The organism is Solihabitans fulvus (assembly GCF_008386585.1).
In the GTDB taxonomy this organism is placed as follows: domain Bacteria; phylum Actinomycetota; class Actinomycetes; order Mycobacteriales; family Pseudonocardiaceae; genus Solihabitans; species Solihabitans fulvus.
In genome coordinates this window covers 285182-397181 of the sequence record NZ_VUOB01000010.1, presented here as the reverse complement: position 1 = coordinate 397181, position 112000 = coordinate 285182, and the positions used below count along the sequence as shown (strand labels likewise).

General features: G+C 71.9%; 120 protein-coding genes, 3 tRNA genes and 1 pseudogene (2 of these 124 cut by a window edge). 85 read left to right on the top strand and 39 right to left on the bottom strand.

The genetic code is table 11. The annotated features are described in order from the left end of the window. Together F0L68_RS07530 and F0L68_RS07525 are read right to left on the bottom strand one after the other, a co-directional pair. Window positions 1–3, bottom strand: partial view of a heavy metal translocating P-type ATPase gene (locus tag F0L68_RS07530; protein ID WP_149848701.1) — the start only. The gene continues 2247 nt to the left of window position 1, outside the view; only the first 3 of its 2250 coding nucleotides appear in the window; it begins with the start codon at window positions 1–3; its stop codon lies off the left edge, out of view. 42 nt (window positions 4–45) lie between these two features. Next, entirely contained in the window at window positions 46–255 is a 210-nt protein-coding gene (locus F0L68_RS07525) for a heavy-metal-associated domain-containing protein (protein WP_149848700.1), read from the bottom strand. Window positions 256–650: 395 nt separating this feature from the next. On the opposite strand from F0L68_RS07525, the gene F0L68_RS07520 reads away from it, so the two are divergent. The 7 genes from F0L68_RS07520 to F0L68_RS07490 all read left to right on the top strand — a co-directional run bounded on the left by F0L68_RS07520 (window position 651) and on the right by F0L68_RS07490 (window position 3304). After that, window positions 651–893, top strand: coding sequence for a hypothetical protein (locus tag F0L68_RS07520; protein ID WP_149848699.1), 243 nt, complete (start codon window positions 651–653; stop codon window positions 891–893). 398 nt (window positions 894–1291) lie between these two features. Then, window positions 1292–1906, top strand: a complete 615-nt coding sequence (locus tag F0L68_RS07515) for a ScbR family autoregulator-binding transcription factor (protein ID WP_149848698.1) — start codon at window positions 1292–1294, stop codon at window positions 1904–1906. A gap of 136 nt (window positions 1907–2042) precedes the next feature. Continuing rightward, a tRNA-Glu gene (locus tag F0L68_RS07510) sits at window positions 2043–2115 on the top strand. Window positions 2116–2139: 24 nt separating this feature from the next. Next, window positions 2140–2216: transfer RNA gene (locus F0L68_RS07505), tRNA-Asp, on the top strand. 34 nt (window positions 2217–2250) lie between these two features. Next, window positions 2251–2327 (top strand) — tRNA-Phe (locus F0L68_RS07500). A gap of 103 nt (window positions 2328–2430) precedes the next feature. Continuing rightward, window positions 2431–2835, top strand: coding sequence for a helix-turn-helix transcriptional regulator (locus F0L68_RS07495; protein ID WP_149848697.1), 405 nt, complete (start codon window positions 2431–2433; stop codon window positions 2833–2835). 64 nt (window positions 2836–2899) lie between these two features. Then, a complete protein-coding gene (locus F0L68_RS07490) occupies window positions 2900–3304 on the top strand; it encodes a VOC family protein (protein WP_149848696.1) in 405 nt (134 codons plus the stop codon). 15 nt (window positions 3305–3319) lie between these two features. On the opposite strand, the gene F0L68_RS07485 is transcribed toward F0L68_RS07490, so the two are convergent. Both F0L68_RS07485 and F0L68_RS07480 read right to left on the bottom strand, forming a co-directional pair. Next, window positions 3320–4246, bottom strand: coding sequence for an NAD-dependent epimerase/dehydratase family protein (locus F0L68_RS07485; RefSeq protein WP_149848695.1), 927 nt, complete (start codon window positions 4244–4246; stop codon window positions 3320–3322). A gap of 34 nt (window positions 4247–4280) precedes the next feature. Next, window positions 4281–5120, bottom strand: coding sequence for a protein phosphatase 2C domain-containing protein (locus F0L68_RS07480; protein WP_149848694.1), 840 nt, complete (start codon window positions 5118–5120; stop codon window positions 4281–4283). Window positions 5121–5203: 83 nt separating this feature from the next. Here F0L68_RS07480 and F0L68_RS07475 point away from each other — a divergent pair, with 83 nt between their 5' ends. Then, a complete protein-coding gene (locus F0L68_RS07475) occupies window positions 5204–6403 on the top strand; it encodes an FAD-dependent monooxygenase (RefSeq protein ID WP_149848693.1) in 1200 nt (399 codons plus the stop codon). A 12-nt stretch (window positions 6404–6415) separates the two neighbouring features. Here the strand turns inward: F0L68_RS07475 and yczE are convergent, their stop codons facing one another. Further along, window positions 6416–7060, bottom strand: coding sequence for a membrane protein YczE (yczE, locus tag F0L68_RS42220; protein WP_188316438.1), 645 nt, complete (start codon window positions 7058–7060; stop codon window positions 6416–6418). Between the two features lie 61 nt (window positions 7061–7121). On the opposite strand from yczE, the gene yczR reads away from it, so the two are divergent. Beyond that, window positions 7122–8582: a MocR-like transcription factor YczR gene (yczR, locus tag F0L68_RS07465; protein ID WP_149848692.1), complete on the top strand. Its 1461-nt coding sequence runs from the start codon at window positions 7122–7124 to the stop codon at window positions 8580–8582. A gap of 362 nt (window positions 8583–8944) precedes the next feature. On the opposite strand, the gene F0L68_RS07460 is transcribed toward yczR, so the two are convergent. The 4 genes from F0L68_RS07460 to F0L68_RS07450 form a co-directional block, all read right to left on the bottom strand. Then, window positions 8945–9931 (bottom strand): hypothetical protein, encoded by a 987-nt coding sequence (locus F0L68_RS07460; RefSeq protein ID WP_149848691.1) that lies wholly within the window; start codon window positions 9929–9931, stop codon window positions 8945–8947. A 314-nt stretch (window positions 9932–10245) separates the two neighbouring features. After that, window positions 10246–10401, bottom strand: a complete 156-nt coding sequence (locus F0L68_RS42215) for a hypothetical protein (protein WP_188316437.1) — start codon at window positions 10399–10401, stop codon at window positions 10246–10248. Then, the gene (locus F0L68_RS07455) at window positions 10398–10961 is read right to left on the bottom strand and encodes an RNA polymerase sigma factor (protein WP_223198564.1); all 564 of its coding nucleotides are present in this window, start codon (window positions 10959–10961) and stop codon (window positions 10398–10400) included. Before F0L68_RS07455 ends, F0L68_RS42215 begins: the two co-directional genes overlap by 4 nt. Window positions 10962–11043: 82 nt before the next feature. Continuing rightward, on the bottom strand, window positions 11044–12216 hold the full coding sequence (locus F0L68_RS07450; protein WP_149848690.1) for a pyridoxal phosphate-dependent aminotransferase: 1173 nt from the start codon (window positions 12214–12216) through the stop codon (window positions 11044–11046). Between the two features lie 80 nt (window positions 12217–12296). Between F0L68_RS07450 and F0L68_RS07445 the strand changes: the two genes are divergently transcribed. Then, a complete protein-coding gene (locus F0L68_RS07445) occupies window positions 12297–13502 on the top strand; it encodes a DUF445 domain-containing protein (protein WP_149848761.1) in 1206 nt (401 codons plus the stop codon). A 12-nt stretch (window positions 13503–13514) separates the two neighbouring features. Here F0L68_RS07445 and F0L68_RS07440 read toward each other — a convergent pair whose 3' ends face one another. Next, entirely contained in the window at window positions 13515–14033 is a 519-nt protein-coding gene (locus F0L68_RS07440; RefSeq protein ID WP_188316436.1) for a CGNR zinc finger domain-containing protein, read from the bottom strand. 181 nt (window positions 14034–14214) lie between these two features. Between F0L68_RS07440 and F0L68_RS07435 the strand changes: the two genes are divergently transcribed. Then, window positions 14215–16524 (top strand): ABC transporter permease, encoded by a 2310-nt coding sequence (locus F0L68_RS07435; protein ID WP_188316435.1) that lies wholly within the window; start codon window positions 14215–14217, stop codon window positions 16522–16524. Window positions 16525–16544: 20 nt separating this feature from the next. On the opposite strand, the gene F0L68_RS07430 is transcribed toward F0L68_RS07435, so the two are convergent. Then, entirely contained in the window at window positions 16545–18536 is a 1992-nt protein-coding gene (locus tag F0L68_RS07430) for an NACHT domain-containing protein (protein ID WP_223198563.1), read from the bottom strand. A 103-nt stretch (window positions 18537–18639) separates the two neighbouring features. On the opposite strand from F0L68_RS07430, the pseudogene F0L68_RS44865 reads away from it, so the two are divergent. Continuing rightward, a pseudogene (locus F0L68_RS44865) lies at window positions 18640–18801 on the top strand (DUF1272 domain-containing protein); the annotation flags it as partial. 218 nt (window positions 18802–19019) lie between these two features. Here F0L68_RS44865 and tgmC read toward each other — a convergent pair. Next, on the bottom strand, window positions 19020–20189 hold the full coding sequence (gene tgmC / locus F0L68_RS07420; RefSeq protein ID WP_149848689.1) for an ATP-grasp peptide maturase system methyltransferase: 1170 nt from the start codon (window positions 20187–20189) through the stop codon (window positions 19020–19022). Window positions 20190–20313: 124 nt separating this feature from the next. On the opposite strand from tgmC, the gene F0L68_RS07415 reads away from it, so the two are divergent. From F0L68_RS07415 to F0L68_RS07400, 4 genes are all read left to right on the top strand, one after another. Beyond that, complete coding sequence (locus F0L68_RS07415) at window positions 20314–20694, top strand: helix-turn-helix domain-containing protein (protein WP_223198562.1); 381 nt, start codon at window positions 20314–20316, stop codon at window positions 20692–20694. 56 nt (window positions 20695–20750) lie between these two features. After that, window positions 20751–21413, top strand: a complete 663-nt coding sequence (locus F0L68_RS07410) for a hypothetical protein (RefSeq protein ID WP_149848687.1) — start codon at window positions 20751–20753, stop codon at window positions 21411–21413. A 98-nt stretch (window positions 21414–21511) separates the two neighbouring features. Continuing rightward, window positions 21512–21808 carry a DUF2516 family protein gene (locus F0L68_RS07405; protein ID WP_276313839.1) on the top strand — a complete coding sequence of 99 codons (297 nt, stop codon included), beginning with the start codon at window positions 21512–21514 and terminating at the stop codon, window positions 21806–21808. Next, window positions 21805–22575 carry an alpha/beta fold hydrolase gene (locus tag F0L68_RS07400; RefSeq protein WP_223198561.1) on the top strand — a complete coding sequence of 257 codons (771 nt, stop codon included), beginning with the start codon at window positions 21805–21807 and terminating at the stop codon, window positions 22573–22575. Before F0L68_RS07405 ends, F0L68_RS07400 begins: the two co-directional genes overlap by 4 nt. A 103-nt stretch (window positions 22576–22678) precedes the next feature. Here the strand turns inward: F0L68_RS07400 and F0L68_RS07395 are convergent, their stop codons facing one another. Next, window positions 22679–23437 (bottom strand): MerR family transcriptional regulator, encoded by a 759-nt coding sequence (locus tag F0L68_RS07395; RefSeq protein WP_149848686.1) that lies wholly within the window; start codon window positions 23435–23437, stop codon window positions 22679–22681. 102 nt (window positions 23438–23539) lie between these two features. Here F0L68_RS07395 and F0L68_RS07390 point away from each other — a divergent pair, with 102 nt between their 5' ends. Continuing rightward, entirely contained in the window at window positions 23540–24076 is a 537-nt protein-coding gene (locus F0L68_RS07390) for a YbaK/EbsC family protein (protein WP_438672252.1), read from the top strand. A gap of 10 nt (window positions 24077–24086) precedes the next feature. Here F0L68_RS07390 and F0L68_RS07385 read toward each other — a convergent pair whose 3' ends face one another. Next, on the bottom strand, window positions 24087–24353 hold the full coding sequence (locus F0L68_RS07385; RefSeq protein WP_149848684.1) for a pentapeptide repeat-containing protein: 267 nt from the start codon (window positions 24351–24353) through the stop codon (window positions 24087–24089). 290 nt (window positions 24354–24643) lie between these two features. Here F0L68_RS07385 and F0L68_RS07380 point away from each other — a divergent pair, with 290 nt between their 5' ends. Next, window positions 24644–24979, top strand: coding sequence for a hypothetical protein (locus tag F0L68_RS07380; RefSeq protein WP_149848683.1), 336 nt, complete (start codon window positions 24644–24646; stop codon window positions 24977–24979). A 6-nt stretch (window positions 24980–24985) separates the two neighbouring features. On the opposite strand, the gene F0L68_RS07375 is transcribed toward F0L68_RS07380, so the two are convergent. From F0L68_RS07375 to F0L68_RS07355, 5 genes are read right to left on the bottom strand one after another with little or no spacing between them, the layout of a single operon-like run. Continuing rightward, on the bottom strand, window positions 24986–26152 hold the full coding sequence (locus F0L68_RS07375) for an LOG family protein (RefSeq protein WP_149848682.1): 1167 nt from the start codon (window positions 26150–26152) through the stop codon (window positions 24986–24988). Between the two features lie 14 nt (window positions 26153–26166). Continuing rightward, complete coding sequence (gene purU / locus F0L68_RS07370) at window positions 26167–27042, bottom strand: formyltetrahydrofolate deformylase (RefSeq protein ID WP_149848681.1); 876 nt, start codon at window positions 27040–27042, stop codon at window positions 26167–26169. 48 nt (window positions 27043–27090) lie between these two features. Then, complete coding sequence (locus tag F0L68_RS07365) at window positions 27091–27849, bottom strand: maleylpyruvate isomerase N-terminal domain-containing protein (RefSeq protein ID WP_149848680.1); 759 nt, start codon at window positions 27847–27849, stop codon at window positions 27091–27093. A 10-nt stretch (window positions 27850–27859) separates the two neighbouring features. Next, window positions 27860–28693 (bottom strand): class I SAM-dependent methyltransferase, encoded by an 834-nt coding sequence (locus tag F0L68_RS07360; RefSeq protein ID WP_149848679.1) that lies wholly within the window; start codon window positions 28691–28693, stop codon window positions 27860–27862. Beyond that, window positions 28693–29199, bottom strand: coding sequence for a DUF2505 domain-containing protein (locus F0L68_RS07355; RefSeq protein ID WP_149848678.1), 507 nt, complete (start codon window positions 29197–29199; stop codon window positions 28693–28695). Before F0L68_RS07355 ends, F0L68_RS07360 begins: the two co-directional genes overlap by 1 nt. On the opposite strand from F0L68_RS07355, the gene F0L68_RS07350 reads away from it, so the two are divergent. From F0L68_RS07350 to F0L68_RS07305, 10 genes are all read left to right on the top strand, one after another. Continuing rightward, window positions 29186–30316: a UDP-N-acetylmuramate dehydrogenase gene (locus tag F0L68_RS07350; protein WP_149848677.1), complete on the top strand. Its 1131-nt coding sequence runs from the start codon at window positions 29186–29188 to the stop codon at window positions 30314–30316. The two genes, F0L68_RS07355 and F0L68_RS07350, sit on opposite strands and share 14 nt — an antisense overlap. Window positions 30317–30430: 114 nt before the next feature. Continuing rightward, window positions 30431–31462 carry a chymotrypsin family serine protease gene (locus tag F0L68_RS07345; protein WP_223198560.1) on the top strand — a complete coding sequence of 344 codons (1032 nt, stop codon included), beginning with the start codon at window positions 30431–30433 and terminating at the stop codon, window positions 31460–31462. A gap of 169 nt (window positions 31463–31631) precedes the next feature. Next, window positions 31632–33527 carry an LPXTG cell wall anchor domain-containing protein gene (locus F0L68_RS07340; RefSeq protein ID WP_149848676.1) on the top strand — a complete coding sequence of 632 codons (1896 nt, stop codon included), beginning with the start codon at window positions 31632–31634 and terminating at the stop codon, window positions 33525–33527. A 295-nt stretch (window positions 33528–33822) separates the two neighbouring features. After that, complete coding sequence (locus F0L68_RS07335) at window positions 33823–34998, top strand: L,D-transpeptidase (protein WP_438672254.1); 1176 nt, start codon at window positions 33823–33825, stop codon at window positions 34996–34998. Window positions 34999–35150: 152 nt separating this feature from the next. Continuing rightward, window positions 35151–35990, top strand: coding sequence for an alpha/beta fold hydrolase (locus F0L68_RS07330; RefSeq protein ID WP_149848674.1), 840 nt, complete (start codon window positions 35151–35153; stop codon window positions 35988–35990). Further along, the gene (gene mshA / locus F0L68_RS07325) at window positions 35987–37270 is read left to right on the top strand and encodes a D-inositol-3-phosphate glycosyltransferase (RefSeq protein ID WP_149848673.1); all 1284 of its coding nucleotides are present in this window, start codon (window positions 35987–35989) and stop codon (window positions 37268–37270) included. The genes F0L68_RS07330 and mshA overlap by 4 nt, the downstream gene beginning before the upstream one ends. Further along, entirely contained in the window at window positions 37267–37863 is a 597-nt protein-coding gene (locus tag F0L68_RS07320; RefSeq protein ID WP_149848672.1) for a type III secretion system chaperone family protein, read from the top strand. The genes mshA and F0L68_RS07320 overlap by 4 nt, the downstream gene beginning before the upstream one ends. Window positions 37864–37908: 45 nt before the next feature. After that, on the top strand, window positions 37909–38862 hold the full coding sequence (locus F0L68_RS07315) for a DUF4349 domain-containing protein (RefSeq protein ID WP_149848671.1): 954 nt from the start codon (window positions 37909–37911) through the stop codon (window positions 38860–38862). A gap of 393 nt (window positions 38863–39255) precedes the next feature. After that, complete coding sequence (locus F0L68_RS07310) at window positions 39256–40836, top strand: AMP-binding protein (RefSeq protein ID WP_306463145.1); 1581 nt, start codon at window positions 39256–39258, stop codon at window positions 40834–40836. Window positions 40837–40860: 24 nt separating this feature from the next. Beyond that, window positions 40861–41610, top strand: a complete 750-nt coding sequence (locus tag F0L68_RS07305) for a phosphoglyceromutase (RefSeq protein WP_149848670.1) — start codon at window positions 40861–40863, stop codon at window positions 41608–41610. A 49-nt stretch (window positions 41611–41659) separates the two neighbouring features. Here F0L68_RS07305 and F0L68_RS07300 read toward each other — a convergent pair whose 3' ends face one another. Continuing rightward, window positions 41660–42307 carry a response regulator transcription factor gene (locus F0L68_RS07300; RefSeq protein WP_149848669.1) on the bottom strand — a complete coding sequence of 216 codons (648 nt, stop codon included), beginning with the start codon at window positions 42305–42307 and terminating at the stop codon, window positions 41660–41662. A gap of 98 nt (window positions 42308–42405) precedes the next feature. On the opposite strand from F0L68_RS07300, the gene F0L68_RS07295 reads away from it, so the two are divergent. The 8 genes from F0L68_RS07295 to F0L68_RS07260 all read left to right on the top strand — a co-directional run bounded on the left by F0L68_RS07295 (window position 42406) and on the right by F0L68_RS07260 (window position 50715). Continuing rightward, a complete protein-coding gene (locus tag F0L68_RS07295) occupies window positions 42406–43287 on the top strand; it encodes an oxidoreductase (RefSeq protein WP_149848668.1) in 882 nt (293 codons plus the stop codon). 191 nt (window positions 43288–43478) lie between these two features. Continuing rightward, the gene (locus F0L68_RS07290) at window positions 43479–44762 is read left to right on the top strand and encodes a sensor histidine kinase (protein ID WP_149848667.1); all 1284 of its coding nucleotides are present in this window, start codon (window positions 43479–43481) and stop codon (window positions 44760–44762) included. Continuing rightward, entirely contained in the window at window positions 44759–45439 is a 681-nt protein-coding gene (locus tag F0L68_RS07285) for a winged helix-turn-helix domain-containing protein (RefSeq protein ID WP_149848666.1), read from the top strand. Before F0L68_RS07290 ends, F0L68_RS07285 begins: the two co-directional genes overlap by 4 nt. 111 nt (window positions 45440–45550) lie before the next feature. Then, window positions 45551–46507, top strand: coding sequence for a Ppx/GppA phosphatase family protein (locus F0L68_RS07280; RefSeq protein WP_149848665.1), 957 nt, complete (start codon window positions 45551–45553; stop codon window positions 46505–46507). Between the two features lie 73 nt (window positions 46508–46580). After that, entirely contained in the window at window positions 46581–47879 is a 1299-nt protein-coding gene (locus F0L68_RS42210) for an Rv0497 family membrane protein (protein ID WP_188316433.1), read from the top strand. Then, window positions 47876–48688, top strand: a complete 813-nt coding sequence (locus F0L68_RS07270; RefSeq protein ID WP_149848664.1) for a sugar phosphate isomerase/epimerase family protein — start codon at window positions 47876–47878, stop codon at window positions 48686–48688. The genes F0L68_RS42210 and F0L68_RS07270 overlap by 4 nt, the downstream gene beginning before the upstream one ends. Window positions 48689–48719: 31 nt before the next feature. Next, a complete protein-coding gene (locus F0L68_RS07265) occupies window positions 48720–49646 on the top strand; it encodes a proline dehydrogenase family protein (RefSeq protein WP_149848663.1) in 927 nt (308 codons plus the stop codon). 250 nt (window positions 49647–49896) lie between these two features. After that, window positions 49897–50715 (top strand): thioesterase family protein, encoded by an 819-nt coding sequence (locus tag F0L68_RS07260; RefSeq protein ID WP_223198559.1) that lies wholly within the window; start codon window positions 49897–49899, stop codon window positions 50713–50715. Between the two features lie 62 nt (window positions 50716–50777). Here F0L68_RS07260 and F0L68_RS07255 read toward each other — a convergent pair whose 3' ends face one another. Next, window positions 50778–50999 carry a DUF397 domain-containing protein gene (locus F0L68_RS07255; protein WP_149848662.1) on the bottom strand — a complete coding sequence of 74 codons (222 nt, stop codon included), beginning with the start codon at window positions 50997–50999 and terminating at the stop codon, window positions 50778–50780. Continuing rightward, window positions 50996–51871 carry a helix-turn-helix domain-containing protein gene (locus tag F0L68_RS07250; protein WP_188316432.1) on the bottom strand — a complete coding sequence of 292 codons (876 nt, stop codon included), beginning with the start codon at window positions 51869–51871 and terminating at the stop codon, window positions 50996–50998. Before F0L68_RS07250 ends, F0L68_RS07255 begins: the two co-directional genes overlap by 4 nt. 265 nt (window positions 51872–52136) lie before the next feature. Between F0L68_RS07250 and F0L68_RS07245 the strand changes: the two genes are divergently transcribed. Next, window positions 52137–52433, top strand: a complete 297-nt coding sequence (locus tag F0L68_RS07245; RefSeq protein ID WP_149848660.1) for a hypothetical protein — start codon at window positions 52137–52139, stop codon at window positions 52431–52433. Between the two features lie 8 nt (window positions 52434–52441). Here F0L68_RS07245 and F0L68_RS07240 read toward each other — a convergent pair whose 3' ends face one another. Beyond that, entirely contained in the window at window positions 52442–54466 is a 2025-nt protein-coding gene (locus tag F0L68_RS07240) for a hypothetical protein (RefSeq protein ID WP_149848659.1), read from the bottom strand. A 130-nt stretch (window positions 54467–54596) separates the two neighbouring features. Between F0L68_RS07240 and proC the strand changes: the two genes are divergently transcribed. The 7 genes from proC to F0L68_RS07205 all read left to right on the top strand — a co-directional run bounded on the left by proC (window position 54597) and on the right by F0L68_RS07205 (window position 59731). After that, window positions 54597–55409: a pyrroline-5-carboxylate reductase gene (gene proC / locus F0L68_RS07235; RefSeq protein ID WP_149848658.1), complete on the top strand. Its 813-nt coding sequence runs from the start codon at window positions 54597–54599 to the stop codon at window positions 55407–55409. A gap of 213 nt (window positions 55410–55622) precedes the next feature. After that, on the top strand, window positions 55623–55841 hold the full coding sequence (locus tag F0L68_RS07230; protein WP_149848657.1) for a helix-turn-helix domain-containing protein: 219 nt from the start codon (window positions 55623–55625) through the stop codon (window positions 55839–55841). Between the two features lie 178 nt (window positions 55842–56019). Next, window positions 56020–56121, top strand: a complete 102-nt coding sequence (locus F0L68_RS07225; RefSeq protein ID WP_015105422.1) for a 30S ribosomal protein bS22 — start codon at window positions 56020–56022, stop codon at window positions 56119–56121. Window positions 56122–56309: 188 nt separating this feature from the next. After that, window positions 56310–57350: an NAD-dependent epimerase/dehydratase family protein gene (locus F0L68_RS07220; protein WP_149848656.1), complete on the top strand. Its 1041-nt coding sequence runs from the start codon at window positions 56310–56312 to the stop codon at window positions 57348–57350. A 14-nt stretch (window positions 57351–57364) separates the two neighbouring features. Beyond that, entirely contained in the window at window positions 57365–58417 is a 1053-nt protein-coding gene (locus F0L68_RS07215) for a lysophospholipid acyltransferase family protein (protein WP_223198558.1), read from the top strand. Window positions 58418–58695: 278 nt separating this feature from the next. Further along, window positions 58696–59178 (top strand): hypothetical protein, encoded by a 483-nt coding sequence (locus F0L68_RS07210; protein ID WP_149848655.1) that lies wholly within the window; start codon window positions 58696–58698, stop codon window positions 59176–59178. Between the two features lie 91 nt (window positions 59179–59269). Further along, window positions 59270–59731, top strand: coding sequence for a YbjQ family protein (locus tag F0L68_RS07205; protein WP_149848654.1), 462 nt, complete (start codon window positions 59270–59272; stop codon window positions 59729–59731). Window positions 59732–59802: 71 nt separating this feature from the next. Here F0L68_RS07205 and F0L68_RS07200 read toward each other — a convergent pair whose 3' ends face one another. The 3 genes from F0L68_RS07200 to F0L68_RS07190 form a co-directional block, all read right to left on the bottom strand. Then, a complete protein-coding gene (locus F0L68_RS07200) occupies window positions 59803–60714 on the bottom strand; it encodes an HAD family hydrolase (protein WP_149848653.1) in 912 nt (303 codons plus the stop codon). Between the two features lie 111 nt (window positions 60715–60825). Next, window positions 60826–62049: a DUF5667 domain-containing protein gene (locus F0L68_RS07195; protein ID WP_149848652.1), complete on the bottom strand. Its 1224-nt coding sequence runs from the start codon at window positions 62047–62049 to the stop codon at window positions 60826–60828. Window positions 62050–62161: 112 nt separating this feature from the next. Beyond that, window positions 62162–62836, bottom strand: coding sequence for a sigma-70 family RNA polymerase sigma factor (locus F0L68_RS07190; RefSeq protein ID WP_149848651.1), 675 nt, complete (start codon window positions 62834–62836; stop codon window positions 62162–62164). Between the two features lie 172 nt (window positions 62837–63008). Between F0L68_RS07190 and F0L68_RS07185 the strand changes: the two genes are divergently transcribed. The 20 genes from F0L68_RS07185 to F0L68_RS07090 all read left to right on the top strand — a co-directional run bounded on the left by F0L68_RS07185 (window position 63009) and on the right by F0L68_RS07090 (window position 81155). Then, a complete protein-coding gene (locus tag F0L68_RS07185; RefSeq protein ID WP_149848650.1) occupies window positions 63009–64523 on the top strand; it encodes an AMP-binding protein in 1515 nt (504 codons plus the stop codon). A 74-nt stretch (window positions 64524–64597) separates the two neighbouring features. Next, on the top strand, window positions 64598–64837 hold the full coding sequence (locus F0L68_RS07180) for a glutaredoxin family protein (RefSeq protein ID WP_149848649.1): 240 nt from the start codon (window positions 64598–64600) through the stop codon (window positions 64835–64837). Between the two features lie 106 nt (window positions 64838–64943). After that, complete coding sequence (locus F0L68_RS07175) at window positions 64944–66563, top strand: molybdopterin-dependent oxidoreductase (protein ID WP_149848648.1); 1620 nt, start codon at window positions 64944–64946, stop codon at window positions 66561–66563. Between the two features lie 104 nt (window positions 66564–66667). After that, window positions 66668–67333 (top strand): fasciclin domain-containing protein, encoded by a 666-nt coding sequence (locus F0L68_RS07170; protein ID WP_438672251.1) that lies wholly within the window; start codon window positions 66668–66670, stop codon window positions 67331–67333. Window positions 67334–67612: 279 nt separating this feature from the next. After that, the gene (locus F0L68_RS07165; RefSeq protein WP_149848646.1) at window positions 67613–68458 is read left to right on the top strand and encodes a redox-sensing transcriptional repressor Rex; all 846 of its coding nucleotides are present in this window, start codon (window positions 67613–67615) and stop codon (window positions 68456–68458) included. Window positions 68459–68486: 28 nt separating this feature from the next. After that, on the top strand, window positions 68487–69839 hold the full coding sequence (locus F0L68_RS07160) for a glutamyl-tRNA reductase (RefSeq protein WP_149848645.1): 1353 nt from the start codon (window positions 68487–68489) through the stop codon (window positions 69837–69839). Further along, window positions 69836–70771 carry a hydroxymethylbilane synthase gene (gene hemC / locus F0L68_RS07155; protein ID WP_149848644.1) on the top strand — a complete coding sequence of 312 codons (936 nt, stop codon included), beginning with the start codon at window positions 69836–69838 and terminating at the stop codon, window positions 70769–70771. Before F0L68_RS07160 ends, hemC begins: the two co-directional genes overlap by 4 nt. Window positions 70772–70789: 18 nt before the next feature. Then, window positions 70790–72322: a bifunctional uroporphyrinogen-III C-methyltransferase/uroporphyrinogen-III synthase gene (locus F0L68_RS07150; protein ID WP_149848643.1), complete on the top strand. Its 1533-nt coding sequence runs from the start codon at window positions 70790–70792 to the stop codon at window positions 72320–72322. A 179-nt stretch (window positions 72323–72501) separates the two neighbouring features. Continuing rightward, complete coding sequence (hemB, locus tag F0L68_RS07145; protein WP_149848642.1) at window positions 72502–73479, top strand: porphobilinogen synthase; 978 nt, start codon at window positions 72502–72504, stop codon at window positions 73477–73479. Further along, window positions 73476–73991 (top strand): hypothetical protein, encoded by a 516-nt coding sequence (locus F0L68_RS42205; protein ID WP_188316430.1) that lies wholly within the window; start codon window positions 73476–73478, stop codon window positions 73989–73991. The genes hemB and F0L68_RS42205 overlap by 4 nt, the downstream gene beginning before the upstream one ends. Before the next feature lie 105 nt (window positions 73992–74096). Continuing rightward, entirely contained in the window at window positions 74097–74654 is a 558-nt protein-coding gene (locus F0L68_RS07135) for a hypothetical protein (protein WP_149848641.1), read from the top strand. A 4-nt stretch (window positions 74655–74658) separates the two neighbouring features. Next, on the top strand, window positions 74659–75087 hold the full coding sequence (locus F0L68_RS07130; protein WP_149848640.1) for a hypothetical protein: 429 nt from the start codon (window positions 74659–74661) through the stop codon (window positions 75085–75087). A gap of 44 nt (window positions 75088–75131) precedes the next feature. Then, window positions 75132–75797 (top strand): hypothetical protein, encoded by a 666-nt coding sequence (locus F0L68_RS07125; RefSeq protein ID WP_149848639.1) that lies wholly within the window; start codon window positions 75132–75134, stop codon window positions 75795–75797. Window positions 75798–75812: 15 nt separating this feature from the next. Beyond that, the gene (locus F0L68_RS07120) at window positions 75813–76487 is read left to right on the top strand and encodes a hypothetical protein (RefSeq protein WP_149848638.1); all 675 of its coding nucleotides are present in this window, start codon (window positions 75813–75815) and stop codon (window positions 76485–76487) included. Next, window positions 76484–76933: a transport-regulating membrane protein Mce1N gene (mce1N, locus tag F0L68_RS07115; RefSeq protein WP_149848637.1), complete on the top strand. Its 450-nt coding sequence runs from the start codon at window positions 76484–76486 to the stop codon at window positions 76931–76933. The genes F0L68_RS07120 and mce1N overlap by 4 nt, the downstream gene beginning before the upstream one ends. Before the next feature lie 57 nt (window positions 76934–76990). Then, the gene (locus tag F0L68_RS07110; RefSeq protein WP_149848636.1) at window positions 76991–77365 is read left to right on the top strand and encodes a hypothetical protein; all 375 of its coding nucleotides are present in this window, start codon (window positions 76991–76993) and stop codon (window positions 77363–77365) included. A 103-nt stretch (window positions 77366–77468) separates the two neighbouring features. Continuing rightward, on the top strand, window positions 77469–78680 hold the full coding sequence (locus F0L68_RS07105; protein WP_149848635.1) for an efflux RND transporter periplasmic adaptor subunit: 1212 nt from the start codon (window positions 77469–77471) through the stop codon (window positions 78678–78680). After that, window positions 78677–79366, top strand: a complete 690-nt coding sequence (locus F0L68_RS07100) for an ABC transporter ATP-binding protein (protein WP_149848634.1) — start codon at window positions 78677–78679, stop codon at window positions 79364–79366. Before F0L68_RS07105 ends, F0L68_RS07100 begins: the two co-directional genes overlap by 4 nt. Next, window positions 79363–80577 (top strand): ABC transporter permease, encoded by a 1215-nt coding sequence (locus F0L68_RS07095; RefSeq protein WP_149848633.1) that lies wholly within the window; start codon window positions 79363–79365, stop codon window positions 80575–80577. Before F0L68_RS07100 ends, F0L68_RS07095 begins: the two co-directional genes overlap by 4 nt. 17 nt (window positions 80578–80594) lie before the next feature. After that, window positions 80595–81155 (top strand): DUF5666 domain-containing protein, encoded by a 561-nt coding sequence (locus F0L68_RS07090; RefSeq protein ID WP_149848632.1) that lies wholly within the window; start codon window positions 80595–80597, stop codon window positions 81153–81155. Between the two features lie 67 nt (window positions 81156–81222). Here F0L68_RS07090 and F0L68_RS07085 read toward each other — a convergent pair whose 3' ends face one another. Further along, window positions 81223–82206 (bottom strand): GlxA family transcriptional regulator, encoded by a 984-nt coding sequence (locus F0L68_RS07085; RefSeq protein WP_223198573.1) that lies wholly within the window; start codon window positions 82204–82206, stop codon window positions 81223–81225. A 94-nt stretch (window positions 82207–82300) separates the two neighbouring features. Here F0L68_RS07085 and F0L68_RS07080 point away from each other — a divergent pair, with 94 nt between their 5' ends. From F0L68_RS07080 to F0L68_RS07040, 9 genes are all read left to right on the top strand, one after another. Then, the gene (locus F0L68_RS07080; RefSeq protein WP_149848631.1) at window positions 82301–83236 is read left to right on the top strand and encodes an NADP-dependent oxidoreductase; all 936 of its coding nucleotides are present in this window, start codon (window positions 82301–82303) and stop codon (window positions 83234–83236) included. A gap of 35 nt (window positions 83237–83271) precedes the next feature. Beyond that, the gene (locus tag F0L68_RS07075; RefSeq protein ID WP_149848630.1) at window positions 83272–84117 is read left to right on the top strand and encodes a GNAT family N-acetyltransferase; all 846 of its coding nucleotides are present in this window, start codon (window positions 83272–83274) and stop codon (window positions 84115–84117) included. Between the two features lie 61 nt (window positions 84118–84178). Continuing rightward, window positions 84179–85501 carry a glutamate-1-semialdehyde 2,1-aminomutase gene (gene hemL / locus F0L68_RS07070; protein WP_223198557.1) on the top strand — a complete coding sequence of 441 codons (1323 nt, stop codon included), beginning with the start codon at window positions 84179–84181 and terminating at the stop codon, window positions 85499–85501. After that, the gene (locus F0L68_RS07065) at window positions 85498–86127 is read left to right on the top strand and encodes a histidine phosphatase family protein (protein ID WP_149848629.1); all 630 of its coding nucleotides are present in this window, start codon (window positions 85498–85500) and stop codon (window positions 86125–86127) included. Before hemL ends, F0L68_RS07065 begins: the two co-directional genes overlap by 4 nt. A gap of 41 nt (window positions 86128–86168) precedes the next feature. Further along, window positions 86169–86714 carry a TlpA disulfide reductase family protein gene (locus F0L68_RS07060; RefSeq protein ID WP_149848749.1) on the top strand — a complete coding sequence of 182 codons (546 nt, stop codon included), beginning with the start codon at window positions 86169–86171 and terminating at the stop codon, window positions 86712–86714. A 52-nt stretch (window positions 86715–86766) separates the two neighbouring features. After that, window positions 86767–87561, top strand: a complete 795-nt coding sequence (locus F0L68_RS07055) for a cytochrome c biogenesis CcdA family protein (protein ID WP_149848628.1) — start codon at window positions 86767–86769, stop codon at window positions 87559–87561. After that, window positions 87561–89138, top strand: a complete 1578-nt coding sequence (gene resB, locus F0L68_RS07050; protein WP_149848627.1) for a cytochrome c biogenesis protein ResB — start codon at window positions 87561–87563, stop codon at window positions 89136–89138. The genes F0L68_RS07055 and resB overlap by 1 nt, the downstream gene beginning before the upstream one ends. Further along, complete coding sequence (ccsB, locus tag F0L68_RS07045) at window positions 89138–90100, top strand: c-type cytochrome biogenesis protein CcsB (protein ID WP_149848626.1); 963 nt, start codon at window positions 89138–89140, stop codon at window positions 90098–90100. The genes resB and ccsB overlap by 1 nt, the downstream gene beginning before the upstream one ends. 121 nt (window positions 90101–90221) lie before the next feature. Next, on the top strand, window positions 90222–91652 hold the full coding sequence (locus F0L68_RS07040; protein WP_149848625.1) for a MinD/ParA family ATP-binding protein: 1431 nt from the start codon (window positions 90222–90224) through the stop codon (window positions 91650–91652). A 126-nt stretch (window positions 91653–91778) separates the two neighbouring features. On the opposite strand, the gene F0L68_RS42200 is transcribed toward F0L68_RS07040, so the two are convergent. Continuing rightward, window positions 91779–91973, bottom strand: coding sequence for a hypothetical protein (locus tag F0L68_RS42200; protein ID WP_223198579.1), 195 nt, complete (start codon window positions 91971–91973; stop codon window positions 91779–91781). Window positions 91974–92042: 69 nt separating this feature from the next. Next, a complete protein-coding gene (locus F0L68_RS07035) occupies window positions 92043–92273 on the bottom strand; it encodes a BldC family transcriptional regulator (protein WP_149848624.1) in 231 nt (76 codons plus the stop codon). 163 nt (window positions 92274–92436) lie between these two features. Here F0L68_RS07035 and F0L68_RS07030 point away from each other — a divergent pair, with 163 nt between their 5' ends. From F0L68_RS07030 to cds1, 3 genes are all read left to right on the top strand, one after another. Further along, window positions 92437–92925, top strand: a complete 489-nt coding sequence (locus tag F0L68_RS07030; RefSeq protein ID WP_149848623.1) for an Lrp/AsnC family transcriptional regulator — start codon at window positions 92437–92439, stop codon at window positions 92923–92925. Window positions 92926–92936: 11 nt separating this feature from the next. After that, the gene (locus tag F0L68_RS07025; RefSeq protein ID WP_223198556.1) at window positions 92937–93221 is read left to right on the top strand and encodes a DUF4229 domain-containing protein; all 285 of its coding nucleotides are present in this window, start codon (window positions 92937–92939) and stop codon (window positions 93219–93221) included. Window positions 93222–93295: 74 nt separating this feature from the next. Next, window positions 93296–94384 carry an L-cysteine desulfhydrase Cds1 gene (gene cds1 / locus F0L68_RS07020; protein WP_149848622.1) on the top strand — a complete coding sequence of 363 codons (1089 nt, stop codon included), beginning with the start codon at window positions 93296–93298 and terminating at the stop codon, window positions 94382–94384. A gap of 67 nt (window positions 94385–94451) precedes the next feature. Here cds1 and F0L68_RS07015 read toward each other — a convergent pair whose 3' ends face one another. The 4 genes from F0L68_RS07015 to F0L68_RS07000 form a co-directional block, all read right to left on the bottom strand. Beyond that, window positions 94452–95324 carry a 1,4-dihydroxy-2-naphthoate polyprenyltransferase gene (locus tag F0L68_RS07015; RefSeq protein ID WP_149848621.1) on the bottom strand — a complete coding sequence of 291 codons (873 nt, stop codon included), beginning with the start codon at window positions 95322–95324 and terminating at the stop codon, window positions 94452–94454. 157 nt (window positions 95325–95481) lie between these two features. Then, window positions 95482–96474 (bottom strand): DUF8814 domain-containing protein, encoded by a 993-nt coding sequence (locus F0L68_RS07010; RefSeq protein WP_149848620.1) that lies wholly within the window; start codon window positions 96472–96474, stop codon window positions 95482–95484. A 352-nt stretch (window positions 96475–96826) separates the two neighbouring features. Further along, a complete protein-coding gene (gene menE, locus F0L68_RS07005) occupies window positions 96827–98017 on the bottom strand; it encodes an o-succinylbenzoate--CoA ligase (RefSeq protein ID WP_149848619.1) in 1191 nt (396 codons plus the stop codon). Beyond that, window positions 98017–98928, bottom strand: coding sequence for a 1,4-dihydroxy-2-naphthoyl-CoA synthase (locus tag F0L68_RS07000; RefSeq protein ID WP_149848618.1), 912 nt, complete (start codon window positions 98926–98928; stop codon window positions 98017–98019). Before F0L68_RS07000 ends, menE begins: the two co-directional genes overlap by 1 nt. 245 nt (window positions 98929–99173) lie before the next feature. On the opposite strand from F0L68_RS07000, the gene menD reads away from it, so the two are divergent. Both menD and F0L68_RS06990 read left to right on the top strand, forming a co-directional pair. Beyond that, the gene (gene menD, locus F0L68_RS06995; protein WP_149848617.1) at window positions 99174–100916 is read left to right on the top strand and encodes a 2-succinyl-5-enolpyruvyl-6-hydroxy-3-cyclohexene-1-carboxylic-acid synthase; all 1743 of its coding nucleotides are present in this window, start codon (window positions 99174–99176) and stop codon (window positions 100914–100916) included. A gap of 153 nt (window positions 100917–101069) precedes the next feature. Then, window positions 101070–102590 carry a M1 family metallopeptidase gene (locus tag F0L68_RS06990; RefSeq protein WP_149848616.1) on the top strand — a complete coding sequence of 507 codons (1521 nt, stop codon included), beginning with the start codon at window positions 101070–101072 and terminating at the stop codon, window positions 102588–102590. Window positions 102591–102623: 33 nt separating this feature from the next. On the opposite strand, the gene F0L68_RS06985 is transcribed toward F0L68_RS06990, so the two are convergent. The 5 genes from F0L68_RS06985 to F0L68_RS06970 all read right to left on the bottom strand — a co-directional run bounded on the left by F0L68_RS06985 (window position 102624) and on the right by F0L68_RS06970 (window position 105992). Further along, window positions 102624–103481, bottom strand: coding sequence for a helix-turn-helix domain-containing protein (locus F0L68_RS06985; protein WP_149848615.1), 858 nt, complete (start codon window positions 103479–103481; stop codon window positions 102624–102626). A 46-nt stretch (window positions 103482–103527) separates the two neighbouring features. Further along, a complete protein-coding gene (locus F0L68_RS42195) occupies window positions 103528–103704 on the bottom strand; it encodes a hypothetical protein (protein WP_188316428.1) in 177 nt (58 codons plus the stop codon). A gap of 120 nt (window positions 103705–103824) precedes the next feature. Beyond that, complete coding sequence (locus F0L68_RS06980) at window positions 103825–104586, bottom strand: GntR family transcriptional regulator (RefSeq protein WP_149848614.1); 762 nt, start codon at window positions 104584–104586, stop codon at window positions 103825–103827. A gap of 84 nt (window positions 104587–104670) precedes the next feature. Beyond that, window positions 104671–105090 (bottom strand): TIGR03668 family PPOX class F420-dependent oxidoreductase, encoded by a 420-nt coding sequence (locus F0L68_RS06975; protein WP_149848613.1) that lies wholly within the window; start codon window positions 105088–105090, stop codon window positions 104671–104673. A gap of 68 nt (window positions 105091–105158) precedes the next feature. Next, window positions 105159–105992 (bottom strand): helix-turn-helix domain-containing protein, encoded by an 834-nt coding sequence (locus tag F0L68_RS06970; protein ID WP_188316427.1) that lies wholly within the window; start codon window positions 105990–105992, stop codon window positions 105159–105161. A gap of 504 nt (window positions 105993–106496) precedes the next feature. On the opposite strand from F0L68_RS06970, the gene F0L68_RS06965 reads away from it, so the two are divergent. Continuing rightward, window positions 106497–107336 carry a helix-turn-helix domain-containing protein gene (locus F0L68_RS06965; RefSeq protein WP_149848611.1) on the top strand — a complete coding sequence of 280 codons (840 nt, stop codon included), beginning with the start codon at window positions 106497–106499 and terminating at the stop codon, window positions 107334–107336. Between the two features lie 19 nt (window positions 107337–107355). Here the strand turns inward: F0L68_RS06965 and F0L68_RS06960 are convergent, their stop codons facing one another. After that, window positions 107356–108603, bottom strand: coding sequence for an isochorismate synthase (locus F0L68_RS06960; protein WP_223198555.1), 1248 nt, complete (start codon window positions 108601–108603; stop codon window positions 107356–107358). Window positions 108604–108722: 119 nt separating this feature from the next. Here F0L68_RS06960 and F0L68_RS06955 point away from each other — a divergent pair, with 119 nt between their 5' ends. The 6 genes from F0L68_RS06955 to paaE all read left to right on the top strand — a co-directional run. After that, window positions 108723–109139 carry a DUF3592 domain-containing protein gene (locus F0L68_RS06955; protein ID WP_149848610.1) on the top strand — a complete coding sequence of 139 codons (417 nt, stop codon included), beginning with the start codon at window positions 108723–108725 and terminating at the stop codon, window positions 109137–109139. Window positions 109140–109284: 145 nt separating this feature from the next. Continuing rightward, window positions 109285–110202 carry a 1,2-phenylacetyl-CoA epoxidase subunit PaaA gene (gene paaA, locus F0L68_RS06950; protein ID WP_240542954.1) on the top strand — a complete coding sequence of 306 codons (918 nt, stop codon included), beginning with the start codon at window positions 109285–109287 and terminating at the stop codon, window positions 110200–110202. Next, window positions 110199–110489 (top strand): 1,2-phenylacetyl-CoA epoxidase subunit PaaB, encoded by a 291-nt coding sequence (gene paaB / locus F0L68_RS06945; RefSeq protein ID WP_149848608.1) that lies wholly within the window; start codon window positions 110199–110201, stop codon window positions 110487–110489. The genes paaA and paaB overlap by 4 nt, the downstream gene beginning before the upstream one ends. A 7-nt stretch (window positions 110490–110496) precedes the next feature. Then, entirely contained in the window at window positions 110497–111384 is an 888-nt protein-coding gene (paaC, locus tag F0L68_RS06940; RefSeq protein WP_149848607.1) for a 1,2-phenylacetyl-CoA epoxidase subunit PaaC, read from the top strand. Then, window positions 111384–111884, top strand: coding sequence for a 1,2-phenylacetyl-CoA epoxidase subunit PaaD (paaD, locus tag F0L68_RS06935; protein ID WP_149848606.1), 501 nt, complete (start codon window positions 111384–111386; stop codon window positions 111882–111884). Before paaC ends, paaD begins: the two co-directional genes overlap by 1 nt. Next, window positions 111884–112000 carry the 5' portion of a 1,2-phenylacetyl-CoA epoxidase subunit PaaE gene (gene paaE / locus F0L68_RS06930; protein WP_149848605.1) on the top strand. The gene runs 969 nt beyond the window's last position, so only the first 117 of its 1086 coding nucleotides appear in the window; it begins with the start codon at window positions 111884–111886; its stop codon lies beyond the right edge, outside the window. The genes paaD and paaE overlap by 1 nt, the downstream gene beginning before the upstream one ends.

The window sequence follows — 112000 nt, the reverse complement described above, 5'->3', positions numbered from 1 at the left end:
CATGCGCTGCCCTGCCCCCGGTCGTGGAGTGTCTGGCCGTGTGGCTCAGCTCGCGAGCGCGTAGCCCGCCTCGGTCACCGCGGCGTCGACCTCGGCGAGGTCGAGCGCCCTGGTGCTGGTGACGGTGACCGCGCCGGTGTCCAGCTGCACGGAGACGTCGGTGACGCCGTCGAGCTCGGTCAGTTCCTCGGTAACCGAGCTGACGCAGTGCCCGCAGGTCATGCCGGTGACGGTGTAGGTGGCGCTGACGGACATGGGCTCACTCCTTGTGGTGGAAGGCTCTCGCGATTCAAAAATACCCCTAGGGGGTAAGATCGCCGGAGGTGCGCCGCATGATTCCCAGCGACCTTGCGCACAGTTCTGGCGCACAGTGCCCAACCGAGCGCGCTCCGTGATCGCGGCAGCCTACTTCGGCCAGTTGGTCGATCGGGCGACACGGTCGGTTCCCGGCGTACGGGATCTTCCGCGCGGCCGGAACTCGATCATCCATCTCCGCGTTTTGGGATCGAAAGGTTGATTCGAACACGCTCCGGGTACGCCTGGATCCGCCCATGGTGACTCAGCGTGTGCGGTGAATCACTCTGCGGGGGGCTGCGGTGGTTATGAGAGGTCGCTTAGCCTCGCCGCGAACCTCAAGTCGGGGAGGCGTCATGAGCGGGTCCCTAGAAGTTCGGAAGTTCCTGTGGCAGCAGGACGAGACCTTGGCGAGGCCGGGTGCGAGCGTGCCGGCCCAACGAACCGGGGAGCCATCGCGCATCTCGGACGAGCAGGTGCATCGCGCGCGACTCGCCGTCGCCCGAGGGGCACTGGGAGCCGAGGACTGTCGGCTGCTGCTCGACATGTTGGGCCTGTCGCCGGGGGACGGCGGTGAGACGCCGTCCGTGCAGCGGTAGGGCGGCGGCCGCACGGAGGAGGTGGGGGTTGACGGGGCGGTTCGCCCACGGCCCCCACCTGCTCCAGCACACGCCGGGACGGTCTCGACGAGCCCGTCCCGCGCGGCGGCCGCACCGTGACGCACACCCCCCGAGGCACGCCACGGCGAGGCCGACCCGCGAAACATACCCATCGGTCTCTTTTATGGCAACGCGTCCCACTCAGTGGGCGCCGGCTCCCGGCGAGGGGTGACCGAATGCCCCCGGACGGGCGCGCGATGCCGCCGTGTCGGTGCTGTACACCGGATCGGGTGACGGGGTAGCTTCTGGTTGGTGCCTGAAGATCAACTTCTGGCACGCGGCGGCTGATCGGGGAGGGTGGGTCGTCGCATCGCGTCGACTCATGAGCCGGAGTCGCCATGCCGCAGCAGCACCGAGCTCGCGTGACTCGCGAGGTCATCCTCCAGGCAGCGGCGGAGGAGTTCGACCGCGTCGGGTACGCGGGCGCGCCGCTGAGCGCGATCCTGGAGCGCGGCGGCCTCACCAAGGGCGCGTTCTACTTCCACTTCTCGTCCAAGGAGGCCCTCGCCGAGGCCCTGGTGCGCGCGCAGGACGAGGCGTGGCCCTCGGTGCGCCGCGAGTGGCTGGCGCGCAGGCTCGACCCGCTGCGGACGCTCGTGGGCATCGTCAACGAGGTGGTCGGCCTGCTGGCGCGCGACGTGGTGCTGCGGGCCGGCATGCGGCTGGTCGAGGAGGAGTCCGCCGCGCCGGTCGGCCTGCCCGTTCCGGCGTGGGACTGGCAGCGCGTGTTCGAGGACCTGCTGGACGAGGCGATGCGGTGCGGCCAGCTGCGCGCCGACGCCGACCCCTGCGAAGCGGCGCGCGTGCTGCGCGGCGCGGTGATGGGCGCGCGGGTCATCTCGACCACGACGTCCGGCTGCGCCGAGTACCCGGCCAGGATGCACGAGGTCTGGCGCTATCTGCTGCCCGGTCTGGCCGCCCCGCAGTGGCTGGCGGAGTGGTCGTCGAGCTGAACATGCAGGTCAGCGCGATAGGGGACCCCCGTTTTGGAGATCGGGGCACTCATGTCATATGCTTGCATCGCTTCCAACGGACAAGCGTTGGAGGGCCTGGTTCTCGGTGGCCCACCCAGGGCTGTTCGAGGATTGAGTCCCCATCGTCTAGCGGCCTAGGACTCCGCCCTTTCAAGGCGGCAGCGCGGGTTCGAATCCCGTTGGGGGCACGGCACAGCAAGGAAATGCCACAAGGCCTCGTGGCGCAGTTGGTTAGCGCGTCGCCCTGTCACGGCGAAGGTCGCGGGTTCGAGTCCCGTCGAGGTCGCCACAACGTCCGGCCGGTCATCTGGCCGGACGTTTTTGGCCAGGTAGCTCAGTTGGTACGAGCGACCGCCTGAAAAGCGGTAGGTCGGCGGTTCGACCCCGCCCCTGGCCACCAGCAACAACAACCCCGTCAAGCATCTTGGCGGGGTTGTTTCGCGTTCGTCGTCCCGTGTCCCGTCCTTGTCGCCGGGGCTTGGTCCGGTGGGCACAATGGCTGCATGGCTCCCGACCTCGACGAGCTGCGGCGGCTGCGGCGGGCCCGCGACCGGATGGATCGCGAGTACGCGCGGCCCCTCGACCTGTCCGCACTCGCCCGCACGGCCCTGATGTCGAGCGGGCACTTCAGCCGCCGCTTCCGCGACGCATACGGCGAGACCCCGTACTCCTACCTCATGACGCGGCGCATCGAGCGGGCGAAGGCGCTGCTGCGGCGCGGCGACCTGAGCGTGACGGATGTCTGCCTCGCGGTCGGCTGCACCAGCCTCGGCTCGTTCAGCGCCCGGTTCACCCAGCTCGTCGGGCAGACGCCGAGCGCGTACCGGGCGAGCGACCACGGCGACCTCCGCCTCATGTCGGGCTGCCAGGCGATGGTGCTGACCCGGCCGAGGCGGGACCGGGCGTGACGGCGCGGTTTTCGGTGCCGCATCCGTCGGGCATCCGTTGTCGCGCCCCCCTAGTGTCCACGGCATGACCGTTTCGCTCAGCGGCGTCCATGTCCTCGTCGACGATCCCGACGCAGCCCTCGCCTTCTACCGCGACACGCTCGGCCTGACCGTCCGCAACGAGGTCGAGCACGGCGGCTTCCGCTGGATCACCCTCGTCACCGACAGCCAGCCCGAGGTCGCGATCGTGCTGTCGCAGCCGCACGCCGGCCGCTCAAAGGAGGACGGCGACGCCCTCGCCGCCCTGCTCGCGAAGGGCGTGCTGAACATGATCCAGTTCCGCTCCGGCGACCTGGACGCGACCGTCGGGAAGGTCGCCGAGACGCCCGGCGCCGAGGTCCTCCAGGAGCCGGCCAGCCAGTCGTGGGGCGTCCGCGACGCCGCGATGCGCGACCCCGCCGGCAACCTGGTTCGCATCGAGCAGGGCTAGGCGCCCGCGCCGTTCTTATCCCGCGCGCTCCGCCTGCCACTGGCTGGCGATGATCTCCTCCAGGGTCGACCGGGTGGGGCGCCAGGACAGGGCGCGCCGGATGGCCGTGGTGTCGGCGCGCAGGCACCGGGACTCACCGGGACGCGCTGCGTGCCGGTCGATCGGGACCTCGCGGCCCGTCACCCTGCGCACCGCGTCGATGATCTCGGTCACCGTCGCCTGGCTCGCGCCCAGATTGTAGGTCGCGTGGCCGCCGGGCGGATCCGCTTGCGCGGCAAGGGTTATCGCGCGGGCCACGTCCGCGACGTGGACGAAGTCGCGCACCGAGGCGCCGTCGCCGAAGACGTCGAGGCGGGGCAGCCGGCCCGCGGCGACGGCCACCGTCCTGGTGATCACCCTGCTGTCGTCGGGGTCGCCGCGGCCGTGCGCCGCGCCGGCCACGTTGAACAGGCGCAGCGTCGTCGCGCGGACCTGGCCAGCCTGCGCGGCCCAGCGGACCGCCTGTTCGGCCGCAGCCTTCGACGCCGCGTACGGGTTGGTCGGTGCCACCGTGGCCAGCTCGGTGATCGGCTGCCGCTCCGGCGCGCCGTAGACGCTGCCGGTGGAGGCCAGCACCAGCCGAGGAACGCGGTCGGCCATGGCGTCCAACAGGTTCAGCGTGCCGCCGACGTTCACCCGGAAGTACTCGACGGGCCGCTCGAAGGACTCCCGCACCCGGCCGAGCGCGGCCAGGTGCACGACCGCGTCGACGTCCTCGACCGCGGCGGCCAGGCTGGCGCGGTCGAGGACGTCGCCGACCACCACCTCGGTGCCGGCGATCTGGGCGGCGGTCGAGTCGGTGGTCGGGCGGAGCAGCAGGCGGGGCGTGTGCCCGGCGCCCAGCAGCTCGCGCACGACCGCGTGGCCGACATAGCCGGTCGCGCCGGTGATCAGGACTCGCACGGGACCATCCCAGCAGACCTAAGCGCCATCGTCCCTATGCGTCATCGTCGTCGAAGCGCACCAGGACCAGGGCCTGGTCGTCGTGCCGTTTCGGGCGCGGCCACCGCCTGCCGTCGGGGTCGGCCCGCTCGGCCTCCCGCACCACGTCCAGGGCCGCCACCGGGCCACGCTCGGCGACCAGCTCGCGCACGGCCGACCAGTCGGCGAACACGCCGTAGTCGTCGACCCCGCAGGACACCCCGTCGGTGGCCAGCAGCGCCGACACCACCGTCTCCCTTGGCCAGCTCGCCAGCATCGCCTGGTGGGCCGCGGCCGGATCGGCCTCGGCGACCCAGAAGCCGCCTGGCCGGTTGCGCAGCGTGCCGGTCCTGGCCGCCGACTCGCGCACCGCGGCGAGGTGGTCCGCGCCGTAGCCGGCCCCGGCGCGCAGCCGCTGCCGATAGCCGCCGCCGTGCCGGGGCAGCCCGGCCAACCGCCCGTCGACCAGCAGGCTGGGCGTGCCGGCGCCGTCGAACACCGCGATCGGGCTGTCCGCGAGGACCAGCGCGTCCACGGTGGTCTCCGTCCAGCGCAGGATCGCGACCGTGCTGGACGGCGACTGACCTGGCACGAGGTCGTGTGCCAGCGCCACCCGCCGGATCGCCTCGGCGAGCAGGTCGGCGAGGTCGCCGCCGGGGTCGTCCCGCAGCTGTGCGCCGATCTCGACGCACAGCCGGTCGGCGTACCAGCCGCCGCTGCGGGCCCCCGGCAGGACGGCGGTCGCGCCGTCCAGCAGGACCACCGCGTGCGGCAGCACCACCACGCGGTCCTCGCTCGGCCGTTCGGCCCCGTCGAGGCCGACCCCGGCCCGTTCGGCAGTCTCGATCCTTGGCATGGCCATAAGCCTAGGTTTTCTGTCAGGGCAAGGGATTCCGGGTGCTGGCATGATCGGGTGCCACGGCGTTGAGGGGGTGCACGATGGCTGGACGTCCGTTGTCGGTCGCGGTGGTCGGGGCGGGGATCGGCGGGCTCGCCGTCGGCACGGCGTTGCGCCTGCGCGGCGTCGACGCGCGCGTCTACGAGCAGGCCACCGCGCTGACGAGCGTGGGGGCCGGCATCGCCGTCGGCGCGAACGGCAGCAGGCTGCTGGCCCGCCTCGGCGCGACCGAGCGGCTGGAGGAGACCGCGGTGCGGCCGGAGCGCGCCCAGTTCCACCGCTGGGCCGACGGCACGCCGTTCTGTTCGCACGAGATGGGCGCGCACTACGAGTCCCTGTTCGGCGCGCCGTTCTACACCGTGCACCGGGGCGACCTCCAGCGCGTGCTGCGCGACACGTACGTGGCGGCCGGCGGCGAGGTGCTGCTCGGTCGCGCCTGCGCCGGGGTCGCCCAGGACGCCGACGGGGTCGAGCTGTCCTTCCGGGACGGCTCGACGGCGCGTGCGGACGTGCTGATTGGCGCGGACGGGGTGCACTCGGCGATCAGGACGACCGTCGCCGGGCCCGACACGGCGGTGTTCTCCGGCACCAGCGGCTTCCGGGGGCTGGCCCCGGTCGACCGGCTGCCCCGGGTGCCGGAGCTCGGCTTTGACCCGGCGCGGCCGGCGCTGTGGCTGTTCCCTGGGCCGGGGCGGCACCTGATCTCCTACCCGGTCAGCGGCGGGCGGCTGGTCAACTTCCTCGCGGTGATCCCGGATCCGGGGTGGACGCTGGAGTCCTGGGTGGCCGAGGACGATCCGGCCAACGCGGTCGCCGCGTTCGCCGGCTGGAACCCGGTGGTGACCGCCCTGCTCGGCGCGGTCGACGAGATCTCCCGGTGGGCGCTGTATGACCGGGAACCGTTGGCGCACTGGAGCTTCGGGCGGATCACGTTGCTCGGCGACGCCGCGCATCCGATGCTGCCGCACCACGGCCAGGGCGGGAACCAGGCGATCGAGGACGCCATCGTGCTGGCCAATTGCCTGGCCGGGGCGGAGCCGGGCGACGTGGCCGCAGCGCTGCGCGCCTACGAGTCGGCCAGGCGGCCGAGGGCCAGGCAGCTCCAGCTCGGCTCGCGCCGCAACGGCGAGTGCTTCCAGGTGCCAGACGGCCCGGCGACCGAGGAACGCGACCGGCGGTTGGCCACGCTGCCGGACCAGCTCGCGTTCATCCACGGCCACGACGTGGAGCACCCGGTCTAGAGCTCCTAAAACTCAGCCGCAGAGCGCGGCGTCCCTGGTCTTCGCCGACCAGGTGAACAGCGGCAGGAACAGCTGGACCAGCGGGCCGATCGCGAGCGCGTAGATCACGGTGCCCACGCCGACGGTGCCGCCGAGCAGCCAGCCGATGGCGAGCACGGCCACCTCGATGCTGGTGCGCACGAGCCGGATGGACAGGCCGGTCCGCCTGGCGAAGCCGGTCATCAGGCCGTCGCGGGGGCCGGGGCCGAGCCGCGCGCCGATGTAGGCGGCGCTGGCGACCGCGTTGAGCGCGATGCCGGCCACCAGCATCGCGCCCCTCGGCACGAGCCCGGTCGGGGCCGGCAGCAGGGCGAGCGCGGCGTCCACGGACAGCGCGATGAGCAGCACGTTGCTGACCGTGCCGACACCCGGCCGCTGGCGCAGCGGGATCCAGGCGAGCAGCACGGCGACCCCGGTGATCGCGGTGATGGTGCCGAAGCTCAGGCCGATCCGCTTGGTCAGGCCCTCGTGCAGCACGTCCCACGGGTCGAGCCCGAGCGTGGCGCGGATCTGCATCGCCATGCTGGTGCCGTAGAGCGCGAGGCCGCCGAACAGCTGCGGCAGCCGGCGCAGCGGGCTGGTCCTGACGGAAACCGGGGTGAGGTCGACTGAGGCCATGCGGCCATCCTGAACGTCGATTGGCCTTGTTTTCCAGAGCCAATGAGCAATAATTGGCTTCATGAACGCCGGCATCCCACCAGGTGGACGCGTATCGGGGCAGCGGCTCGCACGGCTGCTCGGCGAGTGGCGCAGGCGCGGCGCCCGGCAGGGCGCCGCCGACCTGGCCGCCGCGATCCGCATGCTGGTGCTCGACGGCCAGTTGCCGGCCGGCACCCGGCTGCCGGCCGAGCGGGAGATGGCCGAGTCGCTGCCGGTCAGCCGCACCACGGTGACCGCGGCGCTGGAACAGCTGCGCACCGACGGCCTGATCGCCAGCAGGCGCGGCGCGGGCTCGTGGATCACCCTGCCCGGCCGGGCCGGCATGACGCTGCCCGACGGCCCGGCGGAAGGCCAGGGGATGATCGACCTGGCGCGCGCCGCGCAGCCGGCGATTCCCGGGCTGCTCGCGGCCGTCGACGCGGTGCGGCCCCGGCTGCCCGAGGAGTTCGCCAAGCTCGGCTACTACGAACACGGCCTGCCCGACCTGCGCGAACGCGTCGCCGAGCGGTACACCGCGCGCGGCCTGCCGACCAGCCCCGACCAGATCCTGATCACCAACGGCGGCCACCACGCGTTCGTGCTGGCGCTGCGGCTGCTGGTAGGGCCGGGCGACCGGGTGCTGGTCGAGCAGCCGACCTACCCCAACGCGCTGGACGCGATCCGCGCGGTGTCGGCCATCCCGGTCCCGGTGCCGCTCAACCGCGACGACTGGGACCTCGGCGGCATCGAGGCCGCCCTGCGCCAGGCGGCGCCCCGGCTGGCCTACCTGATCGTGGACTTCCACAACCCGACCGGGCTGCGGCTGGACGCGGCGGGCCGGGAGCGGCTCGGCGCGCTGCTGCGTAGGTCCCGCACGCCGGTCGTGATCGACGAGGCGCTGGTGGAGATCGACCTCGACGGCGATCCGCTGGACGGCCCGCCGCCGATGGCGGCCTTCGCCGAGGACCTGGTCATCTCGATCGGCTCGACCAGCAAGTCGCACTGGGGCGGGCTGCGGGTCGGCTGGGTGCGCGCCTCGCCGGAACTGCTCAACCGCCTGATGTCCACCAGGACGGCCGTAGACCTCGGCTCGCCGGTCTTCGAGCAACTCGTGCTCGCCGAGCTGATGCGGGACCCGGAACCCGCGCTGCGGCAACGCAGGGCGGAGCTGGCCGTGCAGCGGGACGTGATGATCGAGAGCCTGCGCGAGCACTGTCCACAGTGGACCGTGCGGCGGCCGGCCGGCGGGCTGTGCGTGTGGTGCGAACTGGACGCGCCCGTCAGCACCAGGATCGCCGTCGTCGCGCAGAACCACGGGCTGCGGCTGGCCCCCGGCAGCCGGTTCGGCGCGCAGGGTGGCTTCGAGCGTCGTCTGCGGCTGCCCTACGCGCTGCCGAGCGAGGTGCTGGTGGACGCCGTGCGCAGGCTCGGCGTGGTGGCCGCGGCGGTGTCCGGCACCGGCACCTTCGAGACGGACGAGCGCCTGCTGTCGGTGACTTAACGCCTTCCGCACAGTGCTCTGAACATTCAGTGCTCCGAACACGTTTCGGGCCCGCAGCGCGCCAGGGAGGTCGCGCTACGGGCCCGAAACGGGGGCCGGCACAGCCCCTCGGTGTGCCGGACGGATTGGTGACTGCCGTGCGTCGAAATGGCTTTTTAGGGGCCCCGGCGCCGCGGGGGCAACGCGGCGCCGGGGCCAGTGCCCGACCTGACCGGGCGCGGTGGCAGGTCGGGAAGCCAGGAGGTCGATGAAGGGGCGCTGCGAACGGTCGGCGACTGCCGGCCGCGCACGGTGTCACCCTGCGCAGACGCGGTCCCGCCCGAGTGCGTAGGGCAGACCGGTGCCGTGGGTGATGGGTCGGGTCAGTCCGGCGAGGTGCTCGGCAGGCCGGGGATGGCGCGCGGCGAACCGTGGCCGCGCACCTGCTCGACGCCGCAGCTGACCGGCGGCCCGAGCGTGGTGGTCGCGGTCGGCACGCCGGTCTGACCGCCGCGCGAACCGGACTGGTACTGGTGGGTGCCGGCCGAACCCGAGGACGCGGACGGCGACTGAGCCGGCTGCGGGCCCGGCACCGACACCGGCGACGGGTGCGTGGCGCTGTCCTCGACGCCGGGCGCCTGCTCGGCCGAGGGCGCGGCGGCGGCCTCCGACGGCCGGGACTGCCGGGCCTCGGCAGGCGCGAGCGGCGCAGGCCGAGTCGCGGCCGTGGAGGCTGCGGGTGTCGGCTGCGTCGGCGCGGCGGCCGCGACCGGCGCTGGGAGGCTGGGCGCCGGTGGTTGGGCCGGTGTGGCCGCGCGGGGCGGCACGCTGTTGGACACGGTGCCCTGGGTGCTCGATCCGCTGCGGCCGATGCTCGGGTCCGGGGACGCCTGGTCCGTGGGCTGTGGCAGCACCTGCACGGCACCGCCGCTCGCGCTGTTGCCGGCCGGGCCGCCGGTGGAGCCGCCGCCGGACGACGCCGGGGTGGTCGGGCCGCCGAGCACCGGGTCGGTGAGGCCGGCGACCGCGTCGGTCCACGTGCCGGTCGCGGTGCTGACCGCCGCCGGGGCCGCGCCGCCTCGGCCGGCACCGGTCGAAGCGGGGGCGGTCGACGCGGCGGAGGGCCGGCTCGCCGTGCCCGGATCGGCCGCGTACTGGCCGGCGGTGCTCGGGCGTGCGGCGCCCTGGCTCGTGCTGTCGTGGCCGACGGCCGACGAGGTCTGGCCGGACGAGGAGGCCCCGGTGCTCGCCGACGCGATGGCCGCGCCACCGAGCCAGGCCAGCGCGGCGAGCCCGCCGACGGTCAGCGTCCGCAGCACTAGGCGGCGCAGGCGTGCGTTGTTCGCGCGCGCCTCACCTGAGCTGGCCACGGGTATCACCACCGTCTCCTCATCGTCGGCGTAACGTGTCTGCCCACGTCGGCGATGGTGTATGTCTAGCACTGGTCACGGTTTTTGCGTACGTCCCTGGCGGGAACCACTCGGAAGGGCGGTCTGGTGCGGCTGTCCGGGTAACCCGCGAGGTGATCAACTACTGTCTGTGTCCCTTGTTTTGCGGGCGTTTCGCGCGGGCAGTCCTGTGTGGACTCGACTGCGCCAGCCGGACCGGGTCCACGATGGACCCCGGGACAACACAGAGTGAGCGTCGCGGCGACACAGTCCCCGATGGACAGCAAGCCGGGTCGTCACGTCGCCGGGGAATCCTTGTCGGCCAGCGGATACGCCCCGAGCGCCGCGAGCAGGATTCCGTCCGGCGGCGGATCCAGCCGCTCGAACAGGCCGGCCAGTTCGTCCAGCAGCGGACGGTTCGCGGCACACGGGCGCGCGCCCTGCTCCGTCATCGGACGGCCTCCTCGAGCACGCCGGCGGTCAGCGCCCGCTGCCGCAGCGCGGCCAGGCAGCGGGCGCGGGTCGGGCCGAGACTGCCGACGGGGATGCCGAGCGCGTCGGCCACCTCGGTGTAGCTCAGCTCCGGCGAGTAGGCGACGAAACGCAGGATGCGTTGGCAGCGCTCGGGCAGCCCGGTGAACAACCGCCACAGCGCGGCCGCCCGCTCGCCGGTCAGCACCGAGTCCTCCGGGCGGGACTCCTCGTCCCATGGCGTCGTCCACTGCTCGACCGGCGTCTCGCGCACCCCGGCGGCCAACGCCCGCAGCGACTCCCGCTGCGCTGTGGTGACCAGCCAGGCCGCCAGCCGCGCCGGCTCGCGCAGCTGATCCAGGTGCCGCACCAGGGCGAGCCAGGTGTGCTGGCAGACGTCGGCCGCGTCGTTCTCGCTCAGCCGGAACGACCTGGCGACCGACCAGACCAGGCCGAGGTGCCGCCGGACGAGCTCCTGCCAGGCATCCTGGTCGCCCGCGCCGGCCATGGCGACCAGGTCCGCTGTCGTCTGTTCCCGCATGCCGTTTGGAAGCGGCGCGACGATCTTCGGATCCGCGCCCGGCGGCACACCGCCCGATCGTGTCAGGCCGGGTTCGGCCGCGTCAGGAGGCCAGCTTGTGCAGCCGGAGCAGCGCCTCGTCCAGCACCTCGTCCTTCTTGCAGAAGGCGAACCGCACGAGGTGCCGCCACGGCTCCTTGTGGTCGGTGAACACCTGCACCGGCACGCCGGCGACGCCGATCCGCTCCGGCAGCTGCCAGCACAGCTCCGCGCCGTCGGCGAAGCCGAGCGGCCGCACGTCCGCGCACACGAAGTAGGTGCCCTCGCACTGCCGGACCCCGAAGCCCGCCTCGCGCAGGCCCTCCGACAGCCGGTCCCGCTTGCGGGCCAGGTCGTCGCGCAGGCCGTCCACCCAGGCCAGCTCGGTGCGCAGCGCGTGCGCGACGGCAGGCTGGAACGGGGCGCCGCCGACGAAGGTGAGGTACTGCTTGGCCGCCCGCACCGCCGACACCAGCTCCGAGGGCCCGCACACCCAGCCGATCTTCCAGCCGGTGCAGTTGAACGTCTTGCCGGCGCTGGAGATCGCCAGCGTCCGCTCGGCCATTCCAGGCAGCGTGGCCAGCGGGATGTGCTCGCCGCCGTCGAAGACCAGGTGCTCGTACACCTCGTCGGTGATCGCGATCAGGTCGTTCGCGACGCACAGCTCGGCGACGGCGGTCAGCTCGGCCCTGGTGAGCACGGTGCCGGTCGGGTTGTGCGGGGTGTTCAGCAGCAGCGCGCGGGTGCGCGGGCCGATCGCGGCGCGCAGCGCGGCTGGGTCGAGCGCGAACCGCCCCGTCACCGGGTCCTCGACCAGCGACACGGTCCGGCGGGTCGCCCCGGACAGCGCGACCGCAGCGGCGTAGGAGTCGTAGTACGGCTCGATCAGCACCACCTCGTCGCCGGGCTCGACCAGCGCGAGCAGCGAGGCCGCGATCGCCTCGGTCGCCCCGACCGTCACGAGTACCTCGGTGTCCGGGTTGTACTCGGTGCCGTAGCGGGTCCGGTGTTCGGACACGGCCCTGCGCAGCTCGGGCATGCCGGGGCCGGGCGGGTACTGGTTGACGCCGTCGGAGATCGCCTGCCGCGCGGCCGCCAGCATGCCGGCGGGCCCGTCGGTGTCGGGAAAGCCCTGGCCGAGGTTCACCGCCCCGGTGCGCTGGGCCAACGCGGTCATCTCCGCGAAGATCGTCGAGGTGAACGGCTGAAGTCGAGAGACAAGCGCTGGTACCCGCACAACCGAGGATCATCACGGACAATGAGGTCGTGGAGCAACTGAGTGCGGCGGATGCGGCCAAACGGCGGGATCTGCGGCGGATGAAACTGGTCGCGTCGGGCTTTCTCGTCGCGGCGACGGTGATCTTCCTGGTGGCCAGGAGCCAGGAGGCTGGCGGGCCCGCCTGGGTCGGCTACGTCAGGGCGGCCGCCGAGGCCGGCATGGTTGGCGCGCTGGCTGACTGGTTCGCGGTCACCGCGCTGTTCCGCCGCCCGCTCGGGCTGCCGATCCCGCACACCGCGATCATCCCGACCCGCAAGGACGCGCTCGGCAGCAACCTCGGCGAGTTCGTCGGCACCAACTTCCTGGCCGAGGGCGTGGTCAGGGACAAGCTGCGTCGGGCGGACGTCGGCGGGCGGCTCGGCAGGTGGCTCGCGGTGCCGGACAACGCCGAGCGGGTCACCTCGGAGCTGGCGAACCTGGTCAGGGGCGCCGTCACGATCCTGCGGGACGACGAGGTGCAGGCCGTCGTCGAGCAGGCGCTGGTCAGCCGGATCATGGCGCACCCGTGGGGCCCGCCGCTCGGCAAGCTGCTGTCCCAGGTGCTGACCGACGGCGCGCACCACAAGCTGGTCGACCTGATGTGCGACCGGGCGTTCGACTGGGTGCAGGCCAACCACGACACCGTGATGCGGGTCGTGTCCAACCGCGCGCCGAGCTGGTCGCCCAAGTTCGTCGACTCGATGCTCGCGGACAAGGTGTACCTGGAGCTGGTGAACTTCGCGTGGGCGGTGAAGACCGACGTGAACCACCCGATGCGGCTGGCCATCGACCAGTTCCTGATCACCTTCTCCGAGGATCTCCAGCACGACCCGGTCACCATGGAGCGGGCCGAGCAGGTCAAGCGGCAGGTGCTGGCGCACCCCGAGGTGCAGAACCTGGTCGGCTCGGCGTGGGGCACCGCCAAGAAGATGCTGCTGGACGCCGCCGAGGACCCGTCGAGCGAGCTGCGCACGCGGGTGCGCCACGGGCTGGAGTCGCTCGGGTCGAAGCTCACGACCGAGGACCAGCTGCGCGGCAAGGTGGACGGCTGGCTGGAGGGCGTCGCCGCCTACGTCGTGTCCAACTACCGCGCCGAGATCACCACGCTGATCACCGACACGGTGGAGCGGTGGGACGCGACGGAGACCTCCCGCAAGATCGAGTTGCAGGTCGGCAGGGATCTCCAGTTCATCCGCATCAACGGAACCGTGGTCGGCGCGCTCGCCGGCCTGGTGATCTACACGGTGTCCCAGCTGCTGTTCTGACCGTGCCGGAGGTCAGGCCCTGGCGCGTTCGCGCCAGTTGCGCGCCTTCTCCCGGTTGCCGCACACCTGCATGGAGCACCAGGTGCGGGAGCGGTTGCGGGAGCGGTCGAAGAACGCGGACCGGCAGTCCTCGGCGGCGCAGATCTTGAACCGCGCCCAGTAGCCGAGCATGGCCAGCCGGGCGGCCGAGGCGAGCACCGCGCCGAGGGCGTCCTTGGCCGCGAGCATGGGCACGCCGTCGGTCAGCTCGATCCGGATCGTCCCGGCCAGCTCCCGCGCGTTGCGTTCCTCGCGCGGGTCGCCGACCGACGCGCGCAGCGAGTTGCGCACGACGCGTGCCTTGCCGGGATTTCCCGCCACCCCAAGGCTTCGCCCGGCGACCCAGGCGCGCCATCTCGCCTCGGTGTCGAGTACGTCGGTGCCGTGCGAGATGTCCGTGGTGTTGAGGAAGGCAAGCAGCAGCTCGACATCGTGCTCGGCGTCCCAGCCGGATTCCTGCCCGGCGCTGACGCCGGCAGCCAGACCAGTCACCCCCACATCGTAGGCGGGACCAGGGTGATCATGTCGGGAAGTGACCTCCGAGGTCCTGCCGAGGCAGCCGGGACTGCCCGAGTGGCCAACGATGTGGCCAACGATCGTGGCGGCACGCGAGTGGATCTCCTGGTATTTCTGGTTGCGGAGGAGACCGGCACGACGAGCGGAGTTGGCTGGCTTGCGCGGGTGGGTTGCTGATCTGGTGCTCGGGGTCCGGCTGGCGGTCGGCGGCGGCCGGTCGTCGTGGGCCAGGCTGGCGCTCACCGCGGTCGGCGTCGGGCTCGGGGTGACCGTGCTGCTGTTGGCCTCCTCGATCGGGCCAGCGCGGGACGCGAAGGCGTTGCGGGCCAGCGCGAGCACCATGGAACTCGGCGCGCCGGACCCGGGGCGGGCCGGCCTGAAGGTCCGCCAGCTCACCATCGACTGGCACGGCCAACGGGTGCTCGGCGCGGAACTCGCGCCGACCGGCGACGGCGCGCCGAAACCCGCTGGCGTGCAACGGATTCCGGCCCCCGGCGAGCTGTTGGTCTCGCCTGCGCTTGCCGACCTGCTCGACTCCGGCGACGCGGCGGGGCTGCGCGCGCAGTTCCCGGAGCGGATCGTCGGCATCATCGGCGACGACGGGCTGCGCAGGCCCAAGGAGCTGCTGTTCTACGCCGGGCTGGCGCCCAACCACCTCGCCGGGGCGGTCGACGTGCGGGGCTTCGGCGACCACCGGACGCCGCCGGACATCCCGCCGACCTACCGGCTGCTGCTGGTCGCGGTGACGGTGGCGCTGCTGGTGCCGCTCGGCATCTTCGTGCTGGTCGCGACGCGGATCGGCGCGTCGGCGCGGGCCCAGCGGCTGGCCGCGATCCGGCTCGCCGGCGCTGGCCGCGCGCAGACCGGGCGGATCGCCAGCGGCGAGTCCCTCGCCGGGTCGGTGCTCGGCGTGTTCGTCGGCGTCGCCCTGTTCTTCGCGGCCCGGCCGCTGGTCCGGTTCGTCGAGGTGGAGCAGGTCGGCTACTTCCCGACCGACCTGCTGCCGGACCCGGTGCTCGGCGGCCTGGTGGTGCTGGCCGTTCCGGTGGTCGCGGTGCTCGCCGCGCTGGCGGCCCTGCACGGCATCGACGTCGGCCCGCTGGGGCTGGTGCGCGGGGCCGAGCCGGTGGCGCGGCGCGTCCGGTGGCGGGTGGCGCTGGTGGTCGGCGGCGTGCTGGTGCTGTTGTTGCCGAGGTCGGTGACCTCCGAGCACGGCTGGCAGGGGTTCGGCGGCACCGGCGACAACACGCTGACCGCCGTCGGGATCGCGCTGGTCTTGGCCGGCGCGGCCGCGCTGCTGCCGTGGCTGCTGGGGCTGGTCGCGGCGCGCTGGCGGCCTGCGGGGGTCGCGGCGCTGCTCGGGGTCCGGCAGCTGCGGTTCGACACGGCGGGCGCGCGGGTGCTGTCCGGCGTGGTCGTGGTGCTGGCTGGCGGCCTCGCGCTCCAGGCGCTGCTGGCGTCCGGGGCGCAGGTCTACGGCGCGATCGACCAGCGGATCGCCGAGGACGGCTCGACGCGGGGGCGCGTCGCGCTCTACCTGGACCCGCACACCGAGGTCCGCGCCGTCGAGGAGAGCGTCGGGCTGGTCGGCGGCCTTGGCCGGGTCAGCGAGTTCCGGGAGTTCTACTCGGCCGACGGCGGGCTGGGCCGGTTGATCAGCACCGACTGCGCCGAGCTGGTCGACCTGGTCGGCGTGCCGGACTGCCGGCCAGGCGCGGTCTACCGGGTGCGCGGCGGCGCGGCGATCCAGCCGGGCACGGCGTTCCGGCTGGTCAAGTCGGGCGACCCTACGCAGCGGGTCGACTGGGTGGCGCGGGCCTACACCGAGGTCTCGCGGCCGGGCCGCAACGTCGACGAGCACCTGTCCGACGGGACGCTGCTGGTGGCCGCGGGCGCCGACCCCGCAATGGACGGCGTGCAGCCGGGCAAGCTGATCGCGCGCGGCGACCCGTCGGCCGAGTTCGTCGACCGGCTGGTCGCCGCGACCGCCAGGGTGGACCGGGCCGTTCGGCCCTACTCGCCGGGGATCAGCGCGCAGGTGGCCCTGTTCGACTCGCTGCGCGGCGGGGTGCTCGGCGGATCGGCGCTGGTGACGCTGCTCGCGGTGGTCAGCCTGGCCGTGTCCGCCGTCGACCAGGTGGGTGAGCGCCGCAGGCAGGTCGCGGTGCTCGTGGCGACCGGCGTGCCGAGGCGGACGCTCGCGCTCGCCGCGCTGTGGCAGAACGCGGTGGCGATGGGCATCGGGGTGGCGCTGGCCGTGCCGGTCGGCTCCGGCATCGCCTATCTCGTGGTGCTCGCGCTGTCCAGGACTCAGTCCGCGGTGAACGCGTTCGACCACGTCGACATCGGCTGGCCGGACGTGGGGCTGACCGTCGGCGCGGCCACCGTGCTGGTGCTGGTGGTGACCGCGCTGACGCTGCCGGCGCTGCGCGGCGCGGTCCGCCAGGACAGCCTCCGCAGCGAGTGATCCCCCGCTAGATAGACGTTCTAGACGTTCAGCTCGTCGCGGGACGCGGACGTGTTTCGGTCGGCGAGGCGGTCCTGGATCAGCGCGTGCCGGAACTGGTAGCAGGACCCGGCCTGACGCAGCACGCCTCGCCGGTGCGCGTCCTCGAGGAAGGCCATCAGCTGCCAGGGCAGCCTGCCGCGCAGCGCCAGCCACGCCCGCGCCACCGTGAACCACCACCAGCGCAGCGACTGCACCGACAGCGCGAACCCCAGCATCAGCCCGGACACGAAGCCGAGCCCGACCATGCCGGTCTGGTAGGGGCCGAACACCAGCGCCGACGCGGCCCCGAACACCACGGCGAGCACGAGCGAGCCCGCCCACACCACCGCGCGGTCCCGCGCCATCGTCGCCTTCGGGCTGGACGCCCTGGTCAGCTCGGCCGAGCTGGCCAGCGCGAACCGCAGCGCCGAGGCGACCGCGAGGCCGAGCCCGACGACCAGCCCGGCGTCCAGCCCGTACAGCGCGCCGAACACCAGGCCAACTGCGGTGCCGAGCACCAGGCTGGACAGCAGCAGGCTGCGCCACAGCCCGGATTTCTGCCGCGCGCTGCGGGCCCGGTAGTTGGCGGTGGACACGAACACGGTCCGCGCGGCCATCACGCAGCCCGCGCCGAGCCCGGTCGCCGGCGCGAGCTTCGGCGAGCTGGCGTAGGTCATCAGCCAGGCGACGCCGAACGCGGACAGCAGGCCGAGCGCCGCGGCGCCGAGCACCGTGAGCAGGACCGGCGGCACGGATCGGCGCAGCTCCCACCAGGCGAACTCGCGGCTGCCCCTGGCCCGCAGCTGGCCGGCGAGGTAGGCCAGCGCGCGTTCGGCCTGTCCCGGCGTGACGAGCTGACCATCGGCCTCCGCGCCGCCGTGCCAGCGGTCGAAGAGCACCGGCAGCAGGCCGTCGACCAGCCGCCGTTCGATCGCCGCGCGGTCGGGGAACCGGCCACGGTCGAGCAGTTCGGTCGGCTCGGCGGCGCCGGTCCCGTAGACCTGGCTGGCCAGCCACAGCGTGAGCGGCACGGACAGCGTGTCGGCCAGCCGGCCGCTCGGCTCGTCGCGCAGGTGCAGGAACACCGGTTCCCAGCGGGCCGCGGTGACCGCGTCGGCGCTGGCCCGCACGTAGCCGGCTACCTCCTCGTGGTCCAGCGGCTGGAGTTCGACGACGGACGCGCCGGGGATGCGGCCCGCCTCGGCGACCGCGCCGGCGAACTCGGCCCGCCTGCTGGTCAGCAGCAGGGGAGCGCTCGGCGGCACGGCCCGGTTGATCTTGCGCACGGCCTCGGCGCGCCGGTTGGCCGGGATGGTGTCCAGGCCGTCGAGGACGGGGAAGATCCGGCGGCGCTCGATCAGCAGGTCGGCGGTGTAGCTGCCGTACAGCTCGGTGTTGCGCAGCGCGGGGTGGTCCTCGTAGAGCTTGCGGGTCATCCAGGCGCGCAGGTCCTCGCTGGTGGGGTCCCAGGTGGACAGCGGGAACAGCACCGGGATCTGGCCGTCGGCGTTGCGGTCGAGCAGCCCGATGGTGAGCAGCATCGCGACCGTGCTCTTGCCGGAGCCCGGCTCGCCGATCAGCACCATGCGCCTGCCGGCCTGCCGCTCGAACGCGCCGACGACGGCGTCGCTGCGGCCGGCCTGCGCGGGCGGCGCGTCGCTGACCGGCAGGTCCGTCGCCGTCCAGCGCAGGTCGAGCAGCTGGGGGCCGGCCAGCCCGCGCGTCCGGCACTCGGCCTGCCACTGGCTGTGCAGCGCGACGGCGAGGGCCTCGGCTGCGGTGTCGAGGTGTTGGTCGGTGCTCAGCCCGTGCGCGCGGTGGCGGTGCAGCCACGGGTCCAGGGTCGCGAGGAACAGCAGGAACGCCGTGACGGCACCGGCCAGCCAGGTGGTCGGGTCGATGCCGTAGTCGGTGACGAACAGGCCGGCCATGGCGAGGAGCGCGGCCAGCACACAGCCAACGACGACGGCCTGCTGTCGGATGCGTGACACCGAGGCATCATGACCCACAACCCGCGCACGCTGCGGTTTCACCCGACCGTGTCATTATTTTTCACTCGTTGGCGCAGTTGGCGGCCCGGCCGCGCGGGCCGATATGGTCGAGGCGGCCACCACGCTGCGCGGCGACGCGCCCGAGCCCCGCGAGGCGTCGATGCTCGACATGCGTCCGAACTGCGAGTGCTGCGACCGGGACCTCGCGCCGACCTCGACCGAGGCGCTGATCTGCTCGTTCGAGTGCACGTTCTGCGAGACCTGCGTGAACGACCGGCTGAACGGCGTCTGCCCGAACTGCGGCGGCGAGTTCACCCGCAGGCCGCCCGCCGGGCAGCGCTCCTGGAGCGCTTCCCGGCGTCGACGGTCCGCGTCGGACCGAACCCGAGGTGCGCGGAGCCGACAACCGCCTGACCGAGGATGTCATGAAGGGTCCCGTCAACACGTTGGGTGTCTTGACGGGACCTTCATGACATGCGGGGACTACAACGGCCACCGGTGCGGGTCGGTCGGTTCGTCCAGCCACAGCTCCTGGATCTCGCAGGACACCGTGATGCCGAACCGGTCCCTGCGCGGCCTGCCCAGCTCGCACCACTGCTCGTAGGCCGCCTCGGCGAGATCCCACAGCCTGCGCGGGCCGCCCTGCTCGACGGTGTGCTCGCCGTCGCCCGTTGCGCGGAGCCGGACCCACGAGCCGTCCGGGTGGGCCAGCCACGTCCTGCCGTGCCCGCCCTGGCCTGCCACCACGTCCGGCAGGGCGAGACCGGCGAAGAACTCGAAGGCGCTGCCGGGGTTGAGCACCGCGTCGGCCGCGAGGTCCGTCGGCCTCGACTCGGTGACGCCGTCCAGCTGCGCGGGGTCGAGCAGCGCGCCCACCTCGTCGAGCCGGTGCGCCCGCAGCGGCATGAACCGGCCGTCCTCGGCCAACACCCTGCCCTGGCCAGTCGCGCCGTCGCCGGCCACGATCCGCACCAGCCCGGCGCCGATCGGCCGGTTCAGCGTGGTCACCACCAGGCCGCCGGGGACGGTCTGCGCGAGCCAGGCGGGCGGGATCCGCGACACCGCACACGTGCACAGCACCCGGTCGTAGGGGGCGCGCGCCGGGACGCCGTCCGCGCCGTCCGCCGCGACGCACGTCGGGTGATAGCCGGCCTCGGCCAGCCGCTCCCGCGCGCCGGCGAGCAGCCCCGCGTCGACGTCGACGGTGGTGACCAGCTCGTCGCCCAGCACGTGGCACAGCAGCGCCGCGTTGTAGCCGGTGCCGGTGCCGATCTCCAGCACCCGGTCGCCCGCGTGCGCGTCGAGCAGCTCGAGCATGATCGCCATGATCGTCGGCATGCTGGACGAGCAGGTCGGCGTGCCGGGCACGCTGCCGTCCCGCTCGGCCTCGGCCCACGCGGTGTCGTCGTTGTCGAGCTGGGTGACCCTGACCCGGTCCTCGTAGATCCTGGCCAGCCACCTGGGGTGCGAGCGGTCGACGATCTCCCACTCGCCGTCCTGGCGCTGTTGCAGGAACCTGGGGAGGAACGCGTGCCTGCGCACCGCGCGGAACGCCGCCGACCAGCGCGGATCGTGCAGCGCGCCGGTGGAGAGCATGGACCTGACCAGCTGCTCGCGCAGCTGGTCGGTCCGGTCGTCGAGCCTGTCGCGCATGGGGCATCGCCTCAACCCCACGGTAGCTCTGTGGGGCAGCCCACGTCGCCTCGTGCTAGCACCCCGCTTGCAGGAGCTAGCACTCGCGCGTACCGTCGAAGGCGAGGCAAGGGAGGCGATCGCGGTGGACAAGTCGATAGACAAGGCGGTCGCCGACCTCGGTAGGGACATCGGCGACTACATCCGCCAGCAGCGCGGCAACGCGCAGATCTCGTTGCGGCAGTTGGCAAAGCTCGCCGGCGTGTCCAATCCCTACCTCAGTCAGATTGAACGGGGTCTGCGCAGGCCGAGCGCGGAGATCCTGCAACAGATCGCCAAGGGCCTGCGGATCTCGGCCGAGGCGCTCTACGTGCAGGCCGGGATCCTGGAGCAGCGGGACGGCGGCGCGCTCGTCGACGCCGTCGCCGCCGACCCCGATCTCACCGAGCGGCAGAAACAGGTGCTGCTCGACGTGTACGAATCCTTCCGGCGGGAGAACGCCGCTCGACTGTCCACAATGGAATAATCCACTGTGGACGGATCGGAACCCGCACAACGGACCACGAACGAGGAGTGATCTCGATGTCGAACCTGCCCTCCACGGAGGAACTGCGCAAGGCCGGGGAGCAGGCCGCCGCAGCCGCGCGCACCCCGCTGCTCGCCGCCCTCGGCGCCGGTGACCTCGCCGCCAAGGCCGTGATCGACGCGCTCAGCAAGGCCAAGAGCCGCCTCGACGAGCGCGCAGGCGCCGCGAAGTCCGCCGTCGACGAGCTGCCGACCGACTTCGGCGGCCTGCGCGACAAGCTGGACCCGGCCGAGCTGCGCAAGCTGCTCGACGCCTACACCCAGTCCGCGCTGCACCTCTACCAGTACCTCGCCGAGCGCGGCGAGGAGACGCTGGACCGGCTGCGCACCCAGCCGCAGCTCAAGCGCGCCTTCGAGCAGGTCGGCGACGCCGTGGACGTGGCGCAGCACCGCGTCGAGGAGGCCGCAGGCGAGGCCCGCGTGCTGGCCGACGACGTGCTCGGCAAGGTCAGCAGGCGCACCCGCGTCACCGGCGAGAAGGTCGCCTCGGCCACCGAGAAGGTCGCCGAGGACGCCGCCGAGGCCGTGGTGACCGCGGCCGGCGAGGTCGCCGACGAGACCCGCGCGGCCACCCGCAAGGCCGCCGCGCGCACCACGCCGCGCAAGCCAGCGGCCCGCGCCACCAAGGCCAGCACCGAGAAGGCCGACACCGAGAAGTAGTCCGTGGCGAGGCGAACGGGACCGGTCAAGGGCCGGTCCCGCTCCCGCGCGGTCGGTCGCCGGTGGGCGTCGGCGGGCGGTGCACGTAGGCTGGAGACGTGCATTATGGCGTCGACTGGTGGGTAATGACGGTCATCTACTGGGCCGCGATCCCGGTGGGGGTCTTCGCATTCCTGCACGCCCTCAAGCAGCGGGCCGACGCGTACCCCGCCGCGGAGCGGATGACCAAGCCGGCCTGGCTTGGCATCACCGCAGGTGGCACCGCCGGGCTCGTGCTGTTCTCGCCGAGCAGCCTCGGCGCGATGTTCTGGATCGCCGGCCTGGTCGCCGTGCTGGTCTACCTCGTGGACGTGCGGCCCAAGCTGAACGAGGTCCAACGCGGCCCCAAGTGGTGACGGAGACCGCGAACTCCCTGCGCAGCGGCCTGACCTGGCGCGCGCACGGCAGCGGCCTTCCGGTGACGCTGGTCGCCCCCGGCCTCGGCGCCACCCAGGGCGAGGCGCGCATCCCGGCCTCCGGGCTCGCCGGCACCAGGGTCGTGCTGACCCTGCCGTCGCACGGCGACGCGCCCGACGCCCCGGACGGCTACTGGACCTACCCCACCATCGCCGCCGACCTGGCCGAGGTCGCCGACCGGGTCGAGGCGACCCGCGCGGTCGGCGTCTCGCTCGGCTCCGGCGCGCTGACCCGCCTGCTCGCCGAGCAGGGCGACCGCTTCGACCGGGTGGCCCTGCTGCTGCCGGCCGCGCTGGACCGCCCGAGGTCCACGCCGGCGGTGTGGGCGCTGGAACGAATGGCCGACGCCGTCGACGCGCACGACCTGGCCGGCCTGCGCGAGCTGGTCGCGGGCGAACTGCCGCCCGGCGTCCCGGTCGGCGACTACGTCGAGGCCAGGACCGCCGCCCTGACCAGGCTCGCCGCCGCGCTGCGCACGCTGCCGGAGCAGAGCCCGCTGACCGACGCCGCCGCGCTCGCCGACGTGCGCACACCCGTCCTGGTGATCGCCGCAACGGGTGACCCGCTGCATCCCGAGGAGGTGGCCAGAGCCACGGCGAGGGCACTGCCCGCCGCCCGGTTCGAGGCGCTGCCGTCGCCAGCCCCGCTGATCACCCACCGCCGCGAGGTCCGCGCCCTGCTCACCGGCTTCCTCGACGGGGCGTGACGCCGCGCGGTTCCTGGCAGGCGCTGGCCTCGGGGGTCCGCGGCTCCCCGAGACGTCTCGCCTGGCCTTCTTCAGCGACGGCCGTGTCGCCGATCAGTAGCCCCTACAGCCGGGTCTCCGCGTACGCCGCCATGGCGTCGCGCAGGTACTCGGCGAGCCCGCCGCGGATGTTCTCGTACCGCTCGCGGAACTCGGGGCTGTCGACGTAGAGCTGGCCGAGTCCGGCGTAGGACTTGGCGTTGGGCGTCCACGACCTGCACACGAAGCGGTAGTGCCGCTCCGTCAGCTCCTGCGCGCGCGGGTCCGTCGGCGGGACCCCGGCGTCCAGCAGGGCCGCGAAGCCCTCGTCGAGCTCCACGACCTCGCGCTGGAAGCCGTCGTAGTCCTGCTTCGTCCAGCCCGCCCGCTTGCGCCTGGTCTCATCGATGTGCGCCTGCGCGCCCTCGCCGAACCGCTCGACCAGCTCGGCCTCGTACCTGGCCTGCCGCTCGGTGTCGAAGCCCTCGAACAAATCGTCCGGTGCCACGATGTCACCTCCTTCCAACTGGTTGATGGTGTTCGACACGGTCGCGGCCAGCGTGCCGAGCCTGCGCTGCTCCTCGCGCAGCCACCGGAGGTGGTTGCGCAGCACCGCGACCGTCTCGTGCCGGCCGTCCAGGATCTCGCCGATCGCGTCGAGCCCGAGCCCCAGCTCGCGCAGCAACAGGATCTGTTGCAGCCGAAACAGTTGCTCCTGCTCGTAGTGGCGATAGCCGTTGTCGCCCACCCAGGCGGGCGTCAGCAGCCCGATCGAGTCGTAGTGCCGCAGGGTCCGCGATGTCACCTTCGACATGCGCGCGACCTGCGCGATCGACCACGCCATGACCAGTCCCGTCTCCGTGTCGGGCCGGTCCGTCCGGCCCGAGAACCACGGTAAAGGTTGACGTAGCGGCAAAGTCAACGCAGGCCTGGCAGGATCTCGTTCGTGTGGACCATCGCCGGCGTCCTCGACGTCCTGCCCGCCGCCGAGCGGCTCGACCTGCTCGCCGCCCCCGTCGCCAAGGCCATCGAGGAACTGGACGCGGCCCGCCTCGGCGTCGCCGAGATCGATCCGGAACTCGCGGACACGGCCGCGTTCTGCGAGAGGTACGGAGTGCCACTCACCGCGTCCGCCAACTGCGTCGTGGTCGCCGGCAAGCGCGGCGACGACGTCCGGTACGCCGCGTGCCTCGTGCTCGCGACCACGCGAGCCGACGTGAACGGCCTGGTCCGGCGGCGGCTGGACGCGCGGCGGGCGTCGTTCGCGCCGATGGACGAGGCCGTGCGGCGCACCGGCATGGCCTACGGCGGCATCACGCCGGTCGGGCTGCCGCCGGAGTGGCCGATCCTGGTCGACGAGGCCGTCGCCGCGGCCCCCGAACTGGTGATCGGCAGCGGCGTGCGGCACAGCAAGCTGTTCGTGCCTGGGGACGTCCTCGCCGGGCTGCCCGGCGCGGAGGTCGTGCCCGGCCTCGGGCGCTAACCGGTCGGGGCTAGTCAGGCGCCTGCGGCGGCAACAGCAGACCGGTGGGAGGACCGTCAGCCGTCCACCAATTGAAGCGAGGGGGCACCTGCCACGTCGCAGATGTTCTGAAATCGACCTTGCCGCCCGAGAACTCAGCACCGTAGAAGGCGACCTCACCGCCCGAGAACTCGGCACGGCGGAAGTCGACCTCGCCGCCGGAGAACTTGGCACCGTAGAAGTTGACCACGCGCCGGAGAACACAGCATCGCGGAAGGAAACGTTGCTGCTGGAGAATACGGCCCTACTGAAGTCGCCGCCGTCGAAGACGGCTCTGGTGAAGTCGAAGTCGTGGCCCTGCCATGACACCCGTGCATTCTGGCGCAGATGTGCGCCGATGCACCGCACGACCGTGTGGCGCACTTGGCGCTCACCGTGCCACTTGCGCAGTTCTTCGGGCTTCTCTGGGTCGTAGTGCATCCGCAGGTACGCGCACAGCACCGAAATACAGGTCTGACGGTGCGCCACCCAGTCATCGGCTAGCCCGGCCACCGCGTACACCCCGGCGAGGCGGACGGCTGCCGCGTCGTGGCCGAGCTGTTCGGTGGCCTTTGTGAACCGCTCGTTGAACAGCTTGGTGTCTTCGCGCAGCTCGGCGGCCTTGCCGAGTCGCTGCTTGCGGTAGGCGATCATCAGGAAAACGACACCGCCGATGCCGCCGGTCACGGTGAGCGCGATCTTGATCAGGTCGAACTTGTTCGAGGCCGTTGGCGCTTGCTGGCCGGTCAACCCGGCGAGGCTCCACCGCCACAACAGCCCAGTCGCGCCGGCCACCACCGCGACGCCGAGGCCGAGCCGCAGCGCGATGTGCCAGCCGAACCGCAGGCGCACGGAGCCCGTGGCGTCCTTCTGTGCGCTGACTGATCCGGGTCAGCGCTGCGCCTCGTACTCCTCCAGGAGCTCGACGGCCTCGGCGATGTCGTCGGTGACCAGGATCCACCGTTCCGCGTCGCGGCCCCTGGCCAGCTGCTGCACGAGCGGCGCGGCCGGCACCTCGTTGACCCAGAAGTCCTTGCCCAGGAACACCATCGGGGCCGCCGGGCCTACCGAGCCGTAGTGGTTCTGGCTGTAGTCCTGGAACACCTCCTGCACGGTGCCCGCGCTGCCCGGGGTGTAGACCACGCCGCCGGTGGCCACCGTGAGCAGGCCGTCCTCGCGCACCGAGTTGGCGAAGTACTTGGCGTGCGCCTCGCAGGCCGGGTTCGGCGGCTCGTGGCCGTAGAACCAGGTCGGGATGCCGATGGTGCGGGGCAGGTCGTCCGCGTCGGCCTCTCCGGCGGGAAGGGTGGGCGCGGCGGCCAGCCACGCGCCGACGGCGGCGGGATCCACGGTGGTCCCGCCGTTGCCGAAGGTCGGCACAGTGCCAAGTTTCGCCAATGCACTATCCACAGTGGACTGATCGGCGTCACGCAGCCGCACGCCGAGCGGGACCGCCTCCATCGCGCCTGGCCCGCCCCCGGTGAGCACGGTGAACCTGGCCGGGCTGCGCCCGAGCGCGACGCCGAGCGCGACGGCGTCCCGGTACTCGGCCGAGCCCCTGGCCATCGCGTGCCCGCCCATCACCGCGACGGGACCGCCGCGCCCGGCCGCCGCGCACCTGGTGAGCAGATCGTCCAGCGCCGCCGTGATCGAGTGGTCGTGCAGCCGCTGTGCCAAGGCGTGCAACGGATCCGGCTGCGCGCCCTGGTCCCGGCTATACCGGTAGACACTGGCGTCCAGCGTCCCGGCGTAGGACCCCGGCTCGGCCGGGTCGAAGCCGGCGAACAGCTCGTCCGGCGTGTACAGCCGCGCCCGGTAGACCTGGTAGGGCAGCTCGGGAATGTCGGGGAACAGCAGCGCGCCCGCAGCCTCAGCGCGTTCCCGCGAGCGGGACGTCAGCCGGCAGCCCAGCAGCAGCGCGCCGTCCAGCGCCGTGCGCAGCAGCGCGTCGTCCTCGGGCCCGGTGAGGTCCAGCCCGATCAGCACGGTGTGGCGCAGGTCGCGGCCGGCGTCCCGGTGCGTGCGTAACGTGGGCAGGTCGCCGATCTCGGTGCGCATGGCCGAAGCGTAGGTCAGAAGATCACGGTCTGGTTGCCGTGCACCAGAACGCGGTCTTCCAGGTGCCAGCGCAGCCCGCGCGCCAGCACGACCTTCTCGATGTCGCGGCCCTTGCGCACCATGTCGCCGATCGAGTCGCCGTGGCTGACCCTGATCACGTCCTGCTCGATGATCGGCCCGGCGTCCAGGTCGGCCGTGACGTAATGGCAGGTCGCGCCGACCAGCTTCACGCCGCGCCGGTGCGCCTGGTGGTAGGGCCGCGCCCCGACGAACGAGGGCAGGAAGCTGTGGTGGATGTTCAGCGCCCGCCCCGCCCAGTCCGCGCACAGCTCGGGTGGCAGCACCTGCATGAACCTGGCCAGCACCACCGCGTGCGGGTCGTGCCGGTCGACCAGCTGCCGCAGCTGCGCGAACGCCGCCTGCCGGCCCTCGGGGTCGGCGGTGGGGAACGGCACGTGGTGGAACGGGATGCCGTGCGCCTTGGTGATGTCGGCGAGCCCTGCGTGGTTGCCGATCACCGCCGACACGTCGACGTCCAGCTCGCCGGAGGCGACCCTGCCGAGCAGGTCGTACAGGCAGTGCGACTCCTTGGACACCAGGATCACCACCCTGCGGCGCTCCCCGGTGTCGGTCACCCGCCAGTCCGTGACCGCGCCGAGCTCCCTGGCGATGTCGCCGAAGCGGGCGCGCAGCTCGTCGACGCCGAACGGCAGCGAGTCGGCGCGCACCTCCTGGCGGGTGAAGAACCAGCCCCTGTCCGGATCCGTGTGATAGGCCGCCTCCACGATCCAGCCGCCCGCGTCGGCGAGGAACGAGGCGATCCTCGCCACGATGCCGGTGCGGTCGGGGCAACCGAAGGTGATCACGAAGCGGCGTTCGGGGGCTGGCACGGCTGTGCAGTCTTCCAGGCGGCGTTCAGCGCTGCTGGTCGGTGCTGGTCAGGGCGTGCGGAGCGCGGCGAGCAGCGTCGCGTCGCCCGTCCGGACCGCGGTGCTCGGGCGTCCCCAGGTGGCCCGGTAGACGGCGTCGGCGGTGCCGACGATCGAGGCGTCCTCGGTGGTGGCGGAGTCCCGCGTCGGCCCGACCTCGGGAAGCTCGCCCGCCGCCAACCGCACCTCCCAGGCGCGGCCAACGTCGGCGGCGTGCAGCAGCACCCGGCCGGTCGCGGGCGACTCGGCCCAGTGCGAGCGGACCCGAGGCATCATGTCGAACAGCATCTCCTCGATGCCGTCGGCCGCGAACTCGGGCTCGAACAGCAGCGTCGGCAGGACCGACGGGTTGTCGCTGCCGGCCAGCGCGTGCTCGGCGTCCAGCCGGTGCACGGCCGTCTCGTGGGCCTGTCGGCGGGCCCAGAACCCGGCGAACGACGGCCCGTCCGGGGAGCTGAACGTCCAGGCGGGCGCGTCGGGCGGGGTCGAGCGGAGCCGGTCGAGCAGCGTGTCCCGCCGCTCGTCCCACCACGCCAGCAACTCGTCCCAGTCCCTCGGCGCGGAGGGGAAGTCGGGCACCGGCGCGGTCGGGCTGGTCCGCAGGGCCTCGGCCGCCCAGCCGTGCACCCTGGCCACGTGCGCGACCAGCTTCTGCACGGTCCAGCCGGGGCAGGTCGGCACGGACGTGTCCGGCCCGGCCGCCAGCACGGCTGCCCGCAGTGCCGCAGCCTGGATCTCCACCTGTCGCACAAGGTCCGCGTGTTCCACGGGACCAACCCTAGTGATCGGCGCCGGGGATTTCCGGTGCGACGCAGAACCAGTCGAGCGTCACCTCGCCGAGCCGCCAGCGCCGCCGCCCGTCCAGCACCGGCCAGCCGCGTTCGGCCAGCAGCCGCACCGACTCGACCCAGCGGGCGCGCGGGCCGAACGGCGCGAACGGCGCCGAGGTCGCCCAGCAGGCGTCCAGCTCGGCCAGCAGCGCGTGCACCCGCTCGCCGGGCACGTTGCGATGGATCAACGCCTTGGGCAGCCGTTCGGCCAGGTCGGATGGGGTGTCAAGGTCGGAGGGCAGGCAGGCGAGGGTGAACGTCAGCGGCCCGGTCGCGTCGAGCGTCACCCAGGAGCACCGTCGGCCGATCTCGTCGCAGGTGCCCTCCACCAGCAGCCCGCCGGGCGCGAGCCGCGCCAGCATGGTGGCCCACGCGGCCAGCGCGTCGGCCTCCTCGTACTGCCGCAGGACGTTGAACGCGCGCAGCAGCGTCGGCCGCCGGCCGGCCAGCTCGAACCCGCCGCGCCGGAACTCCAGCCTCGGCGGGTCGGCGGCGGCCTCGCCGGCCGCGACCCGCTCGGGGTCCAGTTCGAGGCCGAGCACGCGCAGGTCCGGCCGCACCGCGCGCAGCCGCGCGGCCAGCTCCACCGTGGTCACCGGCGACGCGCCGTAGCCGAGATCGACCACCAGCGGGTCGGCCGACGCGCGCAGCGCCTGCGCGACCATGGGCGTGCCGACCAGCCACCTGTCCACCCTGCGCAGCCGGTTCTGGTTGGTGGTGCCCCTGGTCGGCAGGCCGAGCGCGCGCGCCCGACCGGCCGCGAGGCGGGGCTTGCGGGCCATCAGGACGGGTGCTCGGCCAGCCAGCTCATGGTGAACGCGGCCTCCTTGTCGAGCAGCTTGCCGACCTGTTCGACGATCAGCTCCTCGAACTTGCCGCCGACCAGCGGGATGCCCACCCTGGCCTGGCCGCGCAGCGCCAGCTCGCTGCCGCCCGACCCGGTGTCGGCGAGGCTCATCGTGCCGGTCACCTCGCCGGGGACGCCGTTGATGGTGGCCTCGAACGTGCCCTCGTAGCCGTCGCCGGCCGTGCGCCACGTCTCCACCCGCTTGATCACCAGGTCGCCGCCGAGGAAGCTGCGCGCCATCGACGGCAGCTCGGCCGCCGGCACGCCCTGCCGAAGCTGGTAGGCGACCGTCCCGTTGGCCGCGTTGTGCGCGACCAGCTCGGCGCCGACGCCGCCGATCGCCGCCAACCTGTCGCGCAGGTACGTCGGGTCGACCAGGGCGTGGTGAACTCGGTCCGCTGGCCACGAGGCCGTGGTCAGGTGCTCGATGCGGCGTGCCATGTCGCGGAGGCTACCGTTGACGCCCGTGACCACCCCGTTGTCCAGTGCTCAGGCGCGCGCCGCAGTGCCACTCGCGGAGTGCACCACGCTGCGGCTCGGCGGTCCGGCCACCAGGTTCGTCCGCGCCGCCAGCGCCGCCGAGGTGGTGGCGGCCGTCCGCGCCGCCGACACCGACGGCGAGCCGCTGCTGCTGCTCGGCGGCGGCTCGAACCTCGTGGTCGCGGACGGCGGCTTCGACGGCACCGTGGTGCAGGTCGCCTCGACGGGACGGCAGATCGACCGGGTCGGCGACGGCAGGGTCGAGCTGACCGTCGAGGCGGGCGAGAGCTGGGACACCGTGGTGGCCTACGCGGTCAGCCAGGGGCTTGGCGGCCTCGAGTGCCTGTCCGGCATTCCCGGGCTGGTCGGCGCGACACCGGTGCAGAACGTCGGCGCGTACGGCGTCGAGGTCGCCGAGGTGCTGACGTCGGTCGACCTGCTCGACCGGCGCAGCGGCCAGGTGCACCACGTGCTGGCCGGCTCGCTCGGCCTCGACTACCGCACCAGCCGGCTCAAGGGCACCGACTCGGCCGTGGTCCTGCGGGCCCGCTTCGCGCTGACCGCTGGCGGCGAGTCCGCGCCGATCCGGTACGCCGAGCTGGCTCGGGTGCTCGGGGTCGCGGCCGGCGACCGGGTGCCGGCCGAACTGGCCAGGCAGGCGGTGCTGGAACTGCGGCGGGGCAAGGGCATGGTGCTCGACGAGGCCGACAACGACACCTGGAGCGCCGGCTCGTTCTTCACCAACCCGGTGCTCGACCAGGCCACCCTGTCCGGCGTGCTGATCAGGATCGCGCGGCGGCTCGGCGAGGACGTCCAGGTGCCCCGCTACCCCGCCGACGGCGGCCTGGTGAAGCTGTCGGCCGCGTGGCTGATCGAGCGCGCCGGCTTCGGCAGGGGGCACCTCGGGCCGGGCGGCCGGGTGTCGCTGTCGACCAAGCACACGCTGGCGCTGACCAACCGGGGCTCGGCGAGCACCGAGGACCTGCTGGAGCTGGCGCGCGAGGTGCGGGACGGCGTGCGCCAGGCGTTCGGGGTCGAGCTGCACCCCGAGCCGGTGCTGGTCGGCTGCGTCATCTAGGCAGTTCCGGCTGTCCTGTCCGGTTGAACCGCTGAATGGGTGACTCCAAGTGACCTTGGCCTGACCACGCGTGTTTGATAGTGGTGGGGGCTTCATCAGGTCGAGGAGGTCGCCGTGACCAACCGCCGTCAGGAGCGGCTGCGCCGCGCGATCCGAGCCGTGAAGCACGAGGTCGAGGACGATCTTCTCGCGCTGCCGGGCGTGGTCGCCGTGGACATCGGCAGGCGGACCGTCGCCGGCCGAGAGACCGGGCAGCCCGCCATCGTGGTGTCCGTGCTGGCCAAGCTGCCGCGCGAGAGGGTGCCGGCCGGCCAGCTCATCCCGGCCGCGGTGCGCGGCGTGCCCGTCGACGTGGTCGAGGACGAGGTCGTGCTGCACCGGGCCCTGCTGTCGGCGGACGGCCCGCCGGTGGACGGTCCGCCGTTGGCCGTGCCGGTGTTGGGCGCGGAACGGCACGACGTGGTGGTCGGCGGCATCAGCGTCGGGCCGTGCCGGTCGATTCGGCTGGTGCCGCCGGACGCGCCCGAGACGGGCGACTACGTCATCGTCGGGACGCTCGGCGCGCTGGTCACCGACCGCACCGGGCTCGGGCAGGTGATGGCGCTGACCAACTTCCACGTGGCCTGCGTCGACGACGCGTGGATGGTCGGGGACGAGATGGCGCACCCGTCCAGGGTCGACGGCGGCTCGTGTTCGGGCACGGTGCTCGGCACGCTGGCCCGCGCCGCGCTGTCCGGCGCGGTGAACGGCGCGGCACTGCTGCTCGACCCGGCCGTGCGGTACGAGCCGTCGATCGTGGACATCGGGCCGGTCCGCGGCCACGCGGTCGCGGACGTCGGCGCCAGGGTGCGCAAGCGCGGCCGCACTACCGCACTCACGGCAGGCGTCGTGGTGTCCACGGATCTGACGCTGTCGGTGGACTTCGGCGACGGCATCGGCGTGCGGACCCTGCGCGACCAGCTGAGGGTGGCCGCCGATCCCGGCTTCGGCTTCGGCGACCGGGGCGACTCGGGGTCAGTGTTGGTCGACGAGGCGAACCGGATCGTCGGGCTCTACTTCGCCGGCAACGCGGCCGGCACGCACGGCTTCGCCAACCCGATCGCCAGGGTGCTCGACGAGCTCGACGTGGACATCCTCGTCAGCTGAGCCAGCTGACTGCGTGTTGCGGCTTGATCACGACTGCCTGGGAGAACCGTGTGTGTCGATACGGTCCGCTGGTTCAGACAAATCCGAGGCCGTACTCGAGACGCTCCGCGTGATTGTCGGGGGGCGGTCGCGCGTCGGGGCACGGCCCTTCATATGGGGGAAATTCCGTATGTCCAGACGACCCTTGGGCAGGGTGGCGAGGCGCTGCGGCGCGCTCGCCCTGGCGTTATCGCTCGGCGGGGCGCTGATCGCGCCCGCCGCGTTCGCCGATCCCGCGCCGTCCACCGAACAGTCCGCCGCGCCGAGCAGCAGTGCCGTCGCCGCGCCGTCGAGCAGCGCGCCCTCCACCGGAGCCACGTCGAGCAGTGCGCCGTCGAGCAGTGCGCCGTCGAGTGGCACCCCGTCGAGCGGCACCGCATCGAGTGCGCCGTCGGCCGAGCAGTCGAGCCAGAGCGCGCCGCCGAAGCAGCCCGACGCGCTGCCGACCGGGGCGCACGTGACCCTGAGCGCCGCCGTCGACACGTCGCATCCCGTCCTGGTTGGCGACCCGATCTCGGTGACGTTGACCGTCACCAACACGGGCACCGCCGCCGCGACCGAGGTGGGCGGCTGGGCTTCCGGCGTGTCCGGCTCGTACGTGTCCTACACCTCCTACGACGGCTTCCAGGCGACCGGCCCGGACGACCACGGTGTCACCATCGAGGCGGGCGCCAGCCGGGTCTACCACCTGATCGGCAAGGTGAGCTACTGGAACCAGGGGCTGCCTCGGGTCCGGTACACCGTGAACGCCCACAACGACGTGCGGCCGTACCAGGACCATGTGGCCGAGCTGACCCTTCCGATCGTCGACCCCGCCTCGGCGAAGGGAACTGCCAGCGGGATCGTGTTCGGCGACCGGAACGGCAACGGGACCTTCGACGAGGGCGAAGGGCTGGCCGGCGTCGAGGTCGCGGTGTCCGGGACCATCGGCGACCACTCGCCGAAGGCGATCACGGACGCGAGCGGCCGGTTCACCATCCCGAACCTGCCCGTCCAGCAGTACTCGCTCTACGTCAACCAGCTGCCGGACGGCTGGATCCAGCCGTCCGGCAGCGGCAGCACCACGGTCGAGGTCGACGGCAGTGACCGGAGCGCGAACCTGCGGCTCCGCACGGTCCGTCCGCTCTCCGACCAGCTGCACGCGAAGCTGGAGCTGGACAAGGACACCTACCAGCCCGGCGACACCGCGCACGTCAGGATCACGTTGTCCAACACGGGAACAGTCACGATCTCCGGCATCAGGGGCTATTTCGACGGCTACGGCGGCGCGCCGCAGCACCTGCGGGGCTACATGGACTGGACCCAGTTCGCTGACAACGGACCAGGCGTGACCCTCAACGCCGGCGAGACGCGCGTGTTCGACGTGACCGGCACCGTGCCGCAGGAGTCGACCAAGTACGGCTACGTCAGCGTCGACGCCGTGTTCGAGCCGGGTCCGGGCGGCCCTGGCCCCGTAGGCGGGCCCACCGTGTTCGTCTCCGCCAAGGTGCCGGGTCCGCACGCGGACAAGAAGCTGCGGATCTTCTACGACCGCAACGACAACTACACGCTCGACCCCGGCGAGGAGATCGCGAACGTCAAGGTCGGCCTCGTCGACCCGGGCAGCGGCAACGTGGTCGCGAAGGCGATGGCCGACGCCGAGGGGCGGGTCGTCTTCAAGGACCTGCCGCCCGGCCTCTACGAGGTGCGCGTGTTCGGCCCGTGGGCGTACGCCGACCAGTGGAAGTACGCCGTCGTCGGCACCTGCACGTACCAGTGCCAGGGGGAGGAGTACATGCGGTTCAAGCCGGGGCCGGATGTGCCGGAGACCGATGTCGTGCCGCCTGCTCCGGTGACGCAGCAGCCGGTCCAGCCGGTGGCCAACGTCTCCGACGTCGCCGCGAACACGGCCAAGCCGGCCGACGACACCACCACCCTCGCCAACACCGGAGCGAGCGTGATCGGCCTGTCCGTCGGCGGCCTCGCCGTGCTGGCCGCCGGCCTCGGCGCGGTGCTGTTCGCGCGGCGGCGGCGCGTCACCTCCTGACCGACTGACCGACCGCGATCGACCGACCTGCCCGAACGGACGGGTGCGGGGTGCCGAAACCACCCCGCACCCGCGCCGGTTGGTCACGGTTCGGGCACGTCCAGCTCGCGGACCTGCCGCTGCGCATAGGTATGACCAGCATCACGTACCTACTCCGCATACCGGACGCTCCTTGAAACGTCTTGTACTTGTGGGGGAAACAAGCTGGTGTCCGCCGAGGGGGCGGGTGGCCGGCGCGGTTCCGGCATCCGAACGGCGTTGGAGGTTCATGGTGGAGGCAGCGGGCAGAGGGTTCCTGGCGAGACGCCGGGTGGTGGGGATGAGCCTCGTCCTCGTCGCCGGTCTGGCGCTCATCGCCGGGTGCTCCGGTGGCAGCGACGGCAAGTCCGGCAGCGGGGGGTCGGCTGGCGGGAACACCAGCAAGGCCGAGGCGGCCCCGGTCGCCAAGTTCACCGCGGTGCCCGCCGACGGGGCCAAGGACGTCGCCGTGAACGTGCCTGTGCAGGTCAGCGTCGCCGAGGGCACCCTGACCGAGGTCTCGGTCACCAACCCCGAGGGCAAGGCCATCCAGGGCCAGATCGCCGCCGACAAGCACACCTGGACCTCCACCGAGTCGCTCGGCTACGGCAAGACCTACACCTATGCCGGCAAGGCGACGGGCACCGACAACAAGACCGCCGACCTCAAGGGCGCGTTCACCACGCTGACGCCGACCGCGAAGATCCGCGCCACGGTGAACCCGACCGACAACCAGACCGTCGGCGTCGCGATGCCGATCAGCGTCAAGTTCGACAAGCCGGTCAAGGACCGCGTCGCCGCGCAGAAGGCGCTCTCGGTGACCCCGGCGTCCGACGGCACCTGGGCATGGCTCAACCCGCAGCAGGTGAACTTCCGGCCGTCGAAGTACTGGCCGGAGAACACCAAGGTGCACGTCGACGCGAAGCTCTACGGCGTGGCCTACGGCGACGGCGCGTACGGCGTCGACGACCTGACCAGCGACTTCACCATCGGCCGCAACCAGGTCGTCAAGATCGACGTGCCGACCCACCAGCTCGTGGTGCTGCGCGACGGCCACCAGACCGCCAGCTACCCGGCCAGCTTCGGCCTGGACAACGACGCCGAGCGCACCACGCCCAACGGCACCTTCGTGGTCATGCAGAAGGACGCCAAGTGGAGCTTCGACAACCCGCAGTACGGCTACACCAACGTGGTGAAGAAGTGGGCGGTCCGGTTCTCCAACCACGGCGAGTTCATCCACGAGAACAACGACAACGCGGCCAACATCGGGAAGAAGAACAGCTCGCACGGCTGCGCGAACCTGCTTGAGGCCGACGCGAAGGCCTACTACGACAGCTCGCTGATCGGCGACCCGGTCGAGGTGACCGGCTCGATCACCACGCTGCCGGCCAAGTACGACTGGTACGACTGGCAGATCCCGTGGTCCCAGTGGAAGACGCTCTCGGCCAGCTGACCTCCGTCTTTTCCCTCGCAACACCCCACCGGCCCGGCGCACCGCGCGCCGGGCCGGTGGCGTGTCACGGGTCATCGCGTCCTCGGGGAAGACTCCGGCCGCCCACGACGTTGTTATCCATCAATGTCCCTTCTCGGCAAGGTTGGTAGTACGTGCGGACGTACCGACATGTCACCGGGGCCGGCGGCACGAGGCTGGCTGTGCGGGAGGCCGGGCCGGTCGGCGCGCCCGGCGTGGTGTTCGTGCACGGCTGGGCCCAGTCCGGCGAGGTGTGGGCTGACCAGTTCGCCGACGAGGCGCTGACCGAGCGCTACCGGCTGGTCGCGGTGGACCTGCGCGGCCACGGCGACTCCGACGCTCCCGAGGACGGCTACGCAGACGCCGGGGTGTGGGCGGACGACCTCGCCGCCGTGCTCGCGGAGGTCGGCGCCCCCTCGGTCCTGGTCGGCTGGTCCTACGGGGGCCTCGTCGCCGTCGACTACCTGCGGACGCACGGCGCCGCGTCGGTGGCCGGCCTGGTGCTGGTCGGCGCGATCATCGAGCTGGGCAGGGGCCGCGCGGGCGGCAGGGTCGGCGCGGTGATGCGCGCCGCGCTGCCCGCCGCGCTGTCCGAGGACCCCGCCGAGGCGGTGCCGGCGCTGCTCGGCTTCACCGAGGGCATCGCCGCGTCCCCGTTGCCGGGCGAACGCGCGCAGCGGCTGCTCGGCGCGACGCTGCGGGTGCCGCCGAGGGTGCGGTCCGCGCTGTTCCGCCGCGAGGTCGACAGCGCCGACCTGCTCGGCTCGCTGGACCTGCCGACGCTGGTGCTGCACGGCAGGCTGGACGCCGTGGTCGATCCGGCCGCCGCCGAGTTCGCCGCAGGCACGATCCCCGGCGCGCGGCTGCGCTGGTTCGACGACGTCGGCCACCTGCCCTTCGTGGAGCGTCCCGCCGAGTTCAACGCGGCGGTCGCCGAGTTCGCCGCCGGCTGCGCGCGGACGGTGGTGTCGTGATCGCGGGTCAGCTCCGCCGGGTCGCCGTCCTCTCGGTGCACACCTCGCCGCTGGAACAGCCGGGCACCGGCGACGCGGGCGGCATGAACGTCTACATCGTGCAGACCGCGACCAGGATGGCCAGGCGCGGCGTCGCCGTGGAGATCTTCACCAGGGCCACCTCATCGGACCTGCCGCCGGTCGCCGAGCTCGCGCCCGGCGTGGTGGTGCGGCACGTGGTCGCCGGCCCGTTCGAGGGCCTGGACCGCACCGAGCTGCCCAGCCAGCTCTGCGCGTTCACAGCCGGGGTGCTGCGCGCCGAGGCCTGGCACGCGCCGGGCTACTACGACGCGGTGCACTCGCACTACTGGCTGTCCGGGCAGGTCGGCTGGCTCGTGCGGGAACGCTGGGGCGTGCCGCTGGTGCACACCGCGCACACCCTGGCGAAGGTGAAGAACGCCGCGCTGGCCGACGGGGACGCGCCGGAGCCGAGGATGCGGGTCATCGGCGAGCAGCAGGTGGTCAACGAGGCGGACCGGCTGGTGGCCAACACCGACGTCGAGGCCGCCCAGCTGGTCCGGCTCTACGACGCCGATCCCGGCAAGGTCGCGGTCGTGCCGCCGGGCGTCGACCTCGAGCGGTTCACGCCGGGCGGGGTCGCGCAGGCCCGCGCGTCGCTCGGCCTGCCAAGCGACGCCGTGGTGCTGGCCTTCGCCGGCCGCATCCAGCCGCTCAAGGCCCCGGACGTGCTGCTGCGGGCGGCCGCCGAGCTGCTGCGCCGCGACCCCGGCCTGCGGTCCCGGCTGGTGGTGCTGGTGGTCGGCGGGCCGTCGGGCAACGGCATGGAGCAGCCGAGGGCGCTGCGGGAGCTGGCCGGTCGGCTCGGCATCGCGGACGTGGTGCGCTTCCTGCCGCCGCAGCCGGGCGAGGCGCTCGCCGCGGTGTACCGAGCGGCCGACGTGGTCGCGGTGCCCAGCCACAACGAGTCGTTCGGGCTGGTCGCGCTCGAGGCGCAGGCGTGCGGCACCCCGGTGGTCGCCGCCGCGGTCGGCGGCCTGCCGGTGGCGGTCGCGGACGGGGTGTCGGGCACGCTGGTCGGCAGCCACGAACCCGGCGACTGGGCCACGGCGCTGGCCGGGATCGCGCTGCGGCCCGGCTATCGTGCGGAGCTGTCCGCCAACGCGGCAGCGCACGCGCGGCGGTTCTCCTGGGACCGCACCACCGACGCCCTGCTGGCGGGCTACGTGGATGCGGCGGCGGCGTTCCGGGCCTCGCTCGCGACCGAGGGAGTGCTGACGTGACCGACCAGCTGGCCGAGCTCGACGCGACCATCAAGTCCGCTTTGGACGAACGCGAGCTTTCCTATGACCGCAAGGAGTCAGGGCGTTTCTTCGTGACGCTGCCCGGCGTCAAGAAGCTACAGACCAACTGTTGGCTGGTGGTCGGTCGGCACGCGCTGCTCGTCGAGGCGTTCGTCTGCCGGCAGCCCGACGAGGCGCACCAGGACTTCTACCGTTTCCTGTTGCGCCGCAACGCGAGGCTCTACGGCGTGCACTACACGATCGACCCGGCTGGCGATGTCTACCTGGTCGGCCGGATCGGCCTGCACGCCGTCACGCCGGACGAGCTGGACCGGCTGCTCGGCCAGGTGGTCGAGGCGGCCGACGGCGACTTCAACACGCTGCTGGAGATCGGGTTCGCCGGGGCGATCCGGCGCGAGTGGGAGTGGCGCGAGTCAAGGGGCGAGTCGCTGGCCAACCTGACGGCGTTCGCGCACCTGATGGGCCACGGCCGCACGGAAGGCCCCAGCACCGAAGGTTCGAGCGCCGACGGCCCGAGCGCCGAAGGCCCGGGGACCAGCGGGCCGAGCGCCGAGGGTCTGTCCCAATCGTGATCTGAACCGCGCAACGGCCGTGCCGGAGGATTTCGTCCTCCCGCCATGACGAGCAGAGGCATTGCCGGAGCGATCGGATCCTTACTCCTGGTCGGGGTGCTGGCCGGGTGCGCGAACAGCGCGGACTCGGGGTCCTCGACCGCCGCGCAGCGGGCGGTGGCCCCGGCCCCCGCCCCGGCACAGGGGCAGCCCAACGGCCAGCCGCAGAACAATGCCGGGATGGCCAAGTCGGACGCGGCCGGGCAGGGCGCCAACGCGGCGCAGGCCACCCAGCCCGTCGTGGCCGTGAACCGGCAGATCGTGCGCTCGGCGCAGGTCGACCTGCGGGACCAGAACGTGAGCGGCACGCTGGCGAAGGCGATCGACGTCGCCAGGAACGCCGGCGGCCAGGAGGCGGAGGAGAACTCCGACCAGGAGCACGCCACGGTCACCCTGCGGGTGCCGGCGGAGAAGCTGGACGCGGTGCTCGACGGGCTCGGGAAGGTCGCCACGGTCACCCACCGCCAGCAGAAGTCCGAGGACGTCACCGAGCAGTCGGTCGACATCGAATCGCGGCTGAAGACGCAGCAGGCGAGCGTCGACCGGCTGCGGGGGCTCTACGAGCGCGCTGGTTCGGTCACCGAGATCGCCCAGGTGGAGAACGAGTTGACCCGCCGGCAGGCGGACCTCGAGTCGCTGCAACACCGGCGCGACGCGCTGGCCGGCCAGGTCGCGCTGTCGACGGTGGTCGTGTCGATCAGCAGGCCCGACGGGGCGCCGCCCGCGGACTCGGCCCAGTCGGTCGGGTTCCTCGGGGCGCTCGCCGGCGGCTGGCACGCGCTGCTGACGGCCCTGCGGGTGCTGGTCGTCGCGTTCGGCGCCGCGCTGCCGTTCCTGGTGGTGCTCGGCGTCCCGGTGGCTGCGGTGCTGTTCCTGCGGCGTCGGCGGCGCGGGCTGGTGCCGGCGTTCGCGGACGGGCCAGCGCCGGAACTCGCCGAGGAGCCCATGCCCGAGGAGTGACCCGTCGTGTGCGGAGCGCATCCCCCGGTGGGGGGCGCGGGGCGGCTTGGGAGAGAGGGGGAGTCGCGAGCTCAAGCCGCCCCGCGTCAGGTCCCCGCTGCGACGGACCCAAGGACGGGGGAGCCCTGGTGTCCGAGCGGGCGCGGTCCGACGGGGGAGACGGACCGCGAGGTGCGTCGCGCGGGCCGGGGAGTGCGTGGGAGCCGGTCCGCGAGAGCCCTGTCAACTTGGCAGATTCGCCGACGTGACCACAAGGCTCTCCGACTACTCCATTCGAGTGTATTTAGCGGTGGTAAGTAACGTGTCAGTAGGTATTCGGCCCTGCTTGACCCTGTCGTGTGGCCTCTATCACGATGGGACTCGCCATTCGTTCGGGAATCAGCCGCACAGCGAGTGAGTGAGGTCGCCTTGGTGTTCCGCAGCCCCTATCCCGATGTCGAGATCCCAGACGTGTCGCTGCCCGACTTTCTGTTCGCCGATCTCGGCGACCGGGCCGACCGACCGGCACTGGTCGACGGGGTGAGCGGGGCCGCGCTGACCTACGCGGAACTCGCGGCGGCCGTCGACCGGGTGGCCGCCGCGCTGGCCGAGCGGGGCATCCGCAAGGGCGACGTGGTCGGCATCCTCTGCCCGAACTCGCCGAGGTTCGCCGTCGTTTACCACGGTGTCCTGCGCGCAGGCGCGGTCGCCACCACCATCAACGGGCTGTACACGGCGCACGAGATCGCCGCCCAGCTCGCCGACTCCGGCGCGAAACTGCTGTTCACCGTGGCCGCGCTGCTCGGCACGGCCGAGCCCGCCGCCGCCGAGGCCGGGATCGCCGACGTCGTGCTGCTCTTCGCCGACGACACCGCGCCCGGCCGCCCCACCGTCGACGATCTGCTCGCGAGCACCGCGCCGGTGCCGGACGTGCGCATCGACCCCGCCGTCGACCTGGCCGTGCTGCCCTACTCCTCCGGCACCACCGGCCGCGCCAAGGGCGTGATGCTGACCCACCGCAACCTCGTTGCCAACCTCTGCCAGACCACCCCGGCGCTGGAGCTGTTCCGGGCCGTCCGGGTGCTCGCGGTGCTGCCGTTCTTCCACATCTACGGGATGAACTCGGTGCTCAACCACGGCCTGCACACCGGATCGACGGTGGTGACCATGCCGAGGTTCGACCTCGCCGCGTTCCTCGGGGTGATCGCCCGACATCGCACCGAGCGGGTGTACATCGCGCCGCCGGTCGCCGTCATGCTCGCCAAGCACCCGATGGTCGACGACTACGACCTGTCCGCGCTCCAGCTGCTGTTCTGCGGCGCGGCCACGCTGGACGAGGAGCTGGCCGGCGCGGTGGCCGAACGGCTCGGCTGCATCGTCCACCAGGGCTACGGGATGACCGAGCTGAGCCCGGTCAGCCACGTCATCCCCGACCTGCGGCCCGACGTGCCGCTCGGCACCTGCGGCGTGCCCATCCCGAACCTGGAATGTCGACTGATCGACCCGGCCACCGGCGAGGACCTCGGCGTCGGCGAGCGCGGCGAGCTGCTGTGCCGTGGCCCCAACGTCATGACGGGCTACCTGAACAACCCCGAGGCCACCGCCGCCACCCTGGACGAGGACGGCTACCTGCACACCGGCGACGTCGCGGTCTTCGACGAGCGCGGCTTCATCACCATCGTCGACCGGGTGAAGGAGCTGATCAAGTACAAGGGTTACCAGGTGCCGCCCGCCGAACTCGAGGCGCTGCTGCTGACCCATCCCGGCATCGCCGACGCCGCCGTGGTCGGCGTCGCCGACAGCGAGGGCGAGGAGGTGCCCAAGGCGTTCGTGGTCCGGCAGGAGGGCGAGCCCGGGCTGGACGGCCGGCAGGTGATGGACTTCGTCGCCGAACGCGTCGCCCCGCACAAGAAGGTCAGGCTCGTGGAGTTCCTCGACGCGATCCCCAAGTCCGCGTCGGGCAAGATCCTGCGCAGGGAGCTCAGGGCGCGCTGATCGGTGTGTGGCAGGCTTGCCGGCATGGGTGCTGTCGGAACTCTGGTGCTGATCCGCCACGGCGAGAGCGTGTGGAACGCCGAGAACCTGTTCACCGGCTGGGTGGACGTGCCGTTGTCCGAGAAGGGCGAGGCGGAGGCGCGGCGCGGCGGCGAGCTGCTGCGGGACGCCGGGCTGCTGCCCGAGATCCTGCACACGTCGCTGCTGCGGCGGGCGATCTCCACCGCGAACCTCGCGCTGGACGGCTGCGACCGGCACTGGATCCCGGTGCGCAGGGACTGGCGGCTCAACGAGCGGCACTACGGCGCGTTGCAGGGCAAGAACAAGAAGCAGACCCTTGAGGAGTACGGCGAGGAGCAGTTCATGCTCTGGCGCCGGTCCTACGACACCCCGCCGCCGGAGATCGAGCTCGGCACCGAGTTCAGCCAGGACAGCGACCCCCGCTACGCCGACCTCGGCGCCGACGCGCCGCGCACCGAGTGCCTCAAGGACGTCGTCGCGCGGCTGCTGCCGTACTGGGAGTCGGCCATCGTGCCCGACCTGCGCACCGGCAGGACCGTGCTGGTCGCCGCGCACGGCAACTCGCTGCGCGCCCTGGTCAAGCACCTGGACGGCGTCTCCGACGACGCCATCGCCGGCCTGAACATCCCCACCGGCATCCCGCTGCGCTACGACCTGGACGAGCAGCTGAAGCCGACCAACCCCGGCGGCACCTACCTCGACCCGGCCGCGGCCGCCGACGCCATCAAGGCCGTGGCCAACCAGGGCCGCTAGCCGCACGGTCAAGGCCAAGGGACACGCCCTTGGCCGGTCCTGTGCGCATTTAGATGAGGCGTAGCTCCCTGGCCCGGACGCCTGCCTGGAAGCGGGACTCCGCGCCGAGCGTGTCCATCAGCTCGGCCACGCGGCGGCGGTAGGTGCGCAGCGACAGCCCGAGGCCGCGCGCGGCCGTCTCGTCCGTGCAGCCGGAACTCAGCGCCTCCACGATGCGCGGCGCCAGGGGGCGGAGCTCGGCCAGCTCGCGGTCGTAGGTGTCCAGTTCGCCCGAGGCCAGCCAGGCCGCCTCGAACAGCGAGCTGACGCCCTGCACGACCTCGGGCAGCCGCATCACGGTGAAGCTGCGCGGGCCGTGTGAGGCGTCGCCCGCCAGGATCGCGATCTCGCGGTCGATCAGGACCGTCTCGTTCAGCTCGGTGAAGCTGATCCGCACCTGCGCGCCGCGCGCGGCGACCATCTGCACGTGTCGCACCGAGGCCGGCTCAAGCAGCATGCCCGGCCGGTAGAGCTTGCGGATCCGCATCGAGCTCGGGTAACCGCCGTCCGCCCGCACCCTGCCGCGCGCCACCGCCCAGCTGTACAGGGAGTTCGCCGCGCAGGAGACCTCTTCGTGGGCGGCCGCGAACAGGTGCGAGGTGCGCGCGTAGAGCTCCTGCTCGCCGTGAATCACCACGACCTGGTCTGCGATGTTCATCGCCGTCAAGTCTGCGCGGTACCCCGTCCGGGGTCAACGACTGGCCATTTCTGGCCAACCGCGTGCGTGCGGTTGCCCGGATTGGCAGATTCACTGGCATGACAACGAAGAACCTCACCGCGACGGCAGCCGGCAACTGGAACCTCGGCGGCGACCTGCCGGTGACCCGGATGGGCTACGGGGCCATGCAGCTCGCCGGGCCCGGCGTGTTCGGCCCGCCGGCCGACCGGGACCAGGCGCTTGCCGTGCTGCGCCGCGCCGTCGAGCTCGGCGTGAACCACATCGACACCAGCGACTTCTACGGCCCGTACGTGGTCAACGAGCTGATCAGGGAGGCGCTGCACCCCTACGCCGACGACCTGGTGCTGGTCACCAAGGTCGGCGCGCGCCGCGACGACCAGGCCGCCTGGCTCCCCGCGCTGGCGCCCGACGAGCTGCGCGGCGCGGTGCACGACAACCTCGGCCGGCTCGGCGTCGACCGGCTCGACCTGGTCAACCTGCGGGTCGGCGGGGTGCATGGCCCCGAGGAGACCGACATCGAGGAGCCGTACACGGTCCTCGCGGAGCTCCAGCAGCAGGGCCTGATCCGGCACCTCGGCGTGAGCAACGTCACCTCGGCGCAGCTCGCCCAGGCGCAGGGCATCGCGCCGGTCGGGTGCGTGCAGAACCTGTTCAACATCGCCAACCAGCAGGACTCGGAGATGGTGGACGAGTGCGCCGCCAAGGGCGTCGCCTACGTCTCCTTCTTCCCGCTCGGCGGGTTCGCGCCGATCCACCACGACCGCCTCGGCGGGGTGGCCGCCCGGCACGGCGTGACCGAGCGGCAGGTGGCGCTCGCCTGGCTGCTGGCGCGGTCGCCGGCGATGCTGCTGATCCCCGGCACCTCCTCGGTCGCGCACCTTGAGGAGAACATCGCCGCCGGCACGCTCGCGCTCACCGAAAGTGACCTCGCGGAGCTGAACGCCGCCGAGACCGACTGAGTCGAGGGAACGTCCGCCCCCTCCGACGCGTTGACCGTGTCGGAGGGGGCGCACGACCGTCGCGAATGGACACGATTGAGTGAACTGAGGTTGGCCGGCGGTGGAACAAGAGGCCGCCACGGTGTCACTGGCGTCACGGTTGCGCCTAGCGGGCTAGGCCGTGGGCCCCGTTGGCTGCTTACGATGCCGCCGTGACCGCATCGGGCTACCTCGCCCTGTCGATCGGCGTCCTGCTGATCGGCGCGGTCGTTGGTCTTGTGGCCGGCAGGCTGTTCGCCCGCCGCGCCGCCCATCGACCGTCCGGCCTGACCATCGCCGACCTCGTGCACCGCGTGGTGCACTCCGCCCACAACGGCGTCGTGGTCCTCAACAGCTTCGGCGACGTCGTCCTGCACAACCCGCGCGCCACCGAACTCGGTGTCGTGCGGAACAACCGCGTCGACGCGCGGGCCCGCAAGGCCGCCGAGATCGTGGCGGAGACCGGCGAGGCCGTCCAGGTCGACCTGTCGCCGCTGGAGGCCAAGGGCCGCCAGCCAGAAGCCGTGCTCGCCGAGGTCCGCGTGCTCGGCGACGGCTTCACCGTGGTCGACGCCTCCGACGAGTCGGAGACCGTCCGGCTGGAGGCCACCAGGCGCGACTTCGTGGCCAATGTCAGCCACGAGCTCAAGACCCCGGTCGGCGCGATGGCCCTGCTCGCCGAGGCCGTGCTGGACGCCGCCGACGACCCGGAGCACGTGCGCCGGTTCAGCGACAAGATCCTCCGCGAGGCGACCAGGCTCGGCCAGCTGGTCACCGAGCTGATCGCGCTGTCCCGGCTCCAGGGCGCGGAGAAGCTCCCCGAGCTGAACACCGTCGAGGTGGACGCGGTGGTGCGGGAGGCGCTGAGCCGGTCGCGGCTGGCCGCCGAGGCGGCCGGGATAGAGATCGCCACCGACGGCCCGAGCGAGCTGCTCGTCGAGGGCGACCGCACGCTGCTGGTGACCGCGCTGAGCAACCTGCTGGACAACGCCGTCGCGTACTCGCCGCCGGGCAGCCCGGTGTCGATCAGCCGCAGGCTCAACGGCCGGTACGTCGAGATCGCCGTCACCGACCGGGGCATCGGCATCGCCGAGGACCAGCAGCAGCGTGTCTTCGAGCGGTTCTACCGGGTCGACAAGGCGCGCTCGCGGGCCACCGGCGGCACCGGCCTCGGCCTGGCCATCGTCAAGCACGTCGCGGCCAACCACGGCGGCGGCGTGAAGCTGTGGAGCCAGCCGGGCACCGGCTCCACCTTCACCCTGCGGATCCCGGCGCGGCTCGCGCAGGCGTCCGACAACGGACACGGCGGCGCCGGCGGTGCCATTGACGGCGCGGCGCTCCGCATCAACCCAACGACGCTCGTGCAGACGGCGGCGGACGGGAACGGCGGCCGGGCGACCAGCCCGGCGGTCGCCACAGACAACCTCGGCAGCTCGGAACATGGAGGAGCGCTGTGACCAGGGTTCTCATCGTCGAGGACGAGGAGTCCTTCGCCGACCCGCTCGCCTTCCTGCTGCGCAAGGAGGGCTTCACCGCGGCGGTGGCCATCACCGGGCAGGAGGCGCTTGAGGAGTTCGACCGCAACGGCGCCGACATCGTCCTGCTCGACCTGATGCTGCCCGGCATGAGCGGCACCGACGTGTGCAAGCAGCTGCGGCAGCGCTCCGCGGTGCCGGTGATCATGGTGACCGCGCGCGACAGCGAGATCGACAAGGTCGTCGGGCTCGAACTCGGCGCGGACGACTACGTCACCAAGCCGTACTCGGCGCGCGAGCTGATCGCCAGGATCAGGGCGGTGCTGCGGCGCGGCGGGGAGAGCGAGGAGCTGCTGCCGCAGGTGCTGGAGGCCGGGCCGGTCAGGATGGACGTCGAGCGGCACGTGGTGACCGTGGACGGCGAAGAGGTCAGCCTCCCGCTCAAGGAGTTCGACCTGCTCGAGTACCTGCTGCGCAACGTCGGCAGGGTGCTCACCAGGGGGCAGCTGATCGACCGCGTGTGGGGCGCCGACTACGTCGGCGACACGAAAACCCTGGACGTGCACGTGAAGCGGCTGCGGTCCAAGATCGAGCCCGATCCGTCCGCTCCGAGGCATTTGGTGACCGTGCGAGGCCTCGGCTACAAGTTCGAGTCCTGAATCACACTGGCGGCGTTCTGCCCTGTAGGGATCAACGCGCGTTGCGCCGACCGGACGCCGTAACTCGGCACAACGCATACGAGGTGGTTGCGGCAAGGTACGGTGCTCCGCGTGCGCCTTGGGGTGCTTGACGTGGGGTCCAACACCGTCCATCTGCTGGTGGTGGACGCTCATCGGGGTGCGCACCCGACGCCGATGACGTCCGAGAAGACCATGTTGCGGCTGGCCGAGCAGATCACCCCGCACGGCCAGCTCAGCAAGTCCGGCGCGGACCGGCTGGTCCGCACGGTCGCCGCGACCAAGGCGTCCGCGGCCCGGCTGGGCTGCGAGGACCTGATGGCGTTCGCGACCTCGGCGGTGCGTGAGGCCGGCAACTCGGCCGAGGTGCTCGACCGGGTCCGCCGGGAGACCGGTGTCGAGCTGCGGGTGCTCTCCGGCGAGGACGAGGCGCGCTACACCTTCCTCGCGGTCCGCCGTTGGTACGGCTGGTCGGCGGGACAGCTGCTGGTGCTGGACATCGGCGGCGGCTCGCTCGAACTCGCCTGCGGCCGCGACGAGGATCCAGAACTGGCCTTCTCGGTGCCGCTCGGCGCCGGCCGGTTGACCAGGACCAGGTTCCGGCACGACCCGCCGAGCCGGCACGAGGTCGCCGAGACCAGGGAGTGGCTGGCCGAGCAGCTGGCCCCGGTGGCGAGGAAGCTGCCGAAGGCAGGCGGGCTGGACCGCGTGGTGGCGTCCTCGAAGACGTTCCGCACGCTGGCCAGGCTCACCGGCGCGGCGCCGTCCTCGGCCGGCCCGCGCACCCGCCGCGTGCTCACCGACGCGGGACTGCGCCAGCTCATCGCGTTCGTGTCCAGGATGTCCGCTGCCGACCTCGCGGAACTGGAGGGGGTCAGCCCGAGCAGGGCACATCAGCTCGTCGCTGGCGCCCTCGTCGCGGAGGCGGCGATGACCGCCCTGTCACTCACGCAGTTGGAGATTTGCCCCTGGGCGCTTCGGGAGGGTGTCATCCTGCGCCGGCTGGACCAGACTAACGGCTCGCACCAGACTGGCACGGGGACCACATGACCGACGGGACACAGGTCGCGCGGCAGCCGGGTGACACTGGACGGACTGGCCAGCACGGGGCACGGTGGAATTGATGAGTCGAGAGAGCGGGTCGGAGCGCAGTCAGCGCACCGTGGCGGAGCTGCTTGCCCAGTACGGGGGCAGCTCGGAGGAGGCCGCGCCGCGCCGACGCCGTCGGCGTGCCGAGGACCCGTCGGACACCGCGCCGCAGGCCATCATCGACCGGGTGCTGTCCGATACTGGGCAGCTCGCCGCGCTCCGCGAGGAACAGCAGGGCGCGCGGGACGAGCAGGTCGCGCCGCACCAGCCGCACCAGCCGGGTGACCGGCCGAACGACCGCGCGCCGAGGGGCGGGGCCGAGGCGCCGCCGAGGCAGCCCGCCCGCTACGAGGACGCGCACGTCCCGCCGCGCCAGGTCGAGCCGCCGAGCGGCTACCGACGCCCGCCGGTCCGGCCGGAGCCGCGCAGGGCGGTGCCTCCGCCGATGGCCGCAGCCGAGCAGACCACCCAGGTCCCGCCGGTCGTCGACTACGAGCCGGAGCCGCCGAAACCGGTGCGCCCCGAGCCGTCCAAGCTGAACCTGTCCCGGCCGAACCTGCCGAGGCAGGACCCCGCCCGCCAGGATCCGACGCGCCAAGATCCCGCTCGCCAGGATCCGACCCGCCAGGATCAGACGCGGACCGGCCTGCCGAGGCCGGAGCAGTCCCGCGCGAACCTGGTGCGGCCCGCGCCGGCGGAGCCGATCACCGAGCAGTTGCCCAGGATCTCCTCGAAGCTGAGCCCGGACGTCGACGCGCCCGACCTGCGCAAGCGCCCGGTCGGCGGCGGCGCGTACACCGGCGAGCTGCCGGCGGGCCTCGGCCCAGGCCGGCTGGAGGAGACCCAGGTCCACCCGCTTGAGCGGACCGGCGAGGCGTGGTTCGGCGGCGAGGACTTCGCCGGCGACGAGTTCCCCGAGCAGGAGCACACCCAGGCGCACCCGGGCCCGTACGTCGACGACGAGGACGAGTACGACGCCGACTACGCCGAGCCCGAGTTCGCCGACGCGGCGGAGGCCGACGACGCGGCCGACGCGGACGAGGACGACGCCGAGGACGACGCGGTCAGGTCGCCGGCCAAGGAGTGGCTGGTCATTCTCGGCCAGCTCGGCATCGGCCTGGTCGGCGGCGCGGGCCTGTGGCTCGGCTTCGGCTGGCTGTGGCGCACCCAGGCCATCGCCGCGCTGGTGCTCGCGCTCGCCGTCACGGTCGGCCTGGTGATCATCGTCAGGAAGATCCGGCGCGCCGACGATCTCCAGACCACGCTGCTCGCGGTGCTGGTCGGCCTGATCGTCACGGTGTCGCCGGCCGCGCTGCTGCTCGTGAAACATTGAGCCCGGCGATCCCGGTCGGGCTCTCCACCGCGTCGGTGTGGCCGCAGCCGGCCGGCGCGGGGTTCGAGCTGGCGGCCGAGCTTGGCTACGACGGCGTCGAGGTGATGGTCTGGGCCGACCCGGTCAGCCAGGACGTCTCCGCCCTGAGCCGCCTCGCCGAGCGGCACGACACTCGGATCATGGCCGTGCACGCGCCCTGCCTGTTGATCACCCAACGCGTCTGGTCGCCGGACCCCGAGGAGCGGCTCCGGCGCAGCGTGCAGGCCGCGCTCCAACTCGGCGCGCCGACGGTCGTGGTGCACCCGCCGTTCCGCTGGCAGCGCCGCTACGCCGACGCGTTCGGTGAGCTGATCGACGAGCTGGAGCAGGACTCCGGTGTGGACATCGCGGTGGAGAACATGTTCCCGGTGCGCCGACCGCTCGGCCGGGGCCGCACCGTGCAGGTGACCGCGTTCCGGCCGTCCATCGACCCGACAGACGTCGGCCACCGGCACTACACCCTCGACCTGTCGCACACGGCCGCCGCGCACATGGACGCCGTCGAGCTGGCCAAGCGGATGGGCCGGGGCCTGACCCACCTGCACCTCGCCGACGGCAGCGGGTCGGCCAAGGATGAGCACCTGGTGCCTGGCCGGGGCAGCCAGCCGTGCGCGCAGGTGTGCGAGAACCTCGCGGCGGACGGCTTCGCCGGCCAGGTCGTGCTGGAGGTCAACACCCGCAAGGCGCGCGGTCCCGCCGAGCGCGCCGAGTTGCTCGCCGAGGCGTTGCTGTTCGCCCGCTTGCACCTGGACCGGCCGGTTCGCCGGTAACCAGGTGCCGGTACCCGTACAGTTTCCCGTTGTGAACCCGCTGCGCACGCTGATCCTCGCCGCGGCTGGCAACGACGCCGTGCGGCATCTGGTGGCGACGGCCCCGGTGAGTCGCGCCGTGGTGCGCCGGTTCGTGGCCGGCGAGACGGCCTCCGACGCCGTCGGGGCGACGGCGGCACTGGTCGCCGACGGGCTCACCGTGACCCTGGACCACCTCGGCGAGGACACCACCGACCGCGCGCTGGCCGAGCGGACCGTGCAGGCCTACCTCGCGCTGCTTGACCGGCTGCACGCCGAGCGGCTGGCGGACCGCGCCGAGGTGAGCGTGAAGCTGTCCGCCGTCGGCCAGGCGCTGGACGAGCGGCTCGCGCTGGAGAACGCGTCCCGGATCTGCGCGGCGGCCGAGCAGTGCGGCACCACGGTCACCCTGGACGCCGAGGACCACACCACCACCGACTCGACCCTGCGGGTGCTGCACGAGCTGCGCCGCTCCTGGCCGTGGGTCGGCGCGGTGCTCCAGGCATACCTGCGGCGCACGCAGGCGGACTGCCGGGAGCTGGCCGGGCCGGGCTCTCGGGTGCGGCTGTGCAAGGGCGCCTACGCCGAGCCGCCCTCGGTGGCGTTCGCCGACGCGCACGAGGTCGACCTGAGCTACGTGCGCTGCGTCAACGAGTTGTTGGCGGGCGAGGGTTATCCGATGTTCGCCACGCACGACCCGAGGCTGGTGGAGATCATCGGCGAGCGGGCCAGGTGGCATGATCGCAAGCCGGGGACCTTCGAGTACCAGATGCTGTACGGGGTGCGGCCGGACGAGCAGCGCAGGCTGGCCCGCGCCGGCAACACGGTGCGGATCTACCTGCCCTACGGCGAGCAGTGGTACGGCTACCTGATGCGTCGGCTGGCCGAACGGCCGGCGAACACGACGTTCTTCCTGCGTGCCCTGGCCGGCCGTGGCTAAGAGCTCCTAACACAATGGCGTTCGATCAGGGAGCGGCGGCTAGGTGGGCGAGATGTCTCGCAGGGGTCGTGACCGGAGGAGGGAGGCATGACGGAGTCATGGTGACTGACGACAACGCCGCAGATCGTCTGCCTGGGCGTCGCGAGCCGAACAGTCATTGTGTTAGGGGCTCTAAGTCAGTGCCGCATTTGACCACCGACGTTCCGGTCTCAGCGGAGACGGCGTCTTGACTGTTGGGCCGAGGAGTTCGGTGGGAACGTTCACGACCGCCAGTGCTATCCGTTCGCTTGGGGACGGCACGTTCACGGCGAACCTCGGCGCGGAGTGGACCGTCGGCCCCAAGCCGCACGGCGGTTTCCTGCTCGCCCTGGTGGCCAGGGCCGGTGTCCAGGCAGCCGAGGTGGTGATGCCGTCGCAGGACGGCGTCGCGCCGCTGTCGCCGCTCGCGGTGAGCGCGCACTTCCTGCGCGCCCCCGAGGTCGGCCCGGTGCTGCTGCGCACCGACGTGCGCAAGACGGGCCGCACGGCGACCGTGGTCGCGGTGTACCTGGAGCAGCGCGGGCGAAGCTGCGTCGAGGCGGTGGTCACGGTCGGCCGGATGCCCGACGAGCGGCCGGAATATGTTGACCTGCCTGGGTTGCCGGCCGAGCCGCCGCCGGACGCGATCGACCTCGGCGCGATGCAGGCGGCCGACGCGTTCAAGCTCGCGACGACCTGCGATCTTCGGCTCGACCCCGCAGGCGCGGGCTTCCTCACGGGCCGGACCGGCGACCCGCTGCGGCTGCGGCTGTGGGTGCGGCCGCGCGACGAGCGGCCGGACGTGCTGTTCGCGCTGCTGGCCGGGGACATCTCGATGCCGGTGACGTTCAACCTCGGGCGCTTCGGCTGGGCGCCGACCGTGCAGCTGACCGCGCTGCTGCGGGCCAACCCCGCGCCGGGTTGGCTGCGGCTCCAGGTGTCGTGCAGCGCCGTGCACGGCCAGTGGTTCGACGAGGACGCCGTGGTGATCGACTCGACCGGCCGCCTGGTCTGCCAGGCCCGCCAGCTCGCCCTCACCTCCGCCGGCTAGGTCATGACAGGTCCCTCCAGGACACCGGGTGTCCCGAAGGGACCCGTCATGACACTCGGGGGTCAGCCGAAGCGGTTGGTCCTGATGGTGCGGACGAACGCGGTGAAGGCCTCGGCGGGGATGGCGAGGATCGGGCTGGCTGTGCCCAGCTTGGTGTCGCGCACCCCGGCCCAGCCGGACAGTTCGCGGTCGATCTCCACGCAGTTCTGGCCCTGGCCCGTCCTGGTGGACGTGCGCCAGCGTCGTGCGTGGCCGAGGGCGGTAACGGCGTCCTCGTGGTTCAAGCGACAATCTCCTTAGCGATGCGGGCAATGGTCGCCGGCGCGTCGGACGGGCTACCCGCCTGGGTCCGCAGTCGGGTGAACACCTCGTGGTACTCGGCGATCTCGGCTGGTTCCTCGTAGTAGTGACCCCGCAGCCGGGTCTCGACGTAGACGGCTCCTGGGTAGCCAGGCAGCTCGTGCGGGAAGATCATCATGGTGAACGTCCCGTCGAGTCCGGTATGGGCCCCCACGTTCGCCGGCAGCACCCGAATGTCTATTGTGGACAGTTCCGCCAACTCGGCCAGCCTGGCCAGCTGCGCCAGCAGCACGGCGGGGCTGCCGACCAGCCGCCGCAGCGCGGACTCGTCGATGACCGCGCTCACTGCGAGCGGATCCGGCTCGCGGCGCAGCAGTTGCTGGCGCGCCAACCGGAGTTCCACCCGCCGCCGCACCTCGTTGCCCGCCAACTCCGGCACGCTGCCCTCGATCACCGCCCTGGCGTAGTCGGCCGTCTGGAACAGGCCGGGCACGACCAGCGCGTCGAAGGACCGCACCGCGACCGAGGAGGACTCGAGGCCGAGGTACAGGTCGAACCAGCTCGGCACCGCGCCGAGGAAGGTCTTCGAGGTCCACCAGTCCCGGCCCTTCCTGGCCCCGTGCAACAACTCCCGGAAGAACTCCGTGCGCTCCGGCACGCCGTAGAACTCCAGCAGCGCGTCGCACTCGAGCGGGGCCGGCAGGTTGCGGCCGGTCTCGATGTGGCTGACGTGCGCCAGTGTGCAGCCCGCCAGGTCGACCACGTCCCGCCGGGACTTGCCGGCCTCCTGCCGCAGCCGCCGCAGGGTGAACGCGATCCACCGCCGAAGGACGGTCGGGCTATTCTCGGCGACCACTGGTGTACCTCCGGGTGGCTGGCGGTCCCACAGCATCGCGCGCCGGTCGGCGGCCGGACATCACCTGATCAGGGAACATACGAAGTTACCCATGACGACGTAACGTGTAACGCCTGCGAGCGGGCCCGGCGCGAGAGGCCCGACCATAGCCATGGAAGGAGACCGGCCTCGTCGGGGGTCGGTGCCGACAGTCCAGCCAGGGACGGCGCACGGGTTACCTACCTCCCGCCGATCGCCGTCCCTGGCCACTTTCATTTTCGGGGAGATGTCGTCGTTGAGTTCGGCCGTCGAGGTGCTGAAGCGGTTGCGCCGCTGCGGTTTCGACGCGCACAGGTACTACGCCGAGAACGGCGAGCTCGACGCGATCGGGTACACCCGCTGCCGGCGCGGCCTGTGGGACGTCGTGCTCGTCTACTCCTCGCGCGAGGCGTTGGGCTACCGGGTCCGCGCCGACGACTTCAACCAGGATGACCCGTTCGTGATCAGGCCGGGCGCCCAGCTGTGGCGCGTGCAGGACTGTCCTGCCACCGTCGTGACCGGCGTGCTCGCCCTGTCCGCTTAGGGCACGACCTAGATCGACACGGCGGGCAGCCCCCATGCCTTGCGGAAGTCGTCGAGCATCACCCAGGCCAGCCTGGGGTGCACCGCGATCGCCTGCCGCGCCCCGGCCAACGCGTCGAACGAGCCGGGGTCGGCGGGGTCGTCCCGGCCGCGCGCGGTGCGGTCCTTGTCGAGCGAGCGGTCGAAGACCTCCAGCAGCGTCGCGCAGTGGTAGGCGTGCGCCGCGCTCTGCCGGCGCAACCGGTCGAACGGTTCGCCGCCGACCTGGCCACGTGGGTTCAGCGCGGGCAGCGCCGCGCACAACAGTGCCGCGTCGGCCCGCAGCGAGCGCAGCGCCCGCAGGAAGTCCGTGGTGTCCTCGGTGGTGGTCAGGCCGCCGACGGCGAGCTGGAACGCGTGGCTCTTGCGCTGGACGTCCTCCCGCACGAGGGCGCGGCAGACCGCGTCCAGCGACGGGTCGGCGTTGGCGTCGGTGTCGGCTTCGGCTTCGGCTTCGACAAGCGCCACCATCGATCTGGTCACCCGCAACACGTCCCGCGCGAGGCCGCCGGACATGCAGTGCGCCAGACAGAGGAACGGCTCCGGCACGCCGAGCACCCTGCCGCGCAACAGGAGATAGCTGTCGGCCAACGTCAGGTGGTCGATCCGGACGATCTCGTCGAACGCGCTGTCGAACGCGTCCCGCACGGCCAGCCCGCGCCGCTCGAACGAGGCGAGCGCGTCCTCCGAGACCGACACCAGGAACTGGGTCCTGCGCGCCCCGAAGACGCTCTTGATCTCGTTGACGAAGCACTGCGCCTGTTCCGCGGACTCGATCTTGTCCAGCTCGTCGATCGCCACGATCACCGAGGGATTCCCGTGGTTGACCGCGACGACCTCGGCGAGGAACTCGCACAGCTCGGTGACGATCTCGGGGTGCGTGCGCGGGCGTTCGGCCTGCTGGGTCGAGCGTGTCCAACCGGCCTCCATCTTCATCGGCAACGCGAGTTTTCCCGACCAGCCAACGGTGTTCGTCTGGAGGAACCGGATCTGTCTGAGGCGCTGGCCGGCCGTCTCGACGAGCGCGGCCGTCGGCCGCCCGAACACGCGCGACTGCCAGTCCTGCGAGCGGCGCACGCCGACCGTGGCGACGATCGCCATGACCATCAGCACGAGCAGGCCCGAGGGCAGCAGCGACCCGTTGCGCACGTGGGCGCCGAAGGCCTTCGGGTCGTGCAGCAGCGGTGTCCACCCCACGACGAGGATCACGCAGACCACGGCCGCCACCGACATCGTCAGCGCCGTCAGCAGAAGGCGGGTGTTGATCCACCGGTTGTGCCTGGCCTCCGACGAGGTCCGGACGTGCGGCTCTTCGCCGTAGCGCGCGAGCACCGCGCGGCACAGCGTCGCGTACAGGTGCAGCACGAACTCCCTCGGCTCGTACTGCACCGGCGCGGACACGAACATCGTCAGCGGCCTGCCGGTCTGGCCGAGGTGCTGCTCGATCAGCGTGGTCTTGCCGGCGCCCCTCGGCCCGGCCAACCCGATCGCCCCGCTCGGCAGCTGGTTGACCACCGCGCGGAACCGCTTGGTGGAACTGGTGTCCACGATGCAGGAGGAGTCGCGGAGCGTGACCAGCCCCGGCGCGCTCTCGACGGTCAACGTGGTCCACTGCAACGGTTCCAGCGCCTCGTTGATGATCCGCCGCAGCATGGGCAGCACGCCGTCCTCGTGGACGATGTGCTCCCACTCGGCCCTGGCCTGGGTCAGCCCGAGCGGCCGGAGCCCCGGCCTCGACGAGTGTTCCGTCGGCTCGGCGGCGCCGCGCCACTGCTGCTCGGCCAGCGCGGCCTGCCGGAAGGTCTCCAGCGCCCTGCTCGCCGGGCGCACCACCTCGTCGGTGGCCGCCAACACCTGCCGGCGCAGCGCGTCCGGGTCGAGCCCGGCCTGCTCGACTCCGCTGACGATCTCGGGTGCTGCCAACGCGCGTGCCACGACCGAGGGCAGCGCGTCGCGGATCAGCTCCTCGGCGAGGTCGATCGCGGAACTCTCCATGGCGTGCCTGCCTTCGCGGCGTGACAGCGGTCGGGCCCCGATCCTCCGCCGCCCGCCACGCGCAGGGGGCCGGTCGCGGGTGGATACGCCCGGTCGGCCCAGTCCGACCCGCTCTGGCACCCTGTCGCACATGACCACGATCGCGCTGCTCGGCGCCGGCAAGATCGGTGAGGCGCTGCTGTCCGGGTTGCTGCAAGGGGGACGCCGCCCCGAGGATCTGCTGTTCACCGAGCGCCATCCGGAACGTTCCGCCGAGCTGACCAAGCGGTACGGCGTCGCCTCGGCCGACGTGCCGGACGCGGCCGCGCGGGCCGACGTGCTGTTCGTCGCCGTCAAGCCGCAGGACATCGAGCCGCTGCTGGACGAGCTGGCGCCCGTCGTCGCGCCGGACACCCTGGTCGTCTCGCTGTGCGCCGGGCTGCCGACGAAGCTGTTCGAGCGCAGGCTGGCCGAGGGCGTCCCGGTCGTGCGGGTCATGCCGAACACCCCGATGGTGGTCGGCGAGGCGATGAGCGCGATCTCCCCAGGCCGGCACGCCGAGGCCGCGCACCTCGCCCTGGTCGAGGAGCTGCTGTCCAGCGTCGGCAAGGTCGTCCGGGTGCCGGAGTCCCAGCAGGACGCGGTGACCGCGCTGTCGGGTTCCGGGCCCGCCTACTTCTTCTACCTGGTCGAGGCGATGATCGACGCGGGCATCCTGCTCGGCATCCCGCGCGCGGTCGCCGGCCAGCTCATCATCCAGTCCGCTGTCGGCGCGGCCACCATGCTGGCGGAGACCGGCGAGCACCCGGTCACCCTGCGTGAGGCCGTCACCTCGCCGGCAGGCACGACCATCATGGCGATCCGTGAGCTGGAGAAACACGGAGTTCGCGCCGCGCTGCTCGCCGCGATCGAGGCCGCGCGGGACCGTTCCGAGGAGCTCGGCCGCGCACACGAGGTGGACTGAGCGGGACGCCAGCCCCGATCGAGGCCCGATCGGACACTCTGCGCACACCGGTCGGCTCCACGGAGTGGCGGACCGCGTCCATTGGGCGCATGCCCAGGGCAAGACCGTCGCAGGAGTCCCACTGGTCCCGCTACTCTCAGGAGAGCACGTGCGTGTCGATACCGCCGGTGGGGAAGCCGACGGCGCGACACGTGTCGAAGGACACGGTGAAACATGCCGGCGAACAAGAAGGAGAACGATTCCCCGACCGTCACAACGGTGCAGTTCCTGACCGTCGCCGAGGTGGCCGCGATGATGCGCGTCTCCAAGATGACCGTGTACCGCCTGGTGCACTCAGGTGAGCTGCCCGCCGTACGGGTGGGCAAGTCGTTCCGCGTTCCGGAGAAGGCCGTCCACGCCTACCTCGAAAGCGCCTATTTCGACGCGGGGTAGCTGGCCGGGAGAAGGCCGGCCGAGGCGGCTGGGGGCGGGTGGTCCCGAGCCGGTTCAACGCTGCGGGTAAGGTGGTCGGGAGTTCGTGCCTGGTGCCGGCGTGTTGTGCTTCGCAAAACGCGCTGCGCAGCACCGGCGCGCAGTGTGAACCGGAAACGTCTACAGCTAAGGATCCCGCATGGGCTCGGTCATCAAGAAGCGCCGCAAGCGCATGTCGAAGAAGAAGCACCGCAAGCTGCTGCGCAAGACCCGCGTCCAGCGTAGGAAGCGCGGCAAGTAGTCCGCGCCGCTTAGCCGCTGTTGGGCCCATGATCGCGTTCTTCGACGCGTGTCATGGGCCCAACTGCTGTCTGGCTCTACTGGCGTAAAGGGCGTATGACCTGCGTCAACACGGTGTTCCGGATGCGCCGGGCTGCGCGCCCGGTGAGTAACATCGTCCCGTCACAGCAGGTGAGCGCAGGGAGTCCTATGACGCCCAGGATCGTTCTCGTCACCGGAGTCAGCCGCTTCCTCGGCGGCCACCTCGCCGCGCGGTTCGCCGCCAACCCCGACATCGAACGCGTGCTCGGGGTGGACACCGTGCCGCCGGGGCGTGACCTGCTCCGCCGCATGGGCCGCGCCGAGTTCGTGCGCGCGGACATCCGCAACCCGTTGATCAGCAAGGTCATCTCCGCCGCCTCGGTCGACACCGTGGTGCACGCCTCCGTCACCGCCAACCCGGCAGGCCCGACCGGCCGGACGGCGATGAAGGAGATGAACGTGATCGGCACGATGCAGCTGCTCGCCGCGTGCCAGAAGTCGCCGCTGGTGCGCAGGTTGGTGGTCAAGTCGACCACCGCCGTGTACGGCTCCAGCTCGCGCGACCCCGCCGTGTTCACCGAGGAGCAGGGCCCGAGGGACCTGCCCTCCAGCGGCTACGCCAAGGACGCCGTCGAGGTGGAGGGCTACGTGCGCGGCTTCGGCCGCCGTAGGCCCGACGTCGAGGTGACCACCCTGCGGTTCGCCAACTTCATCGGGCCGCGCATCGACACCGTGCTCACCAGGTACTTCGCCCTGCCCGTCGTGCCGACGGTGCTCGGCTACGACGCCAGGGTGCAGCTGCTGCACTCCGAGGACGCGCTCGCCGTGCTGGAGCGCGCCACGCTGCACTCGCTGCCCGGCGTCTACAACGTCGGCGGGGACGGCGTGCTGATGCTGTCCCAGGCGATCCGCCGGGCCGGCCGGATCGCGGTGCCGGTGCCCAGCCAGGCGGTGCCGACGGTCGGCAGGCTGTTCCGGGGCGCGCGGCTGGTCGACTTCTCGCCGGACCAGATGCGGTTCCTGAACTTCGGCCGCGTGGTGGACACCTCGCTGCTGCGCGACGAGTTCGGCTTCGTGCCGAGGTGGACCACAACGCAGGCGTTCGACGACTACGTGAGCGGGCGCGGGCTGCGTCCGCTCATCGACCCGGAGCGCGTGAGCGCCGTCGAGCATGGGCTGCTCGACCTGGTCGCCAAGCTCCGCCCATAGTTCGACCTAGGGAGATGGACGCTGTGCCCGACGCGCGCGTGATTCCGTTGCACGGGGACGAACTGCCGCACCAGCCGGTCAGCGGGCGCACGGCCCGCGTCGGCCGGCCGACCGCCGTGCCGCCCGCCGACCCGGCCAGGGCCGAGCCCGAGGCCGAGCCCTCCGCAGAACCGGCCGACCAGGCCGACCAGGCGGAACCGGCGGAACCGGCGGACCCGCGCCGATCCGACCTGGAGGGCAGGCTGGCCGGGCTGGTGAGCTTCCTCCGCCGCCGCGTCGAGGGCGACTACGAGGTCGACGAGTTCGGCTTCGACCGCGAACTCACCGACAACCTGTTGCTGCCGCCGCTGCGCCCGCTGTACGAGAAGTGGTTCCGGGTCGAGACGATCGGGCTGCACAACCTGCCGAGCGAGGGCGGCGCGCTGCTCGTGGCCAACCACTCCGGCACGCTGCCGCTCGACGCGATGATGACCGCCTACGCGGTGCGCTCGGAGCACCCGGCCGAGCGGCACCTGCGGATGCTCGGCGCGGATCTCGTGTTCTCCATGCCGGTGCTCGGCTCGCTCGCCCGCAAGTCGGGGCAGACACTGGCCTGCAACCCGGACGCGGAGCGGCTGCTGCGCTCCGGCGAGCTGGTCGGGGTGTGGCCGGAGGGCTTCAAGGGCGTCGGCAAGCCGTTCCGGGACCGGTACAAGCTCCAACGGTTCGGCCGGGGCGGGTTCGTCTCGGCGGCGCTGCGCACCGGCGTGCCGATCGTGCCGTGCTCGATCGTCGGCGCCGAGGAGATCTACCCGAAGATCGGCGACCTCAAGCCGTTGGCGCGGCTGTTCGGCTTCCCGTACTTCCCGGTGACGCCGTTCTTCCCGCTGCTCGGGCCGCTCGGTCTGGTGCCGCTGCCGTCCAAGTGGTACATCGAGTTCGGCGAGCCGATCAGCACCGACGGCTTCGGCGACGGCGCGGCGGAGGACCCGATGCTGGTGTTCAACCTGACCGACCAGGTCCGCGAGACGATCCAGCAGACCCTGTACCGCCTGCTGACCCAGCGCAGGAACGTGTTCCTCGGGTAGCCGTCACCCCAACGAGCGAGGGTGAACCTTCCTTGGTCCGTTCGGCCCAGTGTGCCGGCCACGAACCCGGTCGACGCCGGGCGAGGAACACTCGTCGGAGTGATCGCGTTGGGCCACCGGCCTTGTCTACGCCCTCGGATCGGCGACGCGCGGCGATGACGGTCAATTCGGTCATCGGCACCGGTCGGTGCCGACTCCTAACCTGCTTGCGCGCCAACCGAAAGCGCGAACCAGCGAAGGAGTTGATCGACATGGGACGGATGTCGAGGAGATCAGCGATGCTCGCGGTGCCGGCCGTGGCAGGCGGACTGGTGGCGGCCGGGTCGGGAATCGCGGGGGCCGGGGTCGCCAGGGCCGCGACGCAGGTCGCGTTCACCTCGCGGCGGTCGAAGCTCACGCTGCCCGACCCGTTGCCGGCCACCCCGCTCGGGTTGGCCTTCAGCGCGTGGCTGGACCTCTACGACAAGACCGACACCAAGATCGGCGACGGTTCGCTGTCCAGCATGATCGTCGACGTGATCGTCGGGCTGCCGCTGAAGATCGTGGTGCACAGCAAGGTGGTCTTCCGGATCACCGGCGGCGGGTTCGGCGTCGGCGAGATCCACGTCAGCAACATGCACATCAGGGTCGTGCCAGAGCCCGGGGTCAAGCACGTGCTCGCCATCGTCGGCGGCACCGGGGCGTACTCGACGGCCCAGGGCGACGGTCAGATGGAGTACGTGACCGCGACCGACACTTCCGTAGTACTCAACCTGGCGTAGTGCTCAACCTCGCCTGACCCCGAACACCCGTCGGAAGCCGAACCGCTCGTCCTCACCCGGTCCCCACCGCGCTGCGGCTACTATCCGCCACATGGGTCAGCCCGTGCCTCCACAGCAGCCTCCGATCCTCGTGTCGACGATGAACGACGTGCCCGGTTTCCGGGTGGCGCACGTCTTCGGCGAGGTATTCGGCCTCACCGTCCGGAGCCGGAACATCGGCTCGAACTTCGGCGCCGCCTTCAAGGCGCTCGGCGGCGGTGAGATCACCCAGTACACCAAGATGCTGTCCGAGTCCCGCCAGGAAGCCGTCGGCAGGCTCTGCCAGCAGGCGATCGCCTACGGCGCGAACGCTGTGCTGGCGATGCGCTTCGACTGCAACGAGATCGCGGGCACGATGAGCGAGGTCGCCGCGTACGGCACCGCCGTCTTCCTGGTGCCCGCCGACCAGCCGCAGGGGCAGCCCCAGCAGGCGCAGCAGCAGCGCCCGCCGCAGCCGCCGCCCGCCCAGCAGGCGGCACCGCAGCAGGCAGCCCCGCAGTTCCCCCAGGCCTGACCCTCCCGTGAGTGGAAAGTGTTGCCGCACGGCCACTTTCCACTCACGGGGGTCCTAGACCCGCACGGGTCCTAGATCCGTTCGCGGCGGCGATAGGCGAGCCCGGCGGCGACCGCCCCGGCCAGCGCGCCGGCGCCGAGCACCGAGGGCACGCCGATCCTGGCCGCCTTGCGGCCGGTGCGGAAGTCGCGGATCTCCCAGCCACGCTTGCGGGCCGTCTCGCGCAGCCCCGAGTCCGGGTTCACGGCCACCGCCGTGCCGACCACGGACAGCATCGGCACGTCGTTGGCCGAGTCCGAGTACGCCGTGCAGCGCCGCAGGTCGAGGCCCTCCTCGGCGGCCAGCGCCCGCACCGCATGCGCCTTCGCCCTGCCGTGCAGCAGGTCGCCGACCAGCTTGCCGGTGTAGATGCCGTCCACGCTCTCCGCGACCGTGCCGAGCGCGCCGGTCAGGCCGAGCCGCCGCGCGATGATCTGCGCCAGCTCGACCGGGGTCGCCGTGACCAACCACACGCGCTGACCGGCGTCCAGGTGCATCTGGGCGAGCGAGCGGGTGCCTGACCAGATCCGGTCGGCCATCAGTTCGTCGTAGATCTCCTCGCCGAGGCTGACGATCTCCGGCACGCTGCGCCCGGCCACGAACGACAGCGCCTGCTCCCTGCTGGCGCGCACGCTCGCCGGGTCCTCCCGGCCGCCGATCCGGAACTTGACCTGCTGCCAGGCGAAACCCGCCAGGTCGGAGGTGCTGAAGTACTTGCGGGCGGCGAGTCCCCTGGCGAAGTGGAAGATCGACGCGCCCATCATCATCGTGTTGTCGACGTCGAAGAACGCGGCGGCGGTCAGGTCGGTCGGCGCCGCGAGCGAGCCGTCCGCCTCGGGCGTCGCCGACGCGGACGCCACCGCGGCCTGCGCCGACGCCTCGCCGGCGAGCGCGGCCAGCCGCTCCCGCTCCGCGATGTTGTCTACTTCGCGCCTACGCGACACGCCAGCGCCTCCCGCTCCGCCTTGGCATCTCCCACCAGCCAAGAGTAGCGATCGGCTCAGCGGCGGACCCTCCGGTATTGCGCCGTTCCCCGGCTGTTGGCCCCCGGGTTGTCAGCCGCCGAGCTGGAGGCCAGGCAAACCGGGCAGCAGCGGCGGCAGGCTGCCGAGCGGGAGCGGCAGCGGGATCGTCACCCCGGCCGAACCGGTGACCGGCGGGGCGGTCGGCTGGCTCGGCTGCTGCCGGCCCGGCGTCGTCCCGGTGGTCTGGGCGGGCGCGGCGGGCTGCTGCGTCGGGCTCTGCGCGGGCTGTTGGCTCGGCTGGCCCCGCTGGGCCGACGCCGTGCTCGGCCTCGGCTGGCTGGCCTGTCCGGTCGGCTCGGCGGCCTGCGGCTGCTGGGCCACGGTGGCGGCGTCGGGCCTCGGCGTCGAGCAGTCGTCCGTGGCCGGCAGCGGGCCGACATCGTCGGTGGCGCCCGAGGTGACCGTGTAGCAGCGCAGCCGGTCGTGCAGCGCGGCCGCCCGCTGGGTGATCTTGCCGAGCAGCCCGACCGAGCCAGCCGCGCGGTCCTGCGCCGCGCTCGGCAGCTGCGGTTGCAGCACGGCGAGCCTGGCGGCCTGGTCGGTCACCCAGCCGCGCAGCGAGTCGAGCCGTGGTGGGTCCTGGTTGACGCCGAGCGCGGTGAGCTGGCGCGCCCCGGCCGCCGCGTCCGAGTCGAAGTCGGCGAACGCCGACAGGTAGCTGCCGACCGGGCCGCCAGAGGAGTCCCGATACCGGTCGACCAGCGTCTCGACCTCGCTCAGCCGAGCGGCGGCGAACTCGAGGTGCTTGAGCGCCTTGGACCCGTCGCCGAAGGTGAGCCCAAGCGAAGCGGACTCGGCGCTGCGCTTGATGCCGTACAGGGTGTCGCCTGGCAACGCGTCGCGGCTGAGCAGCAGGCTCATCCCGGCCAGCGACAACACCAGGCAGAACGCTGCGACCATCGCCACCGCGAACCGCCCCCGCAGGCCACCGGACCCGCCCCGGACCGTGCCGCCGCTCCCGATCTCGGTCGGTCGCCGGCTCGCGGGCACCTCTGGCCGCGCAGCCTGCTCGTCGAGCGCGAGAAGCGGTTCCTCGGGTTCGGCCAACCCGGCCACCACCCGTTCGCGGATGCGGTCCCTGGCCTGCGCGTCCGGCCCGAACCCGTCGGAGGTGCGGCGCAGCAGCGCGACGACGGCCAGCTCCTCGGAGACCGAGCCGGTCGAGGTGCGGCCGGGCGCAGGCGTCGGCCCGACCGCGCGGGCGAACCCCTCGCGTTGCCGGCGTCGCCCGAAGGGCGTGCGTGCTCTGTCCACCGTCCGCACCGTCTCGACGTGGTTTGGCTAGAACGATCCTGCCCCGAGCAACGAGCGCGCGGGCACTTCAGTTACGGCTCGGTGGATGGTGTGACCGCGATCAACATCGGGGTCAGCGGAGCCAGCTGGGCAGCAGCTGCGCCAGCCGGCGCACCGCGCGGTGTTGCAGGGCCTTGATCGCGCCCTCGTTGCGGCCCATCAGCAGGGCCGTCTCGGCGACCGAGAGCCCCTGGAGGAACCGCAGCACGATGCATTCGCGCTGGTCGTCGCCGAGCTGGCGAACGCAGCGCAGCAGTTCCGCGTTGGTGGCCTCCGCCATGACCTCCTGCTCGGGGCCCGCGGCGACCTCGCGGTTGTCGTCGAGCTCCGGGGTGGTGATCTCCAGCCGGTAGCGGCTGGACTTCACGTGGTCGAGCACGATGTTGCGGGCGATCGTCACGAACCACGCGCCGACGTCGCGGCCCTGGTAGGAGACGGAGTTGATGCGGCGCAGCGCGCGCAGGAACGTCTCGCTCGTGACATCCTCGGCGAGGTTGCGGTCGCCGACCCGGAACAGGACGTAGCGGAAGACGACGTCGACGTACTGGTCGTAGAGGACGCCGAAGGCATCGGTGTCACCCTGCTGGGCTGCTTCGACCAGCCGCCAGCGCTCGGCGGTGACCTCGTCGACGGACGCGTCGTCAGCGTCCGTGCTGGCCCCGTCCGCGACGGAACGCCCGCCCGCGTTCCGCGTCGGGCGGAATCCTCGGGCGGCTCGCACGATATTCGGGCGCGCCGGGGTCGTCATCGGCTGGCGGCACCTCCACCCATCGACACCGTGGCCGCAGCATACGTGTTGTTACTGCTTAGTAGGTAGCGGCATCGGGTTGCGAATGTGAGACGCCAGGCGGGGCAACGCGTGACGTGGACCACTCGTGACAGACTGCGCAACGGGTTCCCTGTCCGCGAGGAGGTCCGCGATGACCGGTGCGACGCATGCACCCGCGCACAACGTAGCCGACCTGGTTCGGCGCTCGGCACGGCGTGGTCCAGCGCATATCGCGGTGCTCGACGCCGCCTCCGGCACCGGCCTGACCTGGGCACAGCTCGACAGGGCAGTCGACGAGCAGGCACGGCGACTGGTCGAGGTCGGTGCGCAGCCGGGGGATCGGATCGGCGTGCGGCTGCCCAACAGCCCCGAGTTCTGCGTCGCGGTCTTCGGGGTGCTGCGGGCCGGGTGTGTGGTCGTGCTCATCGGGCCCGGCCTGCCCGCGCGCGAGCTACAGCGAATCCTGGCCGACAGCGGCGCCGACCTGATGATCGCCGAGGACCCGGCGGACCCGGACCAGGCTGGCGACGCGACCGTGCTGGCGCCGCCGTCCCTCCTGGCCAGCGACGAGGCGGGCGACGAGCCGCAGCTGCCCGCGGTTGGCGGCGGCGAGGACCTCGCCGTGCTCGGCTACACGTCGGGGACCTCGGGGACGCCGCGCGGCGCGATGCTGTCGCACCGGGCGCTGCTGGCCAACGTCGACCAGTGCGCCGCGCTGCGGCCCGCGCCGGTGACGGCGGCCGACCGGGTGCTGCTCGCGCTGCCGCTGTTCCACGTCTACGGCCTCGGGCCGGGGCTGCTCCAGGTGGCCGGGGCCGGGGCGACGGCCGTGCTGATGGACCGCTTCGATCCCGAGCGGGCGCTGGTGGCGATCGAGGACTACCGGGTGACCACCATGGTCGGGGTGCCGCCGATGTACCAGGCGCTGCTGACCCAGCCGGGCGAGCGGCTGCGGGAGGCGCTGGCGACGGTGCGCCTGTTCACCTCGGGAGCCGCGCCCCTGGACCCCGCCGTGCTGGCCGGTGTCCGGCAGGCGGTTGGCCTGCCGGTGTACGAGGGCTACGGCCTGACCGAGACGGGTCCGGTCGTCACCACGGCGCTCGTGACGGGCGTGCCGAAGCCGGGGTCGGTCGGGCAGCCCCTGCCGGGCGTCGAGGTGCGCCTGGTGGACACCGACGGGAGGCCGTTGACGCTGGGCGAGGACCTGGCGGAGGAGGCGGCCGGCACGGGTCTGGTGGCCGTGCGGGGCAGCAACCTGTTCAGCGGCTACTGGCCGGACGGCGAGCACGGCCCTGACGCGGACGGCTGGTTCCGCACCGGGGACGTCGGCTACCTGGACGCCGACGGTGACCTGCACCTGGTGGACCGAGCAGGCGACCTGATCATCGTGAACGGCTTCAACGTGTACCCGCACGAGGTGGAGCAGGTGCTGGACGAGCTGCCCGAGGTCGCCGAGGCGGCGGTGGTCGGCGTGCCGGACGAGAAGACGGGCGAGGCGGTGAAGGCCGTGCTCGTGCTGCGCGAGGGCGCGGACGTGGCCGAGCAGGCCGTGATCGGGCACTGCGCGGAGCGGCTGGCGAAGTTCAAGGTGCCCACGGTCGTCGAGTTCGCGGAGAAGCTGCCCCATTCGCCCACCGGCAAGCTGGCCCGCAGCCGGCTCCGCTGAGCCGCGGCCGGGTCCGCCGACCCGGTTCGCGATCCGCCGCCGGTTCGCGCAGCGGCGTCGGGAAGACTGGGGCGGTGTCCCACCACGTCACGTTGCTGACCCGTGTCGAGTGCCACGCGTGCGAGCAGGCCGAGGCCGACATCAAGCGCATCTGTGCTGAGCTGGGCGTCCCATGGACGACCGAGGACGTCGACGCCGATCGCGAACTGCGCGCGGAGTACGGCGATCGGGTGCCCGTGATCCTCATCGACGGCGTCGAGCACGGGTACTGGACCGTCGAGGAGGACCGGTTCCGGGCCGCGCTGGCCGGTTGAGAACCCCACTTCGGAACCCCGGGCCGCCCAGAACCCATTACGGCTTGCTGACGGATCGGCCCGAACGCCCCGCAGGGCTGGCGAACCGCCTGTCCATCGGCGTCGAATGAGCTGTGTGACCAGTCCGTTGAGCGCTGCTGAGCCCGCCGATCGTCCGCCTCATGGCCCCGTGCGCCTGTCCAGGTCCGTTGGAGCGCTCGTCGGGCTGCTCTCCGTGGCGGCCGCGCTCGCCGCAGGGCACCTCGTCGCCGGCTTCGTCGGGCTGAGCGCGTCGCCGTACCTCGCCGTCGGCAACACGGCGATCGACCTGACCCCGTTGCCGCTCAAGGACTTCGCGGTCCGCACCTTCGGCACCCACGACAAGCTCGTGTTGCTCTCCGGCATGGCGCTGGTCATCGCGGTGCTCGCGCTCGTGGCCGGCGTCATCTCCCGCCGCAGCCCGCTGCCGGGCACGATCCTGGCCGTGCTGCTCGGGCTGGTCGGCGTCGCCGCCGTGTTCAACCGGCCGGACACCGGGCAGCTCGGGGTGTTCGCCCCGGTGGTCAGCCTCGCCGTTGGCGTCGTGGTGTTCCGCTACCTGCACGGCCTCGCCATGCGGCGCGCGCTGGACGACCAGTCGTCCGCCGAGCCGGCGACCGGGATCGGTGACCAGGCCCCCAGCCGGCGCACGTTCCTGGTGTCCTCCGCCGCGGTCGCGGTCGGCGCCGGTGTCGCGGGACTTGGCGGCCAGCTCTTCGGCAACCGCGTGAACGTCGAGGCCTCCCGCAACGCGGTCGGCACGCTGGTCGCCAAGACCAAGGCTCCCGCGATCCCCGCTGGCGCGGACTTCACCAAGGACGGCACGGTCAGCTTCATCACGCCAGGCAAGGACTTCTACCGCGTCGACACGGCACTCACCGTGCCCCGCATCCTCGCCGAGGACTGGAGCCTGCGCGTGCACGGCATGGTCGACCGCGAGCTCAACCTCAGCTACAACGACCTGCGCGGGCGCGATCTCGTCGAGCAGACGGTCACCATGACCTGTGTCTCCAACGAGGTCGGCGGCCCCTACATCTCCACGGCCACCTTCGTCGGCGTGCCGCTGCGCGACGTGCTGGCCGAGGCCGGCGTCAAACCCGGCACCGAGCAGCTGTTCAGCACCAGCGTGGACGGCTGGACCTGCGGCAGCCCGGTCGACGTCGTCATGGACCCCGCGCGCGGCGCGCTCCTCGCGCTCGGCATGAACGGCGAGCCGCTCCCGGTCGAGCACGGCTTCCCCGTGCGGATCGTGGTTCCCGGCCTCTACGGCTACGTCTCGGCGACCAAGTGGGTCACCGACATCGAGCTGACCACCTACGCCGCCAGGCAGGGCTACTGGATCGACCGGGGCTGGGGCGTGCAGGGCCCGATCAAGACGCAGTCCCGGATCGACAGCCCCCAGGGCTTCGCGCGGGTCCCAGCAGGCAAGGTCGTGATCTCCGGCGTCGCCTGGGCGCAACCGACCGGCATCGCCAAGGTCGAGGTGCGCGTCGACGGCGGCCCGTGGCAGCAGGCGCTGCTCGCCGCCGACGTCAGCAACAGCGCGTGGCGGATGTGGCGCACCGAGTTCGATCTCAAGGGCGGCGGCCACAACGTCGAGTGCCGCGCCACCGACAAGTCCGGGTACACCCAGACCGACCAGCGAGTCTCGGTCGTCCCCGACGGCGCCACCGGCTGGCACTCGGTCTCCTTCACCGTGCAGGCCTGACCGCGCCCGGCTGCGCTGCGTGTCCGAACCGTTACTCAGCAGGCCGAACCGACCGTCGGCTCTCCTTCGAACGCCTCAGTACCAATCGAAATTGGCTCGAAGGAGTGATCGACGTGCGGAAGATCCAGCGGCTCTCCGGCATCGGCGCCATCGCGGCGCTGTCGCTGACCATCGCGGCGTGTGGCAGCGGCGGCGACAACTCGGGCAGCGGCACCAGCTCGTCCGCCGCCCCGACGACCGCCAGCTCGCCGCCGGCGGCCAACGCCAACGGCGTGACCAAGACCACCGACGTCTTCGGCGCGGGCTGCGCGAGTGTGCCGCAGGACCCGAGCAACAAGGGTTCGCTCCAGGGCATGGTCAGCGACCCGGTGGCGACCGCCGCCAGCAACAATCCGTTGCTGACCAAGCTGGTCGCCGCGGTCAAGGCCGCGAACCTGGTGGACACGCTGAACAGCACCGACAACCTCACCGTGTTCGCCCCGGCCGACCCGGCCTTCGCGGCGCTGGGCGACGCGAAGTTCAACCAGCTCGCCGGCGACCCGGCCACGCTCGGCAAGATCCTCCAGTTCCACGTCGTGCCGATGCGTTACGACGCCAAGGGCCTCCAGTCGGCCGGCGCCGTCAAGTCGCTGACCGGCCAGGAGCTGAAGATCGCCGGCTCCGGCGACTCGATGACCGTCAACGGAGCCAAGGTCCTCTGCGGCAACATCCCGACCAAGAACGCGACCGTCTTCGTCATCGACACCGTGCTGACCCCGCCGGCCAGCTGACCCGGTTCGCCCGGCGGTCGGCCGGGTCTGCCCGCCGGCCGACCGGGTTTCATACGAAGTGGTGAAAGCCGCGCCGAAGGCACTTCCGTGCCTCGGCGCGGCTTTGCCGTCGGGCCGGCTCCGTGCGCTCGTCACCCGGTGTGACCAGCACCGCAGCGTCGATCATGACGCCGCGCGCCGCCGCGGCGCGTGACTTTGTGCATACGTTCACAAATGGCTACGGTGTCCATGTCACGCCGCCGACGGCCCCGGCATTGCGCCGGAAAGCCAGGTGGATCAGTGCGTTTCTGGGTCGGTGAGGGAGAACTGCACGTGGTGAAGCGGGGCGAGGGTGACGACGTCGTGACCACCACCCCGGCGGCACCCGACGCGGTCGCGGTCCACGAACTCGGCGACGAGCCGGCCGTCCGCGAGCGGGCCAGGGCAATCCCCGAGGCCGCCGTCGCCCGACTGGCCGTCTACCTGCGGGTCCTCTCCGGCCTCGCCGAGCAGAACGTGACCACCATCTCCAGCGAGGAACTGTCCGTCGCCGCCGGGGTCAACTCGGCGAAGCTGCGCAAGGACCTCTCCTACATCGGCTCCTACGGCACCAGGGGCGTCGGCTACGACGTCGACGTCCTGGTCAGTGAGATCGAGCGCATCCTCGGTCTGACCCGCAAGCACAGCGTCGCGGTTGTCGGAATAGGTAATCTCGGTCACGCGCTCGCCAACTACGGCGGGTTCCCGAGCAGGGGATTCCCCGTTGCGGCGCTCTTTGACGTGGACCCAGATCTCATGGGAGTGCCGGTAGGAGGCATTCCGGTGTCCCATATCGACGAGATTGCGTCGGTTTGCGCGGAACGCGAAGTGTCCATCGGTGTCATCGCGACACCCCCTCCCGCCGCGCAGGCGGTATGTGACCGTTTGGTATCCGCCGGAGTCCAGTGCATCCTGAACTTCGCACCAGTTGTCCTCCAGGTGCCGGACGACGTCGAGGTGCGCAAGGTCGATCTGGCGGTCGAGATGCAGATCCTGTCGTTCCACGTCGCACGGCGTGCGGACCTCGCCTCTGCCGAACAGGCTGCCGTCGACGCGATGAACGGGACCGGCATGTCCGGTGTGGACGGGGTGGTGATTCGCCCGTGAACGAGCGGAGCGAGCGCGAGGTGACACGGTGAGTTTGCTCGCTGTCGGTTTGTCCCACCGCACCGCCCCCGTGTCGGTGCTCGAACGCGTCACGGTCCCGGCCGCCGAGCTGCGCAAGGTGCTCGAGGAGCTGCTGCGCTGCGACAGCGTGTCCGAGGCGCTGGTGCTCTCCACCTGCAACCGCGTCGAGGTCTACGCCGTCGTCGAGACCTTCCATGGCGGCCTCGCGGACATCTCCGCCGTGCTGGCCGGGCAGGCCGGCGCCGAGGCGACCGAGCTGTTCGACCACTTCTACGTGCACTACGCCGCCGCGGCCGTGGAACACCTGTTCTCGGTGGCCGGCGGCCTCGACTCGATGGTCGTCGGCGAGGCCCAGATCCTCGGTCAGCTGCGCACCGCCTACAGCCAGGCCGACGAGGCCGGCACCGTCGGCAGGACGCTGCACGAGCTGGTCCAGCAGGCCCTGCGGGTCGGCAAGCGCGTGCACACCGAGACCGGCATCGACCACGCTGGCGCGTCCGTGGTGACCGAGGCGCTCTCCGACGCCGACACCGCCCTCGGCGGGCTCGTCGGGCGTCGCGCGCTGGTCGTCGGCGCTGGCTCGATGGGCGGCCTGGCCGCCGCGCACCTGCGCCGCGCCGGCATCGGCGAGGTCGTGATCGCCAACCGCAGCGCGGACAACGGCGCCCGGCTGGCCTCGGCGCTGCGGGCCGACGGCGTCTCCGCGACCGCGGTCGCGCTGACCGAGCTGCGCACCGAGATCGCCGACGCCGACCTCATCCTCGCCTGCACCGGCGCGGTCGACGTGGTGATCGACGCCGCGCTGCTGAGCGCCGCGCTGTTCGACCGCGACCCGGCCCGCCCGCTGGTGATCTGCGACCTCGGCCTGCCAAAGGACGTCGACCCCGCAGCAGCCGGCCTGCCCGGCGTGCGCGTCGTCGACCTGGAGACCCTCCAGCGCCGACTCCTTGACGCGCCGACCGGCCTGGACACCCAGCGCGCCAAGCACATCGTCACCGACGAGGTGCGCGGCTACCTGGCAGGCCAGCGTTCCGCCGAGGTGACCCCGACGGTGACCGCGCTGCGCAAGCGCGCCGCCGAGGTGGTCGACGCCGAGCTGCTGCGGCTGGACTCGCGGCTGCCCGAGCTGGACGCCTCGGTGCGCGGCGAGCTGGCCAAGACCGTGCGCCGCGTCGTCGACAAACTGCTGCACACCCCGACCGTGCGGGTGAAGCAACTGGCCGCCGCGCCTGGCGGGGCCGGTTACGCGGAGGCGCTGCGCGAGCTGTTCGGGCTCGACCCGCAGGCCCCAGCCGCCGTCTGCGCCCCGCAGGTGGCCGAGGAGACAACCCAGTCCACTATGGACGGTGAGAAGTCGTGAACCGGACTTTGCGGATCGGCACCCGGGGCAGCGCGCTCGCGCTCGCCCAGACGGGGCACATCGCCGAGGCGCTCGAACGTGCCGGGGCCAAGGTCGAGATCGTGACGGTCTCCACCCCGGGCGACCGCTCGTCGGCGCCCATCGCCGAGATCGGCATCGGGGTCTTCACCTCGGCGCTGCGCGACGCGCTGGCCGCGGGCGAGGTCGACGTCGCCGTGCACTCGTACAAGGACCTGCCGACCGCGCCGGACCCTCGACTCTCGCTGGCCGCCGTGCCGCTGCGGGAGGACCCGAGGGACGCGCTGGTCGCCAGGGACGGACTCGTCCTCGGTGAACTGCCGGTCGGCTCGACGGTGGGCACCGGCTCGCCTCGCCGGGCGGCGCAGCTCGAGGCGCTCGGACTTGGGTTGACCGTGGTTCCGTTGCGCGGCAACGTGGACACGCGGCTGCGCAAGGTCACCGACGGCGTGTTGGACGCCGTCGTGCTGGCCCGCGCCGGACTCGCGCGGCTCGGTCGCCTCGACGCGATCACCGAGTCGCTCGACCCCTTGCAGATGCTGCCGGCGCCCGCACAGGGTGCGCTGGCGGTGGAGTGCCGTGTCGACGACGTCGACACGGAGCATCTCCTGGCGTCCACTTTGGACGATCAGGCCAGTCGCGCGGCTGTGACCGCCGAGCGCGCCATGCTGGCCGCGCTCGAAGCGGGCTGTAGCGCGCCCGTCGGCGCACTGGCCGATGTGGTGGAGGACCTCGACGACGACGGCTCGGTCGTGCTTCGGCTGTCGTTGCGCGGGGTCGCCGCGACGCCGCAGAACGACCTGCTGCGTGCGTCCGCCACCGGTGACTTGACCGCAGCAGAGCAACTCGGCCGGGCGCTGGCCGCCGAGTTGCTCGACCTCGGGGCCGCCGTGCTCAGCGGCCCGGAGGCGTAGTTGATGGGGAGTGCCCAGATGACCCGCGCACGTAAGACCCCCGGACGAGTCGCCTTCGTGGGCTCCGGCCCCGGCGACTCCGGGTTGCTCACAGTCCGGGCCCACGAGTTGCTCACCAGGGCCGAACTCGTGGTGACCGATCCGGACGTTCCGGCCGACGTGATCGGCGCGGTACCGGAGGGGGTGGAGGTACGCCCCGCGGTCGGCGAGCCGGCCGACGTGGCCAAGGACCTCGTCACCGAGGCGAAGGCAGGGCGCGACGTCGTCCGCCTCGTCGCCGGTGACCCGCTCACGCTGGACGCGGTGGTCAAGGAGGCCCAGGCGGTCTCCAGGACCACCATCGCGTTCGACGTCGTCCCTGGTGTGCCGGCGGGCACCGCGGTGCCCGCCTACGCCGGGGTCGCCCTCGGCGGCGTGCACACCGAGGTCGACGTGCGCGGCACGGTCGACTGGGGCGGCCTCGCCGCCGCCCCCGGCACCCTGGTGCTGCACGCCAGCGGCAGCCACCTCGCCGAGGCGGCCTCCTCGCTGGTCGAGCACGGGCTCGCGCCGCAGACCCCGGTCGCGGTGACCGCCGACGGCACCGGCTCAAGCCAGCGCACGGTCGACACTACGCTGGCCTCGCTGGCGGCCGACGCAGGCGAGCTGTCCGGCCAGTTGGTCGTCACCGTCGGCAGCGCCGTCGCCGGCCGCTCGAAGCTGTCCTGGTGGGAGTCGCGGGCGCTGTACGGCTGGAAGGTGCTCGTGCCGCGCACCAAGGAGCAGGCCGGCGCGATGAGCCACCGGCTGCGCCTGCACGGCGCGGTGCCGGTGGAGGTGCCGACGATCTCCGTCGAGCCGCCGCGCAGCCCCGCCCAGATGGAGCGCTCGGTCAAGGGCCTCGTCGACGGCCGCTACCAGTGGGTCGTGTTCACCTCGACCAACGCGGTGCGCGCGGTGTGGGAGAAGTTCCGCGAGTTCGGGCTCGACGCCCGCGCGTTCTCCGGCGTCAAGATCGCCTGCGTCGGCGAGTCGACGGCGGCGAAGGTGCGCTCGTTCGGGATCATCCCCGAGCTGGTGCCCTCCGGCGAGCAGTCCAGCGAGGGCCTGCTGGCTGACTTCCCGCCCTACGACGACATCCTGGACCCGGTGGACCGGGTCCTGCTGCCCCGCGCCGACATCGCCACCGAGACGCTGGCGGCCGGGCTGCGCGAGCGCGGCTGGGAGATCGACGACGTCACGGCCTACCGGACCGTGCGGGCCGCGCCGCCGCCGGCCGACACCCGCGAGATGATCAAGTCGGGTGGCTTCGACGCGGTGTGCTTCACCTCGTCGTCCACGGTGCGCAACCTGGTCGGCATCGCCGGCAAGCCGCACACCAGGACGCTGGTCGCCTGCATCGGCCCGCAGACGGCGGAGACCGCCCGCGAGTTCGGGCTGCGCGTTGACGTGCAGCCCGAGGACGCGAACGTGCCGGCCCTGGTCGACGCGCTCGCCCAGCACGCCGCCCGGCTCCGTGCCGAGGGCGCGCTGCCGCCGCCGCGCAAGACCAAGCGCCTGCGCCGCTCGTAGCTGGCCCAGCCCGACGAGTCACGAAGGGCGCCTTCCGGACACTGCGTGTCAGGAAGGCGCCCTTCGTGACGTAGGTGGGATGGGTGGGAGCGCGGGCTCGTATCCTCGACCGTGAACAGTCGCGCTGCGTTGCCGCGCGGCCCCTGCGCGCGAGAGTTCCCTCGAAAGGGAGTGCACCCGTGTTTCCGTCCCACCGTCCCCGGCGGTTGCGCACCACCCCGGCCATGCGTCGGCTGGTCAGCGAGACGAGCGTGCGACCGAGGCAGCTGGTGTTGCCGATGTTCGTCAGGGAGGGCGCGACCGGGCCGATCCCGATCGCCTCGATGCCCGGCGTCGTCCAGCACAGCCGCGACTCGCTGCGCAAGGCCGCGGTCGAGGCCGTGCAGGCCGGCGTCGGCGGGCTGATGCTGTTCGGCGTGCCGGAGCAGCGCGACGCCGTCGGCTCCGGCGCGACCGACCCGGACGGCATCCTCAACGTCGCGCTGCGCGATCTGCGCGCCGAGCTCGGCGACTCGACCGTGCTGATGGCGGACTGCTGTCTCGACGAGTTCACCGATCACGGCCACTGCGGGGTCCTCGCCGCCGACGGCACCGTCGACAACGACGCCACCCTCGAGGTGTACGCGGAGATGGCCGTCGCGCAGGTCGAGGCTGGCGCGCACGTGGTCGGGCCGAGCGGGATGATGGACGGCCAGATCGGCGTGATCCGCCACGCCCTCGACGATGCAGGCCACACCGACGCCAGCGTGCTCGCCTACTCGGTCAAGTACGCCTCCGCGTTCTACGGGCCGTTCCGCGAGGCGGTCGACTCGCAGCTCACCGGCGACCGCAAGGCGTACCAGCAGGACCCGGCCAACGCGCGCGAGTCGCTCCGCGAGCTCGCCCTCGACCTGGCCGAGGGCGCGGACCTGGTGATGGTCAAGCCCGCCCTCGCCTACCTCGACGTGCTGCGCTCGGTCGCCGAGGTCTCCGACGTGCCCGTCGCCGCCTACCAGGTGTCCGGGGAGTACGCGATGGCCGAGGCCGCCTTCGCCAACGGCTGGCTGGACCGGCAGCGGACCGTGCTCGAGATGCTGACCTCGATCCACCGGGCCGGCGCGGACATCGTGCTGACCTACTGGGCCGTCGAGGCGTCGCGCTGGCTGGCGACGACGTGAGCGACGGCCTGACCGACGCGGTGCCCAAGGCGCCACGGTGGCCGGAGCCACCCAAACTGGTGAACCTGTCCCGGTGGCTGTGGATCGGCAGCGCGGCGCTGAGCGCGGTGCGGTCGATCATCCAGCTGGGCGACCGGCAGCAGCTCATCGACCTGCTCCGGCAGAGCAACGCGGGCCTCACCCAGGACCAGCTCGACGCCGAGGCGTCCGGTTCGGTGGTGTTCGGCCTGCTGCTGGCCGGCGCGCTGCTGCTGCTCTACGCGTTCCTGGCGAACCGGATGGCCCGCGGCCTCAACTGGGCACGGGTGGTGCTGACGGTGCTCGGCGGCGGCGGGCTGCTGGTCGGCGTGATCGGGCTGATCGGCATCGCCTCGGGTGTGGCGCCCGCGTTCGGCGTGCGGATCGGCGCGCTGGACGTCTCGCTCAGCGTGCTCGGCCTGCTCGTCGACGCGGTGGCCCTGACCCTGATGTACGTGCGGGGTTCGGCCGGCCACTTCGTCCGTCGGCGCTGATCCGGACCTCGAAGAGAGACTCGTAAAAGAAATTTTACGACAGGTTGTTAACGGGTTGCCCATTCCGGTGGACACCCACCACCGGCAGTCCTACCGTCTCCGACCGTGACGAATCCATACGATCCAAACCAGCAGGGGCAGCCTCCGCAGGACCAGCCCCAACAGGGCGGCTACCTACCGCCGGCTCCGCCGGTCAGCGACAGCGAGATGCGGTCCGTCGCCGTCGCGAAGCCCAAGGCCGTCGACACGGCGTTCCAGCTCTGGATCGCCTCCGTCATCGTCGGCCTGGTGGCGAACCTGATCAGCTTCGCCACCGCGCAGGACGTGCTCAACAAGACCAACGAGAAGCTGGGCACGGCGCTCCAGCAGAGCTCGCCCAGCTACGGCAGCGCGATCTTCTCCCTGGTGATCCTCGCGCTCTGGGTGGTGCTGATCTTCCAGATGCGCGGCGGCGCGAACTGGGCCAGGATCGTGCTGACCGTGCTCGGCGGCCTGAGCATCCTCGCCCAGCTGCTCGGCCTGCTCGCCATCGGCATTCTGTTCAGTGTCGGCGCGCTCGGCGCGATCCAGGCCCTGCTCGGCATCGTCGAGCTGATCGTGGTCATCGGCGCGATCGTGTTCATGTTCAAGGGCGAGTCGAGCCGTTACTTCAAGGCCAGCTAACAACGTGGCCGACTCGACTGAGCCGACACCCCCGCCGAGGGCGCTGCGCGCCGCGGTGGGGGTGTGGCTCGCGCTCGCCGTCTTCGGGCTGCTGATCACCGCGATCCTGTGGTTCACCAAGGACGCGGTGCGCCGCCAGCTCATCTCAGGGAACTACGTCGCCGTCGACAGGGCCGACGACCTGACGCACAGCCTGCTGATCCAGAACACCATCGCCTCGGTGTTCTTCGGGGCCAGCTACGCCGGCCTCGCGGTGCTGCTGTGGAAGGGCCGCAGCTGGGCCCGCGTGCTGCTGACCGTGGTGGCAGGCCTGCACTTCTTCGTCATGCTCATCAACGGAGTCTCGGTGCCGAACTTCCTCGTTGCCGCCCTGATCATCCTCGGCGTCGCGCTAACCTGGCGGGGGAGCACGCGACGGTGGCTGGCCCAATAACGGGTCACGCGGCCGTCGCTGGGCGGAAGGTGGCGGGGACCAACATGGATGAGTCGACACCGCCCGAAAACCCGCAGGGTGAACCGGCAACGCCGCAGCCAGGGCTCACGCCGCAAGGCCAACAGCAGCCCGGTTTTCCGCAGCAGCCCGACTTCACGCCGCAGCCAAGTTTTATGCCGCAGGCGGGCTTTCCGCAGCCCGGCGTTGCGCAGCAGCCGGGGTTTCCCGTGCAGCAGCCGCAGGGCGGTTTCCTCGGCGGCTATCCGGGGATGATGAACGAGGCCCAGTCGGTGAGCGCGCCGCTGCGCAGGCCGGTGACGGTGGTCGCCTCGTTCTGGCTGTGGGTGCTCGCGGTGCTGGCCTGGCCGCTCGGCGCGCTGGCGCGCGATCTGGCCGAGCAGGGCGATCAGTTCGGCGACTCTGGCGTGCGAGTCGGCGTGCTCCTTCAGGTCTTTCTGTTGTCCTGCGTGGCCCTTGGCTTCCTGTGGGCGGCCTTCCTGTTGCTGTCCGGCAACTGGGGCGGGCGGCTGGCGCTGTGCGGCGGGGCGGTGCTCGGCCTGATCGTCACGGTGGAGAACCTCGTCGACGGCGTCGACCTGTCCCCGACGGCGATCACCGTGCTGGTGTTGCGTTTGGTGCTGCCGCTGGCGGCGGCGACACTGAGCTTCCTGCCGCCGGTGAAGCCGTACTTCGCCGCGAACACCCCCTGACCAGGAGAGCACGGCATGTCCAGCCCCCAGTACCCCGACCCGCAGTATCCCCAGCAGCAGTACCCCGACCCGCAGTTCCCGCAGCAGCAGTACCTTCAGCAGCAGTATCCCCAGGCCCAGTACCCCCAGCAGGCCCAGTTGCCCGGCTATCCCGGCGTGCCGCAGCTGTCCGGTGTCGGCGAGCAACGGCCGCTGCCCGCGCGGCCGGCCACGATCGTGGCCGCGTTCTGGTGCTGGCTCGGCGCCACCGCCCTGTGGGTGCTCGGACCGTGGACGTTCTTCCTGCTGCACTGGAACGGCTTCGTCAACGGCACGATGCGGGGCAGCGGGATCAGGCGCACCGACGCCGATACCGGCTTCACGATCACGGTCGCCATCATCGTGGTGGCGCTCGCGGCCCTGGCCGTGCCGTTCGTGATCGCGGCGGTCAAGCTGCGGGCCGGCCGACGCTGGGCGCAGATCCTGTTGGCCATCCTCGGCGGGCTCGGCGTCGTCGTCGGCGCCCTCCGGGCCATCTCCGTGGCCTTCGGCATGTCGAGCAGCGCGTCCGAGGACGTGTTGTCCACCCCCGTCGACCTGGCGATCGCCGGGATCATCCTGCTGAGCACGGTGGCCGCGCTGGTGCTGACGTTCCTGCCGCCGTCGAACCAGTTCGTCGCCGCCGCGAACTCGTTCGCCGCGAACCGGTGACCGGGCCGGACGAGCCAGCCCCGGTGCTGTTCGCCGAGCCGGGGGCGACCTGGTGGCCCGTGCTGTGGGGGCCCGCGTTCGCGCTGCTCGGGTGGGGCGTCGAGGCGCTGACCGGGCCGACCGGGCCGATGCTGTGGCTGCTGGTCGGTCTCGCGCTGGCGTTGGCCGCGCTGGTGTGGGTGCAGGGCAGGCGACGGATCTGCTCGGTCCGGCTGACGCCGTTCGCGCTGCACCAGGGCAGGGAGTCGCTGTCGGTGGCGCGCGTCGTCGAGGTGACCGACGTCGGGCTGCCGGCGGGGGCCAGGGTGCTCGGCGGCGGGTGGACACCGCCACGCGGCACGACCGGGCTGCCGGTACGGCTCGAGGACGGCACCGTCGTGCTCGCGTGGGCGCGGGACGTGACGCGGCTCCAGGAGGTCCTGCGCGGCCTGGTCGCTCCTGACTGAGGGGTGGCCTGCGCAGCCTGGTCGACCTGTGAGTCGACCTGTGAGAAGCTGCCGGGTGTGACAGCACCGCAGGCCACCGACGACGCGGACGCCACGGACGCGGCGGCGTTCGGCGCGGCCGGTCAGCACCGGTCCGCCAGTCTGAACCAGCCGAGGCGGGCGATCGTCGCGGTGGTCGAGGTCCTGGTCGTCGCGCTGCTGGTGTTCCTCGCCGTGCAGTGCTGGCGCAACGGCGTGATCCGCTACACCTTCCCGATCGAGGGCCACGACCCGTTGCCGGCGACCCGCTTCGTCGGCAGCTGGATGGCCGGCGCGGTCGCGCTCGGCACGGCGGCGGGGATCATCGTGCTCGACGCGGTCCGGCAGCTGCTGCTCGCGATGCGCGTCCGGCCCGGCAGGCGCAAGCAGGCTCTCGAGGCGGCCGCAGCCTAGGCGTAGTGCCCTGGGCCGTTCACTCGGACGGCCCCGCCCGACCTTCAGGGAATTCCCAGCTTCCTTCCAGGAAGCTGACACCTGCGCTGCACAGGATTGCCGCATGAAACGCGGGCGTCGTGCTTGGGTCGTCAACGGTGTGCTGATCGTGCTGCTGCTCGGTGTCGCCTGGGGCGGCTACGAGCTGCTGTGGCCCGGCAAGGGCAACACGGCGGCGACCGGGGTGCGCACCATCTCGGTCAACAAGACCAGCGTCGTCGAGACGGTCTCGGCCGCCGGCACGGTGCAGAGCAGCTACACCAGCAGCGCCGACTTCAGCACGAGCGGAACCGTCAGCGAGCTGGACGTGAAGATCGGCGACGTGGTCGCCGCCGGCCAGACGCTCGCCAAGCTCAACCCGGCGCAGGCCAACCAGCAGCTGACCGTGGCCAAGGACAACCTCGCGGTCGCGCAGGAGAACCAGTACAACGCCTCCGTCGCGCCGGCCACCACGACGAAGGGCGGCACCGCGGCGACCCCGCCGAGCGCCAACCAGTTGCAGGCGGCCGTCGACCAGGCGCAGCTCGCCGTCGACCAGGCCCAGGACGCGGTGACCGCGACGGTGCTGACCGCGCCGGGCGCCGGCACCGTCACCGCGATCACCGGCGCGGTCGGCCAGAAGGTCGGCAGCGGCTCGTCGAGCGGCTCCTCCTCCAGCGGCTCGCAGGGCACCTCGGCGAAGTCCGGCAGCGGCACCGCGAGCAGCGCCTCGTCGGGCAGCACGGGATTCCTGACCATCACCAACATGACCGCGCTCCAGGTGCACGCCTCGGTCGCGGAGATCGACGTGGCCAAGATCAAGGCGCAGCAGGACGCCACGGTCACCGTCAACGCGCTGCCGGACACGCCGGTGGCCGCCAGGGTCGGCCAGGTCGACCTGACCCCGACCACCAGCAACAACGTCGTGCAGTACGGCGTCACGCTCGCGCTGACCAGCCCGCCAGCCGGCCTGTTGCCCGGCCAGTCCGCGAGCGTCGCGATCACCGTGGCCAAGGCCGACAACGCGCTGGCCATCCCGTCGGCCGCGTTGCAGGGCTCCGGCACCCAGCACACCGTGACGGTGCTGTCCGGCGGCCAGCAGCAGACCAAGACGGTGGAGATCGGCGTGCGCAGCGAGTCCCTGGTGCAGATCACCTCGGGGCTCGCCGAGGGCGACCAGGTGGTGCTGTCCACCGGAACCACCACGCAGGGCAGCCAGAACAACAATCGGGGCGGCGGCAGCTTCCCCGGCCTTGGCACCGGCACCGGCCGTACGGGGACGGGCGGCGGCAAGTGACGCCCGTCATCGAGGTCACCGGGCTGACCAAGACCTACGGCAGCGGGCCGAACGCGGTGCACGCGCTGCGCGGCGTCGACCTCACCGTGTGGCCGGGCGAGTACCTCGCGATCATGGGCGCATCCGGCTCGGGAAAGTCCACGCTGCTCAACATGTTGGGCTGCCTGGACGTGCCGACCTCGGGCAGCTACAAGCTGGACGGCATCGACGTCGGCGACTTCGAGGAACGCCAGCTCTCCTTGGTGCGCAACAGGAAGATCGGGTTCGTCTTCCAGTCCTTCAACCTCATCCCGCGCACGACCGCGCTCGCCAACGTGGAGCTTCCGTTGGTGTACTCGGGAATGCGGCGCAAGCAGCGCAGGGAACGCGCGTTCGCCGCGCTCGAACTGGTCGGCCTGGCCGACCGGGCGCAGCACCTGCCCAACGAGCTGTCCGGCGGCCAGCAGCAGCGCGTCGCGGTGGCGCGGGCGCTGGTGACCGGGCCGGCGATGGTGCTGGCCGACGAGCCGACCGGCAACCTCGACAGCGCCAGCAGCGCCGAGGTGCTCGGCGTGTTCGACCGGCTCAACGCGAGCGGCCGGACGATCGTGATGATCACGCACGAGGACGACGTCGCCCACCACGCCTCCCGGCTGATCCGGGTCGTCGACGGCAGGGTCGCGACGACGGTGGGGGCGACCAGGTGAACGCCGTCGAGGTGCTGCGGTTCGCGTTGCGCGGCCTGGTGTCCAACAAGCTCCGCTCCGCGCTGACCACGCTGGGCATCACCATCGGCGTCGCCGCGGTGATCCTGCTGATCGCGGTCGGCAACGGGGCATCGGTTGCCGTGCAGCAGAGCATCGCCGGGCTCGGCACCAACGTGCTGACCGTGTCGCCGCAGCGCGCGTTCGGCGGCGGCGCGGCGGCGGCCGCGGTCACCAGGCAGCTCACCGTCGGCGACGCCAAGGCGCTGGTCGACCCGCAGGGCGCGCCGGACATCAGGTCGGCCTCCCCGGTGGTGACCGCCTCGGTCACCGCGAGCTACGGCGACGCCAGCCACGACATCGCCCAGTTCACCGGGACCTACCCGGAGTACCTGCCGACCACGAACAACTCGGTGGCCAGCGGCAGCGCGTTCACCCAGGACGACCAGACCCAGGCCCGCAAGGTCCTGCTGCTCGGGCCGACGGCGGCGACCGCGCTGTTCGGCACCGTCGACCCCGTCGGCAAGGCGGTGTTGGTCAACAGCATCCAGTTCACCGTCGTCGGCGTGCTCAACCCGAAGGGCTCCAGCGGCCTACAGGACGCCGACGACACCGCGTACGCGCCGCTGAGCGCCGTGCAGAACTCGCTGGCCGGTTACGGCGGCTTGAACCAGATCGTCGTGCAGGCGGCGTCCGCCGACGCGCTGCCGGCCGCGCAGGCCGAGCTGACCGCGATCCTCAACGCGCGGCACCGCATCGCCGACGGCGGCGCCCCGGACTACCGGGTGCTCAGCCAGGAACAGCTGCTCACCACCCGAACCCAGACCACGCAGACTTTCACGGTGCTGCTCGCGGCGGTGGCGGCGATCTCGCTGCTGGTAGGCGGGATCGGCGTCACCAACATCATGCTCGTCACGGTGACCGAGCGGATCAGGGAGATCGGCATCCGCAAGGCGGTCGGCGCGCCGAAGGCGGCGGTGCTCGGCCAGTTCCTCGCGGAGGCGACGCTGCTCAGCCTGTTCGGCGGCGCGCTCGGCGTGGCGACGGGGGTGATCGGCAGCCGCTTCACCATCTCCGGCATCCAGCCGGTGTTGGTGCCGTCCTCGGTGCTGCTCGCGTTCGGCGTGTCCGCGCTGATCGGCCTGTTCTTCGGCAGCTATCCGGCCAGCCGCGCGGCGTCGCTGCGCCCCATCGAAGCTCTTCGACACGAATGACCAGCAAGGAGAAGTCAATGTCGGTGCCATCTTCGGACGTCCCGCCGCCGACCAGCGACGCCGAGAAGCTGCTCGCGCAGCCGGCCAAGGACGGCAACCTCGACGCGGAGCTGGCCGCGCGGCGTCCCGTCAGCAAGCTCACCATCGGCCTCGGCATCGTGGTGCTCGTCGTGGTCGCGTTCGTCGGCGGGATCTTCACCAACCAGGCGCTCGGCTCGTCCTCGTCGTCGTCGAACACCGCGCAGGGCCAGGGGCAGGGCAGGGGCGGGTACAACGGCACCAGGCCGAGCGGCTCGCGCCCGAGCGGCACCCGCCCGAGCGGCGCGCCTGGCCAGGGGCAGGGCAGGGGCGGCACGGTCGGCACTATCGACCACGTCGACGGCAACACCGTCTACGTGAAGCGCCAGGACGGGACCGTCGTGAAGGTCACCACCTCCGACTCGACCAAGGTGGAGCTGACCGCGCCGGGCGCGTTGACCGACCTCAAGGCAGGCGACCCGGTTGCGGTGCAGGGCCAGCCCGACCAGAGCGGCGCGGTCACCGCCAACACGATCATCCGCCAGGCGCCGCAGGGCTGACCCCTCGGTCGCGCGCTGAAACGGCCCCTTGGCGGTCCGCCGGACGCGCCACGGGGCCGTTCGGCGGTCAGCCCGCCGGGTCGTCGGCCGCGCGGAACGTCCGCCGGTAGGCCAGCGGCGACACGCCGATCGCGGTGTGCAGGTGTTGGCGGAGCGAGGCCGCCGTGCCGAACCCGGCGCGGCGAGCGATCTGGTCCATGGGCAGGTCGCTGTCCTCCAGCAGGTGTCGGGCCAGCTCCACCCGCTGCCGGATCAGCCAGTCGCCGGGGCTCATGCCGACTTCCTGCCGGAAGCGGCGGCTGAAGGTCCGCACGCTCATCCTGGCGTGCCCGGCGAGCTCGGTCAGCGGCAGCGGACGGTCGAGCAGCCGCAGCGCCCAGGCGCGGGTGGCCGCGGTCGTGGCCGTCGACGGACCGGGCACGGGGCGTTCGATGTACTGCGCCTGCCCGCCGTCGCGCCAGGGCGGCACGACGCAGTGCCGGGCCGCGCGGTTGGCGACCGCGCTGCCGTGGTCGCGCCGGACGATGTGCACGCACAGGTCGACCCCGGCGGCCACCCCGGCCGAGGTGAGCACGTCGCCGTCGTCGACGAACAGCACGTCCGCGTCCCAGTTCACCTTGGGGAACAGCTGTTGGCAGCGTTCGGCCTCCCACCAGTGCGTGGTCGCCGGGCGGCCGTCGAGCAGGCCGGCCGCGGCGAGCAGCACGGCCGCGGTGCAGATCGACACGACGCGGGTGCCTGGCCGCAGCGCGTCGAAGACGTCGGCGGGCGCCACGGGCACGTCCTCGTCCGGGGGCTCCCAGGTGAACGGCGCGATGACCAGGGTGTCCGCGGTCGCGAGCGCCTCGATGCCGTGTTCAACCACGATGGCGAAGTCGGCGGAGGTGGCGACCGGTCCGCCGTCCAGCGAGCAGGTGACCACCTCGTAGAGCTGCTCGCCATCGGGGCCGCGTGCCGCGCCGAAGATCCGTGCCGGGATCCCCAGCTCGAACGGGTAGACGCGGTCCAGGGCGAGCACGACGACGCGGTGCATGGCCAGATCCTTGCACATGATGGCCATCAGGCCACTTTCCGCCGTTCGGTCGCGCCGGCAGGCTGACCGCAGTCGTTCCACACCCGGAACGGCAGCGAGGAAGGAAACCGTGATGCGCGCGATCAGCCAGGAAGTCCTTGGCGGCCCCGAGGTCCTCACCGTCGTCGAACGCGACCTGCCGACGCTCGGGCCCTCCGACATCCTGGTCCGCGTGCACGCCGCTGGTGTCAACCCGACCGACTGGCTGCACCGCACGACGGGCCTCTACCTCGGCACGCCGCCGTTCGTCGTCGGCTGGGACGTGTCCGGCGTCGTCGAGGCCGTCGGCCTGGGTGTGACGCTCCGCAAGCCGGGCGACGAGGTCTTCGGCATGCTCGACTACCCGCGCGGCGCCGGCGCCTACGCCGAGTACGTGGCCGCCCCGGCGCGGAACTTCGCCGTCAAGCCGGCTGGGATCGACCACGTCCAGGCCGCCGCGCTGCCGGTGGCCGCGCTCACCGCCTGGCAGGCCCTGGTGGACACCGCGGACGTCCGGCCGGGCCAGCGGGTGCTCGTGCACGCCGCGGCAGGCGGGGTGGGCCACCTCGCCGTGCAGATCGCCAAGGCGCTCGGCGCGTACGTGATCGGCACCGCCAGCACGGCCAAGCGCGAGTTCGTCCTCGGGCTCGGCGCAGACGAGGTGGTCGACTACACGCGGACCGACTTCGCCGAGACGGTCCGGGACGTCGACGTCGTGCTCGACGCCGTCGGCCACGACTACGGCCTGCGCTCGCTGTACACGATGCGGCCCGGCGGCGTCCTCGTCGCCATCGTCTTCGCGCAGGCCGAGAACATCGACGCCGTGGCCAAGGAGCGCGGCGTCCGGCGGGAGTACCTGACCGTCGAGGCCGATCACGCCGGCATGAAGGCGATCGCCGCGCTGGTCGACGAGGGCTGCCTGCGCGTCGAGATCGACGGCGCGCTGCCGCTGGAGCAGGCCGCCGAGGCACACCGGCGCGGCCAGACCGGTCGCACGACCGGCAAACTCGTCCTCACCGTGGCCGAGTGACCTCGAAGGCAGGCTCGGATCGGCGATCATGAGGCATGCGCCCGAATGGCTGGCACCTCACCGACGACATCGACGACTTTCTCGGCCGTGCAGGGGACTTCCTGCGTTCGCGCCCCGCCCTGCACAACACGCCGCTGACGGCGATCGAGAAGCTGCGAATCCGCGGGGCGGACGCGTCCGGCGGCACCGTCTTCGGCCGGCTGGAGTCGGCGGGCGAGGTCCGCGCCGTCTGCTACGTCAGGCCGACCCGCCGCCTGACCGTCACCGCGCTCTCCCCAGAGCAAGCCGACACCCTCGCCGCGCACCTGGTCGGCCTCGGCCACGCCGTCTCCGGCGTCGTCGCGGACCACGACACCGCCACCGCGTTCGCGCAGGCGCAGCAGCGGCACGCGGGCGCGGCGTCGGCGCCAACCTGGCGGGCCCGCCTATACCGGCTCGGCACGCTGACCCCGCCGGAGCCGGTCCCGGCCGGCCGGGGCCGGGTGGTGGACGAGCGGGCGCAACTCCTCCGCTGGTGCGGTGAGTTCGTCGCCGCCGTCGGCGAGACACCCGCGGTCGACGCCGACTCCTGGGCCGCCTCGCGCTTCGGCGACAAGCACTTCACGTTCTGGGAGACCCCGGACGGCACTCCCGTCTCGATGGCGGGCTCGACGCCGATGGTCGGCGGCATGGTCCGGGTTGACCCCGTCTACACCCCGGCCCACCTCAGGGGGCGCGGCTACGCGGGCGCCGTGACGGTCGAGGCGAGCAGGGCCGCGCTGGCCGGGGGCGCGACGGACGTCGTGCTGTTCGCGGACCCCGCCAACGCAACCAGCAACGCCCTCTATCGGCGAATCGGCTACGTCCGGGTCGCCGACTTCACCGGGTACGACTTCTCTTAGGGAGCGCGCAGTCGTCGAGCGTGACGGGGGACACACTGGCGGGCGTGTGAGACTGGAGCCCGTGACAGCGAACGTGGAGCACGGGGTCGCGCGTCGGTCGCAGGCCCTGTTCGAACGGGCAGCCGAGGCCATCCCTGGTGGAGTGAACTCGCCGGTGCGGGCGTTCCACTCGGTCGGCGGCACCCCGAGGTTCATGGTGCGCGGCGAGGGCCCGCACCTGTGGGACGCCGACGGCAACCGGTACGTCGACCTGGTCAGCTCGTGGGGGCCGATGATCCTCGGCCACGCCCACCCCGAGGTCGTCGCCGCCGTGCGCGCGGCCGCAGGGGCCGGGCTGTCCTTCGGCACACCGACCGAGGGCGAGATCCTGCTCGCCGAGGAGATCATCGCCAGGGTCGAGCCGGTCGAGCAGGTCCGGCTGGTCAACTCGGGCACCGAGGCGACGATGAGCGCGATCCGGCTGGCCAGGGGCTTCACCGGCCGCCGCATGATCGTCAAGTTCGCCGGCTGTTACCACGGGCACGTCGACGCGCTGCTCGCGCAGGCCGGCTCCGGCGTGGCCACGCTCGGGCTGCCGACCTCGCCAGGTGTCACCGGCGCGCAGGCCGCGGACACGCTGGTGCTGCCCTACAACGACCTCGACGCGGTGCGCGCCGCGTTCGCCGAGCACCCCGGCGAGATCGCCTGCGTGATCACCGAGGCCGCCGCCGGCAACATGGGCGCGGTCGCCCCGGACGCCGGCTTCAACGCCGCGCTGCGGGACCTCTGCCACGCCGACGGCGCGCTGCTGGTGATGGACGAGGTGATGACCGGCTTCCGCGTGTCGCGGTCCGGCTGGTTCGGCCTTGAGGGCGTCGCCGGCGACCTCTACACCTTCGGCAAGGTGATGTCCGGCGGGCTGCCCGCCGCGGCCTTCGGCGGGCGCGCCGACGTGATGGCGCGGCTCGCCCCGGTCGGCCCGGTCTACCAGGCCGGCACGCTGTCCGGTAACCCTGTCGCGGTGGCCGCCGGGCTGGCCAGCCTCCGCGCCGCGGACGACGCCGTGTACGCGGCGCTGGACCGCAACGCGCGGCGGCTTGGCGACCTGTTCGCCGAGTCGCTGACGGCCGCCGGGGTGCCGCACCGCGTGCAGTACGCCGGCAACCTCGTCAGCGTGTTCTTCACCGAGGAGCCGGTGCGGGACTTCGCGGGCGCGCAGGCCGCGCAGACCTGGCGGTTCCCGCCGTTCTTCCACGCGCTGCTCGACCGGGGCGTGTACGGGCCGCCGAGCGCGTTCGAGGCGTGGTTCGTCAACGCGGCGCTGGACGACGCCGCGTTCGAGGTGATCGCGGCGGCCCTGCCGCACGCCGCAGCGGCGGCCGCCGCATCGGAGGGAGACAAGTGACCAGCACCGTCGTTCACCTGCTGCGCCACGGCGAGGTGCACAACCCGTCGGGCATCCTCTACGGCAGGCTGCCGGGGTTCCGGCTGTCCGAGCGCGGCCAGCGCCAGGCGCTGACGGTGGCCGAGCACCTCGCCGACCACGACATCGTGCACGTCGTGGCGTCGCCGCTGGAGCGCGCGCAGCAGACCGCGGCCCCGATCTCCGACTCGCACCGGCTCGAGCTGGCCACCGACGACCGGCTGATCGAGGCTGGCAACCAGTTCGAGGGGCTGAAGGTCGCGGTCGGCGACGGCGCGCTGCGCTCGCCGAAGCACTGGTCGAAGCTGCGCAACCCGTTCCGGCCGTCCTGGGGCGAGCCGTACCTGATGATCGCGCACCGGATGCTCGGCGCGGCGCAGCGGGCGCGCGCCACGGCCGCTGGCCACGAGGCGGTGTGCGTCTCGCACCAGCTGCCGATCTGGACGCTGCGGCGGTTCCTCGAGGGCAAGCGGATGTGGCACGACCCGAGGCGCCGGGAGTGCTCGCTCGCGTCGCTGACCAGCCTGGTGTTCGAGGACGAGCGCCTGGTCCGGGTCGTCTACACCGAGCCGGCCGGCGCGACCAACCCGAAGGTGACCGGCGCGTGAGGCGGCGGTCCGCGCCGGTCGTGGCGCTGGTGGTCGGGGCCATGCTCGCGCTGGCCGGGTGCAGCACCGGCCAGGGCAGCGCGACGCCGGAGGGCGACTACCAGTTCGTCGCCCCGAACGGGCAGACGAAGATCCACTACGACGGCGCGGACCGCAAACCGGCCCCGCCCCTGTCCGGCGACAGCCTGATGGAGGAGGGCAAGCAGATCTCGCTGGCGGACTTCCAGGGCAAGGTCGTGGTGCTCAACCTGTGGGGCACCTGGTGCGGCCCGTGCCGCGCCGAGACCCCCGAGCTCCAGAAGGTCTACGACCAGACCAAGGCGTCCGGCGTCGAGGTGCTGGGCATCAACGTGAAGGACCCGCAGCGCACCGCGGCGCAGGACTTCGTGAAGAACCGCGGCCTCACCTATCCGTCCGTTTTCGACGAGTCCGGCCGGGCCCTGTTGGGGTTCAAGGGATATCCGCGCAGCGCCGTGCCGTCGACGATCGTGCTGGACCGGCAGCACCGGGTCGCCGCGGTGTTCCTGGTGACGCTGTTGGCCGACGACCTGCTGCCGACGGTGCAGGCGCTGGCGAACGAGAAGTGAGTGTGAGCTGGGCCGCTGCTGACGACGGCCGGTGCGCGGCGTGTCAACTGCGATGCCTACCCTCATCCGTGTGAATCCCACCGACCTCGCGACCTCGGGGCCGCTGGTGCTGGCCACCGGGGTCGCGTTGCTCGCCGGGGCGGTCTCCTTCGCCTCGCCGTGCGTGGTCCCGCTCGTGCCCGGCTACCTCGCGTACCTGGCCGGGCTGGTCGGCGCGGAGGCGCCCGCGGTGTCGGAGGACGAGCCGGCCAGGACGGGACGCTGGCGGGTCACCGGGGCTGCGCTGCTGTTCGTGCTCGGGTTCACCGTGGTCTTCGCCTGCGCGATGATGGCCGTGCTCGGCCTGTCCGACGCGCTGATCGTCAACAACGACCTGTTGCAGCGCATCGGCGGCGTCGTCACCATCGCGATGGGCCTGGTCTTCGTCGGCCTCATCCCGCTCTTCCAGCGCGATCTGCGGCTGCACCGCCGCCCGCGCGCGGGCCTGTGGGGCGCGCCGCTGCTCGGCGCGATCTTCGCGCTCGGCTGGGCGCCCTGCATCGGCCCGACGCTGAGCGGGGTGCTCGCGCTGGCCAGCGGAACCCAGGTCGGCCCGACCACGCTGCGCGGCGGGCTGCTGATCCTCGCCTACTGCGTCGGCCTCGGCGTGCCGTTCGTGCTGATCGCGCTCGGCTCGCGCTGGGCGGTTCGGGCGACCGGCTGGCTGCGCGCGCACGTGCGCGGCGTCCAGGTCTTCGGCGGGGTACTGCTGATCATCGTCGGTGTGCTGCTGGTCACCGGGCTGTGGGGCGACTTCGTCGGCTGGCTACGCATCTCGTTCTCCACGGACGGGGGAGTGCCGCTCTGATGGACAGCCGACCTCGCGCGGTGTTGGCGTTCCTGCGCAACACCTGGCGCGGCCTGACGGCCATGCGCACCGCCCTCTCCCTGCTGTTCCTGTTGGCGCTGGCCGCGATGCCCGGCGCGCTGCTGCCGCAGCGTTCGCTCAACGCGCCCAAGGTCGACCAGTACATCGCCGACCACGGCTGGTGGGGCAGGCTGCTCGGCCAGCTCGGCTTCTTCGACGTGTACGCCAGCGTCTGGTTCTCCGCGATCTACGTGCTGCTGTTCGTGTCGCTGATCGGCTGCCTGCTGCCGCGCACCGTCGAGTACGCCAGGCAGGCGCGGGCCAAGCCGGTGCTGACGCCGCGCCGCCTCGAACGGATGCCGCACCACGCGCGGTCCACTGTGGACACCGGCGTCGCCGACGTGCTGGCCGGCGCGCGGCAGCGGCTGCGCGGCTGGCGGCTGGTCGAGCGCGAGGAGGCCGACGGCGCGCGCAGCATCAGCGCCGAGCGCGGTTTCCTGCGCGAGACGGGGAACCTGGTGTTCCACTTCGCCCTGCTCGGCCTGCTGGTCTCCTTCGCGATCGGCAAGATGTACAGCTACGAGGGCCAGGTCATCGTGCAGGCCGACGGCTCGGAGTTCTGCAACTCCGGCGTCTACAACTTCGACTCGTTCAAGCCCGGCCTGCGCGTCGACGGCACCGACCTCGACCAGTTCTGCGTGAAGGTCAAGGACTTCCACGGCAGCTACTTGCCCAACGGGCAGGCCAAGGACTACCTCGCGCCGATCGAGTACCAGTCCGGCGACGACCTCGGCACCGGCACCTGGCGGCCGTACGACCTGCGGGTGAACGACCCGCTGCGCACCGCTGGCGACCGGGTCTACCTGCTCGGGCACGGCTACACGCCGAAGTTCACCGTGAAGTACCCGGACGGCCAGACGCGCGTCGGCGCGACGCAGTGGAAGCCGGACGACCCGATCACCCTGTTGTCCGAGGGCGCCACCAAGTTCGACCGCCCCGGCGTCACGGACCCGGAGCAGCAGCGCAAAAGCCAGCTCGCGGTCGCCGGCCTGTTCGCGCCGAGCGGGGTGTCGCCGAACGGCGTGCTGACCTCGAACTTCCCTGAACTGCGCGCCCCCGAGGTCGCCGTGGACGTCTACCAGGGCGATCTCGGCCTCGACTCGGGGCGCGGCCAGTCGATCTTCACCATCGACCAGTCGATGGTGGCCAAGGGCGCGCTGACGAAGGTCAAGCGCCAGCAGCTCAAGGTCGGCGAGCACATCGACCTGCCGGACGGCACCGTGATCACGTTCGACGGCGTCGGCCAGTGGGTGTCGCTCGAGGTGGCGCACGACCCGACCCAGACCTACGTGCTCGGCTTCGCGGTGCTGATCATTCTCGGCCTCGGCACCTCGCTGGCGATCAAGCGGCGCAGGCTGTGGGTGCGCGCCACCCCGACGGGCGACGGGGACCCGTCCGGTCGTACCGTTGTCGAGGTCGGCGGCCTCGCCCGCACCGACCAGGCCGGATACGGCGAGGAGTTCACCAGTTTGTCCCGCGAGCTGCTGTTGGCGGCGCGCGGTGGGAGGGAGAGCTGATGCCGGTCAACACGAACCTGGCGACCTTCAGCGACTGGGCCTACACCAGCGCGGCCGCCGTCTACATCCTCGCGATGATCTTCTACCTGGTCGAGCAGGCGTTCGGCCGGGTGACGAAGCGGGCGCAGGCGCGCGAGCTGGTCACCGCGGGCGGCGGCGACACCGTCCTGGACGAGCCGCAGGCGCCGAGCGGGCCCGTCGAGCGCGACAGGCCGGAGCGGTTCGGCCGGATGGCCGTGGCCCTCACCGTGCTCGGCGTGCTGCTGCACGTCGGCTCGCTCGTGCTGCGCGGCCTGGCCGCCGGGCGGGTGCCGTGGGGCAACATGTACGAGTACGGCGCGCTGTTCTGCCTGGTCGCCGTCGTCACCTGGCTGGTGATGCTGCGCAAGTTCCCGGTCCGCCGCCTCGGCGCGTTCGTGCTGGTGCCCGTCGTGATCCTGATGCTGATCGGCGGCATGGGGCTCTACACCGACGCGGCCCCGGTGCAGCCCGCGCTCCAGTCCTATTGGCTGGTCATCCACGTCTCGGTGATCTCCGCCGCCAGCGGCATGCTGCTGGTGCCCGGCGTGGTCAGCCTGCTGTTCATGGTCAGGGCGGCCAACGAGGCCAACCCCGGTCGCTTCGCGCGGCTCGCGCCCCGGCTGCCCGCCGCCGACGTGCTCGACCGGCTCGCCTACCGCACCACCGTGTTCGCCTTCCCGCTCTACACCTTCGGCCTGATCTGCGGCGCGATCTGGGCCGAGTCGGCCTGGGGCCGGTTCTGGGGCTGGGACCCGAAGGAGACGACGGCGTTCGTCGCCTGGGTGATCTACGCGGCCTACCTGCACGCGCGGGCCACGGCGGGCTGGCGCGGCACCAGGGCCGCGGTGGTCAACGTGCTCGGCTTCGCGACCATGGTGTTCAACCTGTTCTTCGTCAACCTGGTCACGACCGGCCTGCACTCCTACGCCGGCGTCGGCTGACCGGTATCACCCGATACCAAACTGGCAACCCCGTGTCGACCCACACCCGATCGGCGACTACCGTCCCGAGTCGGGGGTCGGGGAGGGCTCGATCCCCCATGTTTCAGGGAGGACCCCAGCGGTGACTGGTCGCTACGAGGATCCTGAGCCGCGGCACACCGTGTCATGGCAGCCGCCGAGTAGCGCGGAGGGGCAGAGCCATCCGAGCGCCGAACCGGCGACCGTGTACATCGAGCCGGTCGGCTCCGGCCCGATTCCGGTGGCCGACGGGTCCCAGGTGAGCGGCGGCCCGTCCGGCGCGTACCCGGTCAGCGGCGGTCCGTCCGGGCCGTACCCGGTCAGCGGTGGCCCGTCCGGGCCGTACCCCGTGAGCGGCGGCTCCTCCGGCCCGCACCAGGTCGGCGGTGGCCAGTCGGGTGCGTATCAGGTGGGCGGCGGTCAGTCGGGCGCGTACCAGGTCGGTGGCGGTCAGTCGGGCGCGTACTACGTCGACCCGGCGACCTCCGGCGCGTACCCGCCCAGCGCCTACCCGCCGCCGTCGCCGCCCCAGTCCCAGCAGCCGCAACACCAGCAGCCGCAACACCAACAGGTGCAGCAGCCGCACTTCGCCCAGCACGCGGCGCGGCCGGGTTCGGGGTCCGCGCACGAGGTGTCCTCGCAGCGGTTGATCAAGCAGGAGAAGCGCGCGCCGCAGTCGGGCTGGCGCAGGACGCTGCACACGATCACCGGCGGCCTGGTGAACCTCGGCGAGAGCCCGGCGGACCTGCGTCGCCGCGAGCTGATCACGCGGATCAACCAGCCGCTGCGCGGGTGCTACAAGATCGCGATGCTCAGCCTCAAGGGCGGCGTCGGCAAGACGACCACCACGACGACGCTCGGCTCCACCTTCTCCTCGCTGCGCGGCGACCGGGTGGTCGCGGTGGACGCGAACCCCGACCGCGGCACGCTGAGCATGAAGATCCCGAGGGAGACCACGGCGACCGTGCGGCACCTGCTGCGCGACGCCAAGCGGATCACCAGGTACAGCGACGTCCGCGCGTACACCTCGCAGGGGCCGAGCCGGCTCGAGGTGCTGGCCAGCGAGCAGGACCCGGCCGTGTCCGAGGCGTTCAGCGACGAGGACTACCAGCGCACGGTGACGCTGCTTGAGCACTTCTACAACATCGTGCTCACCGACTGCGGCACCGGCCTGATGCACTCCGCGATGCGCGGCGTGCTGGAGTCGGCCGACTCGCTGGTGATCGTGTCGTCCGGCTCGGTGGACGGCGCGCAGAGCGCCGCGGCGACGCTGGACTGGCTGGACGCGCACGGCTACCGCGACCTGGTGGCCAAGTCCGTCGCGGTGATCAACTCGGTGCGGCCGGGCTCGGGCAAGGTCGACCTGGACAAGCTGGCCGCGCACTTCGGCGCGCGCTGCCGCGCGGTGTGCCGCATCCCGTTCGACCCGCACCTTGAGGAGGGCGCGGAGATCGAGTTGGACAAGCTCGGGCCGGACACCAGGCTCGCGCTGCTGGAGCTGGCCGCGACCGTGGCCGACGACTTCCCGAACTAGCCAGGCAAAGGCGGGTTTGCCCCCGCCTGAACGTAAAGCTCCGCCTAAACGCGTGGGCCCCGCAGCACCGGCTGATCTCGGTGCCACGGGGCCCACTGCGCTGTCTTGAGTTATGCGCTGTCTCGGTTATGCGGGTGGATCGTCTCGACGCTTGGTCTCCTCGGCGAGCCGGCGAAGGAACTCCGGGTCGTCGTCGGGAGCCATCGTGCGTCGGGACCCGACCGCGACGCGTTGGGGGCCGAACGCTCGCCACACCAACACGGCGACGGTGAGCGCGCCGATCGCCGCGAGGACAAACAGCATGGCCGCCACCTCCAACATCGTCTGCTCCACGAGGTTAGCTCGCGAACCAGCGTCCTGTGCGTGCAGCCGCCACCCGATCCGGTGCCGTCAGTGCCGGACGGGCTCGGTTGCCTCCGTGGTGAGTTCGGACAGCAGGGCCTTGACCTCGGACTCCCGGAAGCGGCGGTGGCCGCCGGGCGTGCGAATTGAGCCGATCCGGCCTGCGGTGGCCCAACGAGTGACAGTCTTGGGGTCGACCCTGAACAGGGTGGCAACCTCACCGGGGGTGAGCAGTCGCTCGCTGGCGTGTTGACGGGGAGTCTGAACGGACGCAGTCACTCTCGTCCTCCTAGGCGTCGATCGCCGGTGGGGATCCGGCGTACCGGTCGCATCGTGGCACTTCACCCGTCGGGTACTCGAACGCTTGGCTCATAGTAAAGGGGGAGTAAGGGACGAATGGAGCGCTTCGGACATTGGTGCTCCCGCCTCTAGTCTCATCGGGGTGGATGCTCTCGATCGACAGATCATCGCCGCGCTGAGGGTCAACGGCAGGGCAACGTACGCCGATCTCGGCCGCAAAGTGGGCCTGTCCGCGTCGGCCGTGCACGAACGCGTCGGCAAGTTGGAATCAACGGGCGTCATCACCGGCTACCACGCCGTCGTCGACCCGCGCGCGGTCGGCCTCGGGGTGACCGCGCTGGTCGGCATCCAGCCGACGGACACCGCCGACGACAACGAGGTCGCCGCGTCGCTCGGCGAACTGGTCGAGGTGGAGTCCTGTTACGCCGTGGCGGGCGAGGAGGCCTTCGTGGTGAAGGTCCGCGTCGCCACCGTCGACGACCTGGAACAGGCGTTGGGTCGCCTGCGCCGGATCTCCGGCGTCGCGCGCACCAGGACCACCGTCGTGCTGTCCACCCGGTTCGAGGGCCGCCCCAACTCCCCTGAGGAGGACCTGGGGCACGCCGTCGAGCCGCCGACGCAGGGCGCGTAACCTGGGAAACCGTGCAGACCGGATCCGAGGAAACCGCCGACCGGGACGAGCCGTCCGCCGGGCATCTCGGCCGTGACGTCGCCGTGTACACGCTGGCCAGGTTCGGCATGATCGCGGCGGCGATCGGCGTGCTGGTGCTGTGCCACGTGCCGCTGCTGGTGGCCTTCGCGGTCGCCATCGTCGTGGTGCTGCCGCTGTCCCTGCTGGTGCTGCGGGGCCTGCGCGGCAGGGTGGCCAGCGGCCTGGCCGCGCGCGCCGAGGAGCGCGCCCAGCTCAGGGCCCAGCTGCGCGGCTGATCTTCGACCGCCGTCCCCGCCGCTGTCAGGATCGGACTCGCGGTGAGGGTAAAGCCGCACGTAGTGTGCGGTTCGTGACAGTCGTTGACCGATGTTGTGAGGTAACCAGGGACTGGGTCTGCGAGGCCGTCCGGATCATCGAGGCGGACGCCAACCGCAGCGCCGACACGCACCTGCTGCGGTACCCGCTGCCGCCGGACTGGGGCGTCGACCTCTACCTGAAGGACGAGTCGACGCACCCGACCGGTTCGCTCAAGCACCGGCTCGCGCGCTCGCTGTTCCTCTACTCGATCTGCAACGGCTGGATCAGCGAGGGCACCACCGTCATCGAGGCGTCCTCCGGCTCGACCGCCGTGTCCGAGGCGTACTTCGCCAGGCTGCTCGGGCTGCCGTTCATCGCCGTGATGCCGCGTTCCACCAGCCCAGAGAAGATCACGCTGATCGAGCGCGAGGGCGGCACCTGCCACTTCGTCGACCAGGCCGGCGCGATCTACGACGAGTCGCGCCGCCTCGCCCAGGAGCTCGGCGGGCACTTCATGGACCAGTTCACGCACGCGGAGCGGGCCACGGACTGGCGCGGCAACAACAACATCGCCGAGTCGATCTTCGACCAGCTGGCGCTTGAGCCGCAGCCGGAACCGGCGTGGATCGTGGTCGGCGCCGGCACCGGCGGCACCAGCGCCACGATCGGCCGCTACATCCGGTACCGCAGGCTGCGCACCAGGCTGGCCGTGGTCGACCCGGAGCACTCGGTGTTCTTCGACGCCTGGAAAACCAGCGCCCCCGACCTGGTCGGCACTCGGGGATCGCGGATCGAGGGCATCGGCAGGCCGCGCGTTGAGCCGTCGTTCGTCGGCCAGGTGATCGACCGGATGATCAAGGTGCCCGACGCCGCGTCGATCGCGGTGATCAGGCACGTCGAGCAGCTGCTCGGCCGGCGCGTCGGCGGCTCGACGGGCACCAACCTGTGGGGCGCGTTCCAGCTGGTGGCCGAGCTGCTGGCGGCCGGGCGCAGGGGCAGCGTGGTGACCCTGCTGTGCGACGGCGGCGAGCGGTACGCCAACACCTACTACGACGACGAGTGGGTCGCCGCCGAGGGCATGGACCTCGCGCCGCACCTGGCCGCGCTCGACGCGTTCCGCGCGACCGGCAGCACGCTGTAGGCCGCACCCGCCGTGGCCGAGGCCACGGCGGGCGCTCGGTCCACGCCGGCCCAGCTGCCCAGCCCGGTCAGCTCAGGACGAGGGCGACGCCGGTGGCCGCCGACCACAGCAGCATCGCGAGCCCGGTGTCGCGCAGCACGGGGATCAGGTCGCGGCCGTTGCGGCCCGCGGTCACCCTGCGCACCGCCGGCACCGCCGGGATGATCGCCAGCAGCCCGGCCAGCGCGAGGTGGTGCTTGAGGCTGACCAGCGCGGTGATCACCAGCGGCACGGCCAGCAGCGCCAGGTAGAAGTGCCTGGTGTCGGCGTCGCCGAGCAGCACGGCGAGGGTGCGCTTGCCGGACTGCTTGTCGGTCGGGATGTCGCGCAGGTTGTTGGCCACCAGGACCGCTGCGGAGAACGAGCCGACCGCGACCGCGCAGCCGATGGCGATGCCGCCGACCTGGCCGGCCTGCACGTAGACGGTGCCAAGCACGCCGACGAGGCCGAAGAACACGAACACCGCGATCTCGCCGAAGCCCGCGTAGCCGTAGGGCCGCGTGCCGCCGGTGTAGAACCAGGCGGCCGCGATGCAGACCAGGCCGACCGCGAGCAGCCACCAGTGGCCGGACAGCACCACCAGGGCGAGGCCGGCGACCGCGGCCAGCCCGAAGCAGCCGAACGCGGCGTTGCGCACCTTCTTCGGCTCCGTCGAGCCCGAGCCGACCAGGCGGAACGGCCCGACCCGGTTCGCGTCGGTTCCCCGGATGCCGTCGGAGTAGTCGTTGGCGTAGTTCACGCCGAGCTGGAGCGTCAGCGAGACGACCAGCGCGAGCAGCGTCCTGGTCAGGTCGAACCCGCCGACGACGTGCGCGGCGCCCGCGCCGACCAGGACGGGGGAGATCGAGTTGGGGAGTGTGCGTGGACGCGCGCCCTCCACCCATTGGGCGACTGTGGCCATGTCGCTCATCCTCCGTCATGACCTTTCGGGGCAAGGTGTTGACCCCAAAAGGCAGACGTGACGATCGACACCAGGTCACGCCCCGTGTCCGCGCCGGTCCGGCTCCGCGACGCGCCGAGGGCAGGCGCGTCGCGGACACCCTCGACGGACCTCGAACTCAGGTCCAGAGGTAGGTGACGGTCACCCAGGCGTTGTCGGTGAGCTTGAGGCCGTCCCAGAAGGTGCCGTCGGCGAGGTCGATGCCGGCCGGGTTCGAGACGTGCCGGCCGAACTGGTCGTGGCCGCCGTTGTAGCCGTTCTGGTAGGCGGCCTGCGCCTCGGGACGGCCCTGCGGCAGGTCGCGCCAGCTCTGCCGCTGCGTGGAGGGGTTCCAGTAGTCGTCGATGGTGTTCCACGGGCCGATGTCCCACACGGGGGCGGTCTCGCAGCGACCGCTGGCCGCGCAGACCCGCACGCTGTAGGTGTGGCTGCCGTTGGCGGACAGCCCGCGCCGGGACGGCAGCGCCACGAAGTGGTCCCGGTTGGTGATCTTGTGGCCGTTCGCGGTGGTGCCGCCGACCAGGCCCTCCCTGGTGGCGTACACCTTGTACGAGCGGGCGGCCGGCGCGAGGTCGGCCCTGGCGGTCGACGACGACGCGGTCAGGGTGAGTTTGCGCAGCTCGGGGCCTGCCGCGCCGAACGGCGCGGTCAGCACGGCCCTGACCTGAACCCTGGTGGTCGCCTCGGACAGCACGGCGTGGCCGCCCGAGGTCGCCTCGACCCATTCCGTCCAGCTCCCGTCGATGCGGGTGCCGCGCACGTCGACGGCGAGTTCCGCGCCGGTCGGCACGGAGCCCACCAGGTCGGCCTCGACGCTCGCGGTCGGCCTGGCCAGGGTGTGCGGGTCGAACACGAACAGCCCGGTGCGTTCGCCCGTGCGCGCGCTGGCCTGCTCGGCCGGGCCGCCGCCGAGGCGCAGCGTCCTGCCGTCGGTGGCGACGTTGCTGCTGTCGGGGTTGGCGGTGGACAGGTCGGCGGTCCAGGTGGCGCCGCCGGTGTCCGGGGCGGCGGCCGCGGGAACGGCGACGGCCGCGAGGGTGAGCGCGGGCAGGGCGAGGGCGATCAGGGCGCGTCTGGCGCGCGGGATGCGGCGAGGGTTGGGCAGCGTCATGGCATCTCCCAGTGACCCGGGTTCCGAGCGGGGCGACCAGCCGGCCGCCGCAGGGCCGCGCGGTCCCGGGTTGGCCCCGAGCCAATAACCGATCGTGGTTAGCTGTCAACCAGAAGCACATGATCGGTGGAAAACTATCGACCGATTGCGACGCACGGTGGCCCCGGCTGCGCCCGAACGGGTTGCTTGTGCGGGGTGCGGCTCAGTCGAACAGCGCACGCAGCGCGACGCGGTCCGGCTTGCCCGGCCTGCGCAGCTTGCTGGTGCAGGGTTCGGTTCAGTCGAACAACGCGCGCAGTGCGATGCAGTCTGGCTTGCCCGGTCCGCGCAGCTTGCCGGTGCGGGGTCCGGCTCAGTCGAACAACGCGCGCAGCGCGATGCGGTCCGGCTTGCCCGGCCCGCGCAGCGGCAGCGCGGGCAGGAACCGCACGACCTTCGGCGCCGCGGCCCTGCCGACCGCCGCCCGCACCGCCTCCCGCAGCGCCGCCTCGGCCGGCGGCGCGCCGCCGTCGACCGGCACGACCGCCGCGACCACGGCCTGCCCCCACTCCGGGTCGGGCACCCCGAGCACGCACGCCTCGCGCACCCCCGGCTGGGCCGCGAGCACCCGCTCGACCAGCACGGGAGCCACCTTCACCCCGCCGGTGTTGATCAGGTCGTCCGCCCTGCCGAGCACCTCGAGCCCGCCGGCCTGGTCGAGCCTGCCGAGGTCCCCGGTCCGGAACCAGCCGTCGGCGAACGCCTCTGCCGTGTCCGCAGGCCGCCCCCGGTAGCCCCTGGCCAGCATCGGACCGGCCAGCGACACCCGCCCGACCTCGTCCAGCCGCACCCGCACGCCGTCCAGCGGCACGCCCGCGTAGACGCAGCCGCTGGCGGTCTCGCTCATCCCGTAGGACGGCACCAGCCGCACGCCGGCCTCGGCCGCCCGCGCCAGCAGCGCCGCCGAGGCCGCCGAGCCGCCGAGCACGACCGCGTCGAAGGCGCGCAGCGCGGCGAGGCCCGCCCCGCCGGCCTCGATCAGCCTGGCCGCCTGGGTGGGCACCATCGCGGTGTAGCGCGGCCCGTCGGCGGCCAGCACCGGCCGCGCCGCGTCGGCGAACGCCTGCGGCCGGAACCCGCCGGCCAGGTCCATCGCGGCCGGCCGCCGCCCGGCCAGCAGCGACCGCCACAGCACCTGGAGGCCGCCGACGTAGCGGGCCGAGGTCGCCAACAGCCAGTCGCCCGGCCCGCCGAGCCGCGCATGGGTGGCCCGCGCCGACGCGGTCAGCGCGCCGGCCGGCAGCAGCACGCCCTTGGCCTGCCCGGTCGAGCCGGACGTGGCGATCACCACCGCCGTCGGGTCGTCGGCGGAGTCCTCGCCGGCCGCCAGCGGCTCGCCGGCCGCCAGCGACGCGGCCAGCTCCCGCGCCACCGCCGGCTGCGCCGCCGGCACCAGCAGCGCGGCGGGCCCCTCGCCGGCCAACGCCGCCGCGAGCACCGGCAACAGCTCCAGCGCGCGCGGCCCGTCGTGCACCGGGACCGCCACCACCGACCGGCGAGGCATCAGAAGTAGTGCGGGAACGCGGACCAGTCCGGCTCCCGCTTCTCCAGGAAGGCGTCCCTGCCCTCGACGGCCTCGTCGGTCATGTAGGCGAGCCGGGTCGTCTCACCGGCGAAGATCTGCTGGCCGACCAGGCCGTCGTCGATCATGTTGAACGAGTACTTCAGCATCCGCTGCGCCGTCGGCGACTTGCCGTTGATCTCCCGCGCCCATTGCAACGCCGTCGACTCCAGCTCGGCGTGCGGCACGACCGCGTTGACCATGCCCATCCGGTGCGCGTCCGCCGCGCTGTAGGGCCTGCCGAGGAAGAAGATCTCCCTGGCGAACTTCTGGCCGACCTGCCTGGCCAGGTACGCGGAGCCGTAACCGCCGTCGAAGCTGCCGACGTCGGCGTCGGTCTGCTTGAACCTGGCGTGCTCCTCGCTGGCGAGGGTGAGATCGGCCACCACGTGCAGGCTGTGCCCGCCACCGGCCGCCCAGCCGTTCACCACCGCGATGACGACCTTCGGCATGAACCGGATCAGCCGCTGGCACTCCAGGATGTGCAGCCGGCCCGCGCGCGCCCGGTCCACCGTGTCCGACGTCTCGCCCGACGCGTACTGGTAGCCGTCGCGGCCGCGGATCCGCTGGTCGCCGCCCGAGCAGAAGGCCCTGCCGCCGTCCTTGGCCGACGGGCCGTTGCCGGTGATCAGCACGCAGCCGACGTCGGAGCTCATCCGCGCGTGGTCCAACGCCCGGTACAGCTCGTCGACGGTGTGCGGGCGGAACGCGTTGCGCACCTCGGGCCGGTCGAAGGCGATCCGCACGGTGCCCTGGTCGACGGCGCGGTGGTAGGTGATGTCGGTGAAGTCGAATCCCTCGACGGGCCGCCACGCGGCCGGGTCGAACAGCTCTGAGACAGCGGGCTCTGGCACGCCTGCGAGGATATGTCCGTGTCACTGAGAGTCGATCCCGCACCGCCGGTCCGCCCCGCGTCCCGGCCGGCTAGTGCGGTGTCCAGGAATGTTGTCGGGGTGATTCCGGGATCCAGATGGTGTCTCGCAAGGCGCCGCCGCGTCCTCATCCCGCTGTTGGATGGGGGCGTGGGGGCAACGCCGCGAGACACCATCTGGGCTCGGAAGGACCCGGCAGGCGTTTCTGGACGTCGCACTGGCGACTCGTGAACCCGGCCACAGCGCAGGCCAGGGTCCTCGTCGACGAGCTGGTGCGCAACGACGTGCGGCACGTGGTGCTCTGTCCGGGCTCACGTAACGCTCCGCTGTCCTTCGCCCTGCACGAGGCGGCCGTGGCCGGCAGGCTGACGCTGCACGTGCGCATCGACGAGCGCAGCGCGGGCTTCCTCGCGCTCGGCCTGGCCAAGGGGCTGGCGCACCGCCCGCACCGGCGCGGGTTCGCCGCCGTGGTCTGCACCTCGGGGACGGCCGTGGCCAACCTGCACCCCGCGGTCCTCGAGGCGTGGCACGGCGGCACGGCGCTGCTGGTGCTCACCGCGGACCGGCCGGTCGAGCTGCACGGCACCGGCGCCAACCAGACCGTCGAGCAGCGCGGGATCTTCGGCTCGGCGGCCGGCACGGTGGATTTCCCCGTCGCCGAGCGCGGGACCGGCCAGAACGCGATGTGGCGCGGGCTGGTCTGCCGCGCCGTCGCGCGCGCCGACCGCGACCGGCCGGTGCACCTGAACCTGCCGTTCCGGGAGCCGCTGGTGCCCGACGGCACCCTGGACTGGCCGGAGCCGCTGGACGGTCGCCCCGACGGCGCCCGCTGGACCGAGCCTGCCGGCGGCCGCGTGGTCGTTGGCGGCACCCCGCCGCGCGACCTCCCGCCGCGCACGCTGGTGGCGGTCGGCGACTGCGGCTGGACCGCCGCGCACGACGCGGCCGAGGTCGCCGCCGCCAACGGCTGGCCGGTGATCGCCGAGCCGACCGGCTCCGCCGGCGTGCCGGACCGGATCGGCCACGGCTCGCTGCTGCTGGCCGCCGGCCCGCTGCCGCAGGCGCTGCGTCCCGACGCGGTCGTCGTGGTCGGCAGGCTGACGCTGTCGCGGGGCGTGCAGCGGCTGCTGCGCGAGGCCCCCGTCGTGTACGCGGTCGGCGACACCGATGGCGAGTGGGTCGACCCGCAGCACGTCGTCGCGCACGCCACCGCTCAGCTCACGACGGCCAACCTGACCGCAGACGACCTGCGCGCGGGCCGCCCCGACCTGGACGCCGGCTGGCTGGCTGGCTGGCGGCAGGCCGACGACGCGGCCGGGGAAGCGGTGAAGGCGCTGCTCGCCGAGCAGCCGTGGCCGACCGGCCTGCACGTGGCCAGCGTCCTGGTGGACACGCTGTCGGACGGGCCGGGCTATCCGCTGCTGTTCCTCGGCTCCTCGAACCCGGTGCGCGACGTCGACCTGGTCACCGACCCTGGCCAGCGGATCACGGTGCTGGCCAACCGGGGCGTCGCCGGCATCGACGGCTCGGTGTCCACCGCCGTCGGCGCGACCCTGGGTTCGTTCGCCGCGGACGACCGCGTCGGCCCCGGCTACGCGCTGATGGGCGACCTGACGTTCCTGCACGACATCGGCGGCCTGCTGATCGGCCCGCAGGAGCAGCGCCCCGACCTGACCGTCGTCGTGTTCAACGACGACGGTGGCGGCATCTTCTCCTTGCTGGAGCAGGGATCCGAGGAGCACGCGGCGAGTTTCGAGCGGGTGTTCGGCACCCCGCACGGCGCCGACCTCGCCGCCCTGTGCGCGGGCTACCGGGTGCCGCACCAGGAGGTGCGCAGCGCCGCCGAGCTGCGTGCCGCGCTGACGCCGACGCCGGGCCTGCGGGTCGTCGAGGTGCGCGCCGACCGCGCCGGACTCCGGGAGCTGCACCAGCGCCTCCGTTCGGCCGTCGCCGCTGCCGCCCTTCGCTGACCGTCGCATCGGCTGCATCCCCTGCCAGCACTGTCAATCCAGTAACGAGCCGCATCTCACGGGACAGGAACCGACTCACGGCGGGTAGTTGACCGTGCGCCCGCTGGATACGTTCGCCTCGATCAACCACCTTCTCGAGGAGGTTTGCGGGGCATGTCCATCAGATCGCGAGTCGCCAGATCCGCACTCACCGTGACGGCCGCGGCGTGCGCGGCAGTGTTGTTGGCCAATCCGGCCGGCGCCGCGGCGGGAACGCCGGGGGCGGGCACCATCGGTGACCCCTACTACCCGACCGCCGGCAACGGCGGGTACCACGCGTCGCACTACGACATCCGGCTGCGCTACCAGCCGGCGACCGATCTGCTCAGCGGCACGACCACGATCCTGGCCAAGGCCACCCAGGACCTGTCCAGCTTCGACCTGGACTTCGCGCTGAAGGTGCAGTCGATCTACGTCAACAACGCGAGCGCGACGTGGACGCAGCAGGGTGAGAAGCTCGTCGTGAAGCCCGCGGGCGACCTCGCCAACGGCAGCGACCTGGTCGTGGTCGTGCAGTACGCGGACACCCCGTCGCAGGTGAAGGTCGACGGCTTCACGGCGTGGAAGAAGACCGCAGACGGCGCGCTGGCCATCGACGAGCCCGACATCGCGCCGTGGTGGTACCCGAGCAACAACCACCCGCTGGACAAGGCGACCTTCGACGTGTCGGTCGCCGTGCCAGACGGCGTCGCCGCGCTGTCCAACGGCGTACTGGTGCGCAAGACCAAGCAGATCGACGGCTGGACGAGGTGGAACTGGCGGAGCCTCAAGCCGCAGAACACCTACGCGACGTTCATGACGGTCGGCAAGTTCGACGTGCACAGCGTGATCGCGCCCAACGGCCTGCCGTTCATCTCGGCGTACGGCACGGACATCGGCGCCAACACCGACGCGGCAAAGGCGAGCGTCGAGCGGACGCCGGAGATCCTCGCGTTCGAGAGCACCCTGTTCGGCGACTACCCGTTCGAGGCGGAGGGCGGCATCGTGCCGTCCAGCGGGCTCGGTTTCGCGCTGGAGAACCAGACCAGGCCCAACTACAGCCCGAACTTCTTCCGGTCGGGTGCCAACACGTCCGTCATCGCGCACGAGAACGCGCACCAGTGGTTCGGCGACTCGGTCTCCGTCGGCGGGTGGCGCAACATCTGGCTGAACGAGGGCTTCGCCACCTACGCCGAGTGGCTGTGGTCCGACCACGAGGGCGAGGGCACGCCGCAGGAGATCGCGGACTACGCCTACAGCAGCCACGCGTCGGATGCCGCGCTGTGGAAGGTGCTGCCGGGCGACCCAGGCCCGGACAACCAGTTCGACGACGCGGTCTACACCAGGGGCGCGCTGGCGTTGCAGGCGCTGCGCAACTCGGTCGGTGACGCGAACTTCTTCAAGATCCTCCAGACGTGGACGCAGACGAAGAAGTACAGCACCGGCAAGATCGAGGAGTTCATCGCGCTGTCCGAGCAGATCTCGGGCAAGCCGCTGTACGACCTGTTCAACACCTGGCTGTTCACCGCGGGCAAGCCCGCCACGGGCACCTCGGGTGTTGCGGCGGCGCGCGCGGCCCGCGCCGTCGTCGCGGAACCCAAGTCGTACCAGAAGATCGAGGAGACGCACCGCATCCTCGGCACGCCGAAGCACTGACGCAGTCGTGGGCCCGTAGTGCCGCACGAGGCGCTACGGGCCCACCGCCTCGGCGATCACGTTGAGGGAACTCGTTTCGCCGCAGGCCATGCCGGTCGCTTTGGTGAAGGGTTCCTCGTACGGCAGCCGTTCCCCGACAGACTCGATCCACGTTTCGCCGCCCAAACGTCCACTGTGGACGACGTCGTCGAAGCGCTCCTCCGTGAACGACAGGACCGTGAACGGCGTCCCCATCCCGGGATAGGCACCGAGTCCCGACGGCAGCACCCGCACGGTGACCGAGGGCAGTTCCGCCAGGGCCAGCAGTCGCACGAGCTGGTCGGCCATCACCCGCCGTCCGCCGGTGGGTTGCCGCAACACCGCTTCGCCGACAACGAGCTGCACCCGAAGCGGCGGGTCCGCCCGAAGTCGATCCTGTTGCCGCCGATGGCGTTCGAGCCCGAACGGCCGGACGTGCTCGGCCACCGTGATCGCCTGCGCCGACGCGACCGCCAACGCGTACTCGGGTGTTCGCAGAATCGGCGGCAGCACGTCTGTGGCCAGGCCCCTGATCTCGGACGCCTCCGCCTCGACGTCCGAGTAGTCCCAACGGGCGCACGGCAGCTCACGGCCCATGGCATCCCACAGCCGCGGGTCGTGCGCCCGCATCGCCGCGTGCGTGACGGCGTCCCGCTCGTTCTTGGGTGTGCCGTAGATCAGGCCGAGCGCGACGACGTCGGCCGGAGCGATCCACTGCGCGGCGTTCTCCAGCTTGGAGACCTTGGACTGCGAGAACCCGCCCCTGCGGCTGACCTCGGCACCGGTCAGCCCGGCGTCCTCCCGCCATCGAGCGAGCTCGCGCCCCACGGCGCGCAGTTGCAGAGACGCCCGGAATTCGTTGGCTGGCTTCATGGCGCTGAGTGACAGGCCTTCCAGGGAGTGTTGGTTCGACGGGCCGTCACACGGACGGTTGGGCGGGCACGACTTCGAGTTCGTCGGCGTCGCGCACCCGCCAGACCCCGTCGAGGAACCGCACCGGACACCGACCCCGTGAGTACTGCGGCTCGTGGTATTCCACGACCCCTTCGAGCATCCGATCGCCGACCATCGTCCGCACACGAGTACCGATCTCCATCGGCTACGCCTCTCTCGTCAGTGCCACGCCGTCGCACTTGAGTATGCAAGCTGAAGGTAGTGAAGATGACATGGATATGCAAGTGAGAGCCGGTGATGAACCCAGTCCTGGCGGCAGGCGTCAGAGGACGTCGATCACATACCGGAAGGCATACCGATCGGCAGGGAGCAACGAATCAAGCACTTCCAGTGCACGTCCATCCGAGTCGTAGGCAGTACGAAGGACCCGCACCACGGGAACGCCCTCAGGGATCGCCAGGGTCTCGGCCTCGTGAGGCAACGGCAACCGAACGTCAAGATCCTCGACGAATTGCCGGACCTCGCGCCGTACTGAACCGGCAGGGTCCGTCATCGCGGCGTGTACACCGCCCTTGATGAGTCGAGATTCAGCAACGGGCGTGCTTCGGAAAAGGTCAACGGGGTAGTAGCCGTCGCATAGCTGCATGGGCTCGTCCTCGATGGTGAACAGCCGGCGCCGGATGATCACGGCATCGCCTGTCGCGATGTCCAACCGCCCCGCCACCTCGGCGGGCGCGGCTTCCTCGGTCACCGACAACAGACGTTGATTCGCCTGCTGACCTTGGGCGGACGCCTCCGCGTTGAAGTTGCTCATCCCGGAGCTGCGGCGATCACTGTAGTTCGCACCCGTGACGAGCATCTTCACGCGCGGCCTCGGGCGCACGATGGTGCGCGCACCCTGACCTGAGATCACCAGACCTTCGGCACGCAACAACGCGATGGCCTTCCGGACCGTGGCGCGTGTGGTGTCGAACCGGTGCGCGAGATCGTTCTCCGATGGGATCGCATCGCCTGGCGAAAGGCTGTTGGCGAGGATGTCGCCGCGCAGTTCCTTGGCGATCTTTCGGAACAGGGCGATCGTCACTGCATCCCTCGCACTCTCAGATGGGCGATTTCACCTTACTGCGCGGCACGCGCAAGCACTTTTCCTCGGCAGAGCTTCGCTGGTTCACGATGTGTAGGTCCACCCTCGCCAGGCCGAGACGTCTGTCCAGATGACCGGACCCGCTGGTGGGGTCGCCTCGTACTGGGGGTACTTGTCGACCAACCATCTCACTGGCGCCTGGCGCTGCTGGTCGTCATGGATCACTCGCGCAGTTCCGTCCGCGCGTGCCCACCACAGCTTGGTCCAGTCCTCGTCGTACTGATCGATCAGCAGCGAAACGCGCGCGTTGGCACTGATGTTCCGCAGCCGTTTGAGGTCCATGGACTTCTTCGGCTTGTGGTCAACCGCGATCACCATGACGTCGCCGCGCACTGCGTACGTCACGGGAACCAGGTGAGGCTGGGCGTCGGCATCCACGGTCGCCAACAGGGCATGCCTGGCGTCAGCGAACCGTTGCCTGACGACCTGCTCGCTCAAGCGCACGCCATCAGGCTAGAGCGTGGTTGGCGTACCGCGCCGCATGCGCCCGGCCTTCTGGAGTCCTCGGTGCGCTACTCCCCTGGCCTCTCGGTCATCGTGTCCAGCAGTTCGGTGATGACGTCAAGCGATCGACCCCGGTCCATGGCGATGCTGGTGAGCTTGGCGAAGGTCTCCCGGTAGGGCGCGAGTTCGCGGATCGACTCGAGCCACCGCCCGCCGTCCAACTGGCCGAGGTGGACGACGTCGTCGAAGCGCTCCTCCACGAACGACAGGATCGTGAACGGCGTGCCCATGCCGGGATACGCGCCGAGTCCCGGCGGCAGCACCTGAACGGTGACCGAGGGCAGTTCGGCGAGGGCCTGTAGCCGCACCAGTTGGTCCGCCATCACCCTGCGGCCGCCGGTCGGTCGGCGCAGCACCGACTCGCCGACGATCAGGTGCACGCGCAGGGGCGGGTCCTCCCGCAGCCGCGCTTGGTGCTGTCGGTGCCGGTCCGCGTCGAACGGCGGCAGGTGCTCTGCCAGCGTGATCGCCTGTGCCGAGGTCACCGCCAGCGCGTACTCCTGCGTCCGCAGGATCGGGGGTAGCACGTCTGCCGCGAGGATCCGCAGCTCGGCCGCCTCGGCCGCCACCTCCGCGTAGTTCCAGCCTGCGCACGGCAGGTCCCGGCCCATCGCCTCCCACATGCGCGGGTCGCGCGCCCGGACCGCCGCGTGGAACAGGGCGTCGCGCTCCTTCTCCGGCACGCCGTAGACCAGCCCGAGCGCGATCACGTCGGGTGGGTTGATGGTCTGGGTGGCATTTTCCAGCTTGGAGATCTTCGACTGTGAGAACCCGCCTCTTCTGCTTACCTCGGCCCCGGTCAGGCGAGATTCCTGCCGCCACCGAGAAAGGCCTCTCGACACGACGCGAAGTTGCAACGATGCACGGAAGTCGTCATAGTGTGCTGCCTTCATGATTATGGGTGAAGTGCCTTCCCGGAAGAGTGAGTGAGACGCGGTTGCCACTGGAACCTGACAGCGCAGACGAGTGTGTCCGGTTCTCCTCCACCGTCCTGCCGGTAGACGACAGCGGTCCACACGGCCGCCGTTTCCTTTATGCGTTCGAGGAAATCCTCCGCACACGCCCTTGTGTAGATGGCGCGCCAGTTCTCCCTGGTCAGGTCCTTGCGGCCCACGTACCAGCCGTGATCGTGAACCGTCTCCACGTGCTCAACCGCGAGCTTTCCTCGGCGTACGCGGGAGTACTCGATTCGATGCGTGCAGTGCCAGTTCCGCATGCGCCGATCGTTGGAGTGGGAAATAAATAAATGGTTTCGGCGGTGAGTGGGAATCCTTCTATTTGTCTTTTTGGACACAACGTGATGCAGTCAGGCCATCGCTGGTTGTTGTCTGAAACTGGAGGTGTCCATGCCGCGACGGTCGGAGCACACGTTTCGGGAGCGTCAGTTCGGGCGCGAGCTACGCAGGCTCCGAAAGGCTTTGAAGCTCAATCTGAAAGACGTCAGCAAAGCCGTCGGCTTCGACCACCGCAAGGTGAGTCGCATCGAACGCGGCCAGCTCCCGAACTACCACGAGATGGTCTCGATGCTGGTGACCTACCGCGTCGGCGAGAGCGAGTGGCCCGGCTACACCACGATGCTGGAGCGGGCCAGGGAACGCGGCTGGTGGTGCGCCTACGGCGTGGACCGGCAGGGCTTCGTCAGCCTGGAGAACGAGGCCTGCCTCGTCTACGAGTTCGACCTCGGCCTGGTGCCCGAGCTGCTCCAGACCGAGGCGTACGCCCGCGCGATCTTCGCGCGCTCCCGGCACGAGTCGACACCGGAGCAGCTCGACCTCGCCGTCGCGGTCCGGCTGCGCAGGCAGCAGCGGCTCACCGTGGGGAAACCGTTGCGCTATCACGTGATCATCGACGAGTCCGTGCTGACCGAACCCCGGCTCGCCCCCGCGCTCATGCGCGCCCAGCTCAGGCACATCACGCGGATGGCCGCGCTGCCCACCATCACCGTGCAGGTCATGCCGCGCGCCGCGGGCCCGCACGACGGCAGGACCAGCAGCTTCACCGTGCTGGAGTTCGCCGACGACGAGGACGTCGACGTCCTCTACGTCGAGCACGTTGGCGGCGCGGCCGACGTCGACAACGAGGCGACGGTGCGGTCCATCAAGGCGCTGTTCGGTGACCTCACGAAGCTCGCGCTCAGCCCCGACGCCTCGGCGCGGATGATCGAGCGCCTGACCGCGCGGTTGTGAGCGGCGGCCTGCCCGCAAGTCAGGAGCGGTCGGCGCCTTCGAGGGCCTCGCGCATGGGCACGAGCTTGGCGGCGGCCTCGCGGACCTCGGTGTCCGGGTCGGAGTCGGCGACGATGCCGCAGCCGGCGAACAGCCGCGCGGTGCTGCCGTCGACCTTGGCGCAGCGCAGGGCCACGCCCATCTCGCCGTCGCCGTTGCCGTCGATCCAGCCGATCGGGCCCGCGTAGCGCCCTCGGTCCATGCCCTCCAGCTCGCGGATCAGCGGGATCGCCAGCTGGCGGGGCGTGCCGCCGACCGCCGCCGTCGGGTGCACGGCCTCGCTCAGCCGGAGCAGCGAGGTCTCCCGGTCGAGGATGCCGCCGACCTCGCTGGACAGGTGCAGGACGTTGTGCAGCCGCAGCACCGACGGCTGCTCGTCGACGGTCATCGTGGCGCAGAACGGCCGCAGGGTGTCGGCCAGCGAGGCCACCGCGTACGCGTGCTCGTCCTGGTCCTTGCGGGAGCCGAGCAGGGCGGCGGCCAGATCGTCGTCGCTCACCCCCGGGCGCGGCCAGGTCGTGCCGGCGAGCACCCGCGACGACACGACCTGGCCGGTCCGCCGCAGCAGCAGCTCGGGGGTGGCGCCGATCAGCCCGTCCACGGCGTAGGCCCAGCAGTTGGGGTAGCGGGCGGCCAGCTCGCGGAGCAGGAACCGCACGTCGATCGGCCCGTCGGTGGTGGCGAGCACGTCGTGCGCGAGCACCACCTTGCCGAGCTCGCCCGCCTTCATCCTGGTGACGGCGGCGCGCACGGCGTCGCGGTAGCCGTCCACCGTCAGCTCGCCCTCGGTGTAGTGGACGCGCTTGGGCCTGCGGACCGGTTTGGCCAGCGGCCGGGTCACCGCGCTGCGGCCGATCTCGGTGACCCAACTCACGCCATCACGCTGGCCTATCACTACTTCGGGCACGATCAGCACGGAGTGCCCCGGCTCGTCGGCGAAGGCCATGCTGACGAACGCGGTCGGCCCGGTGCCGGGCACGCCGAGCTCGTTGTGCACGTCGACGCCGGCCACGTAGTCCCGCCACCAGCGGTCCACCTCGGCGAACCGGTCTGGTCCGTGTGCCTCGAACCGGGCAGCCTCGCCCCAGCCGACCAGCCCCTGACCAGCGCGGACCCAGGACAGCGCCTGGTCGGGGAACGGCAGCTGGTCGAGCAGGACGTCGACCTGCTCGCGGCGGGTGTGTACGCGCGAGAGGGCGACGGCCCTCGACGACGGTGCTGTGGTCACACTCCGAGGGTATGAACCATTGGCTGAGATCGCGCCACCCACCCGGTCCTAGACTCTCAGTTGTGGTGGAGGACGCAGTCGCAATCAGGCCTAAGCGCACATCCTTACGGGTTCGCCGGGTGGTCGGGCTGGTCCTCGGCATCGTCGGGTGCGTGGTGACCGCGCTCGCCCTGCTGTTGCTGGTCGCCTGCTGGCGGGACGACAGCGCCATCGAGTCGCATCTGGGCAAGGCGACCGCCCAGGTCATCTCCGTCGGCCTCAACCGGACCTTGGTCCGCTACGAGACGCCGGACGGCGCGGTGCACATCCCCAACGTCGGCGTGATGTACCCGGCGGGGCTGCACGAGGGCGACCACGTGAGCGTCGAGTACGACTCGACGCTGCCCGACGAGCGGGTGCGGGTGGCGGGCCGGACCGTCTCGCTCGCGTTCCTGCCGGTGGGCACGGCCGTGCTCGGGCTGTGGATCGTGCTCGCGCCGCTGGTCTGGTGGCTGCGAAGGCCCGCGCCGTTGTGGCCGGTCCGCCGCCAGATGTGACAGTAGAAGTGAAAATCGCCGCTGAGGTGTAACATCGGCCGTGTCGCGGTGGCCGATGGAGGTGGCGATGTCGAAGCCAGAGTCCGAGGGGCAATCCCCGGAGTCGGCGCGGGGTGAGCTGTCCCCACAGGACCGGTTCGACCGGATGGTCGCGGCCGACTCGCGGATCGAGCCGAGGGACTGGATGCCCGACGGCTACCGCAAGACGCTGATCCGGCAGATCGCCCAGCACGCGCACTCCGAGATCATCGGCATGCAGCCCGAGGGCAACTGGATCACCAGGGCGCCGTCGCTGCGCCGCAAGGCGATCCTGCTGGCCAAGGTGCAGGACGAGGCCGGGCACGGGCTCTACCTCTACGCCGCGACCGAGACGCTCGGCGTCGACCGGTCCGAGCTGACCGAGAACCTGATCAACGGCCGGCAGAAGTACTCCTCGATCTTCAACTACCCCACGCTGACCTTCGCCGACGTCGGCGTCATCGGCTGGCTGGTGGACGGCGCGGCCATCTGCAACCAGGTGCCGCTGTGCCGCACCTCCTACGGCCCCTACGCCAGGGCGATGATCCGCATCTGCAAGGAGGAGTCCTTCCACCAGCGGCAGGGCTACGAGCTGCTGATGACCATGATGAGCGGCACGCAGGCGCAGCGGGACCTGGTGCAGGAGTCGGTGAACCGCTGGTGGTGGCCCGCGCTGATGATGTTCGGGCCGCCCGACGCGGAGAGCTCCAACACCGAGCAGTCGATGGCGTGGCGGATCAAGCGCGACACCAACGACGAGCTGCGGCAGAAGTTCGTGAACATGTCCATGCCGCAGGCGGAGAAGCTCGGCGTCACGTTCCCCGACCCGGAGCTGCGCTGGAACGCCGAGCGCGGCCAGTACGACTTCGGCCAGCCCGACTGGGCCGAGTTCTGGCGGGTCGTCGGCGGCGACGGGCCGTGCAACCGGCAGCGGATCGCGCACCGGCGCAAGGCACACGAGGACGGCGCGTGGGTGCGCGAGGCGGCGTCGGCGCACGCGGCCAAGGCGCGGGCCGCGGCGACGGTAGGAGAGGTGGCGTCGTGACCAGCAAGGCTTCCTGGCCGCTGTACGAGGTTTTCGTGCGCGGCAAGCGCGGGCTCAACCACGTGCACGTCGGTTCGCTGCACGCTCCTGACGCGGAACTGGCGCTGCGCAACGCCCGCGACGTCTACACGCGGCGGAACGAGGGCGTGAGCATCTGGGTGGTGCCAGCCGAGGCGATCACCGCGTCCAGCCCGGACGAGAAGGACCCGTTCTTCGAGCCGAGCGGCGACAAGGTCTACCGGCACCCGACCTTCTACGCCATTCCCGACGACGTGCCGCACCTGTGAGCGCCCGATGAGCTTCGACAATGCATATGAGTCACTCCTGGAAGGCGACCAGGACGCGCACTGGGCCTTCGGCACCGGGTTCCACGAGTCCCTCGCCGGCGTCGACAGGGCGCTGCCGTCCACTGTGGACACAGCGGAACTGGCCGCGTACTGCCTGATGCTCGGCGACGACGCGCTGATCCTGTCGCAGCGCCTCGCCCAGTGGTGCTCGCGCGCGCCCGAGCTGGAGGAGGACGTCGCGCTCGCCAACATCGCGCTCGACCTGCTCGGCCAGGCGCGGCTGCTGCTGGCCAGGGCAGGCGAGGCGGAGGGGCGCGGCCGGGACGAGGACGCGCTCGCCTACCTGCGCGACGAGGGCGAGTTCCGCAACGTGCACCTGGTCGAGGCCGACTGCGGCGACGACTTCGCCGCCACCATCGCCCAGCTGCTGGTGTTCTCCACCTACCGGCTCGCGCTGTTCACCAGGCTGGCCGGCTCGGCCGACCCGGTGGTCGCGGCGATCGCGGCCAAGGGCGTCAAGGAGCTGGCCTACCACCGCGACCACGCCGCCCAGTGGGTGCTGCGGCTCGGCGACGGCACCGACTACTCGCGCGAGCGGATGCTGGCCGGGCTGGCGCGGGTGTGGCCGTTCGTCGAGGAACTCTTCGCGCCGCACCGGATCGAGCTCGGCCTCGCCGAGGCCGGCGTCGCCGTCGACCCCGCCGAGCTGCGGTCCGAAGTGGACGGTGTGCTCGACACGGTGCTGTCGGCGGCCGGCCTCACCCGTCCCGAGGCGCGGCCGCTGGCCACCGTCGCCGGCCGGGCTGGCCGCGACGGCGTGCACACCGAGGCGATGGGCTACCTGCTGGCCGAGATGCAGCACATCGCGCGTTCCCTCCCGGGAGCGGTGTGGTGATGGGCGTCCTCGACGAGGTGCGCGAGGTGGCCGAGCAGGTCGCCGACCCCGAGCTGCCCGTGCTCACCCTCGCGGACCTCGGCGTGCTGCGGGACGTCGCCGTGCGCGACGGGCGGGTGGTCGTCACGATCACCCCGACGTACTCGGGCTGCCCCGCCGTCGAGGAGATGCGCGCCGACCTGCGCGCGCGGCTCGCCGAGGCCGGGCACCACGACGTCGAGGTGCGGACCGTGCTGCATCCCGCGTGGACCACCGACTGGATCACCGACCGGGGCAGGCGCAGGCTCGCCGAGTACGGCATCGCGCCGCCCAGCCGGATCGGGCCGAGGGCGGCCGGACCGGTGCCGCTCAACCTGACCCCGCCGTCCCGCCGGGTGCCGTGCCCGCGCTGCGGGTCCCCGCGCACCGAGGAGCTGTCCCACTTCGGTTCGACCGCGTGCAAGGCGCTGCGCCGCTGCGCGGACTGCCGGGAACCCTTCGAGCATCTGAAGGAGATCTAGTGACGGCGCCTGTTCTGACGACCCGCCGACCGACCTTCCACGCGCTCACCGTGGCGCGGGTGGATCGGCTCTGCGCGGACGCCGCCGCCGTGACCTTCGAGGTGCCGGCCGAGCTG

Coding starts and splice junctions, on each gene's coding strand:
- F0L68_RS07125 (WP_149848639.1), top strand. CDS start 75,132: ATGGATGAGTCGACACCGCCCGAAAACCCGCAGGGTGAACCGGCAACG.
- F0L68_RS07230 (WP_149848657.1), top strand. CDS start 55,623: ATGCCGGCGAACAAGAAGGAGAACGATTCCCCGACCGTCACAACGGTG.
- F0L68_RS06985 (WP_149848615.1), bottom strand. CDS start 103,481: ATGAAGCCAGCCAACGAATTCCGGGCGTCTCTGCAACTGCGCGCCGTG.
- F0L68_RS07300 (WP_149848669.1), bottom strand. CDS start 42,307: ATGAACATCGCAGACCAGGTCGTGGTGATTCACGGCGAGCAGGAGCTC.
- F0L68_RS07120 (WP_149848638.1), top strand. CDS start 75,813: ATGTCCAGCCCCCAGTACCCCGACCCGCAGTATCCCCAGCAGCAGTAC.
- F0L68_RS07150 (WP_149848643.1), top strand. CDS start 70,790: ATGACCCGCGCACGTAAGACCCCCGGACGAGTCGCCTTCGTGGGCTCC.
- paaD (WP_149848606.1), top strand. CDS start 111,384: ATGGGCGTCCTCGACGAGGTGCGCGAGGTGGCCGAGCAGGTCGCCGAC.
- F0L68_RS07520 (WP_149848699.1), top strand. CDS start 651: ATGAGCGGGTCCCTAGAAGTTCGGAAGTTCCTGTGGCAGCAGGACGAG.
- F0L68_RS07225 (WP_015105422.1), top strand. CDS start 56,020: ATGGGCTCGGTCATCAAGAAGCGCCGCAAGCGCATGTCGAAGAAGAAG.
- F0L68_RS07015 (WP_149848621.1), bottom strand. CDS start 95,324: ATGGCCACAGTCGCCCAATGGGTGGAGGGCGCGCGTCCACGCACACTC.
- menE (WP_149848619.1), bottom strand. CDS start 98,017: ATGCCTCGCCGGTCGGTGGTGGCGGTCCCGGTGCACGACGGGCCGCGC.
- F0L68_RS07305 (WP_149848670.1), top strand. CDS start 40,861: ATGGGTGCTGTCGGAACTCTGGTGCTGATCCGCCACGGCGAGAGCGTG.
- F0L68_RS07475 (WP_149848693.1), top strand. CDS start 5,204: ATGGCTGGACGTCCGTTGTCGGTCGCGGTGGTCGGGGCGGGGATCGGC.
- F0L68_RS42195 (WP_188316428.1), bottom strand. CDS start 103,704: ATGGAGATCGGTACTCGTGTGCGGACGATGGTCGGCGATCGGATGCTC.
- F0L68_RS07245 (WP_149848660.1), top strand. CDS start 52,137: ATGTCGTCGTTGAGTTCGGCCGTCGAGGTGCTGAAGCGGTTGCGCCGC.
- resB (WP_149848627.1), top strand. CDS start 87,561: ATGGACAGCCGACCTCGCGCGGTGTTGGCGTTCCTGCGCAACACCTGG.
- paaC (WP_149848607.1), top strand. CDS start 110,497: ATGAGCTTCGACAATGCATATGAGTCACTCCTGGAAGGCGACCAGGAC.
- F0L68_RS07075 (WP_149848630.1), top strand. CDS start 83,272: ATGCGCCCGAATGGCTGGCACCTCACCGACGACATCGACGACTTTCTC.
- F0L68_RS06990 (WP_149848616.1), top strand. CDS start 101,070: ATGTCCATCAGATCGCGAGTCGCCAGATCCGCACTCACCGTGACGGCC.
- F0L68_RS07010 (WP_149848620.1), bottom strand. CDS start 96,474: ATGACGCTGCCCAACCCTCGCCGCATCCCGCGCGCCAGACGCGCCCTG.
- F0L68_RS07395 (WP_149848686.1), bottom strand. CDS start 23,437: ATGGCGTGGTCGATCGCGCAGGTCGCGCGCATGTCGAAGGTGACATCG.
- F0L68_RS07295 (WP_149848668.1), top strand. CDS start 42,406: ATGACAACGAAGAACCTCACCGCGACGGCAGCCGGCAACTGGAACCTC.
- F0L68_RS06965 (WP_149848611.1), top strand. CDS start 106,497: ATGCCGCGACGGTCGGAGCACACGTTTCGGGAGCGTCAGTTCGGGCGC.
- F0L68_RS07055 (WP_149848628.1), top strand. CDS start 86,767: ATGCCTACCCTCATCCGTGTGAATCCCACCGACCTCGCGACCTCGGGG.
- F0L68_RS07185 (WP_149848650.1), top strand. CDS start 63,009: ATGACCGGTGCGACGCATGCACCCGCGCACAACGTAGCCGACCTGGTT.
- proC (WP_149848658.1), top strand. CDS start 54,597: ATGACCACGATCGCGCTGCTCGGCGCCGGCAAGATCGGTGAGGCGCTG.
- F0L68_RS07315 (WP_149848671.1), top strand. CDS start 37,909: ATGACGAGCAGAGGCATTGCCGGAGCGATCGGATCCTTACTCCTGGTC.
- F0L68_RS07495 (WP_149848697.1), top strand. CDS start 2,431: ATGGCTCCCGACCTCGACGAGCTGCGGCGGCTGCGGCGGGCCCGCGAC.
- F0L68_RS07515 (WP_149848698.1), top strand. CDS start 1,292: ATGCCGCAGCAGCACCGAGCTCGCGTGACTCGCGAGGTCATCCTCCAG.
- F0L68_RS07410 (WP_149848687.1), top strand. CDS start 20,751: ATGTCGAACCTGCCCTCCACGGAGGAACTGCGCAAGGCCGGGGAGCAG.
- F0L68_RS07215 (WP_223198558.1), top strand. CDS start 57,365: ATGGACGCTGTGCCCGACGCGCGCGTGATTCCGTTGCACGGGGACGAA.
- F0L68_RS07490 (WP_149848696.1), top strand. CDS start 2,900: ATGACCGTTTCGCTCAGCGGCGTCCATGTCCTCGTCGACGATCCCGAC.
- F0L68_RS07525 (WP_149848700.1), bottom strand. CDS start 255: ATGTCCGTCAGCGCCACCTACACCGTCACCGGCATGACCTGCGGGCAC.
- F0L68_RS07060 (WP_149848749.1), top strand. CDS start 86,169: ATGCTCGCGCTGGCCGGGTGCAGCACCGGCCAGGGCAGCGCGACGCCG.
- F0L68_RS07205 (WP_149848654.1), top strand. CDS start 59,270: ATGGGTCAGCCCGTGCCTCCACAGCAGCCTCCGATCCTCGTGTCGACG.
- F0L68_RS07355 (WP_149848678.1), bottom strand. CDS start 29,199: ATGGCACGCCGCATCGAGCACCTGACCACGGCCTCGTGGCCAGCGGAC.
- F0L68_RS42215 (WP_188316437.1), bottom strand. CDS start 10,401: ATGACGGAGCAGGGCGCGCGCCCGTGTGCCGCGAACCGTCCGCTGCTG.
- F0L68_RS07210 (WP_149848655.1), top strand. CDS start 58,696: ATGCTCGCGGTGCCGGCCGTGGCAGGCGGACTGGTGGCGGCCGGGTCG.
- F0L68_RS07350 (WP_149848677.1), top strand. CDS start 29,186: ATGCGGCGTGCCATGTCGCGGAGGCTACCGTTGACGCCCGTGACCACC.
- F0L68_RS42210 (WP_188316433.1), top strand. CDS start 46,581: ATGAGTCGAGAGAGCGGGTCGGAGCGCAGTCAGCGCACCGTGGCGGAG.
- F0L68_RS07340 (WP_149848676.1), top strand. CDS start 31,632: ATGTCCAGACGACCCTTGGGCAGGGTGGCGAGGCGCTGCGGCGCGCTC.
- paaA (WP_240542954.1), top strand. CDS start 109,285: ATGGTCGCGGCCGACTCGCGGATCGAGCCGAGGGACTGGATGCCCGAC.
- F0L68_RS07190 (WP_149848651.1), bottom strand. CDS start 62,836: ATGACGACCCCGGCGCGCCCGAATATCGTGCGAGCCGCCCGAGGATTC.
- F0L68_RS07090 (WP_149848632.1), top strand. CDS start 80,595: ATGTCGGTGCCATCTTCGGACGTCCCGCCGCCGACCAGCGACGCCGAG.
- yczE (WP_188316438.1), bottom strand. CDS start 7,060: ATGGCCTCAGTCGACCTCACCCCGGTTTCCGTCAGGACCAGCCCGCTG.
- F0L68_RS07175 (WP_149848648.1), top strand. CDS start 64,944: ATGAGCTGTGTGACCAGTCCGTTGAGCGCTGCTGAGCCCGCCGATCGT.
- F0L68_RS07080 (WP_149848631.1), top strand. CDS start 82,301: ATGCGCGCGATCAGCCAGGAAGTCCTTGGCGGCCCCGAGGTCCTCACC.
- F0L68_RS42200 (WP_223198579.1), bottom strand. CDS start 91,973: ATGTTGGAGGTGGCGGCCATGCTGTTTGTCCTCGCGGCGATCGGCGCG.
- F0L68_RS07220 (WP_149848656.1), top strand. CDS start 56,310: ATGACGCCCAGGATCGTTCTCGTCACCGGAGTCAGCCGCTTCCTCGGC.
- tgmC (WP_149848689.1), bottom strand. CDS start 20,189: ATGCGCGACAGGCTCGACGACCGGACCGACCAGCTGCGCGAGCAGCTG.
- F0L68_RS07360 (WP_149848679.1), bottom strand. CDS start 28,693: ATGGCCCGCAAGCCCCGCCTCGCGGCCGGTCGGGCGCGCGCGCTCGGC.
- F0L68_RS07240 (WP_149848659.1), bottom strand. CDS start 54,466: ATGGAGAGTTCCGCGATCGACCTCGCCGAGGAGCTGATCCGCGACGCG.
- F0L68_RS07480 (WP_149848694.1), bottom strand. CDS start 5,120: ATGCCAAGGATCGAGACTGCCGAACGGGCCGGGGTCGGCCTCGACGGG.
- ccsB (WP_149848626.1), top strand. CDS start 89,138: ATGCCGGTCAACACGAACCTGGCGACCTTCAGCGACTGGGCCTACACC.
- F0L68_RS07085 (WP_223198573.1), bottom strand. CDS start 82,206: ATGTGCAAGGATCTGGCCATGCACCGCGTCGTCGTGCTCGCCCTGGAC.
- F0L68_RS07445 (WP_149848761.1), top strand. CDS start 12,297: ATGAAACTGGTCGCGTCGGGCTTTCTCGTCGCGGCGACGGTGATCTTC.
- F0L68_RS07375 (WP_149848682.1), bottom strand. CDS start 26,152: ATGCGCACCGAGATCGGCGACCTGCCCACGTTACGCACGCACCGGGAC.
- F0L68_RS07105 (WP_149848635.1), top strand. CDS start 77,469: ATGAAACGCGGGCGTCGTGCTTGGGTCGTCAACGGTGTGCTGATCGTG.
- yczR (WP_149848692.1), top strand. CDS start 7,122: ATGAACGCCGGCATCCCACCAGGTGGACGCGTATCGGGGCAGCGGCTC.
- F0L68_RS07455 (WP_223198564.1), bottom strand. CDS start 10,961: ATGCGGGAACAGACGACAGCGGACCTGGTCGCCATGGCCGGCGCGGGC.